Below are 114,103 nucleotides of genomic sequence, written 5' to 3' on the forward strand. Positions count from 1 at the left end.
CGACGCGGAGGCCATGATGGCCTCCGCCTGACAACACAGTTGCTACCAACCCGCGCGAACCAACCCGCGCGAGCAAACCAACCGGCACGAGCGCACCCACCCGCACAAGCGAACCCACCCGCACAAGCGAACCATCCCGCACAAGCGAACCAACCGGTTCGAGCGAATCAACCCGCACGAGCGATCCAACCCGCACGAGCGATCCAACCCGCACGAGCGAATCAACCGGCACGAGCGAACCCGCGCGAGCGCACCAATCCGTACGAGCGAACCAACCGCACGAGCGAACCGATCCGTACGAGTGCGCCAATCCGCAAGCGAACCAACCCGCACGAGCGCAATCACCCGCACGAGTGAATCAACCCGCACGAGTGAATCAACCCGCACGAGCGAGCCAAGCCGCGCGAGCGGTGCGGGTTTTCCGCCGAGCGTGGCTCGGCGCTACCGTTGCGCGGGGTCGAACAGGGCATTCAGCGTGGCGCCGGGCGTGGCGCCTTCCAGGCCGGCGAAGCTGCCTTCGTCCTGCAGCAACTGCGTGGCGCGCATGACGCCGCCCCACGCGGCACGCGCAAGCGCGCCGCCGAGGCTGACGCGGCGCACCCCCATCGCGGCGATGTCCTGCAACGAGAACGCGCTTGGGCCCCCGACCAGCAGGTTCACCGGCTTCGGCGCGACGGCCGCGACCACGGCTTCGATGTGCGCGCGCTGGGTGATGCCCGGTGCATACAGGCAGTCGGCGCCGGCCGCTGCATAGGCGCGCAGACGCCGGATAGCGTCCTCGATATCGGGTTGCCCCACGAAGAAGTTCTCGGCGCGTCCGGTCAGCATCACCACCGCGCCGGAACGGTCGATCGCTGCGCGTGCGGCACGCAGGCGTGCCACGGCTTCATCCAGGGGGCGTAGCGGCTGACCAGGATGGCCACTGGCATCTTCGATGGACAACCCGGCCACCCCGGTGTCGATGGCGCGCCGGACCGCCGCTTCCACATCGGCCGGCGCTGCCCCGAAACCATCGCCAAAATCAGCGTTGAGCGGCAGTGAGGTGGCTGCAACCAGCTCGCGCAGATGCGCGAGCACCTCATCCAGCGTCTCGCCGCCATCAGGCAGGCCGCGGCTCCAGGCCCGCCCGGAACTGGTTGAAGCCAGTGCCGCGAAGCCTGCGTGCTGCAGGTAGCGTGCACTGCCGATGTCCCACGGGTTCGGCAGCACGAAACAGCCGGACGCGTGCAACGCCCGGAACTGCTGCCGGCGGTTGGTTACGTCGGGTGTCGACATGGAAGGTTTCTCCTGCGAGGGCAGTAACAGTGCGTCAGGTGCGCGGATCCAGATAATCCAGCGCTTCGGCCACGGGCGTGTCGCCCGCGGTCAGCTCGATGATCACCCGCTGGATGGCGGGGCGTTCCACCAGCGCCACCAGCGTGGCGGCCACATCCTCACGCGAAATATCGCCATACCCGATCGCCGGGCCGGCGGACACATTACCGGTGCCGGCCGCATCGGTCAGCGTGCCGGGACGCAGGATCACCCATTCCAGACAGGACGCGGCCAGATGTACATCGGCCTGTTTTTTGACCTGCATGTAGACCTCGAACGTGTCCGACACGTCCGTGCCACGCCCGGCTTCGGGGAATGCGGACACCAGCAGTACGCGCTGCACGCCAGCCCGTCGCGCGGCATCCACGGCGGTTTCGAGTCCGCGACCATCGATGGCGCGCGTGGTGTCCACGCCGCCCTTGCCGCCGGCGCCGGCCGTGAAAACAAGTACATCGCTGCCTGCCAGGAGCGCGGCCAGCGACGTGCCATCCAACGCCTGCAGATCACCCGCCACGGGCGTCGCACCGTCCTGTTGCAGCGCGGCGGCCTGCTCGGGCCGGCGATGCAGCGCACGGACCCGGTGCCCACGGGCGGTCAGCTGGCTGACCAGGTGGCGGCCGACCTTGCCGGCCGCACCAATGACGAAGACAGTGCTCATCGGAGAGCTCCAGGGAAGAGGGGGCGACCAGCATGCGTGATGCTGCGTTGCGACCGCGTGCGCGTCGCTGGGGGCTGGACGCTACCGCGGCCAGGTGAAATCGGTCACGATGGTGGGTTACGCCCTTTCTGCTCCCCCTGGATTTTTCCTGTGCTGAGTGTCATTGCTTCCGTTCTCGCGCTGTACATCGTGCTCCGCCTGGTCTGGCCGTTGCGCCTTCCGCTGGCCGTGCGCGTGCTGCTGTCTCTGCTGGTGTTCGCGATGGCGCTGCATCATCGCATCGTGGCCCAGTTCGCCGGCACCATGGCGTCGCCTGAGCTGCCGAAGATGGTCATCGCCGTGCTGGCGACCGGATTCACGTCGTTGCTCCTCGGCGCCCTGTTCCTGCTGCTGATCGATGCGGCGTTGCTGATCGCACGTCTGCTGAAGTCAGCGAGGTCAATCGCCGCATTGCGTGCGCCTTGGCTGCGTCCGGTCGCGGGCCTGACGGCGCTGGCGCTGGGCATTTTCGGCGTAAGCCAAGGCATGGCGGTACCCAAGCCGCGCAGCATCGACGTCGAGATCGCCGGACTGCCCGCTGCGTTTGACGGCTATCGTGTGTTGCAGCTGACCGACATCCATGCCAGCCGCCTGCTCACCGGTGACTGGGTGCGCAAGGTCGTAGCCGAAAGCAACGCGCAGCACCCGGACCTGATCGTCATCACCGGCGATCTGATCGATGGCACGGTCGCAGCCCGTGCCGATGACTTCGCACCGCTCGGTGACCTGCGCGCGCCGGATGGCGTCATCGCGATTACCGGCAACCACGAGTACTACGCGCAGTACGCCGACTGGATGAAGGCATTCCGCGGCCTGGGCATGCAGGTGCTTGAAAATACCCATACCGAGGTCCGCCGCGACGGTGCGGTGCTGACCATCGCCGGAGTCACCGATCCGGTGGCCGCGCGCTATGGCCTGCCACTGCCGGACCTCGACGCCGCGCTGGCAGGCAGCAACCCGCAGGCCCCGGTGATCCTGCTGGACCACCGCCCGCGTGAAGCGGTAGCGAATGCCGCCCGCGGGGTGAAGCTGCAGCTGTCCGGGCATACCCACGGCGGCCATATCATCGGCATGGATAAGCTGGTGAAGCGTGCCAACGGTGGCTTCGTGTCCGGCCGTTATGCAGTGGGTGGCATGACGCTGTATGTCAGCAACGGCGCCGGTCTGTGGCCGGGCTTCGCGGCCCGCATCGGGGTGCCGTCGGAGATCACGTTGATCACCCTGCGGGCGTCCACCGCCACACCGTAGCCAACGATGTGCGTTACCGGAGCAGCGCCCTTTCGCCATGAGAAGGGGACCTCACCCCTGCGCTGCTGCAGATATTCATGAATCCCATATGGCCCCGTACGCGGGCAGTCCGCGGGCCTCGCAGCCGTCGACCACCGCATCGGTCAACGCACGGTTGGCGATGCAGATGACTGCTTCCGCGTTCATGTGCTGTGCGGTCTGCCACGCCAGCTGCAGCAGTTCCGGTTTGCCCGCAGTATGGGTGTCCCAGATCAACGCGTCCGGTTGAGCTGCCAGGATCTCGTCCACCAGTGCATCGCCGTAGGTAACGCGGGGGGAGCGCACGGACCAGATCAGCCGCATGCGCACTTTCCGGGCGAGAAGATGCGGCAGCACGGGCCCGATCCCACTGCCGGTCGCCACGTACAGCACCGAGTGGAACAGCACTTCGATATACGCCACGCCCGCTGTAGTGAAGCCGCGCATCCAGAGATGGCGCGGCGGGTCATCGATGAACCTTCCCGTCCAGTCGCCGGCGCGCGAAATGATCATGCGGGACCGGTGCTGCCCGGGCGCTGGAATGTTGGCGAAGGAATGCCACTGCCCAAGGGGCGAGCGGCTGATGGCATTGGCTGATCCAGTGAAGGGCGGTGGGCGCATCGAGACCGTAAGGATGGCTGCATGTGCGGAGCACACTTCCACTTGAACCGGCACCCGGCGCAGGCACAACCACGGCAGCGCGACGCTGACCGTCACCAGCCCCAGCAGCACGAACATGGGGGCTGCACGCATCTGCAGCGCCAGCGCCCAGGAGAGTAACAGCGTGGTCCAGCCCGCATAGCGGTGCACCTTTTCGAACACATCGTGATGCCGTCGGCGGACGGCAGGCAGGGCGGTCGCCAGCATGGCCAGCAGCACAGCCAGCAGAATGAACACCGTCCAGGACAGTGCGGCACCGCGCACAGGGCCGCCACCGCCCCGCGAAAACCCAATGCCGGCAAACACCAGCATCCACGCCACCCCAGCGGATGCGCCGCCCGAGTGCAGCCCGCCGAAGTGGTACACCTTGGCCAAGTGGCGGCGGATGTCCAGGGGCCAAGCCACCGGCGCACAGCAGGCCAGCCGGAACAGGGCGTTTATCACCAGGCTCTGGCGCATGAGGATGGCCATGCTGAGGTTGCCCAGGGCCAGCCCGGCCACGGTCTCGGGCGCATCGGTCAGCGATGCCCAGCCTGCAGGCTGCATCAGGTAAGCGGCCACACTGGCATTGGCAGCAATCACCATCATGAAAAGCAGCGTGTAGTGGCTGATGGAACCCCGCGTGCGCGACGATGTTGCAGCCCCAGTGGGCGGCTTGCCTGCTGTGTGGCTGCCGAGCAGGTGCATCAGCCTGTGTTTGTCTACCTTTCCGCGGCTGGTGAGTGGTAGCGCGTCCAGGGCGAGCATGTGTTCGGGTACGGCGTAGTAGGGGAGCTGCCGCCGGGCGTGATCCCGCGCGTGATCGACGTCCGCATTGGCCGGTGTCACTACACAGGCCAGCGTCCGGGTGTCGAGCTGCAATGTGACCGCCTGACGCACACCGGCGGCGCCTTCGACGATGCGCGACACGGCATCCAGCTCCACCCTGAACCCACGCACCTTCACCTAGTCATCGGTGCGTCCGAGGTGTTCCAGCTCCCCATGCGCGTTCCACCGACCCAGATCCCGGGTGCGGAACATCTGCCAGCCGTCGCCAAGGAACGGGTCGTCTTGGAATCGCTCGGCGGTCAGCGCCGGGTTGCTGAGGTAACCGGCGGTGACGCCCACTCCGCCTGCCCACATCTCACCGACCTGGCCCACGGCGCACGGCTGTTGGTGCGGGTCCAGCACGTAGACCGCGTTGTTCGGCGTCGGTGCGCCGATGCTGAGCGGCCGGCCCCCGGCCTCGTGGCGGTGCAGTGTATTGACGATGGTGGTCTCGGTCGGTCCGCAGCCGTTATGGAACGCACAACGCTCGGACCAGTGAAGGGCAAGCGCCTCGGGGCACGGCTCGCCGGCAACGGCCACGGTCTGTACCCTCCTGCACTGGTCACGTTGAAGGCGCGAGAGAATCGACGGAGTGGCGATGATGACGTCCGCTTCGGCAGCAGCGGCCTGCATGTTTTCTCCGCGAATGATCAGCGTTGCGCCTTGGCAGAGCGTTCCCAGTATTTCCCATGCTGACAGGTCGAAGGCAATGTTGAGCAGCTGACTGACCTGCATGCTGGGCCGGATGCCGAGGTTCCCCGGGGGGGTGAGCAGCACGTTGCAGAGGTTGCGATGCGTGACCGGAACACCGTTGGGCATTCCGGTCGTGCCCGATGTGTAAAGGATGAACGCCGTGCCATCGCTTGAAACCGGTGGCGGTCTCCAGTCGGAGGGAACGGTGTCGCCGATGCTTTCCTCGATGACCAGCACTTCCCGCGCCTGCAGACGCGACGCTGCAGCGCGATCCGCTGCGAGGCACAGCAGGGCGCGGCATCCGGCCGCCTCAAGCATCTGCGACAGCAGCGCCGGTGGGGCGATGCGGATATCCTGCGGAACGTAGGCAGCGCCAATCTTGAGTGAGGCGATGATGGCCACCAGCATCGGGATGGACCGTGTGACGAACAGGCCAACCGTATCGCCGCTGCCTATGCCTGAACGTTGCAGACGATGAGCGAGCGCATCGGCTGCACGTTCCAGCGCTGCGTAGGTGATCGATTCATCGCCATGGATGGCTGCCACCGCGTCGGGTTGGCGCGTCGCCCAATCGGCAAATGCGGCGTGCACCAGAGTATGCAGCGGGGCAACGGCGGGGCCGCAGCTGAGTACGCGTATTGCAATGTGCGGGTGCACGAGGATCGATGCCGGCGGCCACGTGCTGCGGTTATCGGGACAAGAAGGCGCCATGCCGATTCTCTTCAAGACGAGCCGTCAGGTGGCTCGGTGTCGGCAGTCTAGGGAGGTGGCCGCACGGCGAAACGTGACCTGCTGAGTGAAACAGCGCGAGCTCCATTGGCGTCGAAATGGGCAAGACGAAGGCGGCGAAGGCCTACTCAATTGTGTGCTCGAAGAAGGCAGCTGCTGCCGCATGGAAGCCCCCACAGGGGACGGAGAAATGACCTGCCTCGCCGCCATTGGTGGCGTGGCCGGCTCCAGATCGGGCATCGACAGGCGTGGGGCGACAGACGCGCCGACGCGACGAGCGGAATAGTGTTTCGCTCTTCACCCGCCCTGCGTTACGGTGCGCGCATTCTTTTAGGAGGAATGTCGATGCAGCATGTGCCCGGTGACCTATGAACGCCGTCATGCACCGCCGTTCGATGTGGGTGGCCGCGCTGTCCACCGTGGTGGAATGGTACGACTTCACCCTGTACCTGTACTTCGCCACCGTGCTGTCCCGGGTGTTCTTCGGCGGCGGCGAAACCGCGCTGCTGGCCACGCTGGCAGGGTTCGCCGTGTCCTACCTGATGCGCCCGCTGGGGGCGCTGTGCTTCGGCCATCTGGGTGACCGTCTCGGTCGTCGCTGGATGCTGCTGGCGTCGATGGCCCTGATGGCCGCCGCGATGCTTGCCACCGCATTGCTGCCGACCCATGCCCAGATCGGCGCCAGTGCAGGCGTGCTGCTGCTGGTGCTGCGCTGTGTGATGGCGTTTTCAGTTGGCGGTGAGTACACCGGGGTGGTGGCCTACCTGCTGGAAAGCGCGCCCAGCGGACGGCGGGGTCTGATCACGTCGCTGGCATCGGCTGCCAGTGAAGTCGGTGCCTTGCTGGCGGTAGCGCTGTCCGCGCTCACGGTCGCCTTGCTGCCACAACCTGCGCTGGATACGTGGGGCTGGCGTATTCCGTTCTTCGTCGGTGCGGCGCTGGCGGTGGTGATCCTGCTGGCCCGCTCGGGCATGCACGAATCGCCGGAGTTCGAACGCCAGCAACGCGAAGGCAGCGTGCCCAGCGCACCGCTGCGGCAGATACTGCGTTCGCATCCGGGCGCGGTCGCGCGTACTTTCGCCATATCGGCACTGGGATCGATCACCTACTACGTGGGCATCACCTACGTGCCCGCGTTCCTGCACGCCAACGGCCGCGGCGAGGGTGAAGCCCTGTGGCTTTCAACCATCGCGGCAGTGGCGGTGATCGCCGCGACGCCCTTGTGCGGTGCGCTGTCCGACCGCTTCGGGCGGCGCCCGATGTTGCTGGTGCTGACGGTGCTGTCTGCGCTGCTGCCGTTGTCGATGTTCGGCTGGATGGCGGATGCGTCCACCGCAGGCGTCATCGCTGCAGCGGTAACCCTGGCCTGCGTGGCGGGTGGGATCAGTGCGGTGGCCGCATCGGCCACCGCAGAACAGTTTCCGGGCGAGGGCCGCCTGAGCGGGCTGGCCCTGGGGGTGACCATGGCCACCGCGGTATTCGGCGGTGCCACGCCGTGGCTGGCACAGTGGTGGGTGGAGCGCAGTGGCTGGAATGCAGCGCCCGGCGCGATGATCGCCATCGTCGCGGTACTGGTCCTGCCGGTACTGTGGCGGCTGCCGGAAACGCGTCCGACGCCAGTCCGGTAGCGCCGAGCCACGCTCGGCGGATAAACAAAGGCGCCGCGCTGCGCGCTCGCCGAGCATGGCTCGGCGCTACCAGAGGAACAAAGGCGCCGCGCTGCGCGCTCGCCGAGCATGGCTCGGCGCTACCAGTTACCAGTTACCGGGATGTGTCGTGGTGGCTTACAGCGCCAGTGTCTTTTCGATATCGGCCAGCACGGCGTGGGCATCCACGCCGATGGCGATCGACTGCATGGCCTGGTTGTCCCACACGCTGGGGCCGAAGGACAGGCCAGCCGGCTTGGGGATGGTCATGCCGCGGGCCACGCCGTCGGTCGCCACGCGCACGCTGGCGTGCTCGTACTCGAACAGTTCCGGCCGGGTCAGTGCGATGCAGGCGCAGCAGTCATGCACCACCATGCCCTTGTGACCGGCCTGCAGGTAGAAGTCCACGTAGTCCTGCGACAGCGCACGGACCAGGTCGGCGTCGGCACCACCGGCTTCGGCCAGGGCATCGAGTCCATGGCGATCCATCTCCACCTGGGTGGTGACGTCCAGGCCGATGGCGATCAGCGGCCAGCTGGCGGTGAACACGATATCTGCGGCTTCGGCATCGCCCCAGATGTTGGCTTCCGCCGCCGGGGTGATGTTGCCGTTGACATGGAATGCCCCGCCCATGATCACCACGCCGCGCACCAGCGACGCGATCTCGGGTGCTTCGCGCAGGGCCAGGGCGAGGTTGGTCATGCGGCCCACTGCGACCAGGGTGATCTGGCCCGGCTGGGCACGCACCATGTCGATGATCAGCTGATGCGCGCTGCGCGGATCGGCGGCGACGTCCAGCACGGCCGGCACCGGATGGTTGCCCAGGCCGTTGTCACCGTGGATGTGCACCGGCCAGGCTTCCGGCTGTGCATCCGGCTGCAGCGGGCCCGCAGCGCCGCGGGCGACCGGCGCATCGAAGCCCCATGCCTGCTTGAGGAACAGCGCGTTGTGGGTGGTGGATTCCACGGCGGCATTGCCGAATACCGTGGTCACCGCCAGCAGGTTCACCTGCGGATGCTTGTGCAGGTAAAGCAGGGCCAGGGCATCGTCGACGCCCGGATCCGTATCGAAAATAACGTTGTGCATCATGGCGTTGTTCTTCTGTTTCGTCGTGATTGTTCGCTGCGTATTGTGTCACGACGGAACACCCGCCAAGCCCACTCCATGGCCAGGTAGAGCCGACTTCAGTCGGCTCAGTCCAACGGCACCCCTCCAACGTGGATCAATACTTCCAGCGCAGGCTGAAGGCCACGAAGCGCGGCTCGCCGTAGTTGTTGTAGTCCAGGTTCGCCCAGTAGGTCTTGTCCAGCGCGTTGCGCACGCTCACCGTGGCCGTCCAGCTGTCGCTGATCCGGTAGTTGGCGTTGAACTGCACCAGCGCATACGCCGGCTGGTTCACAGTCACCGCGCCACCGGTCGGGTAGGGCACGTTGAACGCCTGCACCTTGCTCTGCCACTGCACGCCGCCCCCCAGGGTCAGCCGCTCCCAGGCACCGCGCAGGCGGACGCTGGTATTGAGCTGCAGGAAGTCTTCAGGCAGGTTCGCGTACAGCAGGTCGGTCGCAGCGCGGGTCACCTTTACGTGGGTAAAGCCGGCATTGACTGTCCATCCGGGCAGGATCTCGCCGTTGAGGTCCAGCTCCCAGCCCCGTGCCTTGGTGCCGTTGATGCCGATGAAGGCCGAGCTGCCATCACTGAGCGAGCCTTCCGGCACGCTGGCGTCACGCACCGCGTAGTTGTCCTGCTTGGCCTCGAACACGGCCGCGTTGGCGGTAAACCGGCCTTCCATCCACTGCGATTTGATGCCCGCTTCCACGTTGGAGCCTTCCACCGGCGCCAGCAGGTTTTCGTTGCGATCCTTGTAGTTCTGCGGATTGAAGATCTCGGTGTAGCTGGCGTAGCCGGAAACGTTCGGCGTCACGTCATACACCAGGCCCACGTAGGGCGTGACTTCGTCATCCACCTTGTACGCGCCGCTGGTGGCGGTATAGGTGTTGGCGATGTTGTAGGCCCGGGTGCGGGTTTCCCACGAACTCAAACGCGCGCCGGCGATCAAGGACAGCGGGTCGGCCAGGCGCAGGCGGGTGGAGGCATACACACCGCGTTGGGTGGTGCGCGCGTCGCGGTGTGCCCCGGTCCGGCGCACGATCAACTCCGGCGCGTCGCCGTTCCAGGTGTTGATATCGGGAATGTCGTAGCGCCAGCCCGCCGTCGGGCTCATCGTCCACGCAGTGGACTGCAGGTCGGAGAAGCTGCCACCCAGGACGACATCGTGCTCGCGCCCAAACAGGGCGAAGGTGCCGGACAGGTACACGTCCACGCCCTTGCGGGTGTCATCGGTCTCACCGGCCGCGCCCAGCAGGTACACGCCTGCGCCGGTGGTCGGGTCCGGGTAGCCGCTGCCGTACACGCGCACGTTCTGCACGTTGCCGCGGGTGTAGGCGGTGTTGACCTTCAGCAGCCAGTCCTCGCCGAAACGCTGTTCCAGGTTGGCGAACGCGGTGCTGGTCTGGCGCTGCCAGCGGGCCCAGTGCGGGGCCATGTTGGTGCTGCGCGGCAGGTGCGCGAAGCTGCCGTCACTGTTGAAGAACGGCACCGTGCCCCAGGTCGAGCCGACCGGGTTGTTGTCCTGGGTCTGGAAGCCGACGGTGACCGTGGTCGACTCGGTCAGGTCACCTTCCAGCACCGCCATGCCGGACATCTTGTCCTCGCTGTAGCGGTCGTAATAGAAGTCTTTGTCCTGATACGCCGCGACCACCCGGCTGCGGAAGCGGCCATCGGCGGTCAGCGGCGCATTGACGTCGGCCTGCATGCGGCGGAAGTCCCAACTGCCTGCGCTGATCGCGAAGGAGGCGTCGAAATCCTTGCCCGGCCGCTTGCGCAGCAGGTTCACGGTGGCCGACGGCACGCCAGCGCCGCTGAGCAGGCCGTTGGCACCGCGGATCACTTCAATGCGGTCATAGAAGGCGGTGTCGTATTCCTGGTTGGTCGAGCCGCTGTACGTGGGCAGGCCGTCGACCTGGAAGTCGGTGATCGCAAAACCGCGCGCGTAGTACAGCGGGCGCTGGGTGTCGTAGAACGAGACATTGACGCCGGTGACGTTGCGCATCACATCGTTGATGCTGAACAACGACTCGTCCTGCAACCGCTCCAGCCCGATCACGGTGGACGACTGCGGGGTTTCCTGCAGGCTGATCGGCAGCCGCGTGGTGCTGGACGGGGCGGCCTTGCTGCCGTGCACGCTGACCTGGTCGAGGGTCTTGGCACTGGCTGCGGCACTGGCGTCGGCCGCGGTGTCGGCCATGGCCGGTACGGCGGTCAGGGCAGCGAGCAGCGCGATGGCCAGCGGCGCGGGTCGGAACGAGGAAGAGGCGGTCATGGCGGTTTCGCGGAAGAGTGGGGTGGTCGGACGGGCGCAAATGTAAATGATTATCGAAAACCTTACAATTCTCGATTGAGTCCGGGGCGACGAGCGGTCGTGTCCGCGCTCAACCGCCAGGGCCGCCAACGAAAACGGCCACCCGAAGGTGGCCGTCTCGATAGATCACTTTGGCAGGCCTTACAGCGCCTGCAGCTCCTCGTTCTTGTTGCGCTTCACCTGCGGCGGCTCGGGCGCTTCGGCCGGGCGGGCCACCGTGGCGGGGATGGCGGCCGGCTGGATCACGTCCGCCGGCACATCCAGGAAGGGCAGCTTCAACGCCTGGCTGGTCAACGTGCGGATCTCGTTGGTCAGCGCCGGGCTCTCGTTGAGCTTGCGGCCATACGACGGCACGATCTCGCGAAGACGCGCTTCCCAGCCGGCCTTCATCTCTTCCGGGAAGGCCTTGGCCATCAGGTCGAGCATGATCGGCGGCGAGGTCGAGGCGCCCGGCGAGGCGCCCAGCAGGGCGGCCAGGGTGTGATCCTTGTCGGTCACGATCTCGGTACCGAACTGCAGCACCGGGCCCTTCTCCGGGTCACGCTTGATGATCTGCACGCGCTGGCCGGCGGTGACCAGCGTCCAGTCTTCGCGCTTGGCGTTGGGGAAGTATTTGACCAGCTCGGCCTGGCGGTCGTCGTCGTTCAACTGCGCCTGGCTCATCAGGTACTTCACCAGGTCCAGGTTTTCCGCGCCCACGTTCAACATCGGGGCCACGTTGTTGTGGGTCACCGACGAGTAGAGGTCGAACCACGAGCCGTGCTTGAGGAACTTGGTGCTGAACAGCGCGAACGGTCCGAACAGGACCACGGGCTTGCCATCGAGCTTGCGTGCATCAAGGTGCGGCACGGACATCGGCGGCGAGCCGGTCTCGGCCATACCGTAGGCCTTGACGCTGTGGCGCGAGGCGATGTCGGCACCCTGGAAGGCGAGGAACTGGCCGCCCACCGGGAAGCCGCCGTAGTTCTTGGCTTCCGGAATGCCCGACATCTGCAGCAGCTTCAGGGCCGCGCCGCCGGCGCCGATGAAGACGAAACGCGAGTGGGTGGTGGTCTCGTTGCCGGACGCGAGGTCCTTGACGGTCACGTTCCAGGTCTTGTCGTCGTTCTGGCGCAGCGCGGTGACTTCATGGCCCAGGTGCAGGCCGAAATTCGGGCTGCGCTTCAGGCCATCGGTGAGCTGGCGGGTGATGACGCCGAAGTTCACGTCGGTGCCCAGCGGCATCCAGGTAGCGGCGACTTTCTGCTTCGGGTCGCGGCCTTCCATCAGCAGCGGAGCCCACTGTTTGATCTGCGCCGGATCTTCGGAGTACTGCATGCCGTAGAACAGGGGATTCTTGACCATCGCCTGCTGGCGCTTGTGCAGGAAGTTGATGTTGTCGTCGCCCCACACGAAGCTCATGTGCGGGGTGGCATTGATGAAATCGCTGGGCTGGCTCAGGCGGCCTTCGCGTACCTGGTGCGACCAGAACTGGCGCGAGACCTCGAACTGTTCGGCGATGCCGACGGCGCGCTTGGTCTCGATGCTGCCGTCCGGAAGCTCCGGGGTGTAGTTCAGCTCGGCGAACGCGGAATGCCCGGTACCGGCGTTGTTCCAGCCATCGGAGCTTTCTTCGGCCACGCCGTCGCGGCGTTCGTACACCTGTATGTTCCAGTCCGGCTGCAGTTCCTGCAGATAGGTCGCCAGGGTGACGCTCATGATGCCGGCGCCTACCAGGACTACGTCAACGGGCTTGTCGTTGCTGGCCGCCGGCACCGAGCGCTGGGTCAACGGCCAGTACAGGAACAGTACCGACGTCACCAACAGCAGCACGAGCAGGGCGACTAAAGCCTTGCCAAATTTCTTCATGGGAACGATTCGTTTGGGGAGGGAATCAGGATGCGTGCCGGCCAGGGGCGGCGCGTGAAGACGCGTCAGCAGGCGGCCGCCTACGGCGTCCAGTGACGTATTTTACCCGTTTGTGGTCCTGATTTGGTGCGACGCAGCATCCTGCGCGTGGCTGGATCAGCGTTTGCGGCGGATCAGCGCCGTGGATGCGCCCAGCACCGCGCGGGTCAGCAGCGCCATGGTCTGCACGTCGCCTTTCCAGTGCTGCCAGTACAGCGGCACGTCCTCCCACGCGCGCTGGCGCACGTAGACCAGCCGACCGGCATCGAGGTGGCGCTTCACCAGCGGCAGCGGATTCATCGTCCAGCCCAGCCCGCCCAGGTTGGCCTGGACGAACGCGCGGGTGGAGGGAATCCACCACGTCGGCGCCGTGTTGGGCACCTCGACCCCGGCCATCCGCCGTGCGAACCGGGCCTGCATGTCGTCCTTGCGGTTGAATACCAGGACCGGGGCCTGCGCCAGCGCCTGGGCGCTCACCCCCTTGCCGAAATGCCGGTCGCGGAACGCCGGGGTGCAGGTGGCGGCATAGCGGATGCTGCCCAAGGCGTGGATCTGGCAGCCCTGCACCGGTTCATCCAGCGTGGTCACCGCGCCCAGCACCGTGCCCTGGCGCAGCAGCTCCACGGTGTGGTCCTGGTCTTCCACGCGCAGGTCCAGGGTGGTGCCGGTGACCTGTGCGAACTGCTGGGCCGCTTCCGGGAACCAGGTTTCCAGGCTGTCATGGTTAACCGCCACCGGGATGCTGGCCTGCGGCAGGTCTTCGTCGGCAAGCCCCATCCGGTGCAGCGCGTCGTGCTCCAGCAGGGCGGTCTGTTCGGCCAGCTGCACCAGCACCTGGCCCTCGGCGGTGGCGGTGGCCGGTGCGCCGCGTTTCACCAACAGCCGACCGACGCGGTCCTCCAGCGCTTTGACGCGCTGCGACACCGCGGAGGCTGTGACATTCAGCGATTGGGCGGCGCGATCGAAGCTTCCCTCGCGTATTACGGCGGCAAGTGCACGCAGCTGGGCATGGTCAACGCGCATGGCAATTAAGTTCCGCTAAAGAGGCTTAAGTAAGTTTAGCTTTTCTTGAGCGTGCTGCAACGCGACAATACGCGCCGTACCCCGGTGCTGTCCGCCTTCGCGAGGCACCGCCCACCCGCATTACAAGGTTGCCCTCATGTTCTCTCTCATCTCCGCCAGCACCGGCCTTGCGGCCTGGTTCAGTGGTGCCGCCACCGGCATCGGCCTGTTTGCCGTGGTCGGTGCACAGAGCGCTTTCATCCTGCGCCAGGGCATCCTGCGCAAGCACATCGTGCCGGTCGTGGCGACCTGCGCGGCGATCGATGCGGTCTTCATCTTCGCCAGCGTGGCCGGCCTGCGCACCCTGATCCAGGCAGCGCCGTGGCTGACCAGCGCGGTGCTGTGGACCGGTGTCGCCTTCCTGGCCTGGTACGCGCTGAAGTCCGCACGCCGTGCCATCGCCGGTGGCGGTGGCATGGGCGAAGCCGAAAGTGATGACGGCAGCCGCCGCGCCGTGCTGATGGCAGCGGTCGGTTTCTCGCTGATCAATCCGCATTTCTGGCTGGACATGATGGTCATCGGTTCCATCGCGGAAAACTTCGGCAACGACCGCATGGCATACGCCGCCGGTGTGGTCACCGCCAGCTGCATGTGGCTGACCGCGCAGGGCCTCGGCGCCCGCCTGCTGGCACCGCTGTTCAACAAGCCCGGTACGTGGCGCGTGCTGGATGGCACCATCGCGGTGATCCTGAGCATTCTTGCCCTCACCCTGGCGGTGCGCGGCGTCAACTGATTCCACTCTCTCTCCAGAATGTGGTTTAAGGAGCGGCATCGGCAACGATGTCGCTCTTTTTTTGCAGATACCCTGATTCCCAATTCGTTCACGTGCCGTTTACAATCGTGGCGTGGCGGACATGCTGTCTGCAGAACGGGGATAAGGATGCGCAAGACGATGCTCGCGGCAATGATCGCCCTCCTGGCGACGCCGCCGATGGCCGACGCGGCCGAGGTGAACCTGGACCATTTCCTGCGCCGGGACGCCTTCACCGATATCAAGCTGTCGCCGGGTGGCGAGTATTACGCCGCGACCATACCGTTCGAGAAAGAGACCGCGCTGGCGATCCTGCGCGTGTCTGACGGCAAGCTGGTGGGCCAGTTCATGCCACCGCAGCACAACCACGCTTACCGCTTCGACTGGGTCAGTGACGACCGGGTACTGATCGAGCTGGCGCAGAAACTCGGTTCGCTGGACATGCCGCAACGCACCGGTGAGTTGTATTCGCTGCGCGCGAATACCTCCAGCGGCCAGCTGCTGGTCGGTTACCGGGTTGATGCGCAGGAGACCGGGTCGCACATTTCAGGCAAGAAGGCCGAGCGCGTGGCCGCCTTCCTCACCGACGACCTGCCGGCTGACGACCGCAACGTGCTGATCGCCGTGTCGCCGTTCACTGCCGATCCCTACACACGCCTGGAAAAGATGGATGTCAGCACCGGCCGGCGCACGCCGGTAACCCGCTCGCCGGTGCGACGTGGCAGCTTCACCACCGATGGCCAGGGCCAGGCCCGCTTCGTTCACGGGGCCGGCGCGGACAACGTCAACAAGCTGTTCTACCGCGAGCGCAATGGCGCCAGCTGGGCGATGATCAACGACGAAGCCGTGACCGGCCGGATCGAAGATGCCATCGGCTTTTCGGCAGACGGCACGCTGGCGTACCTGCAGATCGAGCAGGCCGACGGCCCGGACAAGATCGTCAGCTGGAACCCGGCCACCGACGAACGCAAGGACGTGCTGCAGGACCCGGTGGTGGATCCGTCGCGGATCATCCATCGTCCAGGCACGGCCATTCCGGTAGGGGCGCTGTTTTTGGGCGACACGCCGCGCACGCGCTTCTTTGATGAGACGTCCGCCGATGCGCGGCTGTACCGCAGCCTGGAAAGTGCCTTCGACGGCAACGCCGTGTATGTCACCTCGAGCACGCGTGATGGCAACAAGGTGCTGGTCCAGACCTTCTCGGGCACCAATCCCGGCGATTTCTTCATCTATGACCAGAAGGCGAAGGCGGCCGAGCACGTGGTCAGCCGCAGCCAGTGGATCGATCCCGCGCAGGCCGCACCGGTCCGCGCTGTCACCCTCAAGGCCCGCGACGGCATGGTCCTGCATGGCTTCCTGACCACCCCGCCCGGTGGCCCATCGCGCAACCTGCCCACGGTGGTGATGCCGCATGGCGGACCCTTCGGCGTGTTCGATGAAGGCACCTACGACGTTCAGTCGCAGATGCTGGCCGCTGCCGGCTATGCGGTGCTGCAGCTGAACTTCCGCGGCTCGGGCAACTATGGCCGCGCGTACAAAGCGGCCGGTGCCCGGCAATGGGGCGGTGCCATGCAGGACGATGTGACCGATGCCACGCGCTGGGCGATCAGCGAGGGCATCGCCAACAAGGGAAAGATATGCATCTACGGCGCAAGCTACGGTGCCTATGCGGCGCTGATGGGCGCGGCCAAAGAGCCCGCCCTGTATAAGTGCGCGGCCGGCTATGTGGGCGTCTACGACCTGCCGATGATGCATGCCCGCGGCGACATCCAGCAGAGCGACTCGGGCGTGAACTACCTGCGGGAGTGGGTGGGCGAGCCGGCGACGCTGGCGGCGGTCTCACCGGTCAACCTGGCGCAGCAGATCAAGGTGCCGGTGTTCCTTGCCGCCGGTGGCGAGGACGAACGCGCCCCGATCCAGCACACCCAGCGCATGGAAGCCGCCCTCAAGCGTGCCGGCGTGCCGGTGCAGAGCCTCTACTACCCCCGCGAAGGCCACGGCTTTTATGTCGATGCCAACCGCCGCGCGTACTACGGCAAGCTGCTCACCTTCCTCTCGCAGAACCTCGAAAAAGGGGACGGAGGGAATTAATTTCAATTAATTACCTCCGTCCCCTTTATTTGACGCCGTGCATCATGCGCCGCAGCAGCGGCGCACAGGCGAAGGCGATCACCGCGCAGCCCAGCCCGATCCACATCAACAGCCAGAACAGGTGGGCGTAGCTGGCTGACGCGGCGACGATGTCCAACGTCTCGCCCTCGGGCACTTCGATGGCGGCCAGTTTGCCGAACAGGGCCGCCAGCGTTTCGGAAAACGCGGTGGCCAGGAACCAGGTGCCCATCATCAGGCTGACCACGCGCGGCACCGCCAGCTGGCTGACTGCCGACAGGCCCACCGGCGACAGGCACATCTCGCCACTGGCCAGCAGGAAGTACGCCAGCACCAGCCACCACACGCTGGCCATCTGGCCGGTTTCGCCGACCTGCTGTGCGGCCAGCGCCAGCGGCACGAAGGAGAGCGCGCCGATCACCAGGCCGATCGCGGATTTGTACGCCTTGCCCGGTTCGGCGCGACGGCGGTCCAGCCACGCCCACAACAGCGCGAACAACGGCGCCAGCAGCACCAGGAACAGACTGCCGAGGTAGGTCAGCGAACCGGCGGTCTGCGGTATGACCAGGCAGTCGCGCACCAGCAGCACCACCATCACCAGACCGATGGCAATGAACATCCGCCGTGGCAGCGCCGAGCCGGGATGGCGATCGGACAAGCGCGCGCTGACCACGAAGCCCAGCGGTGCCAACACCAGCGAGAGGATCGACCACGGCAGCGGGGTGCCTTCGCGGATCACCAACGCGGGCACGATGTCCTTGGTCAACAGGCGGTCGGTGAAGGTGACCCATGACCCATACGACTGCTCGTACAGGGTGAAGAACACCAGTGCCATGGCGATCAGCGCCATCAGCGCGATCATCTGCTGGCGTTGCACCGGCGTGCACTGGGTGCCGGTGAACCAGGCAAACCACACCAGCACACCGCCCAGCACGACGATCATCAGCAGCAACGCCAGGCTGATCTCGCCACCGAGCGCGAAGGCGCCGTTGCCCGCGGCCCACATCAGCCAGGCGATCGGCAGCACGGCGATCACCGCGCCGGCGTAGATCAGCCACTCGCGTGGCAGGCCGAGCACGCGGTCTTTCAATGAGGCCGGATCGCGTGGCTCGGCCAGCCCATGCAGGTATTTCTGGCCCCACAGGAACATGCCCAGGCCGACCAGCATGCCGATGCCGGCGGCACCGAACCCGTATTTCCAGCCGTAGGCTTCCCCCAGGAAACCGCAGATCAGCGAGGCGAACAGCGCACCGAGGTTGATGCCGGCGTAGAACAGCGAGAAGCCGGAGTCGCGACGCGGATCGTTCTCGGCATACAGCTTGCCGACGATGGTGGAGATGTTCGGCTTGAGGAAGCCGACGCCCATGATGATCAGCGCCAGCGACAGGTAGGTGATGGACAGCGCGCCGGTATCACGCACCACCTGGCCGTCGCGCATGTAGGCCGCGTGGCCTTCGAAGGCCATGCCCAGATGCCCCAGCACCAGCAGCACACCGCCGAACAACACGGCCCGGCGCATGCCCAGCCAGCGATCGGCGAGCAGCCCGCCGAACACCGGGATGCAGTAAACCAGTCCGCCATACGCGCCGAGGAGGTCCAGCCCGGCCTTGTCGCCGAACAGGTGGTACTTGGTGAGGTAGAGCAGCAGCAGCGCCTTCATCCCATAGAAGGAGAAGCGCTCCCACATTTCGGTGAAGAAGCAGACGTAGACGCCCTTGGGGTGGCCGAGGAAGTCGTCGGAGGCAGTGGTGGTCATCGGGCAGAGTATGAGCCCGTTACAGATACCTCAGCCAGAGCAGATCCTTGCGGCGTGCCTTCAGGGCAGCAAACGCGCGCGTGGGCAGGTACAGCAGCAGCGCCAGTGCGGTGCTGATCAACAGCAGGGCGGCTACCGATTCCACTGCGAACAGGGAGCCGTTGGTGGGCCCCCACAGTGCGAGCGCGCCCAGGTACATCAGCTTCAGCACATACAGGTGCAGCAGATAGAAGAACATCGGCGCCGCGCCGATCCGCGCCAGTGGCTGCAACGCGGCGGCCACGGCAGGTACTTCGTACAGGCGCAGCAACAGCAGCCCGACGCCGAGCGTGGCCAGCAGGAACAGCAGCGAGGGCGGGTACTTGGTGATGTTGACGATGCTCATCAGCGTCCGCAGCGCGGTGTCCTGCACCTGCCACGATGCATCGCCATACCCATTGAGCGCGCGCAGCATCACGAACGCGGCCAAGGCGCCGATGCCGCCCATCAGCAGCCAGCGCTGGCGCTGTGCAGCCGGCCGACCATTGGCGAACCACGGTCCCATCAGGTAGCCCAACGTGATCACGCCGATCCACGGCAGCAGGGGGTACGAGGTGCGCAGGCGCAGCCCGTCACCGAATGCGATCCAGTCGCGCTGGTGCAGCACTTTCCACAGGGTCGCGACGATGCCGTTGCCGTCCATATGCACACCGTCCAGCAGGTTGTGCCCGGCGACCAGCAGTACCGCCAGCGGCAGCAGCACCGCACGCGGCAGCCACACCAGGCCGGCCAGCGCGATCATGCTCAGGCCGATCACCCAGATCACCTGCAGGTAGATCGTGTCCGGCGGGAACTGGAAGGTCCACGCGAAGTTGACCAGGGTCAGCTCCAGCACCACCAGGAACAGGCCGCGCTTGAACAGGAAGCCGGCGATGGCGCGCCGGGGATCGGCCTGTCGCTGGCCGTAAAGCCACGCCGACAGCCCGGTCAGCAGCACGAACACCGGCGCACACAGGTGGGCCAGCAGGCGGCACGCGAACAGCGCCGGCGACACCGTGCCGACATCCATCGGGTCGCTGACCTGATACTGCATGAAGAAGGTTTCGCGCACGTGGTCGAGCAGCATCAGCAGCATCACGGTGCCGCGCAGCTGGTCGATCGACGCCAGCCGGGTGGAAACAGAAGGGGGCATACGGACGGCGGGAAGGGGTGTGGAAAGGATATAACATATCATTTTGGGGGTGTGCCGAGCCAGTCTTCCTGCGTGCGCGTGCTGGACTTGCCGCAGCCCGGACGCTAGCGTTGCAGGGATTTTTTTCGTATCAGGGGCTTCAATGAACAACGTCGCTGCGCCCAAGCAGCTCACGTTCCGCGCGGTGGTGCTTTCCATCGTGCTGGCCGTGGTGCTGTCGGCCGCCAACGCCTATCTGGGTCTGTTCGCAGGCCTGACCATCGCTACGGCGATTCCTGCCGCAGTGATCTCCATGGGCGTACTGCGCCTGCTCGGCGGCGGTTCCATCCTGGAAAACAACATCGTGCAGACCGGTGCGTCTGCCGGTTCGTCGATCGCCGCCGGTGTGATCTTCACCATCCCGGCGCTGGTGATCATGGGCTACTGGCCGGACTTCAAGTACTGGTGGGTGCTCGGCATCGCCGGTCTGGGTGGTCTGCTGGGCGTGCTGTTCTCGGTGCCGCTGCGGCGCTCGATGATCGTCGAAGATCCACTGCCGTTCCCGGAAGGAAAGGCCGCGGCCGAAGTGCTCAAGGCCGGTGAGAACCCCGGGCCGGGCATGAAGATTCTTGCCGTGTCGGCGGTGATCGGCGCCGTGGTGAAGGTCGCCGCCGCCAGCGGTCTGCGGCTGATTCCCGACGCGTGGGCCACCGCAGCCTACGTGGGCAGCTCCAAGGTCACCGCGTTCATCGGCACCAACCTGTCGCCGGCATTGCTGGGCGTGGGCTACATCGTCGGCCTCAACGTCGGCATCGTGGTGGTGGGTGGCTCGATCCTCACCTGGCACATCGCCATTCCCATCTACCAGGCGTTCTTCCTCAACACCGACCCCGCACTGGCCGCGTCCATCGCCACGGCATCGGCCACCGATGCGGCCTTCGCCATCTGGGGCGCGAAGATGCGCTACCTGGGCGTGGGCGCCATGCTGATCGGTGGCATCTGGACCCTGTTCTCGCTGCGCAAGTCGCTGCTGAGCGGCGTCAAAAGCGGCTTCGCCGCAGCCCGCAAGAGCACCGGCCCGGCCGTCGCCGAGACCGAGCGCGACCTGCCGATGAAGTGGATGCTGGTGGCGCTGGTGGTGTTCACCCTGCCGCTGCTTGCGCTGTACCAGGCGATCGTTGGCCAGTGGCATGTGTCGATCCCGATGACCATCATCATGATCGTCGCCGGCTTCCTGTTCGTGTCGGTATCTGCGTACCTGGCCGGCCTGATCGGCTCGTCGAACAACCCGGTGTCGGGTATCACCATCTCCACCATCCTGTTCGCGTCGGCGGTGCTGGTGCTGCTGCTGGGCAAGGACGGTCTGACCCCGGTCGGCGCCTTCGGGGCCCCGCTGGGTGCGGTCGCGGCGATCATGATCGGCGCGGTGGTGTGCTGCGCCGCTGCCGTGGGCGGTGACAACCTGCAGGATCTGAAGGCGGGTTACATCGTCGGCGCTACCCCGTGGAAGCAGCAGCTGATGCTGGGCATCGGCGCGTTCTCGTGCGCGCTGATCATGGCCCCGGTGCTGAACCTGCTGGCTACCGCCTACGGCATCGGTGCGCCGACGCCGGAGCATCCCAACGCGCTGGCCGCACCGCAGGCCAACCTGATGGCGTCGGTGGCCCGTGGCCTGTTCGGCGGCGAGCTGCCGTGGAACTTCATCATCATGGGCGCCGTGGTGGGTGCGGCGATCATTGCCCTCGACGAGTGGCTGAAGAAGACCGGCAAGCGCTTCCGCGTGCCGGTGCTGGCGGCCGCCATCGGCATCTACCTGCCGCTGGAACTGATGGTGCCGATCTTCCTCGGCGGCCTGATTTCCTATCTGGTGGAACGCTTCCACAAGATCCGCGCCGAAGACGAAGAAGGCCGTGACCGCGTGCACCGCCCGGGCGTGCTGTTTGCCGCCGGCCTGATCACCGGTGAGGCCCTGATGGGCATCGCCATCGCCGTGCCGATCGTGGTCAGTGGCAGCGCCGACGTGCTGGCGCTTCCGGTCACGCTGCCGGCTGCGCAGTGGATCGGGCTCGCGGTGCTGTTCCTGGTCGGCTGGCTGATCTACCGCACCGGCAAGCGCGCCAGCGCTACCTGATCACGTGCGGATCCGGGGTCGGATCCCGTTTGCCCTGCGAACGAAATCCGGCCCCGACCTGGCCCCATGACCGATGGGCTAGGCAGGTTGGGCCGCGCAGGCCTACCATCGACGTTTTGCCGTCCTGCGGAGAACCCGATGAAACTGCGCCATGCCCTGTTGCCGTTGAGCCTGCTTGCGGCCCTGCCGTCCGTGGCGGCCGCCCGCGGTCTCGATGTCCGCGACATGATCGCGATGGACCGGGTGTCTTCGCCCGTGCTCAGTGCCGACGGGGGCACCGTGGTGTTCGCCAAGCGCAGCGTGGATGCGCAGCAGAAGGCCAGCAGTGCGCTGTTCGTGCGTAACCTGCGTACCCGCGATGCGGCGCCGCCGAAGCAGGTCACCCCGGCCGGCTGGAACGTCAACTCGGCGTCGCTGTCCGCCGACGGCCGCACCGTGTACTTCCTCAGCAGCAAGAACGGCAGCCAGCAGCTGTACGCGCAGGGCCTCGACGGCGCCGCACCGCGCCAGCTGACCGATTTCCCGGTGGACGTGGACAGCTACCACGTGTCGCCGCAGGACGACCGCGTGCTGTTCAGCGCTGGGGTGTTCCAGGACTGTGGCTCCGACCTGGCCTGCACCGAGAAGAAACTCGCCGCGAAGAAGGACACCAAGGCCAGCGGCCAGGTGTTCGACACGATGTTCGTGCGTCATTGGGATACCTGGAGCGATGGCCGCCGCAACACCTTGTTCGTCGCTCCGCTGCCCACGGGCAAGGCCGCTGGCGTCAAGGGCGCCTCGGCGCTGAGCGCCACTCTGGCCGGTGATGCACCGTCCAAGCCGTTCGGCGGCAACGATGATTTTGCGTGGTCGCCCGATGGCCGCAGCGTGGTGGCGAGCATTCGCGTGGCCGGTCGCGAAGAGCCGTGGTCGACCAACTTCGATCTGTACCGCTTCGATGCCGCTGGCAAGCAGGCGCCGGTCAACCTGACCGCCGACAACCCCGCGTGGGATGCCGGCCCGGTGTTCAGTGCCGACGGCAAGACGCTGTTCTACCGCGCGATGAAGCGTCCCGGCTTCGAGGCCGATCGCTACGCCCTGATGGCGATGGACCTGGGTACCGGCAAGCGCCGCGAAATCGCCGCAGACTGGGACCGCTCCGCCGGCAGCATCGTGCTGTCGGCCGACGGCAGCACGATCTACACCACCGCCGACGACATGGGCGAGCATCCGCTGTTCGCGGTGGACGTGGCCAGCGGCAAGGTGGAAAAGCTGGTGGGCGAGGGCAGTGTCACGGCGGTGGATGTGGCCGGCGGCAGCGTCGCCATTACCCGCAACAGCCTGAAGAGCAATGACCAGGTGCTGGTCGGCCTGCTGCCTGCGGCGGGCGAGGCGATGGGGGCGCTGCGTGCCCTGACGCCTTCCGCGGAAGAGGTGCTGAAGGACGTTGATTTCGGCGACTTCGAGCAGTTCTCGTTCAAGGGCTGGAACAACGACACCGTGCACGGCTACGTGGTCAAGCCGCACGATTACGTGGAAGGCAAGCAGTACCCGGTGGCGTTCCTGATCCACGGTGGGCCGCAGGGCAGCTTCGGCAATGGCTGGAGCTACCGCTGGAATCCGCAGACCTATACCGGCCAGGGCTATGCGGTGGTGATGATCGATTTCCACGGCTCCACCGGCTACGGCCAGGCGTTCACCGATGCGATCAGCCAGCATTGGGGCGATCGTCCGCTGGAAGATCTGCAGAAGGGCTGGGACGCTGCGCTGAAGCAGTACGCGTTCCTGGACGGTGACAAGGCCTGTGCACTGGGTGCCAGCTACGGCGGCTTCATGGTCAACTGGATCGCCGGCAACTGGAACAGCCCGTTCAAGTGCCTGGTCAACCACGACGGTGTGTTCGACCAGCGCATGATGGGGTACGCCACCGAAGAGCTGTGGTTCACCGAGTGGGAGCAGGGCGGCACGCCGTTCGCCAAGCCGGCCAACTACGAGAAGTTCAACCCGGTCAACCACGTGGCGGACTGGAAGAAGCCGATCCTGATCATCCACGGCCAGCTGGATTACCGCATCCCGGTGGAGCAGGGGTTGGCCGCGTTCACCGCCGCGCAGCGCCAGGGCATCGACTCGAAGTTCCTGTACTTCCCCGATGAGAACCATTGGGTGCTGAAGCCGGCCAACAGCGTGCTCTGGCATGACACGGTCAACGCGTGGCTGAAGCAGCACATCGGGCAGTAAGGCCCGTTTGAAGCGCCGCTCCTCGGGGCGGCGCTTTCCTGTGAGGTAGAGCCGACTTCAGTCGGGTGCCATTCCGTTTCACTGACAGCAGCCGACTGAAGTCGGCTCTACCGGGTGCCTGCGTCCATGCCTTCGACTCCCTTGATCCAGAACGACATCGTCGTCTTCGGTTTGATTGCCGCTACCCTCGGTGCGGTGTTCTGGACGGCTTCCCGCGAGCAGGGGCTGTGGAAACGGTTCTACGCCTTCGTGCCGGCGCTGCTGCTGTGTTACCTGCTGCCCGGCATCTACAACACGGTGGGCCTGATCGACGGCCAGAACACCAAGCTGTACAACCCCATCGCCCGCGACGTGCTGCTGCCGGCCGCGCTGGTGCTGCTGACCCTGGCGGTGGACATCAAGGGCATCCTGCGGCTGGGGCCGAAACTGGTGCTGATGTACCTGGGGGCGTCTGCCAGCATCATGATCGGTGCCGTCGTGGCGTTCCTGCTGATGCGCGCGCTGCACCCTGAAACGGTCGCCGGCGATACGTGGGCCGGCATGGCGGCGCTGGCCGGCAGCTGGATTGGTGGCGGCGCGAACATGCTGGCGATGCGCGAAGTCTTCGACGTCAATGCGACCACGTTCGGCCAGTTCGCGGTGGTCGATGTCGGCGTGGGCTATGTGTGGATGGCCGTGCTGATCTTCCTGGCCGGGCGTTCGGCGAAGATCGATGCGCGCAGCGGGGCCGACACCACGCCCATCGATGAGCTCAAAGAACGCATCGCCCGCTTCCAGGCCGAGCACGAGCGTGTGCCGACCTTGACCGACCTGATGCTGATCGTGGCGGTGGCCTTTGGCGGTGTGGGCCTGGCCCATGCGCTGGGCGCGCCCTTGGCGGCGTGGTTCAAGCTCAATGTCAGCTGGGCATCGCAGTTCAGCCTGGACGCGCCGTTCGTCTGGGTGGTGGTGCTGTCCACCACGTTGGGCCTGGCCCTGAGCTTTACCCGGGCACGCACCCTGGAAGGTGTGGGTGCATCGCGCGTCGGCTCACTGCTCCTTTACTTCCTGATCGCCTGTATCGGCATGCAGATGGACCTGCTGGCGCTGCTGGACCGGCCGTGGTTGTTCCTGCTGGGCATCATCTGGATCGCGGTGCACATCGTGCTGCTGTGGCTGTTGGCGAAGCTGCTGAACGTGCCGTTCTTCTACTTCGCCATCGGTTCGCAGAGCAACATCGGCGGGCCGGCGTCGGCACCGGTGGTCGCCGCGGCATTCCATCCGTCGCTGGCGCCGGTGGGCGTGCTGCTGGGCACGATGGGCTACGCGACCGGCACGTACCTGGCCTACGTGGTGGGCATTACATTGCGGGCGCTGGCGGGGCAGTAGTTTTTTCGTCTTTCGTGGTGGGACCAGGCAGAAGCAGGTAGCGCCGAGCCATGCTCGGCGGAATCCATCCGTGCCCGTCAGCAGAAAGCCGCCGAGCATGGCTCGGCGCTACCGCTTTTGCGTTTGCTTTTCTTCCCGCCCTCGGCCCACCCGCACACACGGACACACCCGCTCAGCCGACCAACAACCCCCGTTCGACCAACCATGCGCGCGCGTCTTCGGCGTCCTGCTCGAACCAGGCGCGGGTGGAGCCCAGCCGGTAGGTGTAGCCCCAGGCATCCATGTCCGCCATCAGGCGGTCGCTGCCCACGCCGGGCAACTGCCCGGCCAGCACGATCTGCAGATAACAGGTGGCGTCTTCTTCGGGCACCGAATCGGTGGCGTCGGTGTGCACCAGCGCGCGGCGCTCCGGCGGCAGCACGATCAGATGGCAGGACTCGTGCAGCATCGAATGCACCGGGGTGTCATCGCGCACGTAGACATTGCTGGCGATGATGCCTGCCTCCGGCTCCCCCCAGTAACTGCCGGGGATCGGTTCCCCCGCCGCCACATGGTGCAGGTGCAGGCCGTGCGTGGCGAGCAGGCACGCGGCATCGGCGAAGGCGATGTCGCCCACGCAGGTGACGATGGGATCGGATGCAGGATCGGTCATGGCAGGTATCGACCCCGTCCGCACCGGGTGCGGACGGGGCAAAGAATCAGGGCTTGTCAGGCCCTTCGGGCAGGGCCACGGAAATATCCAGCACGTCGTGCTGTCCATCCTTGACCAGGTCCACCCGTACCGCATCAACGTCGATGTTGACGTACTTGCGGATCACTTCCAGCAGCTCGCGCTGCATCAGCGGCAGGTAATCCGGACCGCCGCGATGGCTGCGTTCCTGCGCGATGATGATCTGCAGGCGGTTCTTCGCGGTCTCGGCGGTGGTCTTCTTCGCTTTCAGGAAATCGAACAGGCCCATGCTTACCCTCCGAACAGCTTGCTGAAGAAGCCCTTCTTGTCTACGGCGGTGAAGCGCATCGGGCGGTCTTCGCCCATGATGCGCGCGACGGCATCGTCATAGGCCTGGCCGGCCGGTGAGGTGCCATCCAGAATGACCGGCTCGCCCTTGTTGGAGGCATTGAGCACGTCGCCCGATTCCGGAATCACGCCGATGGCCTTCAGGCCCAGCACTTCTTCCACGTCGGTGATGCTGAGCATTTCGCCAGCTTCCACCCGGGTCGGGGTGTAGCGGGTCAGCAGCAGGAAGGCGGGTACGTCCTGGCCGTTCTCGGCCTTGTGGGTCTTCGAGTCCAGCAGACCGATGATGCGGTCCGAGTCGCGTACCGACGACACTTCCGGGTTCACCACCACGACGGCGCGGTCGGCGAAGTACATGGCCAGGAACGCGCCTTTTTCGATGCCGGCGGGCGAATCGCAGATGACGTACTCGAAGCCGTCGGCGGCCAGATCCTTCAGGACCTTGCCCACGCCTTCCTGGGTCAGTGCATCTTTGTCACGCGTCTGCGAGGCCGCCAGCACGTACAGGTTGTCAAAGCGCTTGTCTTTGATCAGGGCCTGCTTGAGGCTTGCTTCGCCATGCACGACGTTGACGAAGTCGTACACCACGCGGCGCTCGCAGCCCATGATGAGGTCAAGGTTGCGCAGGCCGACGTCGAAGTCGATCACCGCCACCTTTTTGCCACGACGTGCCAGGCCGCAGGCAAGGCTTGCGCTGGTGGTGGTCTTGCCGACGCCGCCCTTGCCGGAGGTGACTACGATGATTTCAGCCAAAGGACTTCTCCTGCTCTAGTTCTGGTTGGGGCTGCGTCAATCAAGCGCAGCGATCATGATCTGGTCCTGTTCCAGCCAGACCTGCACGGCCTTGCCGCGCAGGTTGTCCGGTACATCGTCCAATACCTTGTAGTGGCCGGCAATGGCTACCAGTTCGGCATGGAAATCGCGGCAGAAAATACGCGCCGCGGTGTTGCCTTGGGCACCGGCCAGCGCGCGTCCGCGCAGGGTGCCGTAAATATGGATGCTGCCATCGGCGATGACTTCGGCGCCGGCGCCCACGGTCGCCATCACCGTCAGGTCGCAGTTTTCCGCGTACAGCTGCTGGCCCGATCGTACATTGGCCAGTTGCATGCGGCCCGGCTTCGGTGCACCGCCGGTGGCCGGCGGGGGCGCCGCCAGCGCTGCGCTTGCCGCCGCCGCACGGCGCGGTTCACGCGTCGGCGCGGGCGCAGCAGCAGCAGGGGCCTGGCGTGCCGTTACCGGCTCGGCATCCCCGCGTTCGTACTGGGCGCGGAACTTGGCCAGCAGCGGCAGGCCAAGCTGCTGGGACAGCAGCTCGATTTCCGACGTGCCGTAGGCCAACGCCACCGGCAGCACGCCGGCGCCGCGCAGCCCGTCCAACAGCGCCTGCGCACTGGCAACATCCGGTGCGCGGGTCAGGCCGCCGAAATCCAGGATCACCGCGGCGCGGCCGAACAGCTTCGGCGCCCGCGTGACCCGCTCGTTCATTTCCTGCACCAGCCGTTCGACATCCATCGTGCGGATGCGCAGGTTGGCAATGCCCACCTGGCCGATCTTCAGCTCACCGGCCTGTTCGTAATCCATGTTCACCGCCACCTCAAGTACCCGTCGGCTGCTGTGCGTGCGCCGGCAACTGCCGGCCACGCGCCCATGCCACGTCTGGCAGCTTGCCGCCGTAGGTATCACTCACCCAGGCGTAGCTGCACAGTTCCTTGGCCAGCATGCTGGCGCGTACATCGACGTGCGGCATGGTGTTCTGGCCCAGTTCGCGGAAGCCGAAGCTGCCGTGGAAGAGCAGTGCCGCATCGGCGCCGTGGTCCTGGAAGACCTCGCACGTCATCTGCGGGTAGCGCAGTTCGGCATAGCTCTGCGCATCGGCGTAAAACGCCCGCCCGACACCGCCGCCACGCCGACGGCTGGCGACCACGATGCGGTCGATATAGAAGAATCCGCTGTCCAGGTGCTGCTTGAACCAGGCGAAGTTGCTGCTGTCGTGATCGCTTGCGCTGCCGAACCCGATCAGGAAGCCGGCAAGGTTGCCGTCGCGCTCGGCGACGCGGAAATATTCGGCCGTTTCATAGAACAGATGCAGCCGGTGCGCGTCCAGCGGCAGGATCGCCAGGCCGGCATTGTTGTTCAAGGCCAGGACGGAATCGAGCTCATGCTCGCGCACGTCGCGGATGACAATCGACATTGTGACTCCGTGGGGTGGTGCGTGTGGCCCGTTTCCGGACCGCTCCCATTGATTATTGCATGGGGGGACCGTCGCCGGGGGAATCCGGGGCATGACTTCCGTGGGAGTGACGCGGGCCGGGTTCAGCCTAAGATGCAGGGATGTTGGGAGCCCTCAGTCATACCCGCGTCCTCCGTCTGGCCGGCCTGTTCACCTGGGTCATGGTCGGCCTGCCGCTGGTTTATTCACAGATAGAGAACCTGCAGCGGCAAGGCGCTGACAACGGGCCGGCCATGCTGTTGTTCGGTGCCTACCTGGTGTTCGGCGGGGCCTACTTCCTGCTCACCCGTGATCTGCGCAGTGGGGGCCACGCCAGCTGGATGGACCGCGGCATGCTCGTGCTGCTGACGATTTCCGCGCTCGGCGTCAGCTTCCTGAGCGGCTCGGGGCTGGGCAGCATCCTGATGATGGTCGCCGCCGGAGTGATCCCGTGGATGCTTGCCGCGCACTACGGCGTGATCTGGCTGCTGTTGAGCCAGTTGGCGGTGGCGCCGGTGTACTACGTGCTGCTGCGCTTCCCCCTGTTCGAGGCGGTGATGCAGTCGCTGCTGTACGGCGGGTTCTCGATGTTCATCTTCGTCACCAGTCTGGTGGCCCGACAGCAGACCGATGCCCGTGAAGAACAGCGTCGTCTGAATACCGAGCTGCGCGCCACCCGTGTACTGCTGGCCGAAAGTGCCCGCGTCAACGAGCGCACGCGCATTTCCCGCGAGCTGCATGACCTGCTGGGCCACCACTTGACCGCGCTCAGCCTGAATCTGGAGGTCGCCGGTCACATCACCGAGGGACGCGCGCAGGAACACGTCCATCAGGCGCACACGCTTGCGCGGCTGCTGCTGACCGATGTGCGCGAAGCGGTCAGCCAGCTGCGCGACAGCGGCGCGATCGATCTGGCGGCGGCGCTGCGCCCGTTGACCCTGCGCGTACCGGCGCTGGAGGTGCACCTGGACGTGCCCACGCCCCTGTATGTGGAAGATCCCGAGCGCGCCCATGTGCTGCTGCGCTGCACCCAGGAAATCATCACCAATACCGTGCGCCACGCCGGTGCGCGTAATCTGTGGCTCAAGGTCCGCCGGGAAGAGGGCGGAGTGAGCCTGGAAGCACGCGACGATGGTGCCGGCACGGACGGAATCGTGGTAGGTAATGGCCTGCGCGGAATGCGCGAACGCCTGCAGCAATGCGGCGGGCAGCTGGAGATTGAAACCCGCCGTGGCGAAGGCTTCTGCCTGCGTGCCACGGTTCCCGGTGTTCCGGCCTTGGCGCTGAGCACTGCACCTGAAGGAGTTCGTTGATGATTCGCGTATGCCTGGTCGACGACCAAACCCTGGTGCGGCAGGGAATCCGCTCGCTGCTTGCACTGGACGATGGCATCGAAGTCATTGCCGAGGCGGCCGACGGCCGGCAGGCGGTGGAGCTCATTCCGCAGGTGAAGCCGGACGTCGTGCTGATGGACATGCGCATGCCGGCGATGTCGGGGCTGGAGGCGCTGCAGATGCTGTCCAAGCTGGGGCAGTTGCCGCCCACCATCATCCTCACCACCTTCGACGATGACCAGCTGGTGCTGGCGGGGCTGAAGGCCGGTGCGAAGGGCTATCTGCTCAAGGATGTGACCCTGGACCAGCTGGTCGGGGCGATCCGCACGGTGTCCGAGGGCGGTTCGCTGGTACAGCCGGCGGTGACCCAACGGCTGCTGTCCGGACTGGAGCACATGCGCAACGAGTTCGTCAGCCTGGACCGGCCGGACCCGTTGACCGATCGCGAGACGGAGATCCTCCGGCTGATGGCCAGCGGCTTCTCCAACAAGGAGATCGCCAATTCGCTCGGCGTGGCCGAGGGCACGATCAAGAACCACGTTTCCAACATCCTGTCCAAGCTCGGCGTGCGCGACCGTACGCGCGCCGTGCTCAAGGCATTCGAGTTGCAGTTGGTGTGAAAAACCTTGAATGACAAGGGTTTGGCGATAAACTGAACGACCCCCTGAAGGGGACCCCCTACTGGTGGGTAGCGGATGTGCGCTACCCTTCGGTCCCTTGTATGTACAAAACGGTTGCCGGCACGGAAACCGGTACGCCAAAACCAGATCTACAACGCCAACGAAGCTGCTAGGATTGGCGCTTCGCTTCAATCAACCCGGCCGTGGGATCGGCCCCGGAGACTTCTGAATGACCCGTATTATCGAGTTCCTGATCGCTTTGGGGATCGTGGCTGGCCTGTTCGTCATCATCGGCGTGGTCTTGCCGGGCCAGCGCCATGTTTCGGAAAGCATCGAAACCAACCGCAAGATGACGATCGTGTTCGACACGGTGAACAGCTTGCGCCGCTTCAAGGATTGGAACCCACTCCTGCTGCGTGATCCCGCTGCCGAACTGAAGTTCTCCGGCCCGGCTGCCGGCGTCGGTGCCACCTTGGATTACACCTCCAAGGACCTGGGCAACGGCACCTGGAAGATCACCGAGAGCGAAGAAAACAAGCGCGTTGCAATCGCTGTCGACGATGCCACCAAGGGCAGCGACAAGGTGACCACGTTCCTGCTCGAGCCGACTGGCAAGGGCGGCCGCAACGTCAAGATCACCCAGGATTACAGCGTCAACTACGGCTTCGATCTGTTCGGTCGCTATGCCGGCCTGTACGTCAGCCGCCACATCGGTGACGACCTGAAGCTGGGTCTGTCGCGCATGGCGAACATGCTGGCCACGGTGCCGAACATCGATTACCGCACCGCCGAAGCACCGTTGAACGACCTTGCCATCGTGGATGTCCCGGCCGAAGATCTGCTGGTCGTCAACGCGGGCAACGTGGATCGTGGCGAAGCCACCATCACCAAGTCCATCGCTGACAACGAGGAGTGGATCAAGCGCGTGATGGAAGCGAACAACCTGGAAGCTGCAGGTCCGTTCCGCCTGATCACCACCGATTTCGGTGCAGAGAAGTACGCCTTCGACGTGGCCCAGCCGGTCAAGAAGAAGGGCACCGAGGGCGTGTCGGCTGAAGAGCTGACCGTCAAGATCGACGGTGGCGCGCCGGTGAAGTACGTCCGCGTTGCACCGCACCGCTCGGCCCATGCGACCTTCACCGGTCACATGGCTGGCCTGGACATTGCCCGCAATGCCCTGCGCGCCTGGTCGGTGACCGGCGGCAACGAAGTGATCGACCGCCCGTACGAAACCTGGAATGGTGGCGTGCAGAAGTCCTTCACTGCAGAAGGTACGTACGACATCTATTGGGCCGTCAAGTAAGCCTGGACGCCTGATGTAACGTACGAACGAAAACGCGCCGCTCACTGCGGCGCGTTTTTTTTTGTAGTGCCCAAGGAGTCGCTATGTTTTCCATGGATCGACGTACCCGCAGGCCCTCGTTGCTGGCCTGCATCGGCGCGCTGTTGGCCGCAGCGTCCATCGGCGTGTCTGCCTACGCCTCGCACGGTGTCAGCGACCCGCTGGCGCAGCAGCACCTCAACATGGCCGCGCTGTATGCGTTCGCGCACGGTGCGGTACTGGTGGCATTGGGGCCGCGGGCGAGCACGTTCTTCGCGCAGTTGGGGTTGTGCGTGCTGCTGCTGGGCACGTTGTTGTTTGCCGGCAGCCTGGCCGGCAACGCGCTCTGGCAGTGGCCGACACGCTTCGCACCGATCGGCGGCAGCGCATTGATGCTGGGGTGGGTGCTGGTGGCGGTAGACGCCTTGCGGCGCTGAGTGATCTGGTAGCGCCGAGCCGTGCTCGGCGGAGGTGTCAGACGCCGCTGCGCTCGCCGAGCGTGGCTCGGCGCTACCGATCACGGGCATTTCGGGACCAGACCGATCACGGGCATTTCGGGGCCGGCCGTTGTAGCGCCGAGCCGTGCTCGGCGGAGGTGGAAGGCACCGCTGCGCTCGCCGAGCGTGGCTCGGCGCTACCGATCGCGGGCACTTCGGGGCAGGCTGTTGTAGCGCCGAGCCGTGCTCGGCGGACGTGTCAGACGCCGCTGCGCTCGCCGAGCGTGGCTCGGCGCTACCGATCACGGGCATTTCGGGACCAGACCGATCACGGGCATTTCGGGGCCGGCCGTTGTAGCGCCGAGCCGTGCTCGGCGGAGGTGGAAGGCACCGCTGCGCTCGCCGAGCGTGGCTCGGCGCTACCGATCGCGGGCACTTCGGGGCAGGCTGTTGTAGCGCCGAGCCGTGCTCGGCGGACGTGTCAGACGCCGCTGCGCTCGCCGAGCGTGGCTCGGCGCTACCGATCACGGGCATTTCGGGACCAGACCGATCACGGGCATTTCGGGGCCGGCCGTTGTAGCGCCGAGCCGTGCTCGGCGGAGGTGGAAGGCACCGCTGCGCTCGCCGAGCGTGGCTCGGCGCTACCGATCGCGGGCACTTCGGGGCAGGCTGTTGTAGCGCCGAGCCGTGCTCGGCGGACGTGTCAGACGCCGCTGCGCTCGCCGAGCGTGGCTCGGCGCTACCGATCACGGGCATTTCGGGACCAGACCGATCACGGGCATTTCGGGGCCGGCCGTTGTAGCGCCGAGCCGTGCTCGGCGGAGGTGGAAGGCACCGCTGCGCTCGCCGAGCGTGGCTCGGCGCTACCGATCGCGGGCACTTCGGGGCAGGCTGTTGTAGCGCCGAGCCGTGCTCGGCGGACGTGTCAGACGCCGCTGCGCTCGCCGAGCGTGGCTCGGCGCTACCGATCACGGGCATTTCGGGGCAGGCTGTTGTAGCGCCGAGCCACGCTCGGCGGACGTGTCAGACGCCGCTGCGCTCGCCGAGCGTCAATCAGGCGCGTTTCAGGCGCCGGCCGGGTGCCATCGCCAATGCCATGGTTCGTAGACGATGCCATGCGGGTTGCCCTGCGGGTAACTCATCCGGAATCCATGCCGGTGCGCATGTTCCTGCAGCCAGGCGAACGCCGGGCTGTGCTCGAACGACGTTTCCGCAGGCGGCTCGCCGGGTGTGCCGATGTCCAGCGCCATGCCACTGTGATGCTCGCTGAAACCCGGCGCCGCGTTCACCTGCAGAATCTGTTCGACCTGCTGCCCGCGGGCCCGCTTGCGTTCGAAAATTCCCAGTTGGTACGCATGGCTGCGGTAACCGGAAATCGCGTCCAGGGCGACGCCGTTGCGTGCTGCCTGCAGGCGCATGCGTCGCCACGCCAGGGCGGCCGCTCGACGCAGCCAGAGGGGGCGATGGAAACGGTCGCGACCGGCGTAGTGAAGCAGTACCGGTTCCGGCTCAAGCATCAGGCCACTCTGGTCCGCGTACGCATCAGCATCCAGCCCAAGCGGCTCGAGCCGATCCCGCAGGCCCTGCGGGGACAGCAGGTGCGTGTCCAAGGCGCCCGCGCCGCGTGCAGGATCCAGCCACGACAGCGCGTCGAGCGCCTCGGCGGTTCCGGGTTCCCGTGGCAGCTGGGCGATCAGCGAATGCACGCCCTGATCGAGCACCGCGGCAAGATAGCGGCCGTCGCGCTTGCGCCGGAGCACCCAATCCGCCCGCGCCAACAGGCGCGCATCGGCATTGCCGTGGGCGCGCAGCAGCGGGGCGGGCCACACTTCGATGGCGTCGGTGTTCAGCAGCAGGGGGATCGAGCGGTGCATGCGGTCAGCTTAGCGCGAAGCGCCGTGGGGGGCAGCCTGGGCAGGCCGCTCGGTGGCCCCGACCATGGCGCAGCCCCCGCTCACCCGCGATCGTTACGCAGCGCCTGCAGCAGCTGCTGTGGCTGCTCCACGCTCAGCAGCAGGGTAGGCCCCTCGCGCACCGGGATCACCAGCACCCGGCGCAGGTCGGTCACCAGGGCGAAGCCCTTGCCGCCACCGCGCAGGCGGTAATGGCCGGAGTGGAAGCCGGGCAGGCTGTATGCATTCGTCCTGCACTGCAGCCCTTGCCGCCGGTCCCGCGTCATGTCGATCACCACGGCTTCGTCCAGTTGCATGTCCAGGACGGCCGTGCGGCGGCGATAGAACGTGGACCACACCGTCAGCACGCCATTGTCCAGCTGCACCCGGCGCTGGAAGTACTTCCAGCAGAGCACGCCAGTGACGGTGATCGCCACCAGCAGACTCCATCCGGGGCTGCCCCCCATCGTGAAGTAAGGGGGCGAGGCGGTGATGTCGAAGATGAGCGTCGAGAAGGGCGCCGGTTCGCGCAGGTGCCACGCCGTCACGCCGATGAAGGACAGCATGGGCAGCAGGATCCAGAGCAGGCGCAGTGCCGAATCCTCGCTCACGTCGAAACAGCGGGGGTCGCTGCCGCCGCTCACTTCTGCGCCTCGATCCAGGTGGCGATGTCATCCACCAGCTGATCATCGACGTGGCCGGCCTGCGTGTATTCCTTCAGCGAACTGGGTCCGGTGCCGGCGACGCCGATGTGGTTCAGGGCCGGATAGCGCTTCCAGGCGACGTCGTTGCGTCCCTTCAATGCGGCTTGCCACAGCGCCCAGTCGGTGTCGGTGATCTGGAAGTCGCGCCCACCGTGGACCAGCAGCAGCGGTTTGCGCAGGGCCTTGGCATCGGCGCGTGCATCTACTGCTTCGATGCTCTTCCAGAAGTGCTGGGGCACGCCCAACGGCAACGTGTTGGCGGCAGCAGGCACGTCGCTGCGCGCAGCGGCGATCTGTGCGTCCAACGTGTCGAGGAAGGCCTGTTCGGGGGCAGTGATGTCACCGTCCAGCCCCAGCAGGTAGCGGTTCTGTTCGGGCAGCAGGTCCAGCAGGCCGCGCGCCGGCGCTGCCCACATCACCACGCCGCGTGCCTGCGGCCAGCGGCTGGCGATGCGCGGTGCCAACATGCCGCCCTGGCTGTGGCCCAGGACGAACACACGGCGGCCATCGATGCGGGGATCCGCGGCCAGTGCGGTCAGTGCCGCGACGGCGTCGTCGGTGGTCTCGTCATTGATGTCGAACGGCTGCTGGAAATCCTGCGGGCGGGCGAGGGTGCGCTTGTCATAGCGCAGTACCGCGATGCCGTGTGCCGCCAGGCCGCGCGCGATGTCCAGGAAAGGACGGTTGCCGCCAACGGTCTCGTCGCGGTCCTGCGGGCCGGAGCCGTGGACCAGCACCACCGCGGGGAAGGGGCCCTTGCCCTTGGGCAGCGCCAGCGTGCCGGGCAGTGCGCCGCGCTGCTGGGGAACGCTGAACTCCAGCTCCAGGAAGCGGGCGTCCGCTGCGGGCGCGGGTGCCTTCGCGGCCGGGGCAGGGCGCAGCAGCAGGCCGGCGATGTTGTCCTGTGGGTCTACCGCGATCTGCGCGATCAAGGCCGCGCTGGCGAACTGCAGCGGAACCTCCACCATCTGCATTCCCTGCTGCGTACTCACGCGTGCATCGCCGCGCTGTTGCAGATCACCCAGTGATTGCCACAACGCACGCAGCTTGGCAGCGGGCACGGCAGCGCGCATCTGCGGGGTGAACATGGATTCGGCGTCGTCGACACGCCCTGCCTGCAGGTGGTCGAGCAGTTGCACCGCGCGCGTCGCCGGTTCGCCTGCACAGGCCAAGCCGGCAGACAGTGACAGCGCCACGGCGAGCATCGTGCGATAAAAACGCATGCTCAGGCCTCCTTCTTGAAGACCAGGATCATCGGATTCAACGGAGCGAAGACGATGTTGACCAGCTCCCAGCCGAGCTGCCCCTGTCGATTCAGTTCCGTCTGCACTTCATCGACCTTGAAGCCGCCCATCAGGCCGGGCTTGATCTCGATGGTTTGATAGGTCCAGCGCTTGCTCATTCCTTGTGCTCCTTCGATGGGGGGGATTTGGGCAGCCGCCCGGCCTTGCGCAGCGCATCGCGCAGCACGTATTCGATCTGGGCGTTGAGGCTGCGCAGCTCGTCGTCAGCCCAGCGCTGCGCCGCGGCCAGGACATCGGCGTTGATGCGCAGTGGATAGGCTTTCTTCTCGCTCATGGAAACTCCTGTGACACCGACTCAGTACAGCGATCCGGCATTGATGACCGGCTGCGTGCCGCGGTCAGAACACAATACCGTCAGCAGGTTGCTGACCATGTGCGCTTTGCGCTCTTCGTCCAGCTGCACCACACCGTTCTTCTGCAGTTCGCTCAGTGCCATTTCCACCATGCCCACCGCACCGGCGACGATGCGCGTGCGCGCGGCGATGACCGCGTTGGCCTGCTGCCGCTGCAGCATCGCCTGGGCGATCTCGGCGGCGTAGGCCAGATGGCTGATGCGCGCATCGATGATCTGCACGCCGGCATCGGCCAGCCGCTCGGCCAGCTCGTTCTTCAGGTGCAGGGAGATCTCGCTGGCATGGCTGCGCAGGGAAAGCTGGCCTTCTTCATGCTGGTCATACGGATAGCTGGTTGCCATCGCGCGCAGCGCGGATTCGGACTGGATATGCACGAAGCTCTCGTAGTCGTCCACGTTGTAGACGGCTTCGGAGGCATCCACCACCTGCCATACGATCACGGCCGCGATCTCGATCGGGCTGCCGTCGAGCTCGTTGACTTTGAGCTTGCCGCTTTCGAAGTTGCGTACGCGCTGGCTGACACGGCGCTTGGCATAGAAGGGGTTGTTCCAGCGCAGGCCGTTGTCTTTCACCGTGCCGACATACTTGCCGAACAGGCTCAGCACAGCCGCCTGGTTGGGCTGCACGGTGTACAGGCCGATCAGCGGCAGCACCGCCACCATCATCAGCAGCACACTGCCCAGCAACAGGACCGGGCTGGGGCGCATTCCATTCGCACCGGTGATGCCGACCAGGAATGCAACGCCTGCAATGCCGGCGATGCCCAGAATGGCGGCCAGTACGGCCAGGCCATTGATGGAGCGGATGGGCTGTTCTTTCATGGCGATACGTCCTTGAGGTGTCTGGTCTGGAAGATATCAAATTGATATCACTGTGCAAGTTCCGCTGTTCGGCCGGAAGGCCGGAGCGGCTAGAATGCCCCTCCGCCATCAGCTCGCCGTTGGATCGCCGCCATGTCTGCATTTGGAACCCCCCTGTCGCCCTCCGCTACCCGTGTATTGCTGCTCGGTTCGGGTGAACTCGGTAAGGAAGTGGCGATCGAACTGCAGCGGCTGGGCGTGGAAGTCATTGCTGCCGACCGCTATGCCGATGCGCCGGCGATGCAGGTCGCGCACCGGGCGCATGTGATCGACATGCTGGACGGCATGGCGTTGCGTGCGCTGATCGCAGAGGAAAAGCCGCATCTGGTGGTGCCCGAAATCGAAGCCATCCATACCGAAACGCTGGTCCAGCTGGAACAGGAGCAGGGCCTGCGCGTCGTGCCGACGGCGCGTGCCGCGCGGCTGACCATGGACCGCGAAGGCATTCGCCGGCTGGCAGCAGAAACGCTCGGCTTGCCGACCTCGCCGTACCGTTTCGTGGATACCGAGGCAGAGTATCGCGCGGCCGTGCAGGCCATCGGGCTGCCGTGCGTGGTCAAGCCGGTGATGTCGTCGTCGGGCAAGGGGCAGAGCACGCTGCGCAGCGAATCGGACATCGCGCCGGCGTGGGCGTATGCACAGACCGGTGGTCGCGCCGGTGCCGGCCGCTGCATCGTTGAAGGCTTCATCGACTTCGAGTACGAGATCACCCTGCTGACCGTGCGCCACGCGGGCGGCACCTCGTTCTGCGCGCCGATCGGCCACCTGCAGAAGGATGGCGACTACCGCGAGAGCTGGCAGCCGCAGGCGATGACGGCCGCGGCGCTGGCCCGCGCCGAGCAGATTTCGCAGGCCGTCACCGATGATCTCGGGGGCTGGGGGTTGTTCGGCGTCGAACTGTTCGTCAAGGGCGACGAGGTGTGGTTCAGCGAGGTCTCACCGCGCCCGCACGACACCGGCCTGGTCACGTTGGTATCGCAGGAACTGAGCGAGTTCGCTTTGCACGCGCGGGCGATCCTCGGCCTGCCGATTCCGGTGATCCGGCAGAGCGGACCGAGTGCCTCGTGTGCGCTGCTGGCACACGGCGAAGGCGTGCCGCACTTCGCCGACGTCGCCGCCGCGCTGCAGGTGCCGGATACCGCCGTGCGCCTGTTCGGCAAGCCCAGCGTGCACGGCCATCGCCGCGTCGGCGTCACCTTGGCCCGCGGCGAAAGCACGGATCAAGCGCGCGCCATTGCCCGCGACGCCGCCGCCGCCATCGGCGTAAGCCTGAAGTAGGGCCGCTGCTGTCTTTGGTAGGGAGAGCCGACGGGTAGATCCGACCGGGTAGAGCCGACTTCAGTCGGCTGCCGTTAGGCGGACTCGCAGAGCAGCCGACTGGTAGAGCCGACTTCAGTCGGCTGATGTTATGCGGACGCGCGGAGCAGCCGACAGGTAGAGCCGACTTCAGTCGGCTGCCGTTATGCGGACTCGAAGAGCAGCCGACAGGTAGAGCCGACTTCAGTCGGCTGATGTTGTGCGGACTCGCAGAGCAGCCGACTGAAGTCGGCTCTACCGAGGTGGGCTGCCGTTGCGTGGACTCGAAGAGCAGCCGACTGAAGTCGGCTCTACCCGTCGGCTCTACCGGTCGGCGCTACCCCTCAGCGTTACCGGACGTCGGCCCAGACGAGGTGGTGGTCGCTGCCGTCTGCGATGCGGGACTCGGGGCTGCCTTCGGCGGGCCAGAAGACGCCGCCGCCGTGGTACGCGAAGCCGACGGAGGGCAAGACGTAATCCAGCCGCATCGTGCCCGACTTCGGGCCGAAATCGCCGGTTGCGTGCTGCGGGGCGCCACGGCGGGTGATGCCTTTGGCGGCGTAGGCCAGGCTGGTCTGCTCACCGCCCACGCTGGAGGGGGTGGCGTGGCGCAGCACGCGCGGGTGTTCCAGCAGTTCGACAATCGCCTCGTGGCGGCCATCGCCGTCCACCGGATCATTGTTGAGGTCACCCAGGATCACGAAGCGGGCATCCTGCGCCAGGCCGCCGCAGCGCTTCTGGTCATCGCACAGCCACGAGGTATCACCGGCCGACAGGTAGGCCTGCCACAGCTTCAGTTCGTCATGGTTGCGCGCGGCATTGCGCTTTTCCGGGCCGTCGAACACCGGCGGGGTGGGGTGGGATACCAGGGCGTGCACCACGCCGGACGGGGTCTGTACCGGCACGTCCCAATGCGATTTGGACGACAGCCGCAGCTGGGCCCATACCGCGTCGCTGTAAAAATGCGTGCCAGTGCGCGGATCCACCGGGCGGATCGCTCCGGGCAGGGCGCTCCACTTCAGCAACTGGAAGCTGCGCACCTTGGCTTCATCGATCGGGTAGCGCGACAGCACCAGCATGCCGTACTGGCCGGGGTGCAGGCCGTAGCCCCATGCATCGTTGCCGCGGCTGCGGCCCTCCCCGCCGATTTCGCCGTTGTTGTCCAGGTCCAGCCCGCTCTGCACGCCGGTATTCACCGGGGCCAGGTAGCGGTAGGCGAAATGCAGCGGCTCACCGCCGCCGTCCTGCGCGACCTCCAGATAGCGTTTCTGGAACAGATCGGCAGCCCGATGGGCGTCGTCGAAGTCGAACTCGTTGAGCAGCACCAGGTCCGGGCGCACCTGCTGCAGTACCGCTGCAATCTTGCGCGCATGCACGCTGTCGCCTTCCAGTTCGGCGATCAACCCCCCGGTCTCGTCCGAGTACAGCGAGGTGTTGTAGGTGGCCAATCGCAGGGGGGAGGCGGCGTCGGGCATCGTGGCGGTACGCTCGGGGGTCTGCGCGCAGCCGCCGCACAGCAGGGCCAGGGCGACGGTCAGGGCAGGGAGGCGGAAGGCGGGAATTTTCATGGTCGGTATTGTGCACCGGCGCCTGTGTCAGTGGCTTGTCAGCGACCGGCCAGTTCCAGGTCGAACTCGTTCCAGCGGCGTCCGTCATAGGCTTCAAGCGGGCGGAACCTCCGCTTGTAATCCATCTTCAGGTGGTCGCGTATCCAGTAGCCCAGGTAGAGATGAGGCAAGGCCTCGCGGCGCGCCCATTCCACCTGCTGCAGGATCGCGAACGTGCCCAGACCGCGCTGGGCGTGGTCCGGATCGAAGAACGTGTAGACCGCCGACAGGCCCTGCTCGGTCACGTCGGTGACCGCCACCCCGATCAGGGCGCCGGGACCGCCCTGCGGCGGCGGCAGGCGGATTTCCATGAAGCGGGTGTGCGACCAGCTGCCGATCAGGAACTGCTCGAACTCGTGCGGGCCGTGGCTGTCCATGCCGCCGTTGGCATGCCGGTGCGACAGGTAGCGGCGATACAGCGCGAACAGTTCGTCGCTGGCAGTGGCGGCGGTGATGCGGATTTCCAGGTCAGCGTTGCGCGCGGCGCAGCGGCGCTGGCTGCGGTCGGCGGCGAAGCGCTGCACCGGGATGCGCACTGCTACGCAGGCATGGCACTGCGCACAATGCGGCCGGTAGACCAGATCGCCACTGCGCCGGAACCCCCAGCTGAGCGCCATCGGATACAGGCCACCCAGCCGGCGGTCGTGCGGGTCCAGCACCAGGTCGCGCGCGGTTCGGTCCGGCCAGTAGCCGCACGGGTGCTCGCCGGTCTGGAACAGGCGCAGGTCGTCGTCTCGGTTGCCATGTAGTGCCATGCGGACAGCATAACTTCTGGCTGTCGCATCAGCCGCGACTGTCTGCCTGATGAACGCGGCGGGGTGGCCGGTCAACCGTGGCTCCGCCCGGGCGTTGTTCGTATATCGAGGGTGACAGACATGCACCCCCGGTACCCCCTTCTACTGGAGCGACACCATGACCCTGCGTACCCCCCTGCTGCTGGCCCTGCTGTTCAGCACCTCTGCTACCGGCATCGCACTGGCCGCGGACGCGCCGCCCGCTCCGCAGCGTCCGGCCAAGCTGGACACCAACAACGACGGCTTCGTGGATCGTGCCGAAGCGGCCGCGTCGCCGCGTCTGGTCGCGCGTTTCGACCAGATGGACGCGAACAAGGACGGCAAGCTGTCGCGCGAGGAAATGCCGCGTGGCAAGCACGGCCACCGCGGCCCGGGCCGCGGCCACGCCGAGCAGCTGGCAAAGCTGGACACCAACAAGGACGGCCGCATCAGCCGTGAGGAAGCCAAAGCCGATCCGCGCTTGGCCGAACGCTTCGATCAGATGGATATCAACAAGGATGGTTTCCTGGACCAGGCCGACCGCGAGCTGCGCATGAAGCAGCATCGGGATGCCTGGTTCACAGCGGCCGATACCAACAAGGACGGCCAGTTGAGCAAGGCCGAGTTCGATGCAGCGAAGGGCCCGATGCACGGTCCCCGCGGCCAGGGCCGGGGACCGGCGGGTCCGGCTCGCCCTGCAGCCAAGTAACCGCGAAGCACAATGGCCTGCCATCGTCGGGCATCCGACGATGGTAGGCGCTCGTTGCCGTTACCCCTGACGGGTTATGGAAGGATCGCGCCTGGGTTGCAGCGGACGCGGTCCTTGCTGATAGGCAGGTTCAGGGGACTGCTCTTCAGCAGAATGTAGCCCTTGTCCACGGCCTCTGCGTTTGAATTGGCGCTGACCTGCACCTTGAGTCCGGGGTGTTTGGTATCAAAGCAGATAAAAGACGAGGCGCGTTCCGATGCAGTCGCCGTAAGGCAGGCAAGCATCAGGGTAGAAAGCGCTGCGGCGCGCAGGATCATTGTCGATCTCCTTGAATCATCGGGATGTGCGCCGGAACGAATCATCTGGGCGCGTGACCAGCTTGACTGCACACATCGCCGAGAGCATTGAGGAACAATGCAGATTCCGATTGGGAGAAAGCATCTGAAAACGGTGCTGACGGCCAGCGGATACGCAGCGCAGTGACGCCCTTCGGTCGCTGCCGCTTTGAACTACAGCGAACCGTTTCTCCACAGCAACGCCCCGACCACGATCAACGCACCCAGGCCGGCGCCCAGCATCCCCTGCTTGCCGTACATCGCTTCGTACGTCCAGTTCCGCTTTCCCTGCCGTCCGCGCCGTTCGGCATCCCGGTCGATCAGCGGCTGCATGATCTGCCGCAGTGGAACCAGACACTGCCAGCACACCAGCGACAGGCCTGCGAACAGAGCGAACAGACCCACCCACACCGGTGCCGCCAGCAGCGAAAGCGCCAGCACGGTGATGCAGACCACGAGCGCAGTGAGCGTGTTGAGATACACGAAACGCCGGATCTGCGTGCGTTCCTGCGGCGATTCCGCGAATGACATCAGGTAGCGACCGCCGAGGTAACTGAAGGTCGTACCCCCCACCACGGCGCCGATCGTCGCGCCCACGCTGAGTTGGTCCGCAAACACCGGCAGCTGGGATGCCGCTGCGGTCAACGAACCCAGCGCCGTGCCACCGGTCGCACTGGCGCCGCCCAGGCCGAGCTTGGTGCCGCCCGCGCCCACGGTACCGAGCACGATGGCTGCGCTGGCCGTACCCGGCGCCACCACCATCAGCGTCGACACCACTGCTGTAGCGAAGGCGGCGCTGGGCGCCGTGCTGCGGGCGAACTCGCCGAAGCGTTGCAGCAGTCCCTCGCGCACCATGCCGCGCGCGCGCGACAGGCGCTTGCGTACCGCCGCGTCACTCAGGCCCAGCAGGTTGGCTACGTGCTGCGAGCGCTGGCCCTCGCGGTAATACAGCAACAGCACTTCGCGGCTGTCTTCAGGCAAGGCGGAGATGATGTCTTCGGCCGCCGTTTCTTCTTCGATCTGTTGCAGGCGGTCGGCTGCATCGGGCGATGGATCGGCCGCCATCTGGATGGCCAGATCGGCCGCATCGCCGGACAGGGGGCGACCGCGCTGACGGCGCAGCCAGTCACGGGCGAGGTTGCGGGTGATCTGCCGCAGCCACGGCATGAAACTGGACGGATTGCGCAGCGTCTGCAGTTGCTGCCAGCCGCGGACAAAGGCGTCCTGGGCGATGTCTTCGCTCGCCTCGCGATCACGGGTGATGGCCAGGGCGATGGCGGTGACCGTGTTCTGGCACGCCTGCACGATGCGGCCATACGCGTGCTGGCAGCCCTCTGCGGCGGCCGGCAGTTCGCGGTGCAGGACATCATCGAAGGGTGCGGCAACAGTCGTCATGGGCGGCGCTCCTGCGGGGATTGTGTCCCAAGACGAAGCGGCACGGCGAATGTGACCGCCCGGTAGTGACGGCCGCTGGCCGTCAGCGTTGACGGCCAGCGGTCGTCTTCGCGGTCAGCGTTGCGGGGCGGCTGGCTGGATGCGCACGCGGACTTCTTCTTCCTCTTCCGGCGCGGCGGGCGGGGTCGGTGCGGCAGGCTGCGGCTGGGCGGCGGGAGCAGGTGCGGCGGGAGCAGGCTGCGGGGCCTGTGCGCCGCGATGGCCCATCGCGATGAACAGCGCGACGCCGGCGATCACCACCAGCAGGGCGATGCGGATGCGCCACGCCCAGCCGCGGCCGCTGGTGGCAGCGGCGGGTTCGCGGAAGGCGAATTCCGCGGTCGGATGGTCGCGGCGCGTGGTGTCGAGCAGCCGTGCATCACGCAGGATTTCGCGCGCCTTCGGCTGGTCGTCGGCCCGCACCACCCACACCGTGGGCGGTCGGATGTTCTTGTTCTGGTCGAGGTAGCTGAACTGGCCGCGGCGTTTGGTGTGGTACGTGCGCCCATCGGTCACACGTACTTCGATGTCATGGCTGCGCAGCAGTTCGGCCACGCCCTCCACGGTTTCCACGCGCTGGCTGCTGAATATCTGTCTCATGGGATGGGGTCCTTCAGTCCTTCGCCGGTACGGCGGCTGCGGCGACGCTGTCGGGCACCACGCGGATCAGGCCTTCCTGTGCCGTGCTGGCGACCAGCCGACCCTGGCGGTCGAAGAACTGGCCGCGTGCCAAGCCGCGCGAATCCTGTGCGCTGGGACTGTCCAGCGAATACAGCAGCCAGTCGTCGGCGCGGAACGGCCGGTGGAACCAGATGGCGTGATCCAGCGAGGCCATCTGCACGTGCGGCTGGTAATAGCTGATGCCGTGCGGGAACGTTGCCGTGCCCAGCAGGTGGAAGTCCGATGCATAGGCCAGCAGCGCCTGGTGCAGCTCCGGGGAATCGCCCACCGGCTCGCTCAGGCGGAACCAGACCTGGTGATACGGCGGGCGCTTGGGCGGGTTGAGTTCATCGCGCGGATAGACGTGGCGGAACTCGAACGGACCGCCGCGTGACAGCCAGCGCTGCACCTTGATCGGCAGCCGCTCCAGCACGTCCTGCGGCAGCGGGCGGTTGGGTTCCAGGTCTTCCGGCTGCGGCACTTCCGGCATCTTGTGCTGGTGCTCGGCGCCGTGCTCGGCCTGCTGGAACGAGGCCGCACAGAAGAAGATCACCTTGCCGTGCTGGATGGCGGTGACCCGGCGTACCGAGAAGCTGCCGCCGTCCCGGGTGCGGTCGACGTCGTACACGATCGGATGGTCGATGTTGCCCGCCCGCAGAAAGTAGGCGTGCAACGAATGGACGTGGCGGCCGTTCTCCACCGTGGCCTGTGCTGCAGCCAGGGCCTGGCCCAGCACCTGTCCACCGAACACATACTTGGTGCCGATGTCGCGGCTCTGGCCACGGAACAGGTTGTCTTCCAGCCGCTCCAGGGTGAGCAGGTCGATCAGTTCGGAGACGACGGGTTCGTGCGTGTCGTTCAAGAGGGACAGCCGGTGTCAGGACAGGGAGCGATTATAGCGGGGACGCCCCCGGACCCACGGTTCATTTACCCAGCCGGGCGACCAGTTGCTGCAAGGCCTGCTGCGCATCGGGCGCATACCAGGATTCGATGAAGCGATCCAGCTGGATCAGGTCCGGATGCAGGGCTTCGTGCAGCTCGGCGCGGGCGATGGCCCGGGTCAGCAGCATGGGCTGGCGCGGCATCTTCAGCAGCCGCTGCAGCCACGCCACGGCGCGGGCCACCACCAGATCGCCGTCCGCCAGCTCATCCACCAGGCCGATCTGCAGCGCCTGCTCGGCCGGCACCATCGCCGCAGTGGTAAGCAGGATGCCGGCGCGGTGGACGCCTACGGCACGGCGCAGCAGGCGCTGGATGCCTTCAGGCGCGACCAGGCCGACCTGCACCTCGTTCAATCCGATGGTGAAGGGCTGGGCAGGGTCCATGCTGCGCGCCATCACCCGGTAGTCGCAGCACAGCGCCAGCACGCAGCCCCCTGCCGGCGCGTGGCCGGTCAGCGCGGCCACCACCGGGATGCGGCTCTCGGCCAGCGTGCGCACCGCGCCGAAGAACGCCTGCCAGCTGTCCAGCAGGGCACGCTGGTCATCGCCATGGGCCATCAGGTGCGGCACGTCCATGCCGCCGGTGAACACGCGCTCGTTGCCGGACAGCACCAGTCCGTGCACGTCCTCGGCCATGGCCTGTTCGATCGCGTGGATCAGCTGCCGGCACAGCTCGGTGTCGAGCGCATTGACCGGCGGCCGCGCCAGGCGCAGTTCGCGAATGGGGCCGTGGTTGTACACCTCGATGAGGGTGGTCATGCTGCGATCTCTTGCCGTGAGGGAACGTGGTCCGATGATAACCAAACCATTCGTTGGCGTACTGTTCGGGATCTGCGCCTGGGCTGCGCCCCTTGTGGGCTCCGCAGCGACGGTGACCTGCCTGGAAGTAAAGGAGGGCTGGGCGCGATTGCCGCCGACCGCCTCCACGCCGATGACCGCCGGCTACGGGAAGATCCGCAACGGATGCGGCAAGGCCATCACGGTGGTGGGCGCGCACAGTGCGGCCTTCGCCGATGTGTCGCTGCATGAAACCCGGGTGCAGGGCGATGTCAGCCGCATGCAGCACCTGCACCATCTGGCGATACCGGCGGGCGCGACGATCGAATTGAAACCCGGTGGCATGCACCTGATGTTGATGCAGGCAACTGGCGCAGTGAAAGAGGGGCAGGCGGTGCCGGTCGTATTGGCGCTGGACGGCGGTGACGAAGCCAGCATCACCCTGCAGGTGCGGAAGGCCGCCCCCTGACACCCCGCAGTCGTGCGGACGGATGCCGGGTAGCGCCGAGCCACGCTCGGCGAGCGCAGCGGCAAGGTCTACGTGCAGGAGCCGCCGAGCACGGCTCGGCGCTACCGGGGTGGTGTCTGTAGCGCCGAGCCACGCTCGGCGAGCGCAGCGGCGGGTGTACGTGCAGAAGCCGAGGCCGCTCAGGTCGAGGCGTTGCGCACTGCGTCCGGCAACGGCGCGCTCTTGCCGGTCTGCGTATCCATCCACACCACCACCACGTTGCCATCCGAGTACAGGCGCGTTTCGTCCTGCTGGTCGACGATGCGATGGCCGATGGTGACGCTGCTGTTGCCCAGCCGCTCCACGAACAATTCCACCAGGATGTCGTTCGGCCACACGAGCGGCAGCCGGTAGTTGACGTTGGTGGCGGCCACCACCGGCGCGATGCGGTCGGTCATCGCCACGCCTTCCACGCCCAGCATCCAGCGCACGCGCGCTTCTTCCAGGTACGAGATGTACTTGGCGTTGTTGACGTGGCCCATGCTGTCCATGTCGCGCCAGCGCACGCTGATCGGTATGCGGGCGAGGATCTTGTGCTCGTTGCTCATCAGGCGTCCTTCTTCTTGCGCGTCGCGGGGGTCTTGGTCGCGGCGGACTTGGTCGTGGTGCCGGTGCTCTTGGCGGCGGCAGCCTTCTTCTTCGGTTCCGGCTTCACCTTGCGCGGCGGGCGGGCATCAGGCTTGTTCGCCACCGCGGCCGGCTTGTCCGGACGCGCGGTGATCGAAGGCAGCATCTTCGCCAGGAACTGGCCGGTGTATGAGGTCGGGCAGGCTGCCACGTCTTCCGGCGTACCGGTGACCAGGATCGTGCCACCGCGGTGGCCGCCTTCCGGGCCGAGATCGACGATCCAGTCGGCGGTCTTGATGACATCCAGATTGTGCTCGATCACCACCACCGTGTTGCCTTCGTCGCGCAGCTTGTGCAGCACGCCCAGCAGCGCTTCGATGTCGTGGAAATGCAGGCCGGTGGTCGGCTCATCCAGGATGTACAGCGTGCGCCCGGTATCGCGGCGCGACAGTTCCTTGGACAGCTTCACGCGCTGTGCTTCACCGCCGGACAGCGTGGTCGCACTCTGCCCCAGCTTGATATAGCTCAGGCCCACGTCGACCAGGGTTTCCAGCTTGCGCGCGATGCTCGGCACCGGCTCGAACAGCTTCAGCGCATCTTCGACGGTCATCTGCAGCACGTCGTTGATGTTGTAGCCCTTGTACAGGATCTCCAGCGTCTCGCGGTTGTAGCGCTTGCCATGGCAGACATCGCACGGCACGTACACGTCCGGCAGGAAGTGCATTTCGACCTTGATCAGGCCATCGCCCTGGCAGGCTTCGCAGCGGCCACCGCGCACGTTGAAGCTGAAGCGGCCCGGCGAGTAACCGCGCGCACGCGATTCGGGTACCTGTGCGTACAGCTCGCGCAGGGGCGTGAACAGACCGGTGTACGTGGCCGGATTCGAGCGCGGGGTGCGGCCGATCGGCGACTGGTCGATGTCCACGACTTTGTCGAACAGGTCCAGCCCGTCGATTTCCTTGTACGGCGCGATGTCATGCGATGCGCCGTTGATCTCGTTGGCGGCCAGCGAGAACAGCGTGTCGTTGATCAGCGTGGACTTGCCCGAGCCGGACACGCCGGTGATGCAGGTCATCAGGCCCGCCGGAATCGCCAGGTCGACGTTCTTCAGGTTGTTGCCGCTGGCGCCGCGCAGGTGCAGGGTCGTCTTCGGATTCGGCTTGTGCCGGCGTGCCGGGATCTCGATCCCGCGCTTGCCTGACAGGTACTGGCCGGTCAGCGAACGGGGCGAGTCCAGGATGTCCTGCAGGGTGCCCTGGCCGACGATCTCGCCACCGTGCACGCCCGCGCCCGGACCGATGTCCAGCACGTAGTCGGCCAGACGGATCGCATCTTCGTCATGCTCCACCACGATCACCGTGTTGCCCAGGTCACGCAGGCGGGTGAGGGTGCCAAGCAGGCGTTCGTTGTCGCGCTGGTGCAGGCCGATGGACGGCTCATCCAGCACGTACATCACACCGACCAGGCCCGCGCCGATCTGCGACGCCAGGCGGATGCGCTGGGCCTCACCACCGGACAGGGTATCGGCCTTGCGTTCCAAGCTCAGGTAATCCAGGCCCACGTCCACCAGGAAGCCGAGGCGTTCACCGATTTCCTTGACGATCTTGCTGGCGATCTCGCCACGCCAGCCCGGCAGGCTCAGCGTGTTGAAGAACGTCAGCGCCTCGTCGATCGGCATCACCACCAGGTCCGGCAGCGGACGGTCGGCCACGAACACGTTGCGCGCGGCGCGGTTCAGGCGGGCGCCCTTGCACTCCGGGCAGCTCTGCTCGCTGATGTACTTGCCCAGTTCTTCCTGCACCGCCGACGATTCGGTTTCCTTGTAGCGGCGTTCCAGGTTGGGAATGATGCCCTCGAAGCGGTGCTTGCGCTGGGTGCGCCCGCCTGCCTCGGTGAAGTAGGTGAAGCTGATGGTCTCATCGCCGCTGCCGTACAGCACGGCTTTCTGCACGTTGGCCGGCAGCGTGTTCCAGGCCGCATCCACATCGAACTTGTAGTGCTTGGCCAGCGAGGCGATCAGCTGGAAGTAGTACGCGTTGCGACGGTCCCAGCCGCGCACGGCGCCGGCCGACAGCGGCAGCTCCGGGTGCACGACCACGCGGGACGGATCGAAGAACTCGGCCATGCCCAGGCCATCGCAGCCGGGGCAGGCGCCCATGGGGGCATTGAACGAGAACAGGCGCGGCTCCAGCTCGGGCAGCGAGTAGTCGCAGACCGGGCAGGAGTACTTGGACGAGAACAGCGCGGGCGCCGCATCGGCTGCGTCCAGCGACTGCACCGACACCATGCCGTCACCGAGCTTCAGTGCGGTTTCAAAGCTTTCGGCCAGGCGCTGCTTGATGTCATCGCGCGGGCGGAACCGGTCGATCACCGCCTCGATGGTGTGCTTCTGGCGCAGCGCCAGCGGCGGCACTTCGTCCACTTCGTACAACACGCCGTCCACGCGCACGCGGACGTAGCCCTGCGCACGCAGCTGGTCGAATACCTGCGCATGCTCGCCCTTGCGGTCGCGGATCACCGGCGCCAACAGCATGTAGCGCTGTTCCGGATCCAACGTCAGCACGTGGTCGACCATCTGGCTGACGGTCTGTGCCTCCAGCGGGTAGCCGTGGTCCGGGCAGCGCGGGGTGCCGACGCGCGCGTACAGCAGGCGCAGGTAGTCGTAGATTTCGGTGATGGTGCCGACGGTCGAACGCGGATTGTGCGAGGTCGACTTCTGTTCGATCGAGATGGCCGGGGACAGGCCTTCGATGTGGTCCAGGTCCGGCTTTTCCATCACGCTGAGGAACTGGCGGGCATAGGCCGACAGGGATTCGACGTAACGGCGCTGGCCCTCGGCGTAGATCGTATCGAACGCCAACGAGGACTTGCCCGAGCCGGACAGGCCGGTGATCACGATCAGCTTGTCACGCGGCAGATCGAGGTCGATGTTCTTGAGGTTGTGCGTCCGCGCGCCGCGGATGCGGATGAAATCCATCGCCATGGGGGATCCGGTAGTGGGGACTTGGGCTGGGGCCCGGCCAGCAGGAAGGGCGTCGGGGACGGCAATCAAGCAGCCTACCGAGCAGACCAGATGGGGGCAATGGGCGACAATGCCAGCCGCCAGTCGCATGGGATGAGATTGCCAGTCAGGGTGATGAAGGCCTTGTGCCGCCTGCGTTTGCGTGGCGTGGGGCTGGGTTGACCGGGGCAGGGGGCTCGCGTACAATTCCGCTCCTGTTTGCCCTCGATGGCAACAGCCAATAGACCACAATAACTACAAAGGAAGTCTGGTCATGTACGCAGTACTGGTCACCGGCGGTAAGCAATACCGCGTCGCGCAGGGCGAAAAGCTCCGCGTGGAAAAGCTCGAAGTCGAAGTCGGCAGCGAGATCAAGTTTGACAACATCCTGCTGCTCGGCGACAGCGATGGCATCAAGATCGGCGACGCCCTGAGCGGCGCTTCGGTCACTGCCACCGTCCTGTCCCAGGGTCGTGCCGACAAGATCCGGATCATCAAGTTCCGTCGTCGTAAGCACCACATGAAGCGCCAGGGTCACCGTCAGTACTACACCGAAATCGAGATCACCGGCGTTGCCGGTGGCAGCAGCAAGTAAGGAGATAGGTCATGGCACATAAAAAAGGCGTAGGCTCTTCGCGCAACGGTCGCGACTCCAACCCGAAATACCTCGGCGTGAAGATCTTCGGTGGCCAGGCCATCGACGCCGGCAACATCATCGTGCGTCAGCGCGGCACCCAGTTCCATCCGGGTACCGGCGTCGGCCTCGGCCGTGACCACACCCTGTTCGCCCTGGTGAACGGCAAGGTGGAGTTCTCGGTCAAGGGTCCGAACAAGCGTCGTACCGTCAGCGTGGTGTCGGTCGAAGCCTGATCCAGGCCTGGCTGGCAGCCCATGCTGGTCATGGGTTCGCTGCAGAAGAGCCCCGCTTCGGCGGGGTTTTTCGTTGAATGAAGTACCCGGCCCACCGCCCAGGTGGCCGTGCTCCGGCTGCGCCGGCGCGCTAGAATCCCAAGGCGACGGCAGGCTGCCGCGCCCATCGTAGGCATCGAAAAATGAAACTGGTAGACGAAGCAGAAATTGAAGTGTTCGCCGGCAACGGCGGCAATGGCTGTATCGGCTTCCGTCGCGAGAAGTTCATCCCGCTCGGTGGCCCCGATGGTGGCGATGGCGGCGGCGGTGGCAGCGTGTGGATCCGCGCCGACGAAAACCTGAACACCCTGGTCGATTTCCGCCATGACCGCATCTTCAAGGCGCAGCGCGGCGAGAACGGCATGGGCCGCCAGGCCTATGGCAAGGGCGGCGAAGACCTGATCATCACCGTGCCGATCGGCACGACGGTGACCAACGTGGCCACCGACGAAGTGATCGGTGACATGACCACACACGGTGATCGCCTGCTGGTGGCCAAGGGCGGCCGTGGCGGCCTGGGCAACATGCATTTCAAGAGCTCGACCAACCGCTCGCCGCGCCAGGCGCTGCCGGGCGAGCCGGGCGAAGAGCGCTCGTTGAAGCTGGAGCTGAAGCTGCTGGCCGACGTTGGTCTGCTGGGCTTCCCCAATGCCGGCAAGAGCACGCTGATCCGCGCGGTGTCGGCGGCAACGCCGAAGGTGGCCGATTACCCGTTCACCACGCTGTACCCGAATCTGGGTGTGGTGAAGGTGGAGAACTACCGCAGCTTCGTGATCGCCGATATTCCGGGCCTGATCGAAGGTGCGGCTGACGGTGCCGGCCTGGGTGCGCAGTTCCTGCGCCATCTGCAGCGCACCCGTCTGTTGCTGCATCTGGTGGACATTTCGCCAATGGAAGGCGGGGTGGAAATCTCGCCGGTGGAGCAGGTGCGTGCGATCGAGCGCGAGCTGGAACGTCACGATCCGGAGCTGCTGCAGAAGCCGCGCTGGCTGGTGCTGAACAAGGCCGACCTGATGTTCGAGGACGAGGCCAAGGCCGCGGCCGAGCAGATCATTGCGGATCTGGGCTGGAAGGAGCCGTGGTTCCTGGTGTCGGCGCTGGGTCGCGAGGGTACGTTCCCGGTGATGAGCAAGATCATGGCGTTCTTTGATCGCCAGAAGGAAGACGAGCAGCAGGCGCGTCACGCGGCTGGCGAGTAATCGTCTTCGTCTGGTTGGACGCGAAAAGCCCGGCTTCGGTCGGGTTTTTTCTTGGCTGTTGGTTGGCAGCGAACGGCGGAGCCCCTCGTGGTGGGTCGCGGACAGCGGTGTCCTGGGAGTGGGCCGGGCGGGAGGGGTTGGTGGGGGACGGCAAGGGCTGCATCCATGCGGGCCTCGTTTCGCGCCATCCATGGCGCTCAACGCCCCCACCAACCCCTCCCGCCCGGCCCTGACAGTCCGCGCGCGCGTCCCGCCACGTAAAAGAGAAAATGAAGAGCGGTAGCGCCGACCCATGGTCGGCGAGCGCAGCGGGCCGTTGGCGTGGACATTCCGCCGACCATGGGTCGGCGCTACCGGTGGCTCCGTTGACCCGTCTGGGGGAGGGAGCCCCTGAGTCAGCGTCGGCGCGCGCGTCCCGCCACGTAATGAAAAAAGAAAAGCGGTAGCGCGGACCCATGGTCGGCGAGCGTAGCGGGCCGTTGGCGGAAACATTCCGCCGACCATGGGTCGGCGCTACCGGTGGCTCCGTTGACCCGTATGGGGGAGGGAGCCCCTGAGCCAGCGTCGGCGCACGCGTCCCGCCACGTAATGAAAAAAGAAAAGCGGTAGCGCCGACCCATGGTCGGCGAGCGCAGCGGGCCGTTGGCGTGAACATTCCGCCGACCATGGGTCGGCGCTACCGGTGGCTGCGCTGACCCGTCTGGGGGAGAGGGCCCCTGAGTCAGTGTCGGCGCGCGCGGCCCGCCACGTAATGAAGAAAGAAAAGCGGTAGCGCCGACCCATGGTCGGCGAGCGCAGCGGGCCGTTGGCGGAAACATTCCGCCGACCCTGGGTCGGCGCTACCGACCCGCTTTTCTTTTTTTTTCCGTGGTGGGGCGCCGCAGAATTCCGGCAGGGCCGGGCGGTGGGGCTGGGTGGGGGCGTTGAGTGCCATGGATGGCACGAAACGAGGCCCGCAGGATGCGGCTTTTGCCGTCCCCCAGCCCAGCCCCACCGGCCGGCCCCAACCCAGGAACCCGACGCTTTACGCGACCCGCCACGAGGGGCTTCGCCGTTCGCTGCCAAATCACAGGCAACAAAAAACCCGGCCGGAGCCGGGTTTCAAGCAGCAACCTACACCCTGAGGGTGCAGGTAGCTTCGCCGGATCAGGCGGCCTTGAGGGCCTTGATGCGGGCGGTCAGGCGGCTCTTGTGACGAGCTGCCTTGTTCTTGTGGATCAGACCACGCGCGCTGAAACGATCGAGGATCGGCTGGGCAACGGTGAAAGCGGCTTCGGCGCCGGCTGCATCGTTGTTATCCAGAGCCTTGATCACTTTCTTGACAGCGGTGCGCAGCATCGAGCGCTGAGCCACGTTGCGCGCGTTGCGCACGACGGTCTGCTTGGCGCGCTTCTTGGCGGACTTGATATTGGCCACGGTGGTGGTTTCCTGAAAAATCGGTGTTATGGGAACAGCAAGCTAGCTAGTATGATGACTCGAGAAATGTACGTCAAGTCGATTGTCAAGAGGATGTTTGAGTGAGTTCACCCAAGATGCTGCGGGGCCTGCTGTCGTTCAGCAGCATGACAATGGTTTCGCGGGTGTTGGGGCTCGTTCGGGACACCGTCATCACCACGACTTTTGGTACGAACGCCACGACGGACGCGTTCTGGGTCGCCTTCAGGGTACCTAATTTCCTGCGCCGGTTGTTCGCCGAGGGCTCATTCGCCACCGCATTCGTGCCGGTGTTCACCGAGGTGAAAGAAACCCGCAGCCACGAAGAGCTGCGCGATCTGATGGCCCGGGTGGCTGGCACGCTCGCTGGCGTATTGATGGTGGTGACCGCGCTGGCGCTGATCTTCGCGCCGCAGTTGGCCAGCCTGTTCGCCAGTGGCGCCGATACCGATCCGGCCAAACAGGGCCTGCTGGTGGACCTGTTCCGGCTGACCTTCCCGTTCCTGTTCTTCGTTTCGCTGACCGCGCTGGCGGGCGGGGCGCTCAACAGCTTCCAGAAGTTCGCGATGCCGGCACTGACCCCGGTCATCCTCAACCTGTGCATGATCGTCGGCGCCCTGTGGCTGGCCCCGCGCATGGACGTGCCGATCCTCGCCCTGGGCTGGTCGGTGCTGGTGGCCGGCCTGCTGCAGCTGCTGTTCCAGTTGCCCTCGCTGAAGGGCATCAACCTGCTGACGCTGCCGCGCTGGGGCTGGCGCCATCCCGGCGTGCGCAAGGTGATGACGCTGATGATTCCGACGTTGTTCGGCTCGTCGGTGGCGCAGATCAACCTGCTGCTGGACACCGTCATCGCGGCCAAGCTGACCGATGGCTCGCAGTCCTGGCTGTCGCTGGCGGACCGCTTCCTGGAGCTGCCGCTGGGGGTGTTCGGCGTGGCGCTGGGGACGGTGATCCTGCCGGCACTGGCACGGCACCATGTCGGCACCGACCGCGCGGGGTTCTCCAATGCGCTGGATTGGGGCCTGCGCATGACCCTGCTGATCTCCATTCCGGCCATGCTGGGCCTGCTGCTGCTGGCCGAACCGCTGATCGCCACCATCTTCCAGCACGGTGAGTTCACCGCCTTCGATACCCGCATGACCGCGCTGGCGGTGTACGGCCTCAGCTTCGGCCTGCCGGCCTTTGCGCTGCTGAAGATCGTGCTGCCGGCCTTCTATGCGCGGCAGGACACGCGCACCCCGGTACGCGCCGGCATCGCCGCGCTGGTGGCCAACATGGTGTTCAACTTCGCCCTGTTGGCGGTGCTGTACCACGTGATGGTGCCGCAGGAGCTGCGCGCCCAAGGGGTGATGCAGGCGCTGGGGCAGCAGCCGGGCCTGCATCTGGCGCTGGGTATTGCCAGTGCGCTGTCCAGCTACCTGAATCTGGGGCTGCTCTGGTACTGGCTGGGCAAGACCGACGTGTACGAGCGCCGTCCGGGCTGGGCACGCTTCCTGGTCCGGCTGGGCGTTTCCTGTGCGGCCATGGTGGGCGTGCTGCTGGCCCTGCTGTACTGGCTGCCGGCGTTCTCGCCGATGGGCCTGTGGCAGCGGATCGGCGCGCTGTCGCTGCTGGTCGGGGCGGGCGGGGCGACCTATCTGGTGATGCAGGTGGCGCTGGGTCTGCGACCGCGCGACCTGCGCGGGCATTGATCGGCGGCCACGGCGGCTATACTTCATGGTTACCACAAAGGATCCAGCGGCCGGTGTCGGCCGCGAGCGGAGTTGATGACCAGCTTGTTTCGAAGCGTTGAGGGCGGGGCGTTGTTCCCGCACGGAAGCGTGGTCTGCATCGGTGCCTTCGACGGCCTGCATCTGGGCCACCGGGCGCTGGTGCGCCACGCCGTCGCCCGCGCGCGCGCGCTGGGCGTTGCCGCCGTGGCCGTGACCTTCGAGCCGCTGCCACGCGAGTTCTTCGCCCAGGGCACGCCACTGCCGCGACTCACGCTGGCGCGCGGCAAGGTGCAGATGCTGCGCGAGCTGGGCGTGGATGCGGTCGGCCTGCTGCGTTTCGATGCCGCCATGGCTGCCATGCAGGCCGAAGACTTCGTGCAGCGGCTGCTGGTGCAGCGGTTGTCGGCGCGTGAGGTGTGGATCGGGCCGGAGTTCCAGTTCGGCAACCGCCGTCGCGGCAACCTGGCGCTGCTGCAGGAGATGGGGGCCACGCTCGGTTTCCAGGCCAATGAGATCGAAGCGGTGGACCTGCGCGGTGAGCGCATTTCCAGCACCCGCATCCGCCAGTTGCTGTTGGCCGGTGAGTTCGGCCACGCCGCCGACCTGCTCGGCCGGCCCTATGCCATCAGTGGGCGGGTCGTGCGCGGCCGCCAACTGGGCCGCACGCTGGGCTATCCCACGGCCAACCTGCGCTACCCGAAGACGCCTGCGCTTTCGGGCATCTATGCCACCCTGGTGCACGGCGTGTTCGAGCAGCCGTGGCCGTCGGTCTCCAGCTTCGGCACCCGTCCCACCGTGGACGGCGTGGAGCCGCTGCTGGAAGCACACCTTTTCGATTTCCAGGGCGACCTGTACGGTCGGCATATCAACGTCGAGTTCGTGGCCAAGCTGCGCGACGAAGTGAAGTTCAATGATCTGGCGGCACTGACCGACCAGATGCACCGCGACGCCGAGCAGGCGCGCGCCCTCCTTTCCGAACATAGATTGCGAGCCACTGCGTGAGCCAGGATTACAAAGCCACCCTCCATCTGCCGGCCACCGAATTCCCGATGCGCGGCGACCTGCCCAAGCGCGAGCCGGGCATTCTGGCGCGCTGGGAAGAGCAGGGGCTCTACGCGCAGCTGCGCGAGAACGCCGCCGGCCGCCCGCTGTTCGTGCTGCATGACGGTCCGCCGTATGCCAACGGCCGCATCCATCTGGGCCATGCGGTCAACAAGATCCTGAAGGACATCATCGTCAAGTCGCGCTACCTGGCCGGCTTCGATGCGCCGTACGTACCCGGCTGGGACTGCCACGGCCTGCCCATCGAGATCGCGGTCGAAAAGAAGTGGGGCAAGGTCGGCGTGAAGCTCGACGCCGTCGAATTCCGGCAGAAGTGCCGTGAGTTCGCAGAAGAGCAGATTGAGATCCAGCGCGCCGACTTCAAGCGCCTGGGCGTGACCGGCGACTGGGACAACCCGTACAAGACGCTGAGCTTCGAGTTCGAGGCCAACGAGATCCGCGCCCTGTCCAAGATCGTGGCCAACGGCCATGTGGTGCGCGGTGCCAAGCCTGTGCACTGGTGCTTCGACTGCGGCTCGGCACTGGCCGAGGCGGAAATCGAGTACCAGGACAAGGTCTCGCCGACGGTGGACGTGGCCTATACAGCGCGTGATTCCAAGGCGCTGGCCGCGGTGTTCGGCGTGGAGCTGCCCGAAGGCGTGGAAGTGGCCGTGCCGATCTGGACCACCACCCCGTGGACCCTGCCGGCCTCGCTGGCGGTGTCGCTGGGTGCGGCCATCGAGTATTCGCTCGTCGAAGGTCCGGCCCACAACGGCGGCCGTCGCTGGCTGGTGCTGGCGACCGCGCTGGCGGGTCGTTCGCTGGCGCGTTACGGCGTGCAGGACGTGGTCAGCCACGGCCATGCCAACGGCGCGGCGCTGGAAAACCTGCTGCTGGCCCACCCGTTCTATGCCGAGCGCGATATCCCGCTGCTCAACGGCGAGCACGTGTCCGACGAAGACGGCACTGGTGCAGTGCATACCGCCCCCGGCCACGGCCAGGAGGATTACGCGGTAAGCCAGCAGTACGGTCTGCTGGATCGCTACCACGCCGGTGAAATCAACCCGGTGGATGGCGCGGGCGTGTACCTGCCGTCGACCCCGCCGGCGGGCGATGTCGTGCTGGCCGGCGTGCACCTGTGGAAGGCGCAGCCGCTGATCATCAACGTGCTGCGCGCGTCCGGCGCGCTGCTGGCGTTCGCCGAGATCACCCACAGCTACCCGCATTGCTGGCGCCACAAGAAGCCGGTGGTGTTCCGCGCGACGCCGCAGTGGTTCATCTCCATGGAGAAGGCGCGCCTGCGCGAAGATGCGCTGACCGCCATCGACAACGTGGGCTGGTTCCCGGCGTGGGGCAAGGCGCGCATCCAGAGCATGGTCGACGGTCGCCCGGACTGGTGCATCAGCCGCCAGCGCACCTGGGGCGTGCCGATCGCCCTGTTCACCCACCGCATCACCGGCGAGATGCATCCGCGCAGTGTCGAGCTGATGCAGGCCGTCGCCGACCGCGTGCAGGCCGAAGGCATCGACGTATGGTATTCGCTGGATACCGCAGAACTGCTGGGCGCTGAAGCGGCCGACTACGAGAAGGTCACCGACATCCTGGATGTCTGGTTCGACTCCGGCGTCACCCACGAAGGCGTGTTGCTGGCGCGTGGCTTCGGCAAGCCGGCCGATCTGTACCTGGAAGGCTCCGACCAGCACCGCGGCTGGTTCCAGTCCTCGCTGCTGACCGGCGTCGCCATTGATCGGCACGCACCGTACAAGCAGTGCCTGACCCACGGTTTCACCGTGGACGAGCACGGCCGCAAGATGTCGAAGTCGCTGGGCAACGGCATCGAGCCGCAGGACATCATGAAGAACCTGGGCGCGGACATCCTGCGCCTGTGGATCGCATCGGCCGACTACAGCAACGAAATGTCGCTGTCGCAGGAAATCCTCAAGCGCAACGCCGACGCGTACCGCCGCCTGCGCAACACCGCGCGCTTCCTGCTGGCGAACCTGGACGGATTCGATCCGGCCGTGCATCTGCGCCCGCTGAACGACATGGTCGCCCTGGACCGCTGGATCGTGCATCGCGCGTTCGAGCTGCAGGAGAAGATAAAGGCGGCCTACGAGCGCTACGACATGGCCGAGATCGTCCAGCTGCTGCTGAACTTCTGCAGCGTGGACCTGGGCTCGTTGTATCTGGACGTGACCAAGGACCGCCTGTACACCATGGCGGAAGACTCGCGCGGCCGCCGTTCGGCGCAGAGCGCGATGTATCACATCGCCGAAGCGTTCACCCGCTGGGTGGCACCGATACTGACCTTCACCTCCGACGAGCTGTGGGGCTATCTGCCGGGCAAGCGCAGCGCACACGTGCTGTTCGATACCTGGTACGAAGGGCTGGCCCCGCTGCCGGCCGATGCCGAGCTGACCGCTGCCGATTTCGACCAGCTGTTGGCCCTGCGCGAGCAGGTGTCCAAGGTGCTGGAACCGATGCGTGCCAACGGCGCCATCGGTGCCGCGCTGGAAGCGGAAATCACCGTCGCCGCCAGTGAAGAGCAGGCCGCGCGCTGGCAGCCGCTGGCCGAGGAACTGCGCTTCCTGCTGATCAGTGGTGACGTGCAGGTGCGCCCGGCCACCACCGACGAAGTGTTCGTCAGTGCGCAGCCGACCAGCAAGACCAAATGCGCACGCTGCTGGCACTTCCGCAGCGACGTGGGCAGCGTGCCCGAGCATCCGGAGATCTGCGGCCGCTGTGCCGACAACATCGACGGTGCCGGCGAAGATCGGCGGTGGTTCTGATGACCGCCGTCCGTCCGCGCCCGAACGCGCTCATCTGGCTGCTGCTGTCGGCGGTGGTCATCGTGCTGGACCAGTGGAGCAAGGCCTGGGTGCTGTCCAGCCTGCCCGAGTATCAGGCGGTGCCAGTCATCGATGGCTTCTGGAACTGGTTCCGCACCTACAACACCGGCGCGGCGTTCAGCTTCCTCAGCGACGCCGGTGGCTGGCAGAAGTACTTCTTCACCGTGCTGGCGATCGCCATCAGCGGCCTGATGGCGTGGTGGCTGTATGGCACCGCCCGCAGCAACTGGCGCAGCGCACTGCCGTTCGCGCTGGTGATCGGCGGGGCCATCGGCAACGTCATCGATCGCCAGGTGCATGGCCACGTGGTGGATTTCATCCAGTGGTACGTCGGTGACCACTACTGGCCGTCGTTCAACATCGCCGATGCGGCGATCGTGGTCGGCGCCATCGGTATCGCAGTGTTCGGCCTGTTCGAGGGCAAGCCGAGCAAAAAAGCGGATAATACGACCCCGTAACCCCCAGCCGGCTGACGCCGGGAGACGTTGATAGATGGATGTTCTGCTCGCCAATCCGCGTGGTTTCTGTGCAGGTGTCGATCGTGCGATCGAGATCGTCAAGCGCGCGATCGAAACGCTCGGCGCGCCCATCTATGTGCGCCATGAAGTGGTGCACAACCGTTTCGTCGTGGACGATCTGAAGAGCCGTGGCGCCATCTTCGTCGAGGAACTGGACGAAGTGCCGGACAACAATACGGTGATCTTCAGTGCGCACGGTGTGTCCCAGACCGTGCGTGCCGAGGCGGACCGTCGCGGGCTGAAGGTATTCGATGCCACCTGCCCGCTGGTGACCAAGGTGCACTTCGAAGTGGCCCGCCACTGCCGTGCCGGCCGTGACGTGGTGCTGATCGGCCACGCCGGTCACCCGGAAGTGGAAGGCACCATGGGCCAATGGAACCGTGAAGCCGGCACCGGCCAGATCTATCTGGTGGAAGACGTGGAGCAGGTGTCGACCCTGGTGCTGGACCAGCCGGAAAACTTTGCCTACACCACCCAGACCACGCTGTCGGTGGATGACACGCGCGGCATCATCGAGGCCCTGCGCGCCAAGTTCCCGTCCATGCAGGGCCCGAAGAACGATGACATCTGCTACGCCACGCAGAACCGCCAGGACGCCGTGCGCGACCTGGCCAAGCGCTGCGACCTGGTGCTGGTGGTGGGCTCGCCGAACAGCTCCAACTCCAACCGGCTGAGCGAACTGGCCCGCCGCGAAGGCGTGGAGTCGTACCTGATCGACGGCGCACACGAGATCGACCCGGCGTGGGTGCTCGGCAAGCAGCACATCGGCGTCACCGCCGGCGCGTCCGCCCCGCAGGTGCTGGTGGACGGCGTGCTCGCCCGCCTGCGCGAACTGGGCGCCGACGGCATCGGCGAACTGGACGGCGAACCCGAATCGATGGTCTTCGCCCTGCCGAAAGAGCTGCGCCTGCGCTTGGTCGACTGAGCGGTTCAATCATCTAATTTTCAAGCGAAATGCTCGGGTTTCCGGGCATTTTTTATGCAAAAGCGCGGAGGAAAAAAGTCTCCTTAATTTTCAAGGCGCACCAGTAAGCCAGTAGGTAGAATGTGCTTCAGTAAGTGTTGTGACCTTCTTGCAACAACTTTGCTGTCGATGAATGGACTTATTCAAAGGCTAATGATATGGAAATGACTGGGCGAGCACTGCATATTAGCGATCTGCACTATGGAATGGGCCATCAAGGCACCCTGATGCCGGCGTTCAAGGCGGTACTGTTCGATGATTTCAGGTTAATGGCTGAGGTGCATGGACCTTGGGATCTCGTCATATTTAGCGGTGACTTGGTTCAAAGTGGGAGTGCGAATGAATATCAGGCCTTAGAATATTTCCTAAGTGAGATTTGGGAGTGCTTCAATAGGATTGGTTTTCAGCCAAAGCTCTTTTGTGTGCCTGGAAATCACGATCTTGTTCGCCCTTCGTCAGGATCTCCTGTAGCGAAAGCGATGGCGCACTGGTGGGACGGAGCAGATGTTTCGAATGAGCTCTTTGATGCGCCTAGTGAGTACCGGCATCTAGTCGATAAGTCATTTTCCAACTACTCTGCTTGGCTTCAAAATACAAGAATCCCGCTTGTAACCTGCGTAAATGGAGTGTTGCCCGGCGATTCGATGGCATCCGTGGATATCAACGGCATCGCCATAGGGCTTGTCGGCTTAAATTCTTCTTGGCTTCAGATCCGTGGCGGCGATCTGAAGGGCGCGCTCCATGTAGACACGCGTCAGTTGCTCGGGGTCTGCGGCGATCCGGATGCGTGGTCGCGACAAAAAGATGTCACTCTCGTAGTCACTCATCACCCTGTTGATTGGCTACACCTCAACAGTCAAGCGGAGTGGCGCAGTGAGATTGATACGAATGGACGTTTCGATATGCATCTCTTTGGGCACATGCATGAGCCGGGTTTACATTCTAATCAGTCGGGGGGAGGGTCGAACCGGCGCGGACTGCAGGCCGCATCACTGTTCGGACTGGAGCAGGTTGGAGATAGGCGAATTGATAGGCGACACGGCTATTCGCTTATCTCTTTCTCGAAACGCGGGGATTCTGTAGATGCTTCAATTTTTCCGCGAACTGCGAGAGTTATACTCAGTGGAGAGCGACGCCTCGTGCCGGATGTGGATCTTGGGTTGGATCGAAATGATGCCATTCGGGTCGACATTCGATCTCGAGAGAGGGGAGGAAACGGCGCTGCGGACGGGATGCTTAACAAGGAACTAATTGATAAAATAGACTCGAATGTGCTTCTTGCAATTCGGCGAACCTTGCCTGAGAAAGGTGCGTGGGGTCAGGTCCGAAAGGCGGAGAGGGAGAGATCGGTCGCTTCTTTGCGCAGCGGCGAATGCCTATGGATGGTGGCCGAATGGGGCGTGGGGTTTGATACGTTCTTGGCTGTAATTGCCGCCGAGTTGGGTGTTGGCGGCATTTATTATGGGCTTGAGTGTGATGTTACCTCTAGGCGCCAGACAATCCTTCAAACAATTCAAGATAGGGCCGGGACGAGTTTGGAGGAGATATGCCTCGCACTCTCTACTCTTGATGCCTGCTTACTTGTCATTGATGACGTGCGAGAAGATATTAGCGGTGATGATGCTGTTGATTTTAGTGAAGTCTTGACTATTATTTCCGAATATTGTCCTAAGGTGAGACTGATAGTCAAGAGTCGGGTAAAGTCTCTGATCGCTCGATGTACTGAAGTGACAATTAAGGCGTTAGATGATTTCGATTCTGCTTTATATGTCCGAGCTTGGCAACAGGGTAAGTGCGCTCAGATTGATGAAGGAACCTTGGCGAGAATCCTGCGCCACGCGGATGGTGATCCGCGACGCTTGGATTCCTTGCTCGAGGATTTCGAAATGTTCGGGGTCGATGAATTGGCTGCTCTGAATCCCGATCTGGAAATGGAGGTTGGCACTCAAGCTGTTGGAGTATCACCTATAATAGCGTCCGAAATTCTTCGATTGCGTGCGAGTCCGGACTCAAAGAGATTGCTCGAGTTACTTCAAGTTTTGGCGATGTTTCCTCGCGGGGAGGCATTTGAATCTGTCAAGCGCTTCAATGGAGCGATGGGGTTTCATCCGAAGTACGCGAAGGAGCTTCGTCGTCTCGCGCTTCTAGAGACTGCTGAAGTTGCTTCTCTGTCTGGTCAAACGGATAAGGTGCTGCTCGTGCCTGTCCCAGTCCGTGAGGCAGTGTATGAAGAGATGAGTTCGGACTTGTTCAATCGACTTTCGCTTAAAGTCGTGAACCTATACTTCGGTGAGGACTGGGGTGCCAAGGGTCTCAAGGCATCTAAAGTTAGATTTGATGATGGAAACTGCAGTGCATGAAAGATCAGTAATGCCTCGGCGATGATTCACAGGGTGGTCCGGATAGCATCTTCAGGTGAAGATAAGCGAGCTATAGATTCTTCGAATCGTCTCTGCTTTATGTATGCAAAGGCACTTGAGATGGGGGACCACCACCGCTCCTGTGCCGATTTCATAGGTGACGTGTTGCCGCTTATCTCGAGGGATTGCGAACAAAAAAAGCGCGATGACATGTCGTTGATTCTATGTAAATCTTTAAGGATGGCCGGCCGTTACAGAGAATCTGTTGAAATTGTTGAATCGGTGGACCTTGATAGAGTTTCAAACGTAGATAGGATGTCTTTTCTGTACTCTTATGCGGAGGCGCTTTTCAATCTGGATAGAAAGGCAGAGGCGTCCATTGCTGCCAAGAAGATAATCGAAAGTTCTCCGAAAGCAGGCGTGGCGCTACAGGCTAGGGCGCTTCTTGTGACGATTGATGATGAAGATGATAGTGATGATCGCCTTGAGGCAATTGAGAAAAGGGCGCGGCGTAATAAGCACACGATGGTTGCGCGTAATGTTGCAATCTCCCGTTCCGGTTCCATGCGCTTCGAAGATGCGGTGAAGGCACTTCGAGCGGTTCAGATTGAGGCGCAGAGCGAGCGAGATGCCCACAACTGTGTCCGCGCAAGCATCCGGTTGGCAAAGCTATTGCTAAAGCAGGACCGCGACGTCGATATATTGACGTACAGGCTTCTCTTAGACGGGTACCATATGCTCCACGCAGATGGTTCTAACACGCTGTTTGACAGTATAACGTCAGTGCTGTGGGATATATTCGAACGGCGTAGTGATTTTCTAAACCAGGTTAGTCTTTTCAGGCATAGTTCGTTGCGCTGGAGGCTGCGAAGTGACGCAAAAGCGGAGGAGGTTTATGTTAAAAGGCTCCCCGCGTTAGTTGACAGACTTCGAATTCAAGGCGCTCATGAGCATTTTGAGGTTGTATACGTGCTATCTAGATTTAACTAGAGCTGGGCGCTAGATAGGATCTTCCAAGGGCCCGCCGTTCCATTCTGCCCTCGCGTGGCGCACTAATTGCCTACGCTGGGTGAGCGAGAGAGGGGCGCACGTCGCCCCTTGATATGCTTGAACGGTAAGGCAGGGGGCTTTCTGTTGCTTTTGAACCAGATGCACTTTGCCCAATCCGGCTAACCGGCCTTCCATGACCTTTGGCCATGGGGCAGGGCACGCCCGCAGGCCTAGCATCAAGCATCCCCGCCTGCTGGAACCGCCCCATGACACCCCGTGCGCTGGCCCTGTCCGTCCTGCTTTCCCTGGCGGCGACGCCCGCCTTTGCCCAGCCTGCGCCCGCGACCCCCATCGCCGCCCCCGGCATGCTGCGCATCGACGTCGACGCACGCGACCTGGACCGGCGCATCTTCAAGGTCACCGCCACCGTTCCGGCCAAGCCCGGCCCGCTGACCCTGCTGTACCCGCAGTGGCTGCCCGGCAACCATTCGCCCAGCGGCCCCATCGACAAGCTCGCCGGCCTGCAGATCACCGCCAACGGACAGCCACTGAAATGGCAGCGTGACCAGTACAACGTCTACGCGTTCAAGGTGGACGTGCCCGCAGGCGCCAGTGAAGTCGTTGCTCACTTCAATTACCTGTCATCGCAGGGCGGCAGCCAGGGCCGCGTAGTGATGACGCCGGAAATGCTCAACCTGCAGTGGAACGTGAACTCGCTGTATCCCGCCGGCGTGAACATCCAAGGCCTGCAGGCGCAGACCACCGTCACCCTGCCGCCGGGTTGGTCCTACGCCACCGCGCTGGACACCGAGCGCCGCGACGGCGATACCGTAGTGTTCAAGCCGATCAGCTACGACCATCTGGTGGACTCACCGCTGTATGCCGGCGCGCATTTCCAGCGCTTCGATCTGGATCCCGGCGCGAAGCAGCCGGTGCATCTGAATGTCTTCGCTGACGACGCCAAGTCACTCTACGCCAGTGAAAAGCAGCTCAACGCACACCGCGCCCTGGTCCAGCAGATGGACAAACTCTACGGTGCGCGCCACTTCAATCATTACGAGTTCCTGCTGGCCCTGACCGACAAGCTCGGCGGCATTGGCCTGGAACATCACCGCTCCAGCGAAAACAGCGCCGACGTCGGCTACTTCACCGAGTGGGACAAGAATTGGTGGGCACGCGATCTGCTGCCGCATGAGTACAACCACTCGTGGAACGGCAAATACCGCCGCGGTGCAGACCTGGCGACCGCAGACTTCAATACCCCGATGGGCGACAGCCTGCTGTGGGTGTACGAAGGGCAGACGCAGTTCTGGGGCCAGGTGCTGGCGGCGCGCTCCGGCCTATGGAGCACCGATCAGGCGCGCGACATGCTGGCCAACGTGGCGGCGACGTTTGATCGGGGTCGTCCCGGATTGGCGTGGCGCCCCTTGCAGGACACCACCAACGATCCGACCATCGCACAGCGCCGCACGCTGGCCTACCGCAATTACCAGATGAGCGAGGACTACTATTCCGGCGGACAGATGCTGTGGCTGGAAGTAGACGGCAAGCTGCGTGCGCTGAGCGGCGGCAAGCGCGGCCTGGACGACTTCGCCAAGGCGTTCTTCGGCATGGACAACGGCAACTGGGACGTCAACCCGTACACCTTCGATGACGTGGTGGCCACGCTCAACGGCATCGCCCCCAATGACTGGGCGAGCTTCCTGCGCGAGCGCCTGGACGGGCATGGATCGTTGATTGGCGGCTTGGAAATGGCCGGCTGGAAACTTGTCTACCGCGATACGCCGAACGACGCCTTCAAAGCACAGGAGACCCGCGCCAAGGCCGCGCTGCTGACGTATTCCATCGGCGCCACCGTCACCGATGCCGGCGTGGTCGGCGATGTGGTGTGGGACAGCCCCGCGTTCAACGCAGGCTTGGCCCCGGGCATGACCGTGATCGCAGTAAACGGGCGCGAGTACAAAAGCGAGCGACTGAAGGACGCGGTGGCCGGATCCAAGGATCAGAAGGCACCGATCACCCTGCTGGTGAAGAACTTTGATCGCGTGATGCCGATCAGCATCGATTACCACGGCGGCGCGCTGTACCCGGCGCTGGAGCGCATCCCCGGCACCCGCGATGGGCTGGCTGCGCTCTGGAAGGCCCGCTGATCCGGCGCGCGGCACGCACCCCCGCACCCGCGGCTCCGCGTGCCCTGAACGCACCTGCGCCCGGCACGTCGACCTCATGCGGCCCCGTGCGCACACCCGGTAGCGCCGCGCCATGCTCGGCGGAAGCCTTCCCCCCATCCCGAACGCCGACGGCACTGCCCTCAGATAATCCGATGCCCAGCGACACCGGCATCCACTATCTACATCACGACCGCACCTTGCCCCGCCAACTGCCACGCGCTACGTTCCTTCGGCAAACATGAGGGCTGCCGCAACCCGGTAGCGCTTGAAGCTGATCCACCCGCAGGAGCGAGGCACCAAATGAAAAGGAAGGCAGGAATCGCAGGATGCGCAGTGCTCGTAGCCGCCATCGCTACAACGCTCTGGCTGTGGCGTGGAAACTCGGATGACGTAGCGCCACCATCAAGCCCTCAGGCAGCCGCCTTCAGCAACGCGCCAGCCCGGCCCAGCCCAGTGCCGTCGCCCGCAACGACCCAGCACCTGCAAGCAGCCCGGTTCCCTGCCTACGATCCGTCCATGCGAAAGGCAGTGGGCCCGAAGGCTTACAGCATCCAGCGGGAGACGGCGTGGCGAGCCCCCGGCGATGCACGGCAGCAGGTGCTGGCGCTGAAGCGGCGATCAGATGCAGGGGAGAGCTTGGCCAGCTACGAAATCGAACTGATCGTGCGGGACTGCAGAAACCTGATCAACGGCAATCCGGAGGAAGCCTGGCAGGCCCTGCAACGCGCGGGCATGCGTCCCGATCCCAATCACCTGAGCAGACTGGAGATCGGTCTGGGCGAGTGCGCGGCATTGAGCCAGGATCCTACGCTTTACGACGCGCCGTGGCTGGCGCGTGCAGCGGAACAGGGCTCGGTAGAGGCGCAGTTGCTCTACAGCATCGACATCGAAGCGGTGATCGGGCCCGCATCGACCTTGACCGGGCGCGATGATGAACTGCAGGCGTGGCGGCAGACCTCGCTCCGCTATCTGCATGCCCTCGCCGACGACGGCAACGTCGACGCGCTTTCTGCACTGGCGAGTGTTTACGACAACGGCTTCAACGTTGCCCGCGATCCAGTCGCCGTGCACGCTTATCGCCACGTGCTCAGCCGCCTCGATCCGCGGTACATCGACGAAACCACGCTGGCGCGCGAACGGCGGGCACTGGCCCCGGAGCAGCAGCAGAAGGCAGCCGATCAAGCCGATGCAATCTACAAACGATGTTGCTCCCTATAGGTGAAGGCCCCGCACCCTGGCATCGCCAAGCCATGCGCGGCGAGCCGGATCCTGACCGCTAAGACCCCGCCGCCGCCCACCGATTCACCACCCCACCGCCTGCACACGCTGCGGATCCTTGGGGTCGTAAAGGATATCCATCGTCTCCCGCGGGATCTTCGCCAGGTCAATCAACGGCACATAGCGTCGAATCACCGCGCGTTGCGCCCGACCCGCCACATCAGTGAAACCCAGCTGGAACTCCACCTGCGGCTGCTCATTGAAGAACGCGCCGGTCTGCCGCACCTCCGCGATGCTCGCCACCGTACCCACGCCCCGATACTTCAATGCGTTGCCGGCCGCATCGGCCTGCAGCCGACGCAACAACAAACGTACGCCAACAACGAACGCGCACAGCACCAGCGGACTGGTCAGCAGCGGATGCCCCAAGCTGAGAAATGTCCAGCCCAAGCCGTCGTTCTGCAGGTGCCACGCCACGCCGTACGCGCTCGCGACCAGTGCCATGAAGAACACGCCGATCGCCGCGCGCAGCCACAATGTGCCGTGGTTGATCTCCGGCGCGCCACCCTCCAGCGACATATTGGGATAGGCGCCGGGCGAGCGGCTGAGCCGGGCAGGCAGCGTGCGGCCGACCTCGTAGCGCTGCTGCATCGGCTTGCTGTCCACCAGCACGAGCTCATCGGTGATGGGCGTGCCGGACAGATTCTCGAATGCCAGGCGCAGCCGCAGCTGTGGGAAGCCGTCGACGGTGCCGGGCAAGGAAACCACCTGCTCGATGCGTGCGTTGCGTGGCTCACCGTAGGTCAGGATGTCGCGCATCCGCCGTACAGAGCGCACCCCGGCGAGCACCAGCGTGTCCACATAGACGTACAGCAGGACCAGCCACAGGCTGAGGGAGGTCACCAGGAGTGTCATCGCCCACCCGGGCGGAGAGCGGCTTTCCAGCGGGACGGGGTAGCTGGCCTGCTCATACATCATCACCGGCAAGCCGATGGCGAACATCAGCGCGAAGAACAGCAGGAACGCGCCCCAGAACCAGAGTGGATTTTTCACGGCCATGTGAGGGGAGTACAGGGGAGGGCAGGGTACTACAGGGGTGTCAGGCCCTTGTCGGGATTGGCTTTTGGGACCGTCTGGCGGATTGGGCAGGATGAGCACGCGCGCATTGACCGCTTTCCGGACACGCTTTAGAATTGCCAGCTCAGCCGGAATAGCTCAGTTGGTAGAGCGGCGCATTCGTAATGCGTAGGTCGTAGGTTCGATTCCTATTTCCGGCACCAGATTTAAGCTAACAAGTTGTAAGAAAGTATCGAAAAATCAAGGGGTTGGCCGGGTTTCCGTCCAGCCCCTTTTTTCATGCCCTCCCGGTCCGTCCCGGGAAAAGCAGGGATTTCCAAGGACCGTTTTTCCCATCATTTTCCCCGCTTATGACCGGAATGCTGCCAATCCTGCGCGTCATGTTCCCCGACAAACCGCTCTTGTCGGTCGAAGACGTGGCACGTGTTCTCAACAAGACGGGGGCGGGCGGTTACGAACAAACCCGAGAACAGCTGGCCGCCGGCGTCATCGTTCCAGGTCTGCGCAAGCTCGGCGGCAGTTGGTTGGTTCCGGTGACGGCACTCGCTGATGCGCTGGACGGCTTGGTTGACGGAAACACTGCTGGGTTGGCTGTCCCCAAGCCGTTGCCCACAAGACACACGGTCACCCGGGCCAACCCCATTGTTCCCCGAAAGGGCGGACGGGTTCCCGATCGGGTCAAGTCTATGGCGCTGGCCGACATGACATCCCTTTCCCTTGCGATGGCCACTCATCAATCGGTCGAGTTCTGGCACGAGGTGCTGGCTTTGCTGGATTACGCCGTGGAACAGCCTGCGTTGATCCTCGCGCCCAGTGATGTCTTCGCCGAGCTCCAACCATGGGTGCGGCAGAACGCGCGAGTGGTGGGGCACGCGCACCTCCTACCGGTGAAAGAGCGTGACCAGGCGTTGGATACGGGCGAGGTCTGGGAAGCGATCTTGCCTGACGCGTTGCTGGAGCCGTGGATCAGTGTCGAGGCGCGCGATCCCTTCGATGACGCCATGAAGGACGCGCTAGCTGCCTTCCAGGGTGCCCAAGCCCACGCACGAAACCAGGACCGGGCTCGGGGGCTGGAGGACAGGCTGCCACCCGCCACGGCGGCAGAAAGCACGCGCAAACCGTTCCGCTTCTAACCACGGAGAGAAGTGCGTTATGTCATTGGACTCAAAGCAGGAAGCGCTGAACAAGCTGATCGAACGCTACGGCAATACCTGCGGTTGGAACAACCCTCTGTTCGAGAGCGGCCATGGCGTGGCCTGGGAACGGCTCATCAAGGATGTTGAAAACCTCGCGGAGGCGGATCAGCCAGCCCTTAAAGCCGAAAAGGCGTGGGTGGCTGCCGAGGAAGCGTTGGCAGAAGCCATCCAGAAGCATTCCGCGGTCGGTTCAGACCACGTCGATCACACGAATGCACGCGTGGAAGCTTGCCGGCTAGCGCTGAGAAGGGCGAAGCAGCGGGCCGAGAAGTTGGGCAAATCGCCGACCCGCCCAAAACCTTGGACTTCGGCGGAAGCAGCAGGGTTGCTCAACTTGTCGCAGAAAGTCTTTCGGGAGTTTGCGAAAGGCGGCAGTCCCACGGGCCCGTTGCTCCCGGACGACCGAACCCACGCCGCGATTGGCATCGCTCGATTGCTGGAATGGGCCGATGCTCATCCCCGGCTTCGCCGCTGGCGTGAAAGCCGGGAAACCGGCAAGCCATTGGGGCAGCGCGTGCCGATGCCGCCCCAAACACGGTTCAAGGTCGTGCAGGAGGTCCAAGTGGATTTTTCCCTGATCGAAGGCAAAGTCTCTTCCTTGGACTTGTCGAAGTGGAGTGAGGAAGAGCGAGAAATGTTTCTGCACATCTGGCGATCCAAAGCCGGAGCGTTGCAGGTGGACGAGCGAGGCATCGCGATGCTCCAGACGGCGACCTTGCCTCACGTGCTACAGCAGCCTTGGGCCGACCAGGTGCTTAAAGATGTGTGGGTGAACCAATACACAAAAACGCTGGGAGACATCCAAAGTGAGCTCCAAGCGCACTTTGCCCAAGTCCAAGGCGCGATCCCCCATCTTGCCCTCGAAGAGGGGAGGGAGGACGGTGAAGACGCTTACCAGACGTTGGTGAAGCAATGGACCGATGCGAGCCGGGAGCTTGCCGGGCAGATGAGCGAGGTGCGCGCCGCGATCTTGGACGTGACCCTCCCGCCGGCCCAACCTCGCCGCAAGCCGCCGCCTTTTCGCTTCTGAAGCCAGAGGCGAGAGGCGAGAAGCAAGTAGCAAGAACGCGGCGGCTGCTCGCCGCCCAAAGGCGTGGTGGAGAAAGTCGAGAGGGCCGCGGCTCCCGCCGCAGCCTTGGAGCTCATGCACCTGCCCCGGTAGACCAGGGCTTTTTTGTGCGTGTCAGCCGGGCAAAGGGGGAGCTCCCCCTTTTAGCCCATCACTGCGTCCGGATCGGGGGATTCTGTTCCCACACCAACACGGACCCGCCGCCATGCTCCCGATCATCCTCCAGCTTGACCCCGCCGTCGCCCGTCATCATCGGGCCTTCCTCACCCCACAGGCATTGGCGGATGTCCTCGCAGATGCGCTCCCGCAGGCCTTGGCCCAGTTCGACGAAGGTGTAAGCCCCGTCGCCATGGTGGCCTGCGGCGACCTGACGGGCCTTCAGGCCTATCAGGTCCTCACCCTGCAGATCGCCACCTTGGATCGCTTCTTGGGCGCTCACGAAGCCGCCAGCGTTTGATTGCCTGGCACGGCTAGAGAAATCCTCAGCCGAGATCGGCCCACCCAAACCCATCTTCGTGAAACGCGGCCTCCTGACCGTGCCAGCGAAGCTATGCCTGAAAAAAGGAAACCCCATGAAGCGTCTTTACCTTGTCTCCATCTCTTTCCAGGTGGACGTTACCTACCTTATCCCGCTGCGTGGCACCACTCCCGATGGAGTGGTCAACGAGCTGCTCGCACTTGATCCCAAGCTGGCTGCGAAGCGGCTGAAGAAGAGGGCCGACTATTTCGCCACGGGAATGGATCGCTGCTTGTGCGCCGGACTGAAGGGAGAAATCTTGAAGGAGGTTCCTGAGCGCTCTTTTGACCGTGCGAATGAGATCTCTATGCCGCGTGGCTTGCACGCCTGGCCTCGCGCGGTGCATGTGAACGGCCACGGCTTGGCCAGCAAAACCTTCGAGTTCAAAGCAGCGTCCTTGAAGGACGCGCTCGATCAGTTCGATCTCGTCGCTCCGGTTGATCTTGAGTATGCACCGTGGAGCATCTGGGGGATTGGTCTGGACCCTGATCTCTCCGCCGATGGTCATCCGGGATGGACCCCGGAGGTAGAGGAAAGTGACTTGGATGACATCGGATACGCGCTGGAAACCACGCTGCGCTGACCTTTATCTCTTGGACCTACTCGCAACGGCGTCGCGCCATGAGCTCGCGTCGTCTCATCTGAACTCGCGGACCGACCGCGTGCATCGCTCGCATCTGGAGACCCTAAATGAACCCGACTTTGTGCACCCCCGAGACCTCCTCCCTGCGTCTTCCCAACCATCGTAAGAACACATCGGTCCCTCGCGCCACCAAGCTTGCTGCCGCCACGGTCGGTTACGACCGCCTGCCGGCCGCGGAGAGCACCGACACCTGGCTCACTCCGCCGGAGTTGATCTGGGGCAGCCCCAAGGACGGCTACAGCGGCCTTGGTCCATTCGATCTCGATCCGTGCACGCCTGAGGAAGGCATGCCGTGGCCCACGGCGTCTCAGATGCTGAAGCCGAGCGATGACGGCCTGGCGACGCTTTGGCCCGAGGACGCTTTCGTTTTCATGAACCCGCCGTTCGGTCGGGGGCAGGATGCCTGGATGGAAAAAATGGCCAATCATCCGGGCGGCGGAATCGCGCTGGTGTTCGCTCGGACGGAAACGCTTTGGTTCCAGAGGTTCGTGATCAATCACCCGAATGTCAGCGCGCTGGTATTTCAGCAGGGCCGCCTGAAGTTCCACCGGGCAAATGGCGAGGTTGGAAATGCGCCGCCCGCAGGCCCGGCTTGGATTGCATACGGGGATGAGGGCGCCCGTCGTCTGAAGCATGCAGTGAAAGAAGGGTTGATCCGCGGAACCTGTCTTGAGCTGGACTTCGCACGCGTGGGCCCGGTGACGGCAGCTGACCTTGGGGCGGCCAACGAAGAGTAAAACGGTTAAAGGGATCAGGCCGGAGGCCAGCCCTCTCACTTCCAAGGCCGTTTTTGCTTTAGCCGCATTTGCTCTTGCCTTTTCCTAACAGGTAACAAGCGCGTGTTACCCCCTTGTTACCCGTGGAAGCCTTGTGCCATAAGGAGGTAACAAGGGGTAACAGGGTAACAGGTGAATCGATAGCTCCTGACAGATGCATGCATGAACGTTGCGGGATGCAGAATGCGTTTTTCTTGCGTGGATCTCTTAAACCACTTGTTACCTTGTTACCGCCTGTTACCACCAACAAACATAAGGGTTTGAAGGGTAACAACTGGGTAACAAGCACTTGCTACCTCCCAAGTAAAACATTTAACTGGTTCACGCTTTAATGGATTTCTGGAGTTGGGGGGGGGGCAGAAAAGAACATTCGCCAGCACCAAGCCTTGCCAGTTCTGAAAAGCCTGCTTAGATGGATTTGTGGTCACAACTGGACCACAAATCAAGAGACGGAGCAGGCAGTGAAGACGAAACGCGAAAAGACCACACGGGACGAGTTGTTGAAGGCCCGGGTCAGCAAAAGTTTTAAGGCGTTGGTGGAGGAGACGGCGGTGGCCCGTGGGCAAACCCCTTCCGAAGCCATGCGTCAGGCGCTTCAAGAGTGGGTGCATCGACCCAGTCAAGCGGCATAAAAAACCCCGGGTGCGAACCGGGGCGTTTACAACCAAGGATTACAAGATGAAGAGTAAAGCGAACACTGGCGCTGTCAAGCGCGGGGAGGCCAACGGCGACGCCGTTGATCAGGCTCCGAAGAAAAAGGGCAAGGCCTTTGGGGCCGACGCCAACCCCAACGACGCCGCGGATGATCTGGGCATCGTGGGCGAAGACCTCTCGTTCGAGTTGGCCTATGCCGACGACATGCGACGCGGCAACCAGTTCCGCATTGGCGGCAAGATGGACAACGGCGAGCTCGATATTTCGCTGTATCAGTGGGATGAGGTCGAAGGCATCTGGGCCATGCAAGCCACTCGGGAAGCTGAGGCCCACGCCTTGGATTGGATGCGCAAGAACGCGCCTGAAGACGCCAAGCAGAGCAGCGCGGCCAGCTGCGTCAGAACCGCGATCCTGGAGATGATCCGTTTGCCGAGCATGAAGCTGCCCGAGAGCCAGCATCGCGCCATCGTGCCGCTGAAGGGGGGCTACTTGGAGATCCTCAAGGACGCCAACAAGAACGCCTACATCGAATACCTGCCGGCCGACCCGAAGCACGGGATTACCTCCGTGGTTCCGGCGAAGCTCAATCTCGACCAAGTGGAGTCGGGCCGCTACACGCCCAAGCCGTTGGATCCCAGGTCCCGCTGGGCCAAATACCTGGACCGCTTCATGCCGGACATGGCCGTGCGGGGGCTGCTTCAGGAGGCGATGGCTTCTTCGGTCATGCCGATGTGTCTGGAGAAGGCCTTTCTGCTGCTGGGCAGCGGCAGCAACGGGAAGAGCACCTTGCTTCACGTCCTCCGCGCCATCCACCCCAAGAACACGGCCGTCCGCATTGACAAGTTGGATGGGCAGTTCTCTGTAGCCCCGTTGACCGGGAAGACGCTTTATCTCGCCACGGAAACTCCAAAAGTCCTCTCCGACGCCATCCAGCAGGTCATGAAGGCACTCATCTCGCGCGACCCTATGTCTGCCGAGAACAAGGGCAAGGACGCTTACACCACGGTGCCGCGGGGCACGCTCTTCCTTGCTCTGAACGCCATGTTCTCGGTCACGAGCCACGAGCACGGCTTCTGGCGAAAGATCTGCATGATTCCCTTCAACGTGCGCCTGGCCGAGAACGACAAGGACCGCGATCCGGATTTCCACAAGAAGCTGACCGAAGACCCGACTGAAATGGCCGTGATCATCGATTGGCTTCTGGAAGGAGCTCTGCGCCTCATCGAGCGTGGCGGCCTGCCCGAGGAAATGCCCGAAGCCGTCAAGGCGCTTGCCGAGCAGACCCGACAGGAAACAGACACCACGGCTTCCTACTTCGCCGAGCGCATGGTGATCGAGGAAGACGGCACGTGGACCGACAAGAATGACATCTACGACGACTACCGCAACTACGTGCTGGATGAGTTGGGCCGTAAGCCGGTGGGCGCGGAGGAGCTCTGGAAGCGCGTGCGCGAACGCATGCCGGGCATTCAGCAGAAGCAGAAGAAGGCCTCGAAGAGCGCCAAGGCCGAGCGCTGGGTCAACCTGCGCGTGGGAGGGCTGAAGCCTCGAATGGAGGGCGGCGCTCTCCAACCCCCCTCGGATGAAGGTGTCCCCTTGGGTGACCCTCTGAGCAAAGAGGCACTGGAAGCAATCGCCCTCTTGTCAGGCACGCCGATGGCAGAGGCCGCCTAGGGCTTTACATCCGCCGCAGGTGCGCTATTGCAAGGGGGTATCCCAACCAAAAAAGGAGCCCCCATGCAACCGCTCATCCCATCCATCCCCGACGACGCGTTCCACGAGGAGGCGATCACCGCCGCTGACCTGGAAGGCCCCGAAGGCCCCGAGTTTGATCCGCAATACCTCATCGTGCAGTCCGCCTTTGGCCTTCACATCATGCCAGGCAGCGATGGCGACGAGGGACTGCGAAGCGAGAACGATATCGCCGAACTGGTCCGGAAAGCGCTCTATCGCCGCAAGACCCTGACGCTACACATCGAGTTCTAACCCATCCACCCACGACCACCTGTTTTAAGAGGCGCAGGCGGTTGAAAAAGATTTGAGGCAACCCGCATGTCCAAGTATTCCGATCTCATCCAGGCCACCGCCGAGCGCATGCTCGACCTCATGAAGCAAGGCACCATCCCTTGGCGCCGGCCTTGGAACGACCCTAACGCCCCGCAGACTGGCTCGATCAATGGGCCGTGGAACCCAACCTCGGGCAAGGCCTATCGGGGCAGCAACACTCTGATCCTGCGCGGCGCCCAACTGGTGCATGGATACGAGGACAGCCGTTGGCTGACTTATAAGCAAGCGGCCGGCATCGGAGGGGCTCAGGTCAGGCGCGGCGAGAAGGGCCAGCAGATCGCCTACTGGGATTTCAGCAAGACGGCCAAGGCGGAAGACGGTGAGCAGCCCGCCGTTGGAGGCGAAGAGAAGGGCTATCGCGGCCCATCAGTATTCGTCGCCACGGTGTTCAATGCCAGCCAGATCGACGGCATGCCCGAGCCCCCGCCGCCCTTCGTCATGCCCGAGTCGATCCGCAATCTGCGTGTCCGGGAGTTGTTGGACAAACACCAGCCAAAACTTCATCACGACGGAGGCAACCGGGCTTTCTACTCCATCGCCGCGGATTCGATTCACCTGCCGAAGCACCACACTTTCAGCGATGACGTGAGCTACCAGGCCACGCTGCTCCACGAACTGGCCCATTGGACCGGCGCGAAGCACCGGCTCGACCGCGACCAGACCGGTCGGTTCGGCAGCCAGGACTACGCCAAAGAGGAACTGGTAGCCGAGCTCTCAAGTTTGTTCATTTCCGAGCGCCTCGGGATTGGGGTGGGCAGGGAACACGAAGGGCAGCACGCCGCCTACCTGCAGAGTTGGATGAAGGCCCTGGCCGACGACCCCAAGACCCTGTTCCGTGCGGCAAGCGAAGCAGAGAAGGTCATGACCTATCTCGACATCAAGGCGTTTGAACGCGAATCGCTGCCGCAGGTCAAGAAGGAGCAGGACATGGAGCAGGGGCGGGAGGCTGAAGCTGGCCGGAGGTCTCCATCGCGACGCAAGGAACGCCAGGTTGCTTGACGCTGGTGGGGCTTGTTCATTCGCATTTTTGAGATAGATATAGGTAAGTCAGGGCAAATCCTGGCTGGATGGAAAAGACCGCCTAGTTAGGGATTCTCGATTTCGACTCACTAAGCGGTGGCTTTTTCTCAAGCTTTTTACGCTTGCATCAAAGAGGAGACGGAGCAAAGGGCGGCTTAGGCCGCCCTCTTCATTTCCGATCTTGCGGAACTCGAATGCTCTGGTATGCATGAAGTAACAGAGCATTTGGAGGGAGTATGGCAAGTCTTATTTACGTTGACGACAGCAACCTGCGGGCCACCGCGCGCGAGCTCCTAGGGTCTGCACATTGGCAGTTGGGGGGCGCGGTATGCAACTACAAAGCCTTGCAGGAAATGCTGTCGTTCGGAGAGCAGCCCAAGGCGGCGCGAATCTACGGATCATTTGGAAGCGCTGCTGAAAGACACGCGTTGATCGTTGAAACTTCAAAGGCAGGCTTCGTTCCGAGCTTTGTGAAGCGCCTGCAAGACAAAGAGAAGGGCGTCGATACTGCCCTGGTAGCCGACTTGATTTCAGACAGCTTCATTAGCTACGAGGCCGGCGACGAAGTGATCATCGTGGCCGGAGACGCGGACTACTTACCCGCGATCAACCGATTGAAGGGACGGGGGATCTCGGTCTCGGTGGCGTTCTGGGAATATGGTCTGGCGGACTCGGTCCGAAGGTCAGGATGCAATCTTGTTAGCTTGCAGTCCAACTTGAAAAATCTGATCCGGCTACAGCGTCCGAAAAAGAAGCACTTGAAGGCTGTGGCGTAGTTATGGGCGGCGAAAGCCGCCTTTTCATTGGCTGAGCCTCTTGCGCAACTCCGTTCATTTGTTATGGGTATATCTACCTACACAAAAAAGGAGTTTGTATGCGCATCATCTCTTGTCCCATGATTGCCGGCGTGCTGTTGTTCGGGTCTGGATGCTCTATCGGATCCAAGTCGGACGATGGGCAGTCGCGCGGTGCCGTCCATTCTGACCCTTCACACCTGGTAGGCGAAATTAACTTGCCCAAGGACGCGACCGTTGACAGCATTCCTGCTCTTCTGAAATCTGGCGGAATGCCTTGGGATGATTTCGACGGTGAGATCCCTCTGGAAGGGCCCTTCGTCGAAAGTGCTACGACCTCCGGTCGTTCGCTGGTGGTTGTCAAAGACCCGCTCGGCTCAAAGACCCGGCTGATTGCACGGTCCGGCGGTCTACCGCGTCTGACGACGCTCGTCGTCTGTGTCCGAGGAGAGGGGGCAGACGCCACAGCGTCCGATCTCAACTTGGGCGATGTTTGTAAGTGATAAGAGGAGGCGGCGAAAGCCGCCTTTTCCTTGTCTGAGCCCCTTGCGGATCTCCATCTGTTTGTTATGGGTATATCAACCCACACCAAGGAGCATTTATGCGCGCACTCATCCTTTCCCTGGCCCTCGCCAGCCTGCTCCCGCTGACGGCCTCTGCTGCCGATTCCACCTCCGCCCGCCGTTACGGCACATCTGAAGCCCTGTCCGTCCAGAACGCCCGTCTGGGTGAGGTCCTGATGGTCCGCTCGGTGGACATCAAGAGCGACAAACGCCTGAACGCTGGAAGCGCTATAGGTGCGGCCGTCGGCTACGGTGCCGCCCTCGAGGTCAAAGGCGACTACCGCAGCGCCGCCCGCATTGCGGCAGGGACTATCGGTGGTATGGCCGGCACTGCGATCCAGAACGGCATGAGCAGTCGCCGAGGCGTGGAGGTGTATGTCCGAGCATTGGAGAGCGGCAAGGTGATTGCCATCGTCCAGGTCGATGACCTGCCGATTCGCACCGGGGAAAAGGTGTTCCTGACGGGGAGGGGCAGCAAGACCCGGGTTGTTCCGGTTGAGGGGCAACGCTGATGAGGTCGCTGTTCAACGTCCCTTCCTCTGTTCTTGGAGTCGGAACCCGGGCGTGGGCCAGGCCTGGCCATCCGCCGGCCCGGCCGAACGCTTGGTTCGTGCAGCAAAGCCACTGGGGTCAGGCCTTGGTTTGCCGTGCAAACCTGATGTCCACTGCCCGGGGTGAACGTCAATGATGAGCGCGCTTCTGCTGGTATTGCTGCTGGGGCTGATGCTCACTGTGCCGTCCTGGACCCTCAACCGCTTCCGGAAGGCGAAGGCTGCATGGCTCCGCGTGCTGACTGGAGAGCGATACGGCCGAACCTACGGCCGCTTCGTCATCCACGCCGCCTTGTTTGGGGTGGGCGTCACTTTCCTGGGGATGGTTGCGGCGGTGGGCACCGTCGGTGCGTGGCCGGTAGGGCTCTTCCTGCTTGTGGTCGGCTTGGGTGCATGCATTGTCGCGCGCGGAGCGAGGCAATGAGTCGCGTGTGCTCCACCTTGTTTGCCCCAAGCGCGCTGTCGAATAGCGGCGGCATTGAGTTGCTGCCCATGCCTCCAGACATTCAGGCCATCTACGACGCTGCACGGCGAAGCACACCCTACGGCACCGAGCTGGACGACGCGTTGGCCGCGCACCGTCAAGCGTTTGGTGAGGGGGATCAAACCGAGCACGCCCAACGGGTAGACCCGTCCGATGCCATGCCCCTCGACCCGGAGGCGCGTCGCCAAGCCTATGCGCGCCAGCGCCGATACGCGGTTCGCGCCGGTGTGACCTCAGGCCTGACACCTGAGTCCATTGCGCAAGCGCTGGGTGTGTCGCCCTCGGTAATCCAGGACGACTTGGCGGCGATGGTTCGATGAGCTCACGCAAAGGCTTCCTCGGCGGCCGGTCGCCGGCCCATGTCCAATCCTTGCTGGACGAAGGGGTGACTCAGCGGGCCCTGGCTCAACGCCTAGGCGTCACCCACCAAGCCGTGAACCGCTTCGTCCGGCGTCACGGCTTGGCTGGCTCCGGGCAGCAGGCGTTCCGCGCCTACCAAACTCGCGAGCTCGCCGGACGTCGTCAGCAGGTGCAACAGCTGGTCCAGACCGGACTGACGTCTGCAGACGTGGCCAAGCACTTGGGGGTTTCGCCAGCAACGATCAGCCTGGACCGGCGGACGCTCTGCTTGGCCCGATCCTTGAAGAGGCCGGAGAACCGGACGTTGCGCGGGCTGGGCCAGGGCCACATCCGGGCCCGCTTGAAGGTGGTGAGTCGGGCTGAGTTGGCCAGGGAGCTTGGGGTAAGTAGTTCCGCGGTCTACCGCTTTTGCAGGAAGTATGGCCTCACCACTTAGCAGCCCGGAGGGGCTTCCCGGTACTTCGGTCGTTTAGTAGTCCCGGCCCTAAAGTCCGACCGGGATCCGATCTCCCGAGGGTCCTACGCCGACATCACTGACAATGTTTGACGAGCTAGCCAGACTGCCTGAGAACCCGTCGCATCAGGGCGCGCGTCAGACAGTTCAAGCTCCCAGCTCCGCCCGATCGATGTTCTCGCCTGCCTTGACCATCTCGTAGAGCAACCCAACGAGTGGTGCCAGCGCTTGCTTGTCGTTCTTCAATACTTGGGTAGCCAGCTCGGTGTGCGAGCCCAGTGCTCGGACCAAGGCCGCCTGGACGGACCCCTTGATGTTGCCGTTCATGGCGACATCCCGCGGATTGTTTTTAATCTGGGCGACAGTATTGGCGTCTTCGCGAACGATGTCGGCCAAGTGGTTGACGAGTGCGACCTTGTCCGTCAGTGGCGTGGCGTCCCCGAAGATCGAGTTGAGACGTTCGATGATCTGGCGCAGGTACACGGGCAGGGCGGCTTGTCCACCACCACCAGGCCCGAGCGGCTTGAGGATCAGACTGTCCGCATCTGTCTGGCCGGAGTCGGGTTTGTCCCGCGGCTTGATGTCAAAGCCGGTCAGCAGGAGGGCCGACACGTCGACCTGATCCGGCGGGACGCCGTCTAGGCGCTTCGATAGTAGGCGGGCGAAGCTGGCGAACGCCTCCAGCGCGGCATCACCAAAATCGATGGTTTGTGCCACGTAGGTGTACAACGTGCCGAACCGGGCTAGCCCTGACCTGAAGTCGAGCAGGATCTGGAGCGCTTCGGCTGACTGAGTGCGGCGGGCATCGGCCGCTTTCATGCCCGACGCATTGCCTTGCGACTTGGTGGCCTCATAGGCCGCTTCTGCCGCCAAGATCGCCGCACGGGCCGCTTTCAGATGATCGTTGAAGCGCTCTGTAGGCCCGCTGGTGGCAGCGTACAGTTCCTTGTGCTGCGCTTGTTCACCAGCTGCGTAAGCGGCTGCCGACTTGAAGCGCGCAGCGGTGTACGCATCCACGTCGGCTCGCGTATAGATCCCCGCCTTATCCAGATCGCCCTGCAGGTCGTAGACAACGTTCGGGTTCTGGACGTTCTGGATCTGCGCTCCTGCGTCGTACTTGGCGAAGGCATCGAGGACCGACTTCGGGTCGTTGATGAAGTCGACGACGAATGTTGTGTCCTTGCCGGGCGCGATGCGGTTGAGCCGGGACAGCGTCTGGACGATCTCCACGGGATTAGCGATCTTCTTGTCCAAATACATCGCGCATAACTTCGGCTGATCAAACCCCGTTTGGAATTTGTTGGCGACGATCATCACCCGGAACTCGGGGCGATCAAAGACATTGCGTAAATCTGAGCCATACTGGTTCGAGTTCATCGAGCTCTCGGTGAACTGCTCATCGTCCTGCGCGGCGAAAGGGTCATCTTTCACCTGATCGTCGGCAGGGTGCTTGACCTCCTGGCCTGTCAGTGAGCCCGAGAACGCCACCAAGGCCTTGTAGGCCTTGTGCTGCGGGTTGTCTTCGATATAAGCGTCGAACGCACGCTTGTAACGCACGGCGGCGGCGCGCGAGGACGTCACGATCATCGCTTTTGCTGTATTCCCGAGGAGGGGGGCGACATTGGCGGCGAAGTGCTCAACGATAAACTCGACTTTCTGGACGACATTGGTGGCGTGCAGCGAGAGCCACTTGGCCAGCGCACGCTTGGCGGCCTTGCTGTCCACCCGTTTGCCATCCTTGGTCGGCTCCGCCAGATTGAACGCCGTCTTGTACGGCAAGTAGCCCTTAAGTATGTCGAGAATGAAGCCTTCCTCGATGGCCTGCCGCATAGGATACTTATGGAACGATGCGGGCAGATTATCCTTGCTCGCGGGTAGGCTCGCGTCGGGCCGGCGGCCGAACAGGGTCAACGTGGCGTGCTTGGGTGTTGCCGTGAACGCGAAGTAGCTGACATTGCTGGGGCGCACGCGCGAGGACTGGATCTTCTCGAGCAGTTCCTCGACGGTCAGACCCTCCATTTCCTTGGTATCGCGCAGTGCCAGCGTCGCTTGAAGCTTGGAGGCCGCAGTGCCGGTCTGGCTCGTGTGTGCTTCGTCGATAATGACCGCGAAGTTGCGATTGGCGAGCTTGCCGTTGGTCAGGATCTGTTCCATCGCATACGGGAACGTCTGTATCGTCACCACGATGATCGGAGTGCCACGCTCTAGCGCCTTGGCCAGCTCGTTGGACTTGCTTTCGCCGGTGTTCTTGTCACCGATGGCCGCGATCATGTCGTGCTGATGGTCGATCTGCTGGACAGCGTCTTGCAGCTGCTTGTCCAAGACGGTGCGGTCCGTGACCACTATGACCGAGTGGAAGAGATTGGCGCCAGCAGCGGTGCGCAGGCGTATCAGGTCATGGGCGGTCCACGCAATGGTGCTGGTCTTGCCGGAGCCAGCCGAGTGCTCGCACAAATACGAGAGGCCAGGCCCGTGGGTCTTCGCGTCATCGATCATGCGCGTAACCGCGTCCCACTGGTGGAAGCGCGGGAAAATCTGCGTTTCCTTCCTGCGGTGGTTGCCGGCCAGGTCGACCACATCCTTCTTCTCGGTATACACGAAGCTGTGGAAGATCCGCAGCCAGTTGTCGCGCTGACAGACCTGCTCCCAGAAGTGCGCCACCGGGTACTCGCCATCGTTACGCACGGGATTGCCCGCGTGCCCATCGCGCCCCTGATTGAAGGGCAGGAAGTACGTGTTCTTGCCATCGAGCTTGGTGGCCATCTGGATGTCGCTGTCTGACATCGCGAAGTGGACGACGGCACCACGCTTGAAGGTGAGCAGCGGCTCGACACGTTTGGTGGACGGATCCTGTGGAAGGCGATCGTTCTTATACTGTTCCACCGCGGCATCGGCCGACTGTGTGAAGTCGGTCTTGACCTCAACGGTGGCGACGGGCAGACCGTTGATGAAGAATACAAGGTCGATGGCAAGCGTACTGGCGGGCCGGTAGTTCAACTGTGGCACGACACGCAGGATGTTGGCGGTGTAGCGCTCCCAGGCTGATGGGTCACGCTCGTCCTCGGGTAGGCCTTCGCTCAGGCTGATCTCGCCTGCGCCGGCAAGCTTGATGCCGCGGCGCAGGACATGAACGGTCCCGTCCTTCTCCAAGGCTTGAGCGAGCCGGTCCATAAGCGTGGCCGCTGCTTTCTCGCCGTTGCCGGCAACCAGCTTCTCCCAGCGCTTGGGCTGAGAGGCCTGGATCCAGCGTATTAGATCCTCGGGGTACAGCGCGTAGTTCTGGTCATAGCCCGAGCTAGTGCCCACCTGCCAGCCACGCGCAGCGAGTTGCTTGACGATGTAGTCCTCGAAGTAGCGTTCGCGGTGGGCGGTGTCGCTGAAAGCAGGGTGCATGGCTTGTCCTTAGGCCGCAGGGCGTAGATCAATCTTGCCAGTGACGGCAGCGGTGATGAGGGCAGTGCGATGTTCGCGCAGTAGCTCGATCGAGCGCTCGGTCTTAGTGATCAGGGTGTCAATGCGAGTGGTTCTTGCGGTTAGCGTCGATAGAATGTGATCTTGCTCCTCACGAGGAGGAAGGCAGATCCGAATGTTACGGAAATTCTCCCAATAGAGCCGACTACGAAAGTCGGCAATGCCGCGAGAAAATCGGCGCATTTCTTCGATTGCCATCGGAGTTCGCAGCAGCAGCTCGACGTAGCTGGTGTTCATAGGAATCTTTGGCGCTGCAACAACATAGGCAGGACTTACCTGGCCGGCTACACCAACCGCTCCAAAAGCTCCTTGCCAAGCCCGCATCATGTTGTAGGCAAGATCCCCTGGAACAACCTTTTTGTACTTAGTTCTGTCCTCAATGAGCGTTACCTTTCTGTTGCGCTCTGCATCGTCAAGTTCGTCGTCCGAAATGCCATCGTGGATGGAGATGGAGAGAACGGGGAGGTCTGGGTGGCCGGTCCTCGTCACCTCTTGGAACACATTGGCCAGCCGATGAGCTTTCCAATGCGCGGGTGCCTCGCCCAGCCACTCCACGCCGCTATCCTTCATCGGCGCGCCACGATCCATCCCCTTGGTCACGGCATGCGTGATCAGGGCCTGGTGCTTCTCGCGTAGCAGGTCGATGAAGCGAGTCTTTTTGGTCACCAAGGCGTCGATTCGGCCGACTTGACGATCAAGAAAATTCGCAATCCTCTTCTGCTCCTGCGTCGGTGGATACGGAAGTTTTAACGAGGATACTGCGTCGACCGAAATTCCAGGTTGTGCGGCAGCCGTTGAGTACCTGTTCAAATCCATTGTTCTGAGTACGTGACATAGCCAGCGCACATCTAGATCAGTCGTGGGACTTACCACCACGGCGTGTTCTGAGGCCCATAACCTCCCCTCTACCTCATGAACGTTTCCGCAAAGAGCTCCCTGCCGCCCGATGAGTGCGAAGTGACCCTCATGAGTGAAAGTGGATGTAAAGCCACGAACACCGTTTCCTCCGTAAACCGGGTAATCACCATCTAGAGAAATAGAATCTGCAGAGATGCTCTCACCGCTCTTCAGAGAAGCGACTCTGCGAAGCGCAATCGCTTTCCAGTGTTTCGGGAGCGGCTCTCTCCACACCACTCGACTGTCCTCGGAAACAGAGCTCACTCCGCCACCTCTTCCAGAAGCGCCGCGATCTCGGCCTCGACTGCCTTCAACTCTGCATCGATTTCGTGCAGGTTGCGCGGCGGGACGTGCTTGTAGAAATAGCGACTAAAGTTGATCTCGTAGCCGACCTTTCCCACCTGTCCGTCGCGCTCGTCTGTGTATTCGGCATCCACCCATGCATCGGCGACATGCGGCAGGACTTCTGCGTCCATGTAGTCGCCGAGCGTCTGACTCAGCGGCACAGTCTCGAAGTCTTCCAGCTCCTTGTCTGCGAGTGGGTTGCCTTCTTCATCCTGAACTTCGGGGGCGTCTGGATCGCGCACACCCAGCGCGGCTTCCATGGCATTGGCCAATGGCTTTCCAACCTTGCCCAGTCCAGCCTTCTTCGCGGCAGCAGGCAACGTCGCGAGCCAAGCGTAGGGATGAGTCTCGCCGAGATGCTTACCCAGGAGGTCCAGCCAGCCCGACTTCTCAGTATCATCCAGCTTGGTGAAGGGCTTGCTTGCCGCTATAGCAGCCAAGGTTTCCTCATTGATCTGGATGGTCAGGCGCAGCGGCCGCTGGACCTTGATACGGCGGTAGCCGAAATCGCGGTAGTCCACGATCCGGACGTTCTCGTTCGGCACGAAATCCGAGTAGAGCCGCGCGATATCCTGGATCTGCTCGTCGCTGACGTAGCGGCGCTTATTGCCCTCGGATTTACGCATGGGGCTGTGCATGCCAGTAGCGTCGATTAGCTGGACCTTGCCCTTGCGAGCGGCAGGCTTGTTGTTGGTCAGGATCCAGATGTACGTACCGATGCCGGTGCGGAAGAAAATGTCGGTGGGAAGCGCCACTATTGCGTCGATGTAGTCATTTTCCAGCAACCAGCGGCGGATCTCGGTTTCGCCTTGGCCAGCGTTGCCGGTGAACAGAGGCGAGCCCGACAGGATGATGGCTGCGCGGCCACCGCCCTTGCGTGGGTGCTCAAGCTTGCTGACCAGATGTTGGATGAACAGCATGGAGCCGTCGGAAACTCGCGGCGTACCGGCGCCGAAGCGGCCCTTGAAACCCTTTTCTTTAGCCTCGCGCTCCACGAACGCCTGATCCTTCTCCCACTTCTTGCCGAAGGGAGGGTTGGACAGGCAGTAGTGGAAACGCTGCTCTGCGAAGGCGTCCTGGGAGAGCGTGGACTTGGGTCCCGCGATGTTGGCCGACAGATCCCGCGAAGGCTCCGTTTCAAGGCGGCGCAAAAGCATGTTGGCGAGGGCGACAGCGTGGGTCTCGGGCTCAAGCTCTTGGCCGAAGGGGATCAGTACGGGCGGTGCTTTGCCTTGGGCCGAGAAACCATCGACGTGGTTCATGGCGTCGGTGAGGAAGCCGCCGGTGCCGCAGGTTGGGTCGTAGAGCGTGCGGATCAGGCCAGGGTTGTTGCGGAACAGGGCATCGTCAGGGTCGAGCAACAGTGTTGTGGCCAGATGGACCACGTCGCGCGGCGTCATAAAGTCCTCGGCCGCTTCGTTGACTTCGGAACCGAATCGGCGAATCAGGTGCTCGTAGATGTTGGACATCACCCGGTCAGGTACGACGTTCGGGTGGAGGTCGGTATTGGCGAAGTTCTGGCAAATCTTGAACAAGATGTCCGCTCGCGCGAGGCGTGCGATGGTGTCGGTGAAATTGAACTGGTCGAAGATGACGCGGGCGTTGTCCGAGAACGCCGCCACATACGCATCCAGATTCGACTTCGTCTTTGTCGCGCCCAGTGTGGCCAGGGAGTACTGCGACGTGTTGTAGAAGGGCAGGCCGGCGGTCTGGCGCAGGATCAGATCCGTGTCCAGCCCCTTGTCCTTGAACTTGGTGTGCACCTCGCGAACCTGTTCTCGGGTGGGTTCGAGCACGCACTCCAGTCGTCGCATCAGCGTGAAAGGCAAGATAATCTTGCCAAAGTCGGTGTGCCTGAAGTCGCCCCACAGATCCTCAGCGTTCTTCCAGATAAAGCTCGCTAGAAGGGTGTCAGACGCCTTTGGCGCTTCGGTGGTGGGTGCTGCGGGTTGCGGGTGCTTGATCATGGTGCCTTCGGTCAAAGCAAAACAGAGGCCGGCAGCGTGTGCGCTGACAGCATAACGGATGGGGGTGCGCCGGACTCCCCAGATGACGCATTGTAGGTGAGCCGGACGTGCCCTGGGGATCCCCATTAAGAAGTCCCGCTGGTATGGTCTGAGAGCCGCTATGGAAGCGGTTTACAGAGGGCATGAGATCGCGAAAGGATTTGCCTCGCCGCCGCACTGCTTGTTCGTTCTAACCCGGTTTTCGTCAAGCAAGAGGGATATGTTGGGGGGAAGTGCGGGCTGGCACGATGAAGCCGCTGGATAACTGGAAGACATTCCAGTGCAGTGCCGGCTGCCTGACAGTCGCTCAGCTCCACAAAGAGGCATAGAAGGTGTGGCGGTGTTAAGCCAAAACAGGTTAAACCGGGTCAACCCTATCGCCGGTATTTCTTCAGGATGGTTCTCATTGGCAAGGATTCAGTTCGGACTGGCGCCGCGCGGCTGAGCAAGGCTGTCCTCGTGGGATCAAAGTTGGCCGGAGGATCCGACATGCGTTGTCCTTCGCCCCGCCGATGGGCTATAAACCCTGCTGACCCTGAACGGAGCAATCCCCTTGGCCTTCACCACCCTCAAATCGCTCGATGCTGAGATCAAACAGCTGGAAGCCCAGAAAAAACTGGTCGAGAAACGCGACGGAGAGGTGCCCAAGGCGCTCGCAGTGCTCCAAAGGTATGCGAAGGTCCTCACTCCCGCGCAGCGGCGGCAGGTCGCCAAACTCATCGGAGAGTCGATCGACACCCAGCCGGCGCGCGCGCCCAAGGCGGGCACTGGATCGTTGAAGGGCCGCAAGCTCGGCAAAGTCGCCGCGAAGTATCGTCTTCCCAGCGGTGAGACATGGGCGGGCCGTGGCCTGACCCCCAAGGCCTTCGCCACGTGGGCCAAGTCTGCCGACGGCAAAGCATGGGCCAAGGCCAACCCGGGGGCAAAGTTCCCGGCGGCCGATGGCGCGGTGACCAAATCGCCAACCAAGGCGGTTAGGAAGGTGACCAAGGCGGTCAAGAAGGCGAGCAAGGCCAAGCCGATTCGGAAGCCCGCCAAGAAGGGCACGGCGAAGGCAGCTTCTTAACACATGCACGAAGGCCTCGCCGATGCCGGCACCAAGGCGGTGGCTGCTGCGCAAGCGTTGCTTGATGTCGCCAATGGGACGCTCTTGGAACTAGTGGCGTTCCCTACGAGTCGCGCCAGGAGGGTGTCCCATGACGCGCTTGTAGGCGCGACTGAACGCTGCCTGCGACGCGTAGCCCAGACGCTCTGCCACTACTTCGATGGACAGGCTTTGGTGGATCAGCCACTGACTCGCCAACTGCATTCGAAGCTCAGCCATGTATCGCAGGGGCGCGGTTCCGATGGCGGTCTGGAACCGGTCTGCAAAGAGACGCCGTGAGATGTTAGATTCCGCAGCCAGCGCTGCGACGGTCCAGTCACGCTCAGGGTCTCTGTGCAGGGCAAGCAACGACAGCGATAGTCTAGGGTCGCGCATGGCATGACCAGGCCTGATGGTCCGTCGCAACCGCGCTCAACCCGGTCACGGACGATCATGGCGGCGACTGCATCCGCCAGCCGGGCGAGTATGCCCGCAAAGCCATTACGTCCGAAGCACACCTTGCGCTTCATCGCGTTGACCATCGGCAACAGCCCAATGAACTGAGCGGCGTTGCCATCGGCCAACATCACCGCCGGCATCACCTTGCTCAACCCTTGCATGCCCCCAGATCGAACACCATGCATCCGTGGCAGAGCACGGCGCTTGGCACGGCATGGTCGCTCGGTCACATGTCTGTCCCGTTCACGGTGTCGCCTAGTGGAGCGGCATCTATCGTTTCCAAACACTGGACGGGATGGTCCTTGGGTTGCACGTGCGGTGCCGGATCAGGCCGAGAGTGCCGGCGGGATGGTGGTCGCTGCTGTGCAGTCCTCCATCGCAGCGGGCGCCGCCTTGGGCGGTCTCGTGTTTGGGCTGGGCGGCATCGTTGCAGCCCTCACCGTGGCTGGGGCGGTGATGCTCCTCGCCAGTCTGCTCACTGCGTTGCGGATCAGGGTGAGCTCGCCGACGTTGTCGGCAGGTGCGGCGTTTCACATCTAGTTGTTATCAGCTATGAGCGGCTGCGTGAACCAGTCCTAGCGCCAAGCACCAAGCAAACTAGCGGGCTAAGGAAAAATGAGGGGGCGCTGGCATGTGAGCCTAGCCGGGTCGTGTCAACCTTCGAAAAGTTGTGGGCCGACCTTGGGCGGCCCTTTCTTATGCGCTCGGATCTTTGGGCCTCCCGCGTGCGTTTTATTTAACGCGAGCAGGAAACGGCTGATTCTTGGTCCCGCTGATTGAATGGACCGCCAGTCCCCAGTGATGCACGATCTCTGAAAGGGCAAGCTACCTCACTGACTTCGCGGGACTGTGGCTTCACCTTCAGCGCTTGCCAGTGGCGGCGTCATAGCGCGCGTTGACCTGGTTCCAGTTGACCATTGGCCACCATGCCTTGATGTAGTCGGCGCGTTTGTTCTGATAGTGCAGGTAGTAAGCGTGCTCCCAGACATCCAACGCCAGCAGCGGCGTGCCACGTTCGGTGACCACGTCCATCAGCGGATTATCCTGGTTGGGTGTGGTGGTGATGGCGAGCGAGCCATCCGGCTTGAGGATGAGCCAGGCCCAGCCCGAGCCGAATACTCTGGTCGCCGCTTCGGCGAACTTGGTCTGAAACGCTTCCTTGGAGCCGAAGGTCTGCACGAGTTTGGCTTTCAGCACCGGGGACGGGCTGCCGCCTTTACCCACCGGGGCCATCAACGTCCAGAACAGACTGTGGTTGTAATGACCGCCGGCGTTGTTGCGCACCGCGGCGCCATACCGCGACACGCTGGCTTGGATATCTTCCAACGAAGTCGTGGCCAAGGCGGGGTAGTCCTTTACCTTGGCGTTGAGGTTGTTCACGTAGGCCCTGTGATGCCCATTGTGGTGGATGTCCATCGTCCGCGCGTCGATCGCCGGTTCCAAGGCGTTATTGGCGTAGGGCAGCTCGGGCAACGAGAACGGAACATTCTTCGACTCACTAGCCGAAGCCAGGTTGGCAGTGAGCAACAGGGCCGTCGCGAACAGCGAGGTGAGGGCGAGTCTTCTCATCAATGATTCCTCCAAGAATTGGGAGCTGTGCTCCCGGAATACCCGTAATCCGGGTGATAGAAAGGCCCGCAGTCCGCATCAGTTCAGGGGTCTACTTGGAACGCGCCGGCCGCAGTTAACAACGAAATCAACGACCCCGACTAGTAGCAGCGAAAGCCCTACCAACGGGAACAGAAAGCCGCCCACGCACAGCAGCGCGAACACGATGGTCACGGTCCGCCGTTCCTTCGGTAGTGGTGGCACTCCAGTTCCGCCAAGCGGCCGGCGCTTCCACCACATCACTGCGCCGCTGATGCACAGAAGCGCGATGCCAACGCAGGCAAGGATCAACAACAGGCGATTGAACGTGCCGTACTCCTGACCCAAGTGCACGTTGATGCCCCATTCGAGCCCGCGCCCCAACGCGCCGTAATCGGCATAGCCCATGTCCAGCAGCACCTGGCCGCTGTACTGGTCCAGGTGCACCACCCGCTGGTCGGCCAGTTCTTCTGGGTAAACCGAGGCGGTGTACACGCCCGTCGGGCCACGCGGCAGCGACACGCTATAGCCAGGTGCGAGCGCAAGCGCAGTGAACCGCTGCACGGCTGCGTCGATGCCGATGGCGCCCAGCTGGGGTGACAGGTCGCCGAGTGCACCAGCCCCGTGTGCTTCGTGCCCGGTATGTTTGTCGGCAGGGCCGTGCCGATCGTGTGGCGGGGCCGACACCGGCAGCTGCACCTGTTCCATTGACCAGGTGGGTGCGGTGGTATCGGCTAGGCGTTGCTGGGACATTGGCACCTGCACCCGCACGCCGGCAGGGTAGCCATAGTCCTGCCCGTTGGCCCATGCGTTGACCTGCTTGCCCCATATCACCGACCACGGCATGCCGGTCATTGCAAGAAACAGCAGCACTAGTCCGACCCAGATGCCTGTCACCGCGTGCAGGTCGCGCCAGAACAGTCGCTGGGCCGGCCGGCCACGCACGGTAGTAATCCCACTCTTTTGCCCCCGTGGCCACCACAGGTAGACGCCAGTAAGCACAAGCAGGATGGACCAGCCAGCGGCGATCTCGATCAATGCGCTGGCGTAGTCGCCTAGGAGATCGAGACTGTGCAACCGCCGCACGATGCCCGAGAACGTGCCCTTCTCCGGCAAGTGCCCAAGCACTCGTGCCGAACTGGGATCGACGTAATAGACCTCGCGCCGCCCGTCAGGTTCCAGCGTTCCGATCTCGACGCTACCATCGCCGCGCTCTGGCATGGTATATCGGAACGCTGTCCCGGCGGTGGCAGCGGTTACCGCGGCGATATGGGCGCTGGGGAGTGCAGGCGCACCCTGAGACGTCCCTGCCACCTTCAAGTCGCGGTGCACCCAGCGGTCGATGGGCTTTTGGTAGAGATAGACGGCGCCCGTCAGTGCCAGCCAGACGATGAAAGGCAGCACGAACAGCCCCGCATAGAAGTGCCACCGCCACACCGCGGGATAGAAACGCCGTCGTTCCGGCTGGCGTGCAGTTGGGGTGGCGTCCATGTCAGAGTTCCCGAGTCCAGCTCAGGTAAACCGCGCGGCCATCGCCTGGTGAGTATCCGGAAGAGCCGCTGTCGTACCAGGCATATACATAAAATCGGTCCGTGGCATTTTTCAGCTGCAAGGCAAGGCTGTTTCGCTCATCCAGACGGTAAGTCGCGCTCAGGTTCAACAGGGCGTAGCCGCCGTAGCGGCCTAGTGTATTGGTGCGCTCAACGAAGTAGTCACCTTGGCCATTGCCCCAAGCACTGAAAGCCCAGTCGGCGTTGGGCGCATATTCCAAGCCTGCGCTGGCCAGCCAATTTGGCACGTTCTCGATCTGTCGACCACGGGTCTGCGGCGAACCCGGGTCCGGTGCCTCAATCACAGCCTTCTGCCGCGAGTAGGAAGCCCAAGCGCGCCACTGCTCATTTGCCTGCCATGTCACCTGGGCATCCCAGCCACGGCGAAGGGTTTCACCCACGTTGCTAACTTCATTGCTGCCCACTGCCCCGTTGACGCCAAGGACGGTTGCCACTTCGTCCGATGCGCGCTGTTCCCAGTAGGCCAAGCGGGCCTGTAGGCCTTGTACGGGAGTCCACTTGAGGCCGGTTTCCCAGCCTTCGTTGATCGAGGGGGACAGGTTGCCGCTCTGAGCGCGGTAGGCGCCATTGCCACTGCCGATCTGGAATGTGCGGCCCCAGTTGGCATACGCGATCGTGGTCGCTCCTAGGTCATAGGACGCGCTCAACTTAGGCTGTTTGATCAGACCGTAGCCATAGACCGGCGCACGTGTGGCGGCAGCCACGTTGAGGAAGTCGCCGTAGATTCGGTCCACGCGGTAGGCTGGCACGATCTTTAGTGCGTCGATCGGCCTGATCACGGCCTGCACGTAAGCGCCGCGGGTGTCGAGGTCAAAATCCCAATCGCGTAGCGTAGCTTGGCGTTCGCGCACCACGGTGCGATAGCGACGAGCCTTATTGTCCTGCCATTGTCCATCTACGCCTGCGTCCAGCACGAACTCGGCAAGGGTCGTGGTAGGGCGCCAAGTGGTGTTGAGGATAAGCCCACGGTGGGTTTCGTCGTTGAAGCGCTCCTGCTGCGCGCCGCCAGCGGTAAAGGTTACCCAGCGCTGATTGCGGTAGTCATTCTGGTAGGCCTTTGCGTTCCAGCTCCAGTCAGTGCCTAGCGTGCCGTCGAGATGCAACGCGGTCTGGACTGTCTCCCGTTCGCTGCGATCATCGCGGGCGTAATCGGGCGACTGCTTCGGATTGGCCCGCGCTTCCAAGTAGCTGAGGTAGCCGGCTTCCAGTGCGGTGTTCTTGTAATACCGGCTGGTGAGGCCAGCGCGCCATTGGCCGTCTGGGTCGGCATAGAACCACTTGCCGGCGAAGCTGCGCTGCGTGCCATTCGCGTGGTCGCGCTCACCGTCCGTGCCACGCCAACCAACGAAGTAGTTCTGCGACCAGGCACCAGTCTCAAATGCCTTCGCCAGTTGAATATCTTCGGTGCCGAAGCTGCCTACGGTCACGCTAAGCTGGCCATCGTTGCCGCCTCGGCGGGTGAGTACGTTAACGTCACCGGCGATAGCGTGCAGGCCGTACCGCGCGTCGTTGGTCCCGCGCACGATCTCCATCGCGCTGATATCCAGTGGGAAAACTGCATCCAAGTAAGGCATGCCGCCTGCATTGTCGTTGCTCGGGATGCCATCAATCAGCAGCTTGACCGCATTGATGCGACCTTCGCCATTGAAACCGCGGAAAGAAAAGCGGCCGGCATCGGAGCCCATCTTGAACTGGGTGACCTGCACACCCGGTGCGTTCATTAGCAGCTCCCAGCTATGGTCGACCTTCTGCTGTTGCAGCAGATCGCCACCAATGATGTCCACAGAGGTGAATACGGAACGCGCTGAGAGCTCGCGTTCGGCAGCGGAGCGCGCCTGCACGGTGCCCAGGGTTAGCACGGTTCCGTCCTCAGCAGCTGCCAGTGATGGAGTTAGCGCGGTGCAGGCGATTGCGGCCACGATGGCTTCGGTAAGCAGGCGTGTAGAGAGAAGTTTTTTCATTTTCCACAACATCAATATGCCGCGGCCAGAGGAGGGCCGAGACAAGCAGAAGAGCCGGCGCTTGAGCCGGGTGTCAGTAGGGGAGGGCAGCTTCCAGGTCCGCGTCTATTTGCCTCAGGTCCATTGGGGAGCGAGAAAGACGTGCACTACCTAGAAGGCGCATTGCGCCTCAGGTCGCGGGCTGGATCAGCAGGTGAGGGCAGACGGTGGGCCGCGGGCCCCAAGCGTGCCCGGAACACGGATACGCCGTCTATCGACCAAGCCGAACAGGGCACGGAAGACCGCCGACCAGATGGCCATCGCCAAGAGCAGCGCCACGAGCAGGCTGATCATCCGCGCAGCGATCAGACAGTATTCGCAGTCCACGCCCATCTCGTGCTCGGCATGTGGGTCAGCTGACTTCTGCGATGGTGTTGTGTCAAAAACTGCTGTATCCGAAGACTCCGACACCATTGGCATGGCGTGGTGAATGCCATGCCCCATGTGATGCGAATCAGCCGCCTTGGGTGCCATTGGTTCTACGTACGAATGATGCCTTGCATGTGTATCGGGTGCGTGTGTCGCACTGAGCAACGGGTGCGCAATCGCCCGGCTAATCAATGGAGCGACAACCAATAGCAGCATCGATAGGCATGCCAAGGTGTGGGTCCAGCGGTGGAGGGCAAGGGGGCGCACAGCCCCGATACTAAGGGATGCGAAGAGGACGCAGGCGCTGGCTGCCGCCAAATTGAGCCTCCGCGACTATTTGTCGCACTTGCTTCCCTCTCTCACAATTCCACGCTGCACGGCTGTCTGTGGGTCGCACCAGGGCACACAAAAGCGGCGCGTCGTGGTGCCGAGTATGGGACACGCATGCAACTGTTGACTACCTACCAGGAGGTAGGTAAGGTGTGGTTTAGAGATTGGAACCTGAGGAGAACTGATGGCCCTTGGCACACGCGAAGCACTGATTCGGACTGCTGAGCAGCTGATGCGTACACGCGGCTACTCCGCGTTTAGCTACGCGGATCTGTCAGAGTCGGTGGGCATCCGAAAGGCAAGCATCCATCATCACTTTCCGACGAAGGAGGATCTAGGCAAGGCACTCGTGGAGGAGTACATCGAGCGCGTTCGAGTCGAACTGGGGCGGATTGAGATGCAGCACGGGCATGTTATCGGCCGCCTCGAAGCCTTCCTCCACATGTTCAGGTCGAGCGCCGACGGCGGTCTCCTCCCGCTTTGCGGCGCCCTAGCTGCCGAAATGTCGGCATTACCGCTGAGTTTGCAGCAGCTAACGCAACGCTTCTTCGGCATGCAGTTGAGCTGGCTCTCCAGAGCGCTAGAGCAAGGCATCGAGCGAAACGAGGTTCCCGAAGGCAGCGGAGCCAAGCACAAAGCGTTCCTGCTGTTGAGCATCCTGGAGGGGTCTTGCTTTATCAACTGGGCGACCAAGGAAGAAGATCCGTTGAGCCCTAGCGTTGTACGGCTCATCGTAGAGAACGCCTGAAACGCCTACTGCTCTTCTCTCGTAGAGGGGAGCAGGTTTCTTTTTGTTAAAGAAACCTACCTACTACAAGGTACGTAGGTGTCAACATATCAATGGAGATGGCAATGAAAACAGTGATGGTGGAAGTCTGGTCGGACTTCGTTTGCCCATGGTGCTGGGTTGCAAAGAAGCGGTTCGAGAAGGCAGTCAATTCGTTGGCCGGCCAGGTTCAGGTCGTAGTAACCAACAAAGCCTATCGACTCGCCAAGGGAATGAGGCCGATGGACTACAAGACCGCACTGCATCAGAAGTTGGGCGGTGCAGCCGGCGCTAATCGGATGATGGCCGCGGTTAGCACCAACGGGCTCCTTGAAGGCTTGGTCTACAACTTCGACACCATGCTTTTCGGAGACACGAGCGCTGCTCACGCATTGATCAAGAGCATTAGCTCGCCCGAGGTAGCCGAACTGATGGCCGAGCGTATCTACAAGGCGGCGACCACAGACGGGCTCAACATTTTCGACCAGGACGTGCTGGCGTCGCTGGCCAAAGAGGTGGGTGTGACCGATACCCTCTTTGAGTTCGATTCGGCACGCGTCTCCACCGAGATCGACCGCGATGAGCTGGAAGCGAGCCGCATCGCCAACGGTGTTCCTTTGTTCCTATTCAACGGCAAGGTCTTTGTCTCCGGCGCGCAGGAAGCAAACGTGTTCGAGCGGGCAATTCTGGATGCGGCACGAGAGATGCCCGAAGCGATGAGCGGCGCAAGCGAAGGCGAGAGCTGCGGTATCGACGGCTGCACGCGCTGATCAACCGGGTGCTTCGGCAGCCTATCCACCCATGTATCCCAATCAAGCCGCGCCCTCGGGCGCTCGGCAGATCCCTCGCGCGTAGCGCGCATTTAGAGTTTAGAAAGGAACTATAAAATGTCCAACAAGCCCAATGGCATCGACGTCGCCGCTCTCCAGCATTTTGCGAAAGGTGTCTCTGAAGATGCATCCAAGCGCAATGCCCGCTTCAACGTGAAGACAAAGTGGCATGGACAGACCCGCTCGGTTGCGACGGTTAACCACTACTCCATGGCTGGCGTGAAGCACGAGCGCCACTTCGAGATTGCAGCGGATGAGCCGACCGAACTGCTCGGTCAGAACTCGGCTCCCAATCCGCAGGAGCTGCTCATGGCAGCCCTCAATGCCTGCTTGACCGTGGGCTACGTCGTCAACGCCGCAGCCATGGGCATCACGGTGCACAGCTTGGAAATCGAGACCGACGGCGAGCTGGACCTGCGCGGGTTCCTCGGTCTGGATGACAGCGTGAACCCCGGCTACGACGAAGTCAGCTACGTGGTTCGCCTGCACGCGGATGCCTCGCGCGAGCGTCTGGAAGAGCTGCACCAGGTTGTGACGAAGACCTCGGTGAACCGCGCCAACTTCTCCAAGGCCATTCGCATGGTTTCCACACTGGAAGTTCTGGAGGACTAAGCCCTCCGGAGAGCCTTTTCCCTCCCCCACATTCGCAACAGCAGCCCCAAATCGAGGCTGTGCTCCCAATCTAGAGGCCCATCATGCGCAAGCTGTTTACCCCCTTCGACCTATCAGGCCTTCAGTTGACCAACCGCGTCGTCATGGCCCCGATGACCCGAACCCGCACGCCGGAGAACACTCCGAGCGAGCTGACTGCGCTCTACTATGGTCAACGCGCCTCGGCCGGTCTGATCATCACGGAGGGCGTTCCGGTTTCTGACGAGGGCCGTGGTTACCTGTATACCCCAGGCCTTTACACCAACGAACAGACCGAAGGCTGGCGTAAAGTCACCAATGCTGTGCATGACAAAGGCGGCAAGATCTTCGCCCAGCTGTGGCATGTCGGCCGGCTGTCGCACGTCTCGTTGCAGCCGGGCAACGTCGCGCCGGTGTCGTCGGGCGAAGTGCCGGCTGCCACCACGATGGTTTATGCGTGGGTCGAGCCCGGCAAGGAAGGCCCGGTGCTGCCTAGTAAGCCGCGCGCCCTCACTACCGATGAGGTCAAGCGTGTCATTCAGGACTTCGCCTCGTCTGCGCGTCGTGCGATGGATGCGGGCTTCGATGGCGTCGAACTGATGGCCGCCAACGCGTTCCTGTTCGACCAGTTCCTGAGCAGCAAGCTCAATACCCGCAGCGACCAGTATGGTGGGTCGATCGAGAACCGTCAGCGTCTGCTGCTGGAAACCATCGACGCGGTCGCGGCTGAAATTGGTGGCGAGAAGGTGGGCGTTCGCGTCTCCCCGTTTGGTCGCATCTACGACATGGAGGCCTTCGAAGGTGAGGCCGAAGCGTGGGCAAGCATGGCCTCTGCTCTTAACGAGCGGACCCTGGCGTTCGTGCATCTGAACTACCAGACCACGATCTCGGCAGCGGGCACGCCGGCTGGCTTCGGCGCCGCGTTCCGAAAGGCTTACCAGGGCACGCTGATCGGCGCAGGCGGGTTCACTCAGGAGCTGGCCGAGGCGGAACTGGCCAAGGGCGAGCTCGACCTGATTGCGTTCGGCACCAACTTCATTTCCAACCCCGACCTGGTGGAGCGGATGAAGAACGGCTGGCCGCTGGCAAAGCCTGATCCGTCCACCTTCTACGGCGTGATCGGAGCCAAAGGTTACACGGACTATCCGACCTACGATGGCGCTAGCGCCGCCGCAGAAGTCGTCTGATCAACTACCCCGCTTATGCGGGTCACAGATGAGGTGTGACATGGCAACCCGTAGCACGACAACCTTCGACTTCGAGTCCGACGTCATTGAAAGCAAGACGCCGGTGCTGGTGGACTTCTGGGCCCCTTGGTGCCCGCCTTGCCGAGCCATCGCCCCGTCCTTGGAAGAGATATCCGACGATTTTGAAGGCAAGCTCCACGTGGTCAAGGTCGATATCGATCAGAACCCGGAGTTGGCTCAGCGATTTGGGGTGCGGTCCATCCCAACCTTGAAAGTGTTCGTGGATGGCAAGGTCGCCAAGGAGATCGTCGGCGCGATGCCTAAGCAGGATTTGCACGAGCAGATCGCTCCGTTCGTAAAAGGCGAGTAGGCCATAACCAAGCGGGCGCCCTCTGTGGGGCGCCCGACTAGCAGAAAAGGTGAAGCGATGAACACGTCCGTGCCCTCATGGGCTGGGAAGGTGGAAGAGGTGGACGCCACCGGGTTCAACCGCATTGCGCGTTCCACAGCCGATCCTCTCTTGCTCTACATAGGGGCACCGTGGTGTCCTCCCTGCAAGACGATGGAGCCTGCATTCGCTGCCACCGCCGAGGCAATGGGCACAAAGGCCCGATTTCTCAAGGTGAATGCAGCGACGGATCCGCAGCTGTTGGACTCGTTGAAGGTCGCTGCTGTGCCGATGCTCCTGATGTATGACGACCAAGGGCGAGAAGTGGGCCGGCTCCTGGGCTCCTTGTCCGCACCGCGTATCGCGCAGTGGGCTCAGAAGCGACTCGATGGCGCACGCCAATAGTCGAGAACCGAATACTCCCAAATGTTCTAATCGGCCGTTCAAAAGTTGAGGCCGATTCAGTCTCCGCCGATCGTGCCCCAGGCCACTGCAATGCACTGGGGAAAAGAGGTCTCAGATGAATCGTGTCAAGGTTGATGTCGCCATCATTGGCGCCGGCAGTGCCGGAATGACAGCCTACCGCGCGGCCAAAGCGCATACCGACAGCATCGTGGTGATTGAAGGTGGCGTCTACGGAACCACCTGTGCGAGGGTTGGCTGCATGCCGAGCAAGCTGCTCATCAGTGCCGCAGATGCTGCTCACATGCTGGCGTTGGCGCCGAGCTTTGGCGTCATGCCTGGAGCAATCAAGGTCGACGGACGGGAAGTAATGGCCCGGGTGCGCCGCGAGCGCGATCGCTTCGTCGGCTTCGTTGTGGAGTCGGTAGAAGCGTGGCCGGAGGAACACCGGCTGTGCGGCAAGGCGACGTTCCTCTCTGCTCATGAGCTTCTGGTCGGACCGTCCATCATCGTCGAAGCTGATCGCATCGTTGTAGCGACAGGGTCCAGTCCCTTCGTTCCGGAGGGATGGCGTGAGACGCTGGGTGACAGGCTTCTTGTGAACGACGACGTTTTCGAGTGGACTGATCTGCCCAGCTCAGTGGCCGTTGTTGGCAGCGGGGTCATCGGCCTTGAGTTAGCACAGGCCCTGCATCGCCTTGGAGTGACGGTTCGCCTTTACGGTCGCAGTCGCTTCATCGGGCCGCTGAGCGACCCAGTAGTTGCGGCGGAGGCTACACGCATCTTCTCTGAAGAAGTACCTGTGAGCCTGGGCGCAAAGGTCACACCCTCGCTCACCGAGGATGGTCGAGTGTTAGTGGTCTCCGAGAATTCTGAGGGTGTTCGCAGCACCGAGACGTTCGACTTCTTGATTGCCGCGACAGGTCGTAAGCCGAACATGCTCGGAATCAGCCTGGACAATGCCGGTATCGGTTTGGACAGCTACGGGTTGCCCATCGTCGACCGCGCTACCGGTCAGAGCACTTGCCCGCACATCTTCGTTGCCGGGGATGCCAATGGGATGGCCGATATCCTTCATGAGGCCGCAGACGACGGCCGCATCGCAGGCGACAACGCGGGCCGCTATCCAAACGTGCGCCCACGCCCGCGCAGGGCGCCTCTGGGGATCGTATTTTCCAACCCCCAGATCACGATGGCGGGCGCTACCTTCCGGCAGTTGACCGAGAGCGGCGCCACGTTTGAGGTTGGAGAGGCATTGTTCGCTGATCAGGGGCGCAGCCGGGTCATGCTGGAGAACCACGGAGTAATCCGTGTCTACGCCGACAGCGCCGCAGGAACCTTCTTGGGTGCGGAGATGGTCGGCCCATCGGCCGAACACATTGGCCACCTGCTGTCATGGAGCGTTCAGCGGGGAGATACCGTCCAGCAGATGATCGACAGTCCGTTCTATCACCCAGTCGTCGAGGAGGGAGTGCGGACGGCGTTGCGTCAAATACAGCGCAAGCTGGTCATCCCGCCGCCGGCGCCGGAAAGCTGCTTGGACTGCCTGCCAGGCGCGTAGGTTGGAGTCGCGGTCACAGTAGGGGCGCAAGCAGATCGTTATGGGACCTATACGTGCTGTTAGACATGATTGGGCGAGGATCGCTGTCCAGCGCCCACCGAAGGCGGTATCCATCCCCTGGCTGTGCTGATGGCTTCGGTTCCCAACGTTCGGCACACATTTTGAATATGAATATTGAGGATGTTCGTGCCGGACTCGGTGGCTAACCCGAGAGTTTCTCAACTAATGCTCCGGCAGTGACCCATCTCCCTTCCGTGATAGGGTAAAGCAGTTCGGATCAGCCATAGTTGGCCAAACGCCCACGAGACCGATCAGTCGATCGATGCTCGTGGGCGTCAACGAAGATCAGCCGAGAGTTTCACCAAGCCACTGTTCCACGCTCCTCGGCGCGATACCAAACAACGTCTGCGCACTGGTGTCGTGAGGGATCGTATTGGTCGGACTGCTTTGCAGTGCGCCGTAGAAGGCGGCAATGGCAGCGGACGCAGGACCGATCAGCGGTTCAATCATCGCCCCGAATGCTTGGGGCGTGATGCTCTCAAAGGCGACATCGCGCCCCAGGTGGCGCTGGAAGCCTGTTGCGACATCGTTCCCGATCAGCCCTGGCAGCTGGCCAACTCCCACAACGCCACTGACCGACGTCTGCTCGAAGAGACGCTCAGCAACCTCGGCTACGTCCAAGTGTGAGCTCCAGGACACCGGTTGGTCCGACCGCAGCGGGTACCGCAGCACCCCCTCAGTCTGTGTTGGCCCGAAGACCATCGGCAGCAGTAGGTTTTCCAAGTAAAGGCGCGGTGCGACGACGGCATACGAAACGCCGGTGCTGCGAACACCCTCAATCAAGATTGCCATCGCCGAATCAGCCGGGGCCTGCAATGGCGAGTCAGGCTCATCGACAATGATACCGCTGGTGGAGATCACCACCCGCCCGGGCTTGGCCAGGTCAACCGCTCGGGCAATGTTGCGTGCGTAGGTTGCACGGCTGCCCTCGTCTGTCTGAGGCAGGTGAATGAACACCCCATCCGCACCACGGTAAGCCTCAACCAGAGATTCCACGGATGCATTGTCAATGCGAACGGTCTGTGTTGCAGCCAGTGCCTCGGATGCGCGCACTGTACCGACGGCGTTTTTTCCGGCCGCCGAGAGGCGCTTGAGTAGCGGTCCGCCTTGAGCGCCGGAGGCACCATGAATGATATAGGTCATCGTCTTCTTCTTCGTCAGGCCTTGAGGAGGCGGGTGGGCAAGCATCGAATCGCACGCGGGTGAAAGCCAATCTGGGAACGCGGGGTGAAGATGTTATTCTCGGCCAAAGAGCACAGGGTTTCACGGTCAATATGACCATGTTGATTGTCATTATTGGACAAGAAAGGCAGGATGCCGATGGCTAGGCGAAAGGAGCAGCGCGGCATGGATATCGGGCAGCTGCCCTATCATCCCCAAGCCGGCTATCGGTTCGACTTGGAGATCCTTGCCTTCTCCGAGCTGCGTCGTCGTGCGGGCGCTGAAATGCTCGAGTTGGCGCACCGTTATGAGTTCTACACCCTCGTCGGTGTTACCGAAGGGGCCTGTACTCACCGTATTGATTTCGAATTTGTGCAATGCGCACCCAATACGGTGCTCGCGTTAACGCCGGGGATGGCGCACAGCTTTGGCCCGCCAACCGATTGGGAGGGCTGGATTGTTGCGTTTCGTCCAGAGTTTGCCTGGCCCACGGCCTGCCCAGGTGCGGAAAAGAGTTGCCGCATACTTGAAGGACTGGGGAGCGTGATACGACTGACGGCGAAAGAGATGCGGGTCGTCACCGGATGCATCATGCAGATGCAGGACGACGCAGGCCTCGATGACTCACCGGAAAGCGTGCATGCGTTGCTACGCCATCAGCTCCATACTGCACTGACGCGGATCCGCATGGCAGATGAGCGCGGCGATGGGCGGGTGAAGCTCCCTCGTCCAGCTGGAAGTAGATTCAGAGAGTTCGAGCGATTGGTTGAAGAGAAGCACAGGGATTGGCATCAGGTCTCTAGCTACGCAAAGGCCATGGGATGTGCCGAAAGGACGCTGACGAGAGCGACGCTCGACGCTGCAGGCATGAGCCCCAAGGCTTTCATCGCCGCGCGGCTGGCACTCGAAGCCAAGCGCTTGCTGACGCATACGGAGTTGAAGGTGCTTGAAGTCGCTGAACAACTGTGTTTCAGCGACACCCCTAATTTCATCAAGTTCTTCCAGCGCGAGGTGGGATGTACACCTGCAACCTTCCGTCAACGTCAGACGCAGGCCGCGTAGAAGTATCCATTGGCAGATGCAGTAGGTCCGTTCGCCGTAAGGAGGCGCCTGCATATTGCAGGCGCTCCGGTGCGGCTTAGACGACTTTGCAGCGTCCCGCCAAGCCAGACAACGCGATATCGCTGATCAGCGCCGTTGGCGCAGCGCAGCCTGCGCCGAGGATTGTCACATCAAGCCCAGCTGCCTCGGGCGACAGCGCCGTGTGCGTGATGCAGTGTTGGGTCATCATGCCGACTAGACAAATGTCGGAGACATTCTGGGCGGCCAGGGTTTGGCCCAGCGGTGTGCCAAGAAAGCTGTCGGCTTGCTGTTTCTCGATCACTACGCAGCCGTTCAGTGCCTCAGCGATGGCCGGGTGCAACTCGGCACCCACCGTGCCTTTAGCCAAAAAAGGACCGTCGCTGGGCGTGAAGTGCTGGATACCTATCACCACCTCACCGGCCTGCTTGGCTTGCGCGATGGCGTCCAACGCTGCCGACAAAGCCTGCTCGCTGTTCTCAAGCGTGAGGCGGCCGCCGGGGAAGTAGTCGTTCTGGATATCCACGACAATCAGTGCAGTCTTCATGGTGTGTTCCTTTAAAAAGTGATGGTTTCGCCGTCTTCCGGGATCAGCACGCTGTCCTGGATGGACTTCTCGACGGTGTAACGGCGCAGATCAGCGCGGGAAACGGTCATGTGATTCACCGCATCCATATGCACGGCGACGATCTTTGCCTTAGGGGCCAATGCATGGACACGAGAGGTGTCATCAACGCCCATGATGATGCCGGTGTCGAAACCTTTGACCCGTGCGTCGCCCGTGTTCAACACGATGACATCCGGGGTATAGCGCTTGATCGCATCCTGCACGTCGCCGGTCCAGACGGTGTCACCAGCCAGATAAATGGTCGGTTCACCGGCTTTCTCAAAGACAAAGCCGGTCACACTGCCCAGCAGCGTCGCCAGCGGCTCCACTTTGAACATTGCGGCTGAGCCATGTTGGGCAGCAACACGCGAGATCTTCACGCCACCAAACATTTCGTGGGCCGGAAGAATCCGGACATCTTCAAACCCCTTACCGCGAAGCTGAGCAGCGTCGGCCTCGTTCTGAACGAACATGGTCATCTGACGCGGTATCAGCGTCTCTGCGGCCGGGTCCCAGTGATCCAAGTGGGTGTGCGTCAACAGCACTGCATCCACGTCCTTGAGCACCTGAGCCACATCGAACGGGAGCTCGACAGTCGGGTTGCGCAGTTCGCTGCGATAGGTGTCCGGGAAGCCGGGGTAGGCCCCTTTGGTGGCCAGCATCGGATCAACCAAGAGCACCGTGTCGCCATAGGCGATCTTTGCCGTGGCGTTTCGGATCTGTTGGATAGACGTGGTGCTCGGCGGGTTGCCTGCGGCGTGTGCATTGGTCTGGAGGCCCAGGGCCAGCAGGGTTGCGACGGCGAGTGACATCATTTTCATGGCGCAATCTCTGTGTGAATGTGTAAGACAGAGCTTGACAGTTCCGTGGTGATTGCAATACTGGCCCGCGGGACTAACATCGATTAAATCAGGCCATGATCAACCGTTGCGCGACAGAACCAGTTCACCGCCCTATTGAGGTGGTAGTCGTTGCCCCACGGGGCATCAGCGCCTTTCACCTGTCCGTGCCGTTGATGATCTTCGACATCCACTCGGAGGAGCGCGCCTTGTTCAATGTCCGCGTTGCTGCTGAGGAGCCCTTGGTAACCCTGAGCGGGGGACAAGTGGGAGTGAGCGCCAGCGGGGGCTTGGAACTGCTGGACGAAGCAGAGGTGGTCATCATTCCAGGATGGGCGGATCTGGGAAATGCGCCCAGCAACGAGTTGAAAAGCAAGCTCATCGCGGCGAATCGTCGTGGGGCGCATGTGGTCGGGCTCTGCTACGGCGCCTACGCATTGGCCTATGCCGGACTACTGGATGGACGCCTAGCTTCGACCCACTGGCTTGCCGAGGACGACTTTCCTAGACGCTTTCCCCGCGTGAAGCTCGACATGAACGCGCTTTATGTTGACGAAGAGCGCGTGGTGACCTCTGCTGGGACCGGTGCGGCGCTGGATTGCTGCATGTATCTGGTCAGGAAACTCTGCGGTGCGCGGGAGGCTAACAAAATCGCGCGCCTGATGGTCCTGCCACCCCATCGTGAGGGAGGTCAGTCCCAATACATCGAGCAGCCGGTTCCCGCCTCGCCGCAGGATGCTCTGTTGAGCGCGTTGCTCGACCACATGCGTGAGAATCTGCAAGCGGATCATTCGCTCGATGAACTGGCCAGCCGGGTAGCCATGAGCAGGCGGTCGTTCACCCGGAGATTCCACAAGGCCACTGGCATGACAGTGGGCGCTTGGCTGGACGCCGAGCGCTTGCGCCGAGCAAAGGAGCTGCTTGAATCTACCGATCTATCAATTGAAAAAGTAGCCGAACAATCCGGCTATCGCACGTCCGTGGCGTTCCGACAGAGCTTCAATCGAGCATTCCATATCAGTCCGCGCGGGTGGAGGCGGACGTTTTCACTGGAGAATTAAAGGTTCTGATTCCGGGCGCAGATTGGCTAAACCGCGCGATAGCCTGAAAAGGGGGGGAGGGAGGCTTCGCTGTATGGACACTCGCTGGCCTAGGCGCTTCAGCCTTCGGTGGGTCCTGTGGTCACAGTCCTGTTGCTATGGTCATTCCTTCGCTAAGCGAGGGCGGTGCAGAAGCCCATGGATAAGCATGCCGGCAACCATCGCAGCTGCGAACACGACTGCGAACGGTTGACCCGTCGCCAACAGGGCGACGGCTGGGCCAGGACAGATGCCCGCCAACCCCCAACCAATGCCGAACACTGCCGCACCGATCACCAGATTGCGATCGATGTCTCGGCGCTGCGGTACATGTAGCGCAGCAGCAAGCAGGGGGGTATTCCGTGCACGCGCCCACCGATAGGCGATGACAGAGGGGATCAGTGCGCCGATCATGACAAGCGCCAGCGAAGGATCCCACGCGCCCGTGACGTCAAGAAAAGCGATCACGCGCGCGGGGTTCGCCATGTCTGAAACGATAAGGCCGAGGCCAAACAATGAGCCGCATAGAAAGGCCATCAGTCGGATCATGTCCCAGCTCCGACGATGAAGCGCACAATCGCCACAGTGGCCATGCCCATAAGCATGAAGGCGACGGTCGCAACCATGGAGCGCGGCGAAAGCCTAGCCAAGCCGCAGACGCCATGGCCGCTCGTGCACCCCGAGCCCAGACGCGTTCCATACCCAACCAGCAGTCCGGCCAGAATCAGTAGCGGTGTAGTCGAGCTTGAAAGCGAGGGCAGCGAAATGGGTTTGACCGCCAGTGCTACACCCGATGTCACCAACAGCCCCGCCAGGAACAGGGCAGCCAAGGAGCGATCTCCACCTGCCGAAAGGCCGAGGGTATGAGCAATCAGGCCGGAGATGCCGGCGATTCGCCCCGTGAACATCAGGTATGCGCCTGCTGCTGTGCCAATCATCAGGCCGCCGATGAGCGGCCAATACCACGCTAAAGGGGCCAGCATCATGGCAAGTCTACCGGCAGCTTTATAAAGCAAACTCCGGTGTCGTCCCGTCCGAACCGAGGGCCCACACGCCGGCCGGCGCGCGCGCCGCGCCCGCTGCCAAAAGACCAATTTAATGCAAAATCCGAAACGACAGGGGTGCTCACGATTGGCTCTTACCGAGGAAGAGGGTCATTAAGGTTTCATAGTTGCGTAAACTATGCAACTATGGACGCATCTCTACACCTGATCGGGCCGCCATGCGGCGTTCCGCTAGGCTCTACGGCTTTCTATGGTCTCCGCATGTGAAAAACTCTTCCCTTACCGCCGCTGACCTCGTCGACATGAAGGGGCGGGTCCCAGAAGTCGCAGATCTGTTGCGCTTCATGGCCACGCCGTCGCGCCTGCTGTTGCTCTGTCAGCTGTCTCAAGGGGAGTCGACTGTAGGCGGTTTGGAGGAGGCAACCGGCATCCGGCAGCCGGCGCTTTCCCAACAGTTGGCGGAGCTACGGCAGCGGGACCTGGTCACCACCCGGCGTGAGTCTCGGTCGATCTTCTACCGGATGGCGGATCCGCGTGTGGCCGCCCTGTTGACCGCCATGCATGAGATCTTCTGCACCGAAACATCGGCGCCTGAGAGCCGGTAGTCGCATCGAGCTGTTCTGGCAATCAGTGCTCGGGGCGCTCTTTGAAGAGCAAGGCGATCATCTGCGTTGCGACACAGTGATTCTGCCAACGAACGCCGGCAAGTTAGCGTCGAGCCGTGGCGCTGCAGCCTACGCAGCAAGCCCAAGACCAGAGGTTCCCCTCCCTGTCGCGGGTGACATCAACGGATGGCTGGATTCCCCCGTCATCGGAGCGATTGCGTCGGTACGATCACATGTAGGGGGAGCCGGGCGTCTCATCCAGGGCGACCGGGCCCGGCTAAAGTGGCGGCATGGAGAACATGGTTTACGTGCCCGCCGCAAAGCGGTCCCATGATCTGGTCTGGGATCGGGTGACTGGTGAGTGCCTTACCCTGGGGGTTTTCATGGAAGGCCGGGACTACGGGGAAGTCGTTCGGGATGGGCGAGTGGCTGCGGAGTTGGAGGTGCTCGACGGCACCCCGCGGTTCGAATGCCCGCACTGCCACGATGCAATGGGCGTTCGCTCCAAAACCATACGTGCGCGAAGCGAGTTCCGCTTCTACTTTGATCATCGGACGGCGCGGCAACGGGAAACGTGCACCGGGCGAAAGGGCCATTCACCCCAAGCCATCTTGGCGCGTAAGTTCGGGCTGTGCAAAGAAGGCGCGCTCCACAAAACACTCAAGCAATGGGTGCGCGACAGCTTGGATACGGATCCGTCGTTTAGCCAGACGGAGTTGGAAAAGCGTTGGTGGGACGTCCATGGTGTTCAATGGCGACAGCCCGACGTCCAGACGCGGCGGGACGGTCAGAAGTGGGCCATTGAGATTCAGCTTTCCACCACATTTGTCCACGTCATCGCGGAGCGGATGCGGCATTACCGGAACAACGGGGGAGCGCATGCTGTGGCTCTTCAAGGACGTGGATCTGGACCAGTTCCGATTGTCCGAAGACGACCTGTTTTTCGCCAACAATCGCAATGCGTTTCGCGTCACCCCCACCACCGTGGCCCGCTTCCAACGCGAGGGCCGCTTCTGTCTCGAAGGCGTTTGGCTGGAGCCCCGTCTGGAGAGCGGCACGATCCGCGACGTGGAGGTGCGAAGGGAGGTTTGCTTTGACGAGCTGATGTTCGACACCTGCAGTCGAGGCATTCCTCGGGCCTACGTCTTCGACTACGACGGGCGCAAAGCCCAGGTGGAGGAAGAGCGGGCGGCTTGGCAGGAGGATCAAGTCTGGGGCCCCCGCCGAGAGGCCTTCGAAACCCCCTATGTGGCCATGCTCCGGGGCGAACTCGCCGACTACAAAGAACGGGATCGCAGATGGGGGGAGTTGCGCCGCTCATTTGCTCTAGTCGGGATCGCGCTGCCGCTCTATGCCAAGGGGAATGGCGACTTGGAGCGCTTGTTGGTGATCGGCTACTCGATCAAGCACGGGCAGGGGCGGCCCATTGGGATTGGCTTTGAGACGCTGGCCGAGTTAGGGCACCATGCCCACAAGGTTTGGCCTAAAAGCCTATGGTTCTACCGCTGCATGCTTCGGGCGCATGGCCAGTTGAAGACTGTATTGCCGCAGGATCGGACCGCAAAGCTTCAGGGCAAAATGAGAAGCGTGCTCGCCAGCCTGGCCAAGGGCGAGAGCACGTTCGCGCCTGATCGATCTTGGGACGCGCTCTTGGTCCGCCTATTCCCCGAAGTCGCGCGCTTGTGGGCCGCAGAACCTGGGCAAGTGGCGAAGACCGCATTGACTAAAACCAAGCAAGATCTGACGGCCGGGGAGACTTCATCATGGAAGACAGCGCATCGTTGAAAATGGAAAATTGGCCAGACGCGGTGGCCTTTGTGCCCTACGTGGGCAGCCGGTATTTAGAGGGCTTTGGGGGGCGCCGTGTGCTGCTGTTGGGCGAGTCCCACTACCGCGAAGACGGGTGGACCGACGACCCCGCCCTCACTCGCCCCTTCACCCGCAAGACGTTCGGTGACATGGAGACCTGCGAGCGAAAGGGCGGGGGAAAGTTCTTCGACGAGTTGGATCGGTTGCTGACGGGCAATGGGACACCAGCGCTTTCCGATGCAGCGCAGGCTTGGGAACGCGTCGCCTTCTGCAACCTTTCCCAACGTTTCGCTGGCACCGCAGCAGGGCATCGCCCGTCGGGTTCTGACTTCAAGGACGGCGGGAAAATTCTGGTAGACGCGATTCTTCCGATCCTCCAGCCAGAGGTGATTCTGGTGCTGGGGCGGACGGCGTGGCGCATGTTCGCGCACGGTGATCGCGCCCATCAGCCCGTCTTCCACGCGCGCTACGTCAACTCAGAAGGGCGCCGGCGGCGCTACTTGGAGGAGCGGCATGTATGGTCGCTTGATTACGGCAATGGTATGGCGTGGATGACTTGGGTCTACCACCCCTCGTGGAACGTGGATTGCTGGGAGGACCGGGCGGCAGCACTGCGGCACCTGCTGGAGTGTCCACACTACAGGCCAATGGCATGACCGAGCACCCTTTAACAAGCGGGATTCAAGCCGTGCTGTCCGTTCGACAGCGGAGATCGCCCACAGCGCAAGATATTGCTCAAGAAGCAATGGAGGCCAAGGAAAGCTTAGAGACCAACATGGGATGCATGTCGCGGATCGGCATCCCGACGGGCAGCGAGCGTCACTGGGTGGCCTTTCAGTTGCTGCGGGCATCGATGGACTACGGCCGCGCATTGCTCTTCTTGTTAGAAACCCATCCCATCGATCTGCCGGCCGTGGCCTTGGGGATGCATCGCTCGCAGATAGAGCAGTTCCTGCGAGCGGTGTTTGTCCAGTTCCTCGCCGACGAGGATCAGTTTCAAGACTTTCTTCACGAAGACCGAGGGCCTCGGAAAAAGAATGAAAAAGGAAAGTGGGTGGCCATCTTATTGAAGGACTTGGCAGCCGACGTCGAAACGACCCTTGCACGGATAGGTCAGGATGAGGAGCCCCAAAAGCTGGCCCGCACCGTAAGCAATGTGTGGGATCCGCTTTGCGGGTTGGTCCATGGCGGACAGGCAATCCGGGCTATGTATCAGGATCCTAATGGTCAGATCGGCGCCCACGTGCCGGCAGGCATCTTGTTTCAGACCACGGTCAATTCGGTGGCGACGACGAACCTTTGCGTCTTCACCGCCCTGAGCGCAGTGGGGGTTGGGGCATGGGAAGACAGCGACTTGGTTGCCTGTGCTGCCACGGCCATGGCCCGCTACATGCGTCAACGCATCGCCCGTATGGATCGGCTCGCCTTTGACACCTATTGATTGGAGAAAGGGCGTCTCAGGTGGGCGCTCGATGTCACGGCGCACCGCCGCCTAGCCCGTGGATCCACCGCGGCCACCATTTTCCCTTCGCCAGTTGACGCTGCACCAACGTTCGATAGTCAGTAGCTGAGGGTGCAGGCGCAGACCGTTTGTGCCGGCGGTGGTTGCAAGCCGCGTGAGCCGCAACGACGTTGCCTACCGCGTCTTTCCCGCCGTCTTGGCGAGCGACGAGGTGCTCGGCCGTGCATCGGAGCGGGCCAGCAGAGCGTGGTCGAAGCGCCAGCTCATCTGGAGAGGAATGCCACATCGCCAGACCGCAGTAGTAGCAGCGGCCGGACTGCGACTTAAAGGCATTGGCGCGAAGGGATTTGAGGCGCTTGTTGCTCATATAGGGCTCCGGAATCGAAAAAGATTCCCGTGCCTCCTATAGGAGAACCTCGGGCACCCGGAGCCTATTGGCTATGCGGGCACAACACCGGCGCTTCAAGCGACCGGCACCGGCTTTATAGCGTGGGGCGCGAATCCGCGCAACCGGGGACCGTCAGGACGGTCGCGGGGCGATGGCGAGTAATGGTTTGCTGGTGACCCAGAGGCCGCCACCATTCCCATCTACAAGCGATTGGGTGGCTTGGGAGAGGTGCCGGCCGAGAATCGGTCGGGTGTCAGCACCGTTAAAATCCGACCCCTTGCGCATTCCGCTTTTTGAAGTAGATCTAAAGGGAAGGCTACACCGGCCCTTTCGCTCTACCCACAAACCAACGGAGGTTTAATTAATGCGCAAGTCCCTACCCATTCTCACCCTCGCCCTGGCAGCCTCTCTGGCTTCTGGGACCGTCGCCGCTGACGACCTCACCGAAGACCTCACGGTGTCAGCGACCTTCCGCAACGAGTGCTTCTTGCAGGTCAATGACATCGGTGGAGGCGAATACGGTGGCCTGAGCACTGGCACCCAAGGCTTCTCAAATGGTGCTCTGCTCGTCCGCTGCAACGCCGGGACGGCTTACAGCATCGTGCCGGGAGATGGCACCAACTACGGCCAAGCCGTGGGCGAGCCCAACAAGCGTGCCGTCTCCGATGGTGCAGGCAACTTCGTTGCCTACGGGTTGTTCAAAGATCCAGGTGCAACTCAAACGTGGGGCGCGGGTGCGGATTTGATAGAAGGGGTGGGGACCGGTGAGAACCAGCAGCTCGGCGTGGGCTACGCGTTTTACAACATCAACAAGGTCCCCGGTGGTGACTACTCGGACACCGTGGCCGTCACCCTGACCTTCTAGCTCGAACAGCGAGTTAGCAAGGTGAAACGAGGCCCCCGAGCAATCGGGGGCCTTTCATTTATGTGTGGGTTGACAAACCCATATGTTTTGGTTGGATCAAAGGAGGTGTTTTGTCTGGGAGGACTTATGATTCGTTCGCTGCTGTTGTGTGCTGCTTTGCTCTCGTTGCCAAGTGCTGTTTTCGCGAGCAGCATCTCGTTGTCGCCGACGTCCATTGTTTCCGGTTCGCAAGAAAAGTCGGCTGCGTTGGTTTTGGAAAACAGAGGGGACAGCACCGAGCGTTACCAAGTTTCGGTTTACGCCTGGAGCCAAACCGCCGGTGGCCAGGACGTTGCGGTGCCCACGCAAGACCTGATGGCGGCGCCTTCAGTTATCGAGATCCCGGCGAAGTCCAAACGTGCCGTCCGGGTGATCCGCGTTAGAGGTCAAGATTCCCCGGCGTATTACCGCTTGCTGCTGCGCCAGCTCCCATCTGCTCAACCAGCCGGCCGCATGAGACTGCTGGTCAACCAAGACCTGCCTGTCGCGTTTGAAGACCCCAAGGCCGGGGAGCCGGTGCTGAGTGCCCGCTTCACGACTCAAGGGGTTTTGCTGTCCAATGACGGGGCTAAAGCAGGGCGGCTGACCAGCATTGGCCCCGCTGGCCAGGCCCACTGGCGCGAGGGCGCGTTGGGTTGGGTGCTGCCCGGCCAGAGCAAGCTCATCCTGCTCCAGCCTGGCCTCCGCGCCCCGTCCCTGTCGATCACGGTCAACGGCAAGCCCCTCACCGTCGCAGCGAAGTAAGGGGCCCTCATGCGGAGCTGGGGCGCCTTGGCCATGGCCCTTGCCTTGGCTGGAACTGCACATGCACACATCCCTGAAGGGGTGGCACCGGTGCTTGCAGCGGCCCTGGTCAACGGCAAGCCCGAAAGGGACCCTGTGCTGCTCTGGCAGGACAACGGGGCATGGGTAGCGGAGGCAGCGACGTGGGCCCAATTGGGCGTCGTCCTCAAGCCCAACGAAACCGGCGACCTCACCGACACCCACCTGGGCGTCACGCTTCAATACAACGCAGAGAACGCCACGGTTGAACTGGTCATCCCCGCCGACCGCAAACCCGCTCAACAACTCACCACGCGAGGCAACGCGATGCCTGCGGTGGCTCCCGCCATCGGCGGACTGCTGGTGAACTACAACCTGGCCACCCAGTGGACCGACGGCAGACAAGCCACGTCTGCCGCGCTGGATCTGCGGACAGGCGGGGGGTGGGGCGTGGTCTCCAGCACCGGCCAGCTCAACCAATCGCCCAACGGGTTTGAGATGCGCCGGGGCATGACGACGTGGGGCAAAGACGACGTGGAACGCCAGATCAGCGCCCAAGCCGGCGATGTCTACGCCACCCCGCGCGGCGGGCCAGTGGCCTTGGGCGGGTTCCGCATCGCCAAAGACCTTGGAGCCCTGGATCCGCTCACCCCCACGTATCCGGTGCCGATACTCGGAGGCCTGGCGATGGACCCCGGGACGGTGCGGGTGCTGGCCAACCAAGCCGAGGTATCCCGGCAGGAAGTCAGAGCCGGACCGTTTACCCTGGACGGGCGTCACTTGGCCCAAGGCGCCAGCCAAACAGCGGTGGTGGTGCGCGATGCATACGGCCGCGAGACCGCGGTGAGCACACAACGGCTCTACGTGGCCCCCAGTTTGTTGCGGCCCGGTCTCTCCACGTGGCAGCTGGCCGCAGGCCGGGTGCGCGAGGATGAAAACCTGTATGGCACGGCGGGGGTGTCCGGAAACCTGGCGTGGGGCATCAACGACCGGTGGACCCTGAGGGCAGGCGGCCAGGCCGACGAGTTCGGCAATCGCCACGTCACCGTGGGCAGCACCCAAGCCTTGGGCACGTGGGGCGTGTTCGACGTGGAGGCGGGCACGTCCACGGGCGGGGGCATGCGTTGGGCCGCCGCGTATGACTACCGGGGTCCGGTGTGGGGGATTCGCCTGCAGCACGAGCGCAATCAGGACTTCTGGCGCCTTCAAAGTGAGCTCAGCACCCCGGTGGAACAGCGCACGCAGGCCAGCGTGTCTTTTCGTCCCAACCGGCGCTTGTCCGTCCAAGGGACCTACAGCGCGATCGACACCGGTCGCTCCAACCTCGCCTTTGTTGCCGTTGGGGCGTCCCTCAACTTGGGTGCAGCCGGCCAAGTCTCAGCCAACGTCTTGCGAGACATTCAAGGCGGCGATCTGCAGGTGGCCGGGAGCTACACCTACCGCTTCAACGCCAAGGCATCAGTGGGCGTTCGCGCCCGCCAAGCGCCGGGCCAGAACAGCGTGGGCTTGCGGGGCAACTACCGCACTGAGAACGGCGTTCGCCTGGCGGCAGAACTTCAAGACGGCAATTGGGGCACCCAGGCCCGGGTAACCGCCGATGTGAGCACCCGCTGGGGCGACGCGCGTATGGAAACCAGCCAATACGACGGGAAAAGCAGTGTGTCGGGAAGCATCGCTGGTGCGGTTTTCATCGATCACAAGGGCATCGCTTTCGGCCGCCCGGCTTACAGCAGCTATGCGGTGGTGGACGTGCCGGGCCAAGGGGGCATTCCGGTGCGGGTGGGCGGCAGCCCTGCAGGCGTCACCAATGCCCAAGGCCGCGTGCTGGTGACCAACGTCTCCGGCTTGCTGCCAACTGAGGTGTCGCTCAAGGACAAGGAGCTTCCCATGGGCGTGGAGATTGGTGAGACCAAAAAAACGGTCACGGCACCTCGTCAAGGTGGGGTGCGCGTGACCTTCCCTGTGCTCACCCAGAACGCACGGGCCTTTACCCTGACCGGCAAGGCCAAGCCCCCCGGCTCCATGGCAACCACCTCAACCGAGCAGGCGATGGTGGGCTATGAGGGGGCGCTTTACCTGGAGCACCCGGAAGCGGGGCAGGGGGTGGACGTGCCTGGCGTGTGCAAGGCGGTGTTGCCCTCGCCGCTGCCGGGCGTGGAAGAGGTAGGTAGCCTACCTTGTCTATGACGTGCTGGGTCTCAATCCGTGAGACGTGAATCGGACAACATCTGTGCCATCGGCAACGGCTAGTCGCAGGTTGCCAGCTTGGCTATAGGCTAAGATCATCGACGAAAGCCGAGGATGGCCCATCAACAGGGGATGACATGGGAAGTGTGACTGTTAGGACGAAAGAAGAGCTCAAGGCGGCCAAAGACGCCAAGGCGCAGAGGATACTGGTCGTTGGTAAGCTGGCCTCGGATTTCGGTAAAGCTAGAAAGATTACTGCACTCAGTGGTGTTGCACTCGCTGCTGTTGGCGCAGCGGTTGGCCTTGCTCCTGTGACGGGAGGTTTTAGCACGTTGGGGCTTGTTGCCTTGGCTGCGGGAACC

Annotated in this window: 103 protein-coding genes and 1 tRNA gene (1 of these 104 cut by a window edge); 59 read left to right on the forward strand and 45 right to left on the reverse strand. The window is 63.4% G+C overall.

Annotation, left to right across the window (positions count from 1 at the left end; genetic code table 11):
* Window positions 1-441: 441 nt before the first annotated feature.
* Together IFT58_RS10910 and IFT58_RS10915 are read right to left on the reverse strand one after the other, a co-directional pair.
* Entirely contained in the window at window positions 442-1,275 is an 834-nt protein-coding gene (locus IFT58_RS10910) for an isocitrate lyase/phosphoenolpyruvate mutase family protein (RefSeq protein ID WP_192094910.1), read from the reverse strand.
* A 34-nt stretch (window positions 1,276-1,309) separates the two neighbouring features.
* Complete coding sequence (locus IFT58_RS10915) at window positions 1,310-1,972, reverse strand: SDR family oxidoreductase (RefSeq protein ID WP_192094912.1); 663 nt, start codon at window positions 1,970-1,972, stop codon at window positions 1,310-1,312.
* A 141-nt stretch (window positions 1,973-2,113) separates the two neighbouring features.
* Here IFT58_RS10915 and IFT58_RS10920 point away from each other — a divergent pair, with 141 nt between their 5' ends.
* Window positions 2,114-3,259, forward strand: coding sequence for a metallophosphoesterase (locus IFT58_RS10920; protein WP_342029561.1), 1,146 nt, complete (start codon window positions 2,114-2,116; stop codon window positions 3,257-3,259).
* A 75-nt stretch (window positions 3,260-3,334) separates the two neighbouring features.
* Here the strand turns inward: IFT58_RS10920 and IFT58_RS10925 are convergent, their stop codons facing one another.
* Together IFT58_RS10925 and IFT58_RS10930 are read right to left on the reverse strand one after the other, a co-directional pair.
* Window positions 3,335-4,882: a hypothetical protein gene (locus IFT58_RS10925; RefSeq protein WP_192094916.1), complete on the reverse strand. Its 1,548-nt coding sequence runs from the start codon at window positions 4,880-4,882 to the stop codon at window positions 3,335-3,337.
* Window positions 4,883-6,028, reverse strand: a complete 1,146-nt coding sequence (locus tag IFT58_RS10930; RefSeq protein ID WP_192094918.1) for an AMP-binding protein — start codon at window positions 6,026-6,028, stop codon at window positions 4,883-4,885.
* Between the two features lie 518 nt (window positions 6,029-6,546).
* On the opposite strand from IFT58_RS10930, the gene IFT58_RS10935 reads away from it, so the two are divergent.
* Window positions 6,547-7,794: an MFS transporter gene (locus IFT58_RS10935; protein ID WP_197974087.1), complete on the forward strand. Its 1,248-nt coding sequence runs from the start codon at window positions 6,547-6,549 to the stop codon at window positions 7,792-7,794.
* 156 nt (window positions 7,795-7,950) lie between these two features.
* Here the strand turns inward: IFT58_RS10935 and IFT58_RS10940 are convergent, their stop codons facing one another.
* From IFT58_RS10940 to IFT58_RS10955, 4 genes are all read right to left on the reverse strand, one after another.
* The gene (locus IFT58_RS10940) at window positions 7,951-8,898 is read right to left on the reverse strand and encodes a nucleoside hydrolase (RefSeq protein ID WP_192081585.1); all 948 of its coding nucleotides are present in this window, start codon (window positions 8,896-8,898) and stop codon (window positions 7,951-7,953) included.
* 136 nt (window positions 8,899-9,034) lie between these two features.
* Window positions 9,035-11,191: a TonB-dependent siderophore receptor gene (locus tag IFT58_RS10945; RefSeq protein ID WP_192094920.1), complete on the reverse strand. Its 2,157-nt coding sequence runs from the start codon at window positions 11,189-11,191 to the stop codon at window positions 9,035-9,037.
* A 180-nt stretch (window positions 11,192-11,371) separates the two neighbouring features.
* Window positions 11,372-13,078: a malate dehydrogenase (quinone) gene (gene mqo, locus IFT58_RS10950; RefSeq protein WP_192081424.1), complete on the reverse strand. Its 1,707-nt coding sequence runs from the start codon at window positions 13,076-13,078 to the stop codon at window positions 11,372-11,374.
* 156 nt (window positions 13,079-13,234) lie between these two features.
* Window positions 13,235-14,140: a LysR family transcriptional regulator ArgP gene (locus tag IFT58_RS10955; protein WP_188326476.1), complete on the reverse strand. Its 906-nt coding sequence runs from the start codon at window positions 14,138-14,140 to the stop codon at window positions 13,235-13,237.
* A gap of 136 nt (window positions 14,141-14,276) precedes the next feature.
* Here IFT58_RS10955 and IFT58_RS10960 point away from each other — a divergent pair, with 136 nt between their 5' ends.
* Window positions 14,277-14,912, forward strand: a complete 636-nt coding sequence (locus IFT58_RS10960) for a LysE family transporter (RefSeq protein ID WP_188326477.1) — start codon at window positions 14,277-14,279, stop codon at window positions 14,910-14,912.
* Between the two features lie 147 nt (window positions 14,913-15,059).
* Window positions 15,060-17,021: a prolyl oligopeptidase family serine peptidase gene (locus IFT58_RS10965; RefSeq protein WP_192094922.1), complete on the forward strand. Its 1,962-nt coding sequence runs from the start codon at window positions 15,060-15,062 to the stop codon at window positions 17,019-17,021.
* 25 nt (window positions 17,022-17,046) lie between these two features.
* Here the strand turns inward: IFT58_RS10965 and IFT58_RS10970 are convergent, their stop codons facing one another.
* Together IFT58_RS10970 and IFT58_RS10975 are read right to left on the reverse strand one after the other, a co-directional pair.
* A complete protein-coding gene (locus IFT58_RS10970) occupies window positions 17,047-18,795 on the reverse strand; it encodes an oligopeptide:H+ symporter (RefSeq protein ID WP_192094924.1) in 1,749 nt (582 codons plus the stop codon).
* Between the two features lie 19 nt (window positions 18,796-18,814).
* Entirely contained in the window at window positions 18,815-19,966 is a 1,152-nt protein-coding gene (locus tag IFT58_RS10975) for a heparan-alpha-glucosaminide N-acetyltransferase domain-containing protein (RefSeq protein WP_192094926.1), read from the reverse strand.
* A 142-nt stretch (window positions 19,967-20,108) separates the two neighbouring features.
* Between IFT58_RS10975 and IFT58_RS10980 the strand changes: the two genes are divergently transcribed.
* The 3 genes from IFT58_RS10980 to IFT58_RS10990 all read left to right on the forward strand — a co-directional run bounded on the left by IFT58_RS10980 (window position 20,109) and on the right by IFT58_RS10990 (window position 25,661).
* Window positions 20,109-22,076 (forward strand): oligopeptide transporter, OPT family, encoded by a 1,968-nt coding sequence (locus IFT58_RS10980; protein ID WP_192094928.1) that lies wholly within the window; start codon window positions 20,109-20,111, stop codon window positions 22,074-22,076.
* 138 nt (window positions 22,077-22,214) lie between these two features.
* A complete protein-coding gene (locus IFT58_RS10985; RefSeq protein ID WP_192094930.1) occupies window positions 22,215-24,293 on the forward strand; it encodes a S9 family peptidase in 2,079 nt (692 codons plus the stop codon).
* Window positions 24,294-24,419: 126 nt separating this feature from the next.
* Complete coding sequence (locus IFT58_RS10990) at window positions 24,420-25,661, forward strand: DUF819 family protein (RefSeq protein WP_192094932.1); 1,242 nt, start codon at window positions 24,420-24,422, stop codon at window positions 25,659-25,661.
* Window positions 25,662-25,833: 172 nt separating this feature from the next.
* On the opposite strand, the gene IFT58_RS10995 is transcribed toward IFT58_RS10990, so the two are convergent.
* From IFT58_RS10995 to IFT58_RS11015, 5 genes are read right to left on the reverse strand one after another with little or no spacing between them, the layout of a single operon-like run.
* On the reverse strand, window positions 25,834-26,313 hold the full coding sequence (locus IFT58_RS10995) for a hypothetical protein (protein WP_192094934.1): 480 nt from the start codon (window positions 26,311-26,313) through the stop codon (window positions 25,834-25,836).
* A 46-nt stretch (window positions 26,314-26,359) separates the two neighbouring features.
* On the reverse strand, window positions 26,360-26,620 hold the full coding sequence (gene minE, locus IFT58_RS11000; RefSeq protein ID WP_188326485.1) for a cell division topological specificity factor MinE: 261 nt from the start codon (window positions 26,618-26,620) through the stop codon (window positions 26,360-26,362).
* A gap of 2 nt (window positions 26,621-26,622) precedes the next feature.
* A complete protein-coding gene (minD, locus tag IFT58_RS11005) occupies window positions 26,623-27,432 on the reverse strand; it encodes a septum site-determining protein MinD (protein WP_188326486.1) in 810 nt (269 codons plus the stop codon).
* A 36-nt stretch (window positions 27,433-27,468) separates the two neighbouring features.
* On the reverse strand, window positions 27,469-28,260 hold the full coding sequence (minC, locus tag IFT58_RS11010; protein WP_192081417.1) for a septum site-determining protein MinC: 792 nt from the start codon (window positions 28,258-28,260) through the stop codon (window positions 27,469-27,471).
* 13 nt (window positions 28,261-28,273) lie between these two features.
* The gene (locus tag IFT58_RS11015; protein ID WP_192094936.1) at window positions 28,274-28,870 is read right to left on the reverse strand and encodes a GNAT family N-acetyltransferase; all 597 of its coding nucleotides are present in this window, start codon (window positions 28,868-28,870) and stop codon (window positions 28,274-28,276) included.
* Window positions 28,871-29,010: 140 nt separating this feature from the next.
* Between IFT58_RS11015 and IFT58_RS11020 the strand changes: the two genes are divergently transcribed.
* The 4 genes from IFT58_RS11020 (at window position 29,011) to IFT58_RS11035 (ending at window position 32,600) form a co-directional block, all read left to right on the forward strand.
* Window positions 29,011-30,201 (forward strand): sensor histidine kinase, encoded by a 1,191-nt coding sequence (locus tag IFT58_RS11020; RefSeq protein ID WP_188326489.1) that lies wholly within the window; start codon window positions 29,011-29,013, stop codon window positions 30,199-30,201.
* On the forward strand, window positions 30,201-30,842 hold the full coding sequence (locus tag IFT58_RS11025) for a response regulator transcription factor (RefSeq protein ID WP_188326490.1): 642 nt from the start codon (window positions 30,201-30,203) through the stop codon (window positions 30,840-30,842). Before IFT58_RS11020 ends, IFT58_RS11025 begins: the two co-directional genes overlap by 1 nt.
* A 229-nt stretch (window positions 30,843-31,071) precedes the next feature.
* Window positions 31,072-32,145, forward strand: a complete 1,074-nt coding sequence (locus IFT58_RS11030) for an SRPBCC family protein (RefSeq protein ID WP_188326491.1) — start codon at window positions 31,072-31,074, stop codon at window positions 32,143-32,145.
* Between the two features lie 83 nt (window positions 32,146-32,228).
* Window positions 32,229-32,600, forward strand: coding sequence for a DUF423 domain-containing protein (locus IFT58_RS11035; RefSeq protein ID WP_188326492.1), 372 nt, complete (start codon window positions 32,229-32,231; stop codon window positions 32,598-32,600).
* A 1,064-nt stretch (window positions 32,601-33,664) separates the two neighbouring features.
* On the opposite strand, the gene IFT58_RS11040 is transcribed toward IFT58_RS11035, so the two are convergent.
* From IFT58_RS11040 to IFT58_RS11065, 6 genes are all read right to left on the reverse strand, one after another.
* The gene (locus IFT58_RS11040) at window positions 33,665-34,474 is read right to left on the reverse strand and encodes a M15 family metallopeptidase (RefSeq protein WP_192094938.1); all 810 of its coding nucleotides are present in this window, start codon (window positions 34,472-34,474) and stop codon (window positions 33,665-33,667) included.
* Between the two features lie 80 nt (window positions 34,475-34,554).
* A complete protein-coding gene (locus IFT58_RS11045; RefSeq protein WP_342029557.1) occupies window positions 34,555-35,103 on the reverse strand; it encodes a hypothetical protein in 549 nt (182 codons plus the stop codon).
* 29 nt (window positions 35,104-35,132) lie between these two features.
* Window positions 35,133-36,419, reverse strand: coding sequence for an alpha/beta fold hydrolase (locus IFT58_RS11050; RefSeq protein ID WP_249405673.1), 1,287 nt, complete (start codon window positions 36,417-36,419; stop codon window positions 35,133-35,135).
* Between the two features lie 2 nt (window positions 36,420-36,421).
* A complete protein-coding gene (locus IFT58_RS11055) occupies window positions 36,422-36,598 on the reverse strand; it encodes a DUF4177 domain-containing protein (RefSeq protein WP_188326495.1) in 177 nt (58 codons plus the stop codon).
* The gene (locus IFT58_RS11060) at window positions 36,595-36,774 is read right to left on the reverse strand and encodes an Arc family DNA binding domain-containing protein (RefSeq protein ID WP_188326496.1); all 180 of its coding nucleotides are present in this window, start codon (window positions 36,772-36,774) and stop codon (window positions 36,595-36,597) included. Before IFT58_RS11060 ends, IFT58_RS11055 begins: the two co-directional genes overlap by 4 nt.
* A gap of 21 nt (window positions 36,775-36,795) precedes the next feature.
* Window positions 36,796-37,674: an SPFH domain-containing protein gene (locus IFT58_RS11065; RefSeq protein WP_192094940.1), complete on the reverse strand. Its 879-nt coding sequence runs from the start codon at window positions 37,672-37,674 to the stop codon at window positions 36,796-36,798.
* 132 nt (window positions 37,675-37,806) lie between these two features.
* On the opposite strand from IFT58_RS11065, the gene purT reads away from it, so the two are divergent.
* Window positions 37,807-38,991: a formate-dependent phosphoribosylglycinamide formyltransferase gene (purT, locus tag IFT58_RS11070; RefSeq protein WP_192081413.1), complete on the forward strand. Its 1,185-nt coding sequence runs from the start codon at window positions 37,807-37,809 to the stop codon at window positions 38,989-38,991.
* A 368-nt stretch (window positions 38,992-39,359) separates the two neighbouring features.
* Here the strand turns inward: purT and IFT58_RS11075 are convergent, their stop codons facing one another.
* Window positions 39,360-40,577, reverse strand: a complete 1,218-nt coding sequence (locus IFT58_RS11075) for an endonuclease/exonuclease/phosphatase family protein (protein WP_192094942.1) — start codon at window positions 40,575-40,577, stop codon at window positions 39,360-39,362.
* A 38-nt stretch (window positions 40,578-40,615) separates the two neighbouring features.
* Window positions 40,616-41,371, reverse strand: a complete 756-nt coding sequence (locus IFT58_RS11080; protein WP_188326500.1) for an arginyltransferase — start codon at window positions 41,369-41,371, stop codon at window positions 40,616-40,618.
* A gap of 157 nt (window positions 41,372-41,528) precedes the next feature.
* Here IFT58_RS11080 and IFT58_RS11085 point away from each other — a divergent pair, with 157 nt between their 5' ends.
* Window positions 41,529-42,098, forward strand: coding sequence for an EF-hand domain-containing protein (locus tag IFT58_RS11085; protein WP_192094944.1), 570 nt, complete (start codon window positions 41,529-41,531; stop codon window positions 42,096-42,098).
* A gap of 74 nt (window positions 42,099-42,172) precedes the next feature.
* Here the strand turns inward: IFT58_RS11085 and IFT58_RS11090 are convergent, their stop codons facing one another.
* From IFT58_RS11090 to IFT58_RS11110, 5 genes are all read right to left on the reverse strand, one after another.
* Entirely contained in the window at window positions 42,173-42,415 is a 243-nt protein-coding gene (locus IFT58_RS11090) for a hypothetical protein (RefSeq protein WP_192094946.1), read from the reverse strand.
* A gap of 192 nt (window positions 42,416-42,607) precedes the next feature.
* The gene (locus IFT58_RS11095) at window positions 42,608-43,828 is read right to left on the reverse strand and encodes a sigma-70 family RNA polymerase sigma factor (protein ID WP_192094948.1); all 1,221 of its coding nucleotides are present in this window, start codon (window positions 43,826-43,828) and stop codon (window positions 42,608-42,610) included.
* A 114-nt stretch (window positions 43,829-43,942) separates the two neighbouring features.
* Window positions 43,943-44,467 carry a pathogenicity-like protein gene (locus tag IFT58_RS11100; RefSeq protein WP_188326503.1) on the reverse strand — a complete coding sequence of 175 codons (525 nt, stop codon included), beginning with the start codon at window positions 44,465-44,467 and terminating at the stop codon, window positions 43,943-43,945.
* Window positions 44,468-44,480: 13 nt separating this feature from the next.
* Window positions 44,481-45,389 (reverse strand): acyl-CoA thioesterase II, encoded by a 909-nt coding sequence (gene tesB / locus IFT58_RS11105; RefSeq protein WP_188326504.1) that lies wholly within the window; start codon window positions 45,387-45,389, stop codon window positions 44,481-44,483.
* Window positions 45,390-45,450: 61 nt separating this feature from the next.
* Window positions 45,451-46,227 carry an enoyl-CoA hydratase/isomerase family protein gene (locus IFT58_RS11110; RefSeq protein ID WP_192094950.1) on the reverse strand — a complete coding sequence of 259 codons (777 nt, stop codon included), beginning with the start codon at window positions 46,225-46,227 and terminating at the stop codon, window positions 45,451-45,453.
* 34 nt (window positions 46,228-46,261) lie between these two features.
* Here IFT58_RS11110 and IFT58_RS11115 point away from each other — a divergent pair, with 34 nt between their 5' ends.
* Complete coding sequence (locus IFT58_RS11115; RefSeq protein WP_192094952.1) at window positions 46,262-46,714, forward strand: copper chaperone PCu(A)C; 453 nt, start codon at window positions 46,262-46,264, stop codon at window positions 46,712-46,714.
* A 179-nt stretch (window positions 46,715-46,893) separates the two neighbouring features.
* Here IFT58_RS11115 and IFT58_RS11120 read toward each other — a convergent pair whose 3' ends face one another.
* Together IFT58_RS11120 and uvrA are read right to left on the reverse strand one after the other, a co-directional pair.
* Window positions 46,894-47,301, reverse strand: a complete 408-nt coding sequence (locus IFT58_RS11120; protein ID WP_188326507.1) for a thioesterase family protein — start codon at window positions 47,299-47,301, stop codon at window positions 46,894-46,896.
* Window positions 47,301-50,303, reverse strand: a complete 3,003-nt coding sequence (gene uvrA / locus IFT58_RS11125) for an excinuclease ABC subunit UvrA (protein ID WP_192094954.1) — start codon at window positions 50,301-50,303, stop codon at window positions 47,301-47,303. The genes IFT58_RS11120 and uvrA overlap by 1 nt, the downstream gene beginning before the upstream one ends.
* A gap of 292 nt (window positions 50,304-50,595) precedes the next feature.
* On the opposite strand from uvrA, the gene rplU reads away from it, so the two are divergent.
* From rplU to cgtA, 3 genes are all read left to right on the forward strand, one after another.
* Window positions 50,596-50,916, forward strand: coding sequence for a 50S ribosomal protein L21 (gene rplU, locus IFT58_RS11130; protein WP_188326509.1), 321 nt, complete (start codon window positions 50,596-50,598; stop codon window positions 50,914-50,916).
* A gap of 11 nt (window positions 50,917-50,927) precedes the next feature.
* The gene (rpmA, locus tag IFT58_RS11135; protein ID WP_188326510.1) at window positions 50,928-51,191 is read left to right on the forward strand and encodes a 50S ribosomal protein L27; all 264 of its coding nucleotides are present in this window, start codon (window positions 50,928-50,930) and stop codon (window positions 51,189-51,191) included.
* 182 nt (window positions 51,192-51,373) lie between these two features.
* Window positions 51,374-52,429, forward strand: coding sequence for an Obg family GTPase CgtA (gene cgtA / locus IFT58_RS11140; RefSeq protein WP_188326511.1), 1,056 nt, complete (start codon window positions 51,374-51,376; stop codon window positions 52,427-52,429).
* Window positions 52,430-53,575: 1,146 nt separating this feature from the next.
* Here the strand turns inward: cgtA and rpsT are convergent.
* A complete protein-coding gene (gene rpsT / locus IFT58_RS11145) occupies window positions 53,576-53,845 on the reverse strand; it encodes a 30S ribosomal protein S20 (protein ID WP_042614258.1) in 270 nt (89 codons plus the stop codon).
* Window positions 53,846-53,961: 116 nt separating this feature from the next.
* Here rpsT and murJ point away from each other — a divergent pair, with 116 nt between their 5' ends.
* From murJ to IFT58_RS11190, 9 genes are all read left to right on the forward strand, one after another.
* Window positions 53,962-55,554, forward strand: coding sequence for a murein biosynthesis integral membrane protein MurJ (gene murJ, locus IFT58_RS11150; protein WP_192095185.1), 1,593 nt, complete (start codon window positions 53,962-53,964; stop codon window positions 55,552-55,554).
* Between the two features lie 75 nt (window positions 55,555-55,629).
* On the forward strand, window positions 55,630-56,577 hold the full coding sequence (locus IFT58_RS11155; RefSeq protein WP_188326512.1) for a bifunctional riboflavin kinase/FAD synthetase: 948 nt from the start codon (window positions 55,630-55,632) through the stop codon (window positions 56,575-56,577).
* The gene (gene ileS, locus IFT58_RS11160) at window positions 56,574-59,405 is read left to right on the forward strand and encodes an isoleucine--tRNA ligase (RefSeq protein ID WP_192094956.1); all 2,832 of its coding nucleotides are present in this window, start codon (window positions 56,574-56,576) and stop codon (window positions 59,403-59,405) included. The genes IFT58_RS11155 and ileS overlap by 4 nt, the downstream gene beginning before the upstream one ends.
* Window positions 59,405-59,923, forward strand: a complete 519-nt coding sequence (lspA, locus tag IFT58_RS11165; RefSeq protein WP_188326514.1) for a signal peptidase II — start codon at window positions 59,405-59,407, stop codon at window positions 59,921-59,923. The genes ileS and lspA overlap by 1 nt, the downstream gene beginning before the upstream one ends.
* Before the next feature lie 34 nt (window positions 59,924-59,957).
* Complete coding sequence (gene ispH, locus IFT58_RS11170) at window positions 59,958-60,908, forward strand: 4-hydroxy-3-methylbut-2-enyl diphosphate reductase (protein ID WP_192094958.1); 951 nt, start codon at window positions 59,958-59,960, stop codon at window positions 60,906-60,908.
* Window positions 60,909-61,105: 197 nt separating this feature from the next.
* Window positions 61,106-63,307, forward strand: coding sequence for a metallophosphoesterase (locus IFT58_RS11175; RefSeq protein ID WP_192094959.1), 2,202 nt, complete (start codon window positions 61,106-61,108; stop codon window positions 63,305-63,307).
* 99 nt (window positions 63,308-63,406) lie between these two features.
* Window positions 63,407-64,297 carry a hypothetical protein gene (locus tag IFT58_RS11180; protein WP_192094960.1) on the forward strand — a complete coding sequence of 297 codons (891 nt, stop codon included), beginning with the start codon at window positions 63,407-63,409 and terminating at the stop codon, window positions 64,295-64,297.
* Window positions 64,298-64,563: 266 nt separating this feature from the next.
* Window positions 64,564-66,447, forward strand: a complete 1,884-nt coding sequence (locus tag IFT58_RS11185; RefSeq protein ID WP_192094962.1) for a M61 family metallopeptidase — start codon at window positions 64,564-64,566, stop codon at window positions 66,445-66,447.
* A gap of 537 nt (window positions 66,448-66,984) precedes the next feature.
* The gene (locus tag IFT58_RS11190) at window positions 66,985-67,686 is read left to right on the forward strand and encodes a hypothetical protein (protein WP_192094964.1); all 702 of its coding nucleotides are present in this window, start codon (window positions 66,985-66,987) and stop codon (window positions 67,684-67,686) included.
* Window positions 67,687-67,770: 84 nt separating this feature from the next.
* Here the strand turns inward: IFT58_RS11190 and IFT58_RS11195 are convergent, their stop codons facing one another.
* Window positions 67,771-68,739 carry a hypothetical protein gene (locus tag IFT58_RS11195; RefSeq protein ID WP_192094965.1) on the reverse strand — a complete coding sequence of 323 codons (969 nt, stop codon included), beginning with the start codon at window positions 68,737-68,739 and terminating at the stop codon, window positions 67,771-67,773.
* 151 nt (window positions 68,740-68,890) lie between these two features.
* Here IFT58_RS11195 and IFT58_RS11200 point away from each other — a divergent pair.
* The 3 genes from IFT58_RS11200 (at window position 68,891) to IFT58_RS11210 (ending at window position 70,989) form a co-directional block, all read left to right on the forward strand.
* A tRNA-Thr gene (locus IFT58_RS11200) sits at window positions 68,891-68,966 on the forward strand.
* 147 nt (window positions 68,967-69,113) lie between these two features.
* Window positions 69,114-69,896, forward strand: a complete 783-nt coding sequence (locus IFT58_RS11205; RefSeq protein WP_192094967.1) for a hypothetical protein — start codon at window positions 69,114-69,116, stop codon at window positions 69,894-69,896.
* Between the two features lie 19 nt (window positions 69,897-69,915).
* Window positions 69,916-70,989: a hypothetical protein gene (locus tag IFT58_RS11210; RefSeq protein ID WP_192094969.1), complete on the forward strand. Its 1,074-nt coding sequence runs from the start codon at window positions 69,916-69,918 to the stop codon at window positions 70,987-70,989.
* A gap of 190 nt (window positions 70,990-71,179) precedes the next feature.
* Here the strand turns inward: IFT58_RS11210 and IFT58_RS11215 are convergent, their stop codons facing one another.
* Complete coding sequence (locus tag IFT58_RS11215; protein ID WP_192094971.1) at window positions 71,180-71,467, reverse strand: hypothetical protein; 288 nt, start codon at window positions 71,465-71,467, stop codon at window positions 71,180-71,182.
* 133 nt (window positions 71,468-71,600) lie between these two features.
* On the opposite strand from IFT58_RS11215, the gene IFT58_RS11220 reads away from it, so the two are divergent.
* The 11 genes from IFT58_RS11220 (at window position 71,601) to IFT58_RS11270 (ending at window position 79,417) form a co-directional block, all read left to right on the forward strand.
* The gene (locus IFT58_RS11220) at window positions 71,601-72,128 is read left to right on the forward strand and encodes a hypothetical protein (RefSeq protein WP_192094973.1); all 528 of its coding nucleotides are present in this window, start codon (window positions 71,601-71,603) and stop codon (window positions 72,126-72,128) included.
* A 107-nt stretch (window positions 72,129-72,235) separates the two neighbouring features.
* Window positions 72,236-72,925, forward strand: coding sequence for a DNA N-6-adenine-methyltransferase (locus IFT58_RS11225; RefSeq protein WP_192094975.1), 690 nt, complete (start codon window positions 72,236-72,238; stop codon window positions 72,923-72,925).
* A gap of 500 nt (window positions 72,926-73,425) precedes the next feature.
* Window positions 73,426-73,596 carry a ribbon-helix-helix protein, CopG family gene (locus IFT58_RS11230; protein WP_192094977.1) on the forward strand — a complete coding sequence of 57 codons (171 nt, stop codon included), beginning with the start codon at window positions 73,426-73,428 and terminating at the stop codon, window positions 73,594-73,596.
* 46 nt (window positions 73,597-73,642) lie between these two features.
* Window positions 73,643-75,292, forward strand: coding sequence for a phage/plasmid primase, P4 family (locus IFT58_RS11235; protein WP_192094979.1), 1,650 nt, complete (start codon window positions 73,643-73,645; stop codon window positions 75,290-75,292).
* 63 nt (window positions 75,293-75,355) lie between these two features.
* On the forward strand, window positions 75,356-75,604 hold the full coding sequence (locus tag IFT58_RS11240) for a hypothetical protein (protein WP_192094981.1): 249 nt from the start codon (window positions 75,356-75,358) through the stop codon (window positions 75,602-75,604).
* Between the two features lie 66 nt (window positions 75,605-75,670).
* Window positions 75,671-76,684: a zincin-like metallopeptidase domain-containing protein gene (locus IFT58_RS11245; RefSeq protein WP_192094982.1), complete on the forward strand. Its 1,014-nt coding sequence runs from the start codon at window positions 75,671-75,673 to the stop codon at window positions 76,682-76,684.
* Window positions 76,685-76,941: 257 nt separating this feature from the next.
* Window positions 76,942-77,481 carry an NYN domain-containing protein gene (locus IFT58_RS11250; protein WP_192094984.1) on the forward strand — a complete coding sequence of 180 codons (540 nt, stop codon included), beginning with the start codon at window positions 76,942-76,944 and terminating at the stop codon, window positions 77,479-77,481.
* 98 nt (window positions 77,482-77,579) lie between these two features.
* Window positions 77,580-78,002 carry a hypothetical protein gene (locus IFT58_RS11255; protein WP_192094986.1) on the forward strand — a complete coding sequence of 141 codons (423 nt, stop codon included), beginning with the start codon at window positions 77,580-77,582 and terminating at the stop codon, window positions 78,000-78,002.
* A gap of 98 nt (window positions 78,003-78,100) precedes the next feature.
* The gene (locus IFT58_RS11260) at window positions 78,101-78,574 is read left to right on the forward strand and encodes a hypothetical protein (protein WP_192094988.1); all 474 of its coding nucleotides are present in this window, start codon (window positions 78,101-78,103) and stop codon (window positions 78,572-78,574) included.
* A 175-nt stretch (window positions 78,575-78,749) separates the two neighbouring features.
* Window positions 78,750-79,037, forward strand: a complete 288-nt coding sequence (locus IFT58_RS11265) for a hypothetical protein (RefSeq protein WP_192094990.1) — start codon at window positions 78,750-78,752, stop codon at window positions 79,035-79,037.
* Window positions 79,034-79,417 carry a hypothetical protein gene (locus IFT58_RS11270; RefSeq protein WP_192094992.1) on the forward strand — a complete coding sequence of 128 codons (384 nt, stop codon included), beginning with the start codon at window positions 79,034-79,036 and terminating at the stop codon, window positions 79,415-79,417. The genes IFT58_RS11265 and IFT58_RS11270 overlap by 4 nt, the downstream gene beginning before the upstream one ends.
* Before the next feature lie 641 nt (window positions 79,418-80,058).
* Here IFT58_RS11270 and IFT58_RS11275 read toward each other — a convergent pair.
* Genes IFT58_RS11275 through IFT58_RS11285 form a run of 3 tightly spaced genes read right to left on the reverse strand, consistent with a single transcriptional unit; the run spans window position 80,059 to window position 86,591 of the window.
* A complete protein-coding gene (locus IFT58_RS11275) occupies window positions 80,059-83,304 on the reverse strand; it encodes a DEAD/DEAH box helicase family protein (RefSeq protein WP_192094994.1) in 3,246 nt (1,081 codons plus the stop codon).
* 9 nt (window positions 83,305-83,313) lie between these two features.
* Window positions 83,314-84,543, reverse strand: a complete 1,230-nt coding sequence (locus IFT58_RS11280) for a restriction endonuclease subunit S (protein WP_192094996.1) — start codon at window positions 84,541-84,543, stop codon at window positions 83,314-83,316.
* Window positions 84,540-86,591: a class I SAM-dependent DNA methyltransferase gene (locus IFT58_RS11285; RefSeq protein ID WP_192094998.1), complete on the reverse strand. Its 2,052-nt coding sequence runs from the start codon at window positions 86,589-86,591 to the stop codon at window positions 84,540-84,542. The genes IFT58_RS11280 and IFT58_RS11285 overlap by 4 nt, the downstream gene beginning before the upstream one ends.
* A gap of 592 nt (window positions 86,592-87,183) precedes the next feature.
* Here IFT58_RS11285 and IFT58_RS11290 point away from each other — a divergent pair.
* Window positions 87,184-87,696 carry an H-NS family nucleoid-associated regulatory protein gene (locus IFT58_RS11290; protein ID WP_192095000.1) on the forward strand — a complete coding sequence of 171 codons (513 nt, stop codon included), beginning with the start codon at window positions 87,184-87,186 and terminating at the stop codon, window positions 87,694-87,696.
* 1,338 nt (window positions 87,697-89,034) lie between these two features.
* Here the strand turns inward: IFT58_RS11290 and IFT58_RS11300 are convergent.
* The 4 genes from IFT58_RS11300 to IFT58_RS11315 form a co-directional block, all read right to left on the reverse strand.
* A complete protein-coding gene (locus IFT58_RS11300) occupies window positions 89,035-89,742 on the reverse strand; it encodes a superoxide dismutase (RefSeq protein ID WP_192095002.1) in 708 nt (235 codons plus the stop codon).
* A 78-nt stretch (window positions 89,743-89,820) separates the two neighbouring features.
* Window positions 89,821-91,251 (reverse strand): PepSY domain-containing protein, encoded by a 1,431-nt coding sequence (locus IFT58_RS11305; protein WP_192095004.1) that lies wholly within the window; start codon window positions 91,249-91,251, stop codon window positions 89,821-89,823.
* 1 nt (window position 91,252) lies between these two features.
* Window positions 91,253-93,292: a TonB-dependent receptor gene (locus IFT58_RS11310; RefSeq protein WP_249405674.1), complete on the reverse strand. Its 2,040-nt coding sequence runs from the start codon at window positions 93,290-93,292 to the stop codon at window positions 91,253-91,255.
* A 186-nt stretch (window positions 93,293-93,478) separates the two neighbouring features.
* Window positions 93,479-93,805 carry a DUF2946 family protein gene (locus tag IFT58_RS11315; RefSeq protein ID WP_342029558.1) on the reverse strand — a complete coding sequence of 109 codons (327 nt, stop codon included), beginning with the start codon at window positions 93,803-93,805 and terminating at the stop codon, window positions 93,479-93,481.
* A gap of 409 nt (window positions 93,806-94,214) precedes the next feature.
* Here IFT58_RS11315 and IFT58_RS11320 point away from each other — a divergent pair, with 409 nt between their 5' ends.
* From IFT58_RS11320 to IFT58_RS11350, 7 genes are all read left to right on the forward strand, one after another.
* Complete coding sequence (locus tag IFT58_RS11320) at window positions 94,215-94,778, forward strand: TetR/AcrR family transcriptional regulator (protein WP_192095008.1); 564 nt, start codon at window positions 94,215-94,217, stop codon at window positions 94,776-94,778.
* 104 nt (window positions 94,779-94,882) lie between these two features.
* Window positions 94,883-95,566, forward strand: coding sequence for a DsbA family oxidoreductase (locus IFT58_RS11325; protein ID WP_026069961.1), 684 nt, complete (start codon window positions 94,883-94,885; stop codon window positions 95,564-95,566).
* A 117-nt stretch (window positions 95,567-95,683) separates the two neighbouring features.
* Window positions 95,684-96,238, forward strand: coding sequence for an OsmC family protein (locus IFT58_RS11330; protein WP_070425421.1), 555 nt, complete (start codon window positions 95,684-95,686; stop codon window positions 96,236-96,238).
* A gap of 83 nt (window positions 96,239-96,321) precedes the next feature.
* Entirely contained in the window at window positions 96,322-97,443 is a 1,122-nt protein-coding gene (locus tag IFT58_RS11335) for an alkene reductase (RefSeq protein ID WP_192095010.1), read from the forward strand.
* A gap of 40 nt (window positions 97,444-97,483) precedes the next feature.
* Window positions 97,484-97,813 (forward strand): thioredoxin, encoded by a 330-nt coding sequence (gene trxA, locus IFT58_RS11340; RefSeq protein ID WP_192095012.1) that lies wholly within the window; start codon window positions 97,484-97,486, stop codon window positions 97,811-97,813.
* 57 nt (window positions 97,814-97,870) lie between these two features.
* Window positions 97,871-98,236, forward strand: a complete 366-nt coding sequence (locus IFT58_RS11345) for a thioredoxin family protein (protein WP_192095014.1) — start codon at window positions 97,871-97,873, stop codon at window positions 98,234-98,236.
* Window positions 98,237-98,351: 115 nt separating this feature from the next.
* The gene (locus IFT58_RS11350; RefSeq protein ID WP_192095016.1) at window positions 98,352-99,794 is read left to right on the forward strand and encodes a dihydrolipoyl dehydrogenase; all 1,443 of its coding nucleotides are present in this window, start codon (window positions 98,352-98,354) and stop codon (window positions 99,792-99,794) included.
* Window positions 99,795-100,139: 345 nt separating this feature from the next.
* Here the strand turns inward: IFT58_RS11350 and IFT58_RS11355 are convergent, their stop codons facing one another.
* Window positions 100,140-100,997 carry an NAD(P)H-binding protein gene (locus tag IFT58_RS11355; RefSeq protein ID WP_192095018.1) on the reverse strand — a complete coding sequence of 286 codons (858 nt, stop codon included), beginning with the start codon at window positions 100,995-100,997 and terminating at the stop codon, window positions 100,140-100,142.
* Between the two features lie 59 nt (window positions 100,998-101,056).
* Between IFT58_RS11355 and IFT58_RS18940 the strand changes: the two genes are divergently transcribed.
* Both IFT58_RS18940 and IFT58_RS11360 read left to right on the forward strand, forming a co-directional pair.
* A complete protein-coding gene (locus IFT58_RS18940; protein WP_274603059.1) occupies window positions 101,057-101,182 on the forward strand; it encodes a hypothetical protein in 126 nt (41 codons plus the stop codon).
* Window positions 101,183-101,201: 19 nt separating this feature from the next.
* Window positions 101,202-102,077, forward strand: coding sequence for an AraC family transcriptional regulator (locus IFT58_RS11360; RefSeq protein ID WP_192081624.1), 876 nt, complete (start codon window positions 101,202-101,204; stop codon window positions 102,075-102,077).
* 76 nt (window positions 102,078-102,153) lie between these two features.
* Here IFT58_RS11360 and IFT58_RS11365 read toward each other — a convergent pair whose 3' ends face one another.
* Complete coding sequence (locus IFT58_RS11365; RefSeq protein ID WP_192081625.1) at window positions 102,154-102,642, reverse strand: cysteine hydrolase family protein; 489 nt, start codon at window positions 102,640-102,642, stop codon at window positions 102,154-102,156.
* Window positions 102,643-102,653: 11 nt separating this feature from the next.
* Window positions 102,654-103,523, reverse strand: a complete 870-nt coding sequence (locus IFT58_RS11370) for an MBL fold metallo-hydrolase (protein ID WP_249405145.1) — start codon at window positions 103,521-103,523, stop codon at window positions 102,654-102,656.
* A 95-nt stretch (window positions 103,524-103,618) separates the two neighbouring features.
* Here IFT58_RS11370 and IFT58_RS11375 point away from each other — a divergent pair, with 95 nt between their 5' ends.
* Complete coding sequence (locus tag IFT58_RS11375) at window positions 103,619-104,602, forward strand: helix-turn-helix domain-containing protein (RefSeq protein ID WP_192095020.1); 984 nt, start codon at window positions 103,619-103,621, stop codon at window positions 104,600-104,602.
* A gap of 141 nt (window positions 104,603-104,743) precedes the next feature.
* Here the strand turns inward: IFT58_RS11375 and IFT58_RS11380 are convergent, their stop codons facing one another.
* Together IFT58_RS11380 and IFT58_RS11385 are read right to left on the reverse strand one after the other, a co-directional pair.
* Entirely contained in the window at window positions 104,744-105,169 is a 426-nt protein-coding gene (locus tag IFT58_RS11380) for a DUF6691 family protein (RefSeq protein WP_192095022.1), read from the reverse strand.
* On the reverse strand, window positions 105,166-105,606 hold the full coding sequence (locus IFT58_RS11385; RefSeq protein WP_192095024.1) for a YeeE/YedE thiosulfate transporter family protein: 441 nt from the start codon (window positions 105,604-105,606) through the stop codon (window positions 105,166-105,168). Before IFT58_RS11385 ends, IFT58_RS11380 begins: the two co-directional genes overlap by 4 nt.
* Before the next feature lie 320 nt (window positions 105,607-105,926).
* Between IFT58_RS11385 and IFT58_RS11390 the strand changes: the two genes are divergently transcribed.
* From IFT58_RS11390 to IFT58_RS11425, 8 genes are all read left to right on the forward strand, one after another.
* On the forward strand, window positions 105,927-106,229 hold the full coding sequence (locus tag IFT58_RS11390) for a metalloregulator ArsR/SmtB family transcription factor (RefSeq protein ID WP_076037749.1): 303 nt from the start codon (window positions 105,927-105,929) through the stop codon (window positions 106,227-106,229).
* Window positions 106,230-107,108: 879 nt separating this feature from the next.
* On the forward strand, window positions 107,109-108,014 hold the full coding sequence (locus tag IFT58_RS11395) for a hypothetical protein (protein WP_192095026.1): 906 nt from the start codon (window positions 107,109-107,111) through the stop codon (window positions 108,012-108,014).
* Entirely contained in the window at window positions 107,993-108,694 is a 702-nt protein-coding gene (locus tag IFT58_RS11400) for a hypothetical protein (protein WP_192095028.1), read from the forward strand. Before IFT58_RS11395 ends, IFT58_RS11400 begins: the two co-directional genes overlap by 22 nt.
* Window positions 108,691-109,479: a hypothetical protein gene (locus IFT58_RS11405; protein ID WP_192095030.1), complete on the forward strand. Its 789-nt coding sequence runs from the start codon at window positions 108,691-108,693 to the stop codon at window positions 109,477-109,479. Before IFT58_RS11400 ends, IFT58_RS11405 begins: the two co-directional genes overlap by 4 nt.
* A 773-nt stretch (window positions 109,480-110,252) precedes the next feature.
* Window positions 110,253-110,753, forward strand: coding sequence for a spore coat U domain-containing protein (locus tag IFT58_RS11410; protein WP_192095032.1), 501 nt, complete (start codon window positions 110,253-110,255; stop codon window positions 110,751-110,753).
* 126 nt (window positions 110,754-110,879) lie between these two features.
* The gene (locus IFT58_RS11415) at window positions 110,880-111,536 is read left to right on the forward strand and encodes a fimbria/pilus periplasmic chaperone (RefSeq protein ID WP_192095034.1); all 657 of its coding nucleotides are present in this window, start codon (window positions 110,880-110,882) and stop codon (window positions 111,534-111,536) included.
* Between the two features lie 33 nt (window positions 111,537-111,569).
* Window positions 111,570-113,741, forward strand: coding sequence for a fimbria/pilus outer membrane usher protein (locus IFT58_RS11420; RefSeq protein WP_192095036.1), 2,172 nt, complete (start codon window positions 111,570-111,572; stop codon window positions 113,739-113,741).
* A 137-nt stretch (window positions 113,742-113,878) separates the two neighbouring features.
* Window positions 113,879-114,103 carry the 5' portion of a hypothetical protein gene (locus IFT58_RS11425; protein ID WP_042613100.1) on the forward strand. Its footprint extends 132 nt past the window's final position, so 225 of the gene's 357 nt are visible here — the first part of the coding sequence; the start codon lies at window positions 113,879-113,881; its stop codon lies beyond the right edge, outside the window.

The organism is Stenotrophomonas sp. CFBP 13718 (assembly GCF_014842145.1).
Classification (GTDB): Bacteria; Pseudomonadota; Gammaproteobacteria; order Xanthomonadales; family Xanthomonadaceae; genus Stenotrophomonas.

Coding starts and splice junctions, on each gene's coding strand:
- IFT58_RS10910 (WP_192094910.1), bottom strand. CDS start 1,275: ATGTCGACACCCGACGTAACCAACCGCCGGCAGCAGTTCCGGGCGTTG.
- IFT58_RS10915 (WP_192094912.1), bottom strand. CDS start 1,972: ATGAGCACTGTCTTCGTCATTGGTGCGGCCGGCAAGGTCGGCCGCCAC.
- IFT58_RS10935 (WP_197974087.1), top strand. CDS start 6,547: ATGCACCGCCGTTCGATGTGGGTGGCCGCGCTGTCCACCGTGGTGGAA.
- IFT58_RS10940 (WP_192081585.1), bottom strand. CDS start 8,898: ATGCACAACGTTATTTTCGATACGGATCCGGGCGTCGACGATGCCCTG.
- IFT58_RS10945 (WP_192094920.1), bottom strand. CDS start 11,191: ATGACCGCCTCTTCCTCGTTCCGACCCGCGCCGCTGGCCATCGCGCTG.
- mqo (WP_192081424.1), bottom strand. CDS start 13,078: ATGAAGAAATTTGGCAAGGCTTTAGTCGCCCTGCTCGTGCTGCTGTTG.
- IFT58_RS10955 (WP_188326476.1), bottom strand. CDS start 14,140: ATGCGCGTTGACCATGCCCAGCTGCGTGCACTTGCCGCCGTAATACGC.
- IFT58_RS10960 (WP_188326477.1), top strand. CDS start 14,277: ATGTTCTCTCTCATCTCCGCCAGCACCGGCCTTGCGGCCTGGTTCAGT.
- IFT58_RS10965 (WP_192094922.1), top strand. CDS start 15,060: ATGCGCAAGACGATGCTCGCGGCAATGATCGCCCTCCTGGCGACGCCG.
- IFT58_RS10970 (WP_192094924.1), bottom strand. CDS start 18,795: ATGACCACCACTGCCTCCGACGACTTCCTCGGCCACCCCAAGGGCGTC.
- IFT58_RS10975 (WP_192094926.1), bottom strand. CDS start 19,966: ATGCCCCCTTCTGTTTCCACCCGGCTGGCGTCGATCGACCAGCTGCGC.
- IFT58_RS10980 (WP_192094928.1), top strand. CDS start 20,109: ATGAACAACGTCGCTGCGCCCAAGCAGCTCACGTTCCGCGCGGTGGTG.
- IFT58_RS10985 (WP_192094930.1), top strand. CDS start 22,215: ATGAAACTGCGCCATGCCCTGTTGCCGTTGAGCCTGCTTGCGGCCCTG.
- IFT58_RS10990 (WP_192094932.1), top strand. CDS start 24,420: ATGCCTTCGACTCCCTTGATCCAGAACGACATCGTCGTCTTCGGTTTG.
- IFT58_RS10995 (WP_192094934.1), bottom strand. CDS start 26,313: ATGACCGATCCTGCATCCGATCCCATCGTCACCTGCGTGGGCGACATC.
- minE (WP_188326485.1), bottom strand. CDS start 26,620: ATGGGCCTGTTCGATTTCCTGAAAGCGAAGAAGACCACCGCCGAGACC.
- minC (WP_192081417.1), bottom strand. CDS start 28,260: ATGGATTACGAACAGGCCGGTGAGCTGAAGATCGGCCAGGTGGGCATT.
- IFT58_RS11015 (WP_192094936.1), bottom strand. CDS start 28,870: ATGTCGATTGTCATCCGCGACGTGCGCGAGCATGAGCTCGATTCCGTC.
- IFT58_RS11020 (WP_188326489.1), top strand. CDS start 29,011: ATGTTGGGAGCCCTCAGTCATACCCGCGTCCTCCGTCTGGCCGGCCTG.
- IFT58_RS11025 (WP_188326490.1), top strand. CDS start 30,201: ATGATTCGCGTATGCCTGGTCGACGACCAAACCCTGGTGCGGCAGGGA.
- IFT58_RS11030 (WP_188326491.1), top strand. CDS start 31,072: ATGACCCGTATTATCGAGTTCCTGATCGCTTTGGGGATCGTGGCTGGC.
- IFT58_RS11035 (WP_188326492.1), top strand. CDS start 32,229: ATGTTTTCCATGGATCGACGTACCCGCAGGCCCTCGTTGCTGGCCTGC.
- IFT58_RS11040 (WP_192094938.1), bottom strand. CDS start 34,474: ATGCACCGCTCGATCCCCCTGCTGCTGAACACCGACGCCATCGAAGTG.
- IFT58_RS11050 (WP_249405673.1), bottom strand. CDS start 36,419: ATGCGTTTTTATCGCACGATGCTCGCCGTGGCGCTGTCACTGTCTGCC.
- IFT58_RS11055 (WP_188326495.1), bottom strand. CDS start 36,598: ATGAGCAAGCGCTGGACCTATCAAACCATCGAGATCAAGCCCGGCCTG.
- IFT58_RS11060 (WP_188326496.1), bottom strand. CDS start 36,774: ATGAGCGAGAAGAAAGCCTATCCACTGCGCATCAACGCCGATGTCCTG.
- IFT58_RS11065 (WP_192094940.1), bottom strand. CDS start 37,674: ATGAAAGAACAGCCCATCCGCTCCATCAATGGCCTGGCCGTACTGGCC.
- purT (WP_192081413.1), top strand. CDS start 37,807: ATGTCTGCATTTGGAACCCCCCTGTCGCCCTCCGCTACCCGTGTATTG.
- IFT58_RS11075 (WP_192094942.1), bottom strand. CDS start 40,577: ATGAAAATTCCCGCCTTCCGCCTCCCTGCCCTGACCGTCGCCCTGGCC.
- IFT58_RS11080 (WP_188326500.1), bottom strand. CDS start 41,371: ATGGCACTACATGGCAACCGAGACGACGACCTGCGCCTGTTCCAGACC.
- IFT58_RS11085 (WP_192094944.1), top strand. CDS start 41,529: ATGACCCTGCGTACCCCCCTGCTGCTGGCCCTGCTGTTCAGCACCTCT.
- IFT58_RS11090 (WP_192094946.1), bottom strand. CDS start 42,415: ATGATCCTGCGCGCCGCAGCGCTTTCTACCCTGATGCTTGCCTGCCTT.
- IFT58_RS11095 (WP_192094948.1), bottom strand. CDS start 43,828: ATGACGACTGTTGCCGCACCCTTCGATGATGTCCTGCACCGCGAACTG.
- IFT58_RS11100 (WP_188326503.1), bottom strand. CDS start 44,467: ATGAGACAGATATTCAGCAGCCAGCGCGTGGAAACCGTGGAGGGCGTG.
- IFT58_RS11110 (WP_192094950.1), bottom strand. CDS start 46,227: ATGACCACCCTCATCGAGGTGTACAACCACGGCCCCATTCGCGAACTG.
- IFT58_RS11115 (WP_192094952.1), top strand. CDS start 46,262: ATGATAACCAAACCATTCGTTGGCGTACTGTTCGGGATCTGCGCCTGG.
- IFT58_RS11120 (WP_188326507.1), bottom strand. CDS start 47,301: ATGAGCAACGAGCACAAGATCCTCGCCCGCATACCGATCAGCGTGCGC.
- uvrA (WP_192094954.1), bottom strand. CDS start 50,303: ATGGCGATGGATTTCATCCGCATCCGCGGCGCGCGGACGCACAACCTC.
- rplU (WP_188326509.1), top strand. CDS start 50,596: ATGTACGCAGTACTGGTCACCGGCGGTAAGCAATACCGCGTCGCGCAG.
- rpmA (WP_188326510.1), top strand. CDS start 50,928: ATGGCACATAAAAAAGGCGTAGGCTCTTCGCGCAACGGTCGCGACTCC.
- cgtA (WP_188326511.1), top strand. CDS start 51,374: ATGAAACTGGTAGACGAAGCAGAAATTGAAGTGTTCGCCGGCAACGGC.
- murJ (WP_192095185.1), top strand. CDS start 53,962: ATGCTGCGGGGCCTGCTGTCGTTCAGCAGCATGACAATGGTTTCGCGG.
- IFT58_RS11155 (WP_188326512.1), top strand. CDS start 55,630: ATGACCAGCTTGTTTCGAAGCGTTGAGGGCGGGGCGTTGTTCCCGCAC.
- lspA (WP_188326514.1), top strand. CDS start 59,405: ATGACCGCCGTCCGTCCGCGCCCGAACGCGCTCATCTGGCTGCTGCTG.
- ispH (WP_192094958.1), top strand. CDS start 59,958: ATGGATGTTCTGCTCGCCAATCCGCGTGGTTTCTGTGCAGGTGTCGAT.
- IFT58_RS11175 (WP_192094959.1), top strand. CDS start 61,106: ATGGAAATGACTGGGCGAGCACTGCATATTAGCGATCTGCACTATGGA.
- IFT58_RS11180 (WP_192094960.1), top strand. CDS start 63,407: ATGTATGCAAAGGCACTTGAGATGGGGGACCACCACCGCTCCTGTGCC.
- IFT58_RS11185 (WP_192094962.1), top strand. CDS start 64,564: ATGACACCCCGTGCGCTGGCCCTGTCCGTCCTGCTTTCCCTGGCGGCG.
- IFT58_RS11190 (WP_192094964.1), top strand. CDS start 66,985: ATGCGAAAGGCAGTGGGCCCGAAGGCTTACAGCATCCAGCGGGAGACG.
- IFT58_RS11205 (WP_192094967.1), top strand. CDS start 69,114: ATGACCGGAATGCTGCCAATCCTGCGCGTCATGTTCCCCGACAAACCG.
- IFT58_RS11210 (WP_192094969.1), top strand. CDS start 69,916: ATGTCATTGGACTCAAAGCAGGAAGCGCTGAACAAGCTGATCGAACGC.
- IFT58_RS11220 (WP_192094973.1), top strand. CDS start 71,601: ATGAAGCGTCTTTACCTTGTCTCCATCTCTTTCCAGGTGGACGTTACC.
- IFT58_RS11225 (WP_192094975.1), top strand. CDS start 72,236: ATGAACCCGACTTTGTGCACCCCCGAGACCTCCTCCCTGCGTCTTCCC.
- IFT58_RS11235 (WP_192094979.1), top strand. CDS start 73,643: ATGAAGAGTAAAGCGAACACTGGCGCTGTCAAGCGCGGGGAGGCCAAC.
- IFT58_RS11240 (WP_192094981.1), top strand. CDS start 75,356: ATGCAACCGCTCATCCCATCCATCCCCGACGACGCGTTCCACGAGGAG.
- IFT58_RS11245 (WP_192094982.1), top strand. CDS start 75,671: ATGTCCAAGTATTCCGATCTCATCCAGGCCACCGCCGAGCGCATGCTC.
- IFT58_RS11250 (WP_192094984.1), top strand. CDS start 76,942: ATGGCAAGTCTTATTTACGTTGACGACAGCAACCTGCGGGCCACCGCG.
- IFT58_RS11255 (WP_192094986.1), top strand. CDS start 77,580: ATGCGCATCATCTCTTGTCCCATGATTGCCGGCGTGCTGTTGTTCGGG.
- IFT58_RS11260 (WP_192094988.1), top strand. CDS start 78,101: ATGCGCGCACTCATCCTTTCCCTGGCCCTCGCCAGCCTGCTCCCGCTG.
- IFT58_RS11265 (WP_192094990.1), top strand. CDS start 78,750: ATGAGCGCGCTTCTGCTGGTATTGCTGCTGGGGCTGATGCTCACTGTG.
- IFT58_RS11270 (WP_192094992.1), top strand. CDS start 79,034: ATGAGTCGCGTGTGCTCCACCTTGTTTGCCCCAAGCGCGCTGTCGAAT.
- IFT58_RS11275 (WP_192094994.1), bottom strand. CDS start 83,304: ATGCACCCTGCTTTCAGCGACACCGCCCACCGCGAACGCTACTTCGAG.
- IFT58_RS11285 (WP_192094998.1), bottom strand. CDS start 86,591: ATGATCAAGCACCCGCAACCCGCAGCACCCACCACCGAAGCGCCAAAG.
- IFT58_RS11300 (WP_192095002.1), bottom strand. CDS start 89,742: ATGAGAAGACTCGCCCTCACCTCGCTGTTCGCGACGGCCCTGTTGCTC.
- IFT58_RS11305 (WP_192095004.1), bottom strand. CDS start 91,251: ATGGACGCCACCCCAACTGCACGCCAGCCGGAACGACGGCGTTTCTAT.
- IFT58_RS11310 (WP_249405674.1), bottom strand. CDS start 93,292: ATGAAAAAACTTCTCTCTACACGCCTGCTTACCGAAGCCATCGTGGCC.
- IFT58_RS11315 (WP_342029558.1), bottom strand. CDS start 93,805: ATGGCACCCAAGGCGGCTGATTCGCATCACATGGGGCATGGCATTCAC.
- IFT58_RS11320 (WP_192095008.1), top strand. CDS start 94,215: ATGGCCCTTGGCACACGCGAAGCACTGATTCGGACTGCTGAGCAGCTG.
- IFT58_RS11325 (WP_026069961.1), top strand. CDS start 94,883: ATGAAAACAGTGATGGTGGAAGTCTGGTCGGACTTCGTTTGCCCATGG.
- IFT58_RS11330 (WP_070425421.1), top strand. CDS start 95,684: ATGTCCAACAAGCCCAATGGCATCGACGTCGCCGCTCTCCAGCATTTT.
- IFT58_RS11335 (WP_192095010.1), top strand. CDS start 96,322: ATGCGCAAGCTGTTTACCCCCTTCGACCTATCAGGCCTTCAGTTGACC.
- trxA (WP_192095012.1), top strand. CDS start 97,484: ATGGCAACCCGTAGCACGACAACCTTCGACTTCGAGTCCGACGTCATT.
- IFT58_RS11345 (WP_192095014.1), top strand. CDS start 97,871: ATGAACACGTCCGTGCCCTCATGGGCTGGGAAGGTGGAAGAGGTGGAC.
- IFT58_RS11350 (WP_192095016.1), top strand. CDS start 98,352: ATGAATCGTGTCAAGGTTGATGTCGCCATCATTGGCGCCGGCAGTGCC.
- IFT58_RS11355 (WP_192095018.1), bottom strand. CDS start 100,997: ATGACCTATATCATTCATGGTGCCTCCGGCGCTCAAGGCGGACCGCTA.
- IFT58_RS11360 (WP_192081624.1), top strand. CDS start 101,202: ATGGATATCGGGCAGCTGCCCTATCATCCCCAAGCCGGCTATCGGTTC.
- IFT58_RS11365 (WP_192081625.1), bottom strand. CDS start 102,642: ATGAAGACTGCACTGATTGTCGTGGATATCCAGAACGACTACTTCCCC.
- IFT58_RS11370 (WP_249405145.1), bottom strand. CDS start 103,523: ATGAAAATGATGTCACTCGCCGTCGCAACCCTGCTGGCCCTGGGCCTC.
- IFT58_RS11375 (WP_192095020.1), top strand. CDS start 103,619: ATGATCAACCGTTGCGCGACAGAACCAGTTCACCGCCCTATTGAGGTG.
- IFT58_RS11380 (WP_192095022.1), bottom strand. CDS start 105,169: ATGATCCGACTGATGGCCTTTCTATGCGGCTCATTGTTTGGCCTCGGC.
- IFT58_RS11385 (WP_192095024.1), bottom strand. CDS start 105,606: ATGATGCTGGCCCCTTTAGCGTGGTATTGGCCGCTCATCGGCGGCCTG.
- IFT58_RS11390 (WP_076037749.1), top strand. CDS start 105,927: ATGAAGGGGCGGGTCCCAGAAGTCGCAGATCTGTTGCGCTTCATGGCC.
- IFT58_RS11395 (WP_192095026.1), top strand. CDS start 107,109: ATGCTGTGGCTCTTCAAGGACGTGGATCTGGACCAGTTCCGATTGTCC.
- IFT58_RS11400 (WP_192095028.1), top strand. CDS start 107,993: ATGGAAGACAGCGCATCGTTGAAAATGGAAAATTGGCCAGACGCGGTG.
- IFT58_RS11405 (WP_192095030.1), top strand. CDS start 108,691: ATGACCGAGCACCCTTTAACAAGCGGGATTCAAGCCGTGCTGTCCGTT.
- IFT58_RS11410 (WP_192095032.1), top strand. CDS start 110,253: ATGCGCAAGTCCCTACCCATTCTCACCCTCGCCCTGGCAGCCTCTCTG.
- IFT58_RS11415 (WP_192095034.1), top strand. CDS start 110,880: ATGATTCGTTCGCTGCTGTTGTGTGCTGCTTTGCTCTCGTTGCCAAGT.
- IFT58_RS11420 (WP_192095036.1), top strand. CDS start 111,570: ATGGCCCTTGCCTTGGCTGGAACTGCACATGCACACATCCCTGAAGGG.